The organism is Kitasatospora sp. NPDC097643, from assembly GCF_040302625.1.
Classification (GTDB): Bacteria; Actinomycetota; Actinomycetes; order Streptomycetales; family Streptomycetaceae; genus Kitasatospora.
Map to the genome: position 1 here is coordinate 1 of NZ_JBEOSA010000006.1, position 114,267 is coordinate 114,267.

The 114,267-nt window shown below is 72.9% G+C and carries 97 protein-coding genes, 1 tRNA gene and 3 riboswitches (1 of these 101 only partly in view); of the genes, 39 read left to right on the forward strand and 59 right to left on the reverse strand.

What is annotated here, in order from left to right; all coding sequences use genetic code 11:
* Positions 1–242: 242 nt before the first annotated feature.
* Genes ABTY15_RS06025 through ABTY15_RS06035 form a run of 3 tightly spaced genes read right to left on the reverse strand, consistent with a single transcriptional unit; the run spans position 243 to position 3,471 of the window.
* Positions 243–1,319, reverse strand: coding sequence for a threonine aldolase family protein (locus tag ABTY15_RS06025; RefSeq protein WP_350577187.1), 1,077 nt, complete (start codon positions 1,317–1,319; stop codon positions 243–245).
* Positions 1,316–2,074, reverse strand: coding sequence for an SDR family NAD(P)-dependent oxidoreductase (locus ABTY15_RS06030; RefSeq protein ID WP_350576750.1), 759 nt, complete (start codon positions 2,072–2,074; stop codon positions 1,316–1,318). Before ABTY15_RS06030 ends, ABTY15_RS06025 begins: the two co-directional genes overlap by 4 nt.
* On the reverse strand, positions 2,071–3,471 hold the full coding sequence (locus ABTY15_RS06035) for a DUF6421 family protein (protein ID WP_350576753.1): 1,401 nt from the start codon (positions 3,469–3,471) through the stop codon (positions 2,071–2,073). The genes ABTY15_RS06030 and ABTY15_RS06035 overlap by 4 nt, the downstream gene beginning before the upstream one ends.
* A 461-nt stretch (positions 3,472–3,932) precedes the next feature.
* Here ABTY15_RS06035 and ABTY15_RS06040 point away from each other — a divergent pair, with 461 nt between their 5' ends.
* The 5 genes from ABTY15_RS06040 (at position 3,933) to ABTY15_RS06060 (ending at position 8,500) form a co-directional block, all read left to right on the forward strand.
* Positions 3,933–4,874 carry an ABC transporter substrate-binding protein gene (locus ABTY15_RS06040; RefSeq protein ID WP_350576756.1) on the forward strand — a complete coding sequence of 314 codons (942 nt, stop codon included), beginning with the start codon at positions 3,933–3,935 and terminating at the stop codon, positions 4,872–4,874.
* A 71-nt stretch (positions 4,875–4,945) separates the two neighbouring features.
* A complete protein-coding gene (locus tag ABTY15_RS06045; RefSeq protein WP_350576759.1) occupies positions 4,946–5,845 on the forward strand; it encodes an amino acid ABC transporter permease in 900 nt (299 codons plus the stop codon).
* A gap of 5 nt (positions 5,846–5,850) precedes the next feature.
* Complete coding sequence (locus ABTY15_RS06050) at positions 5,851–6,636, forward strand: amino acid ABC transporter ATP-binding protein (RefSeq protein WP_350577190.1); 786 nt, start codon at positions 5,851–5,853, stop codon at positions 6,634–6,636.
* Positions 6,637–6,784: 148 nt separating this feature from the next.
* Positions 6,785–7,351, forward strand: coding sequence for a DUF5134 domain-containing protein (locus tag ABTY15_RS06055; RefSeq protein ID WP_350576762.1), 567 nt, complete (start codon positions 6,785–6,787; stop codon positions 7,349–7,351).
* 201 nt (positions 7,352–7,552) lie between these two features.
* On the forward strand, positions 7,553–8,500 hold the full coding sequence (locus ABTY15_RS06060) for a M56 family metallopeptidase (RefSeq protein ID WP_350576765.1): 948 nt from the start codon (positions 7,553–7,555) through the stop codon (positions 8,498–8,500).
* A 45-nt stretch (positions 8,501–8,545) separates the two neighbouring features.
* Here the strand turns inward: ABTY15_RS06060 and ABTY15_RS06065 are convergent, their stop codons facing one another.
* Positions 8,546–8,974 carry a MarR family winged helix-turn-helix transcriptional regulator gene (locus ABTY15_RS06065; RefSeq protein ID WP_350576766.1) on the reverse strand — a complete coding sequence of 143 codons (429 nt, stop codon included), beginning with the start codon at positions 8,972–8,974 and terminating at the stop codon, positions 8,546–8,548.
* Between the two features lie 87 nt (positions 8,975–9,061).
* On the opposite strand from ABTY15_RS06065, the gene ABTY15_RS06070 reads away from it, so the two are divergent.
* Together ABTY15_RS06070 and ABTY15_RS06075 are read left to right on the forward strand one after the other, a co-directional pair.
* Positions 9,062–10,576 carry an MFS transporter gene (locus tag ABTY15_RS06070; protein WP_350576769.1) on the forward strand — a complete coding sequence of 505 codons (1,515 nt, stop codon included), beginning with the start codon at positions 9,062–9,064 and terminating at the stop codon, positions 10,574–10,576.
* A 246-nt stretch (positions 10,577–10,822) separates the two neighbouring features.
* A complete protein-coding gene (locus tag ABTY15_RS06075; protein ID WP_350576772.1) occupies positions 10,823–11,428 on the forward strand; it encodes a TetR/AcrR family transcriptional regulator in 606 nt (201 codons plus the stop codon).
* Between the two features lie 98 nt (positions 11,429–11,526).
* Here the strand turns inward: ABTY15_RS06075 and ABTY15_RS06080 are convergent, their stop codons facing one another.
* Positions 11,527–12,393, reverse strand: coding sequence for a Sco1979 family transcriptional regulator (locus ABTY15_RS06080; protein WP_350576775.1), 867 nt, complete (start codon positions 12,391–12,393; stop codon positions 11,527–11,529).
* Positions 12,394–12,810: 417 nt separating this feature from the next.
* Here ABTY15_RS06080 and ABTY15_RS06085 point away from each other — a divergent pair, with 417 nt between their 5' ends.
* A complete protein-coding gene (locus ABTY15_RS06085; protein ID WP_350576778.1) occupies positions 12,811–13,392 on the forward strand; it encodes an ATP-binding protein in 582 nt (193 codons plus the stop codon).
* Positions 13,393–13,597: 205 nt separating this feature from the next.
* On the opposite strand, the gene ABTY15_RS06090 is transcribed toward ABTY15_RS06085, so the two are convergent.
* The gene (locus ABTY15_RS06090; RefSeq protein ID WP_350576781.1) at positions 13,598–13,861 is read right to left on the reverse strand and encodes a DUF397 domain-containing protein; all 264 of its coding nucleotides are present in this window, start codon (positions 13,859–13,861) and stop codon (positions 13,598–13,600) included.
* Positions 13,862–14,420: 559 nt separating this feature from the next.
* Here ABTY15_RS06090 and ABTY15_RS06095 point away from each other — a divergent pair.
* Both ABTY15_RS06095 and ABTY15_RS06100 read left to right on the forward strand, forming a co-directional pair.
* The gene (locus tag ABTY15_RS06095) at positions 14,421–15,404 is read left to right on the forward strand and encodes a sirohydrochlorin chelatase family protein (RefSeq protein WP_350576783.1); all 984 of its coding nucleotides are present in this window, start codon (positions 14,421–14,423) and stop codon (positions 15,402–15,404) included.
* A 433-nt stretch (positions 15,405–15,837) separates the two neighbouring features.
* Positions 15,838–16,000: riboswitch (cyclic di-AMP (ydaO/yuaA leader) on the forward strand.
* A 7-nt stretch (positions 16,001–16,007) separates the two neighbouring features.
* A complete protein-coding gene (locus ABTY15_RS06100; RefSeq protein WP_502893435.1) occupies positions 16,008–17,276 on the forward strand; it encodes a transglycosylase family protein in 1,269 nt (422 codons plus the stop codon).
* A 218-nt stretch (positions 17,277–17,494) separates the two neighbouring features.
* On the opposite strand, the gene ABTY15_RS06105 is transcribed toward ABTY15_RS06100, so the two are convergent.
* The 7 genes from ABTY15_RS06105 to ABTY15_RS06135 all read right to left on the reverse strand — a co-directional run bounded on the left by ABTY15_RS06105 (position 17,495) and on the right by ABTY15_RS06135 (position 28,446).
* Positions 17,495–18,514, reverse strand: coding sequence for a LacI family DNA-binding transcriptional regulator (locus tag ABTY15_RS06105; protein WP_350576789.1), 1,020 nt, complete (start codon positions 18,512–18,514; stop codon positions 17,495–17,497).
* A 25-nt stretch (positions 18,515–18,539) separates the two neighbouring features.
* Positions 18,540–20,258 carry a glycoside hydrolase family 13 protein gene (locus tag ABTY15_RS06110; RefSeq protein ID WP_350576794.1) on the reverse strand — a complete coding sequence of 573 codons (1,719 nt, stop codon included), beginning with the start codon at positions 20,256–20,258 and terminating at the stop codon, positions 18,540–18,542.
* Positions 20,259–20,296: 38 nt separating this feature from the next.
* Positions 20,297–21,205, reverse strand: coding sequence for a sugar ABC transporter permease (locus ABTY15_RS06115; RefSeq protein WP_350576796.1), 909 nt, complete (start codon positions 21,203–21,205; stop codon positions 20,297–20,299).
* 59 nt (positions 21,206–21,264) lie between these two features.
* On the reverse strand, positions 21,265–22,266 hold the full coding sequence (locus tag ABTY15_RS06120; protein WP_350576799.1) for a carbohydrate ABC transporter permease: 1,002 nt from the start codon (positions 22,264–22,266) through the stop codon (positions 21,265–21,267).
* A 127-nt stretch (positions 22,267–22,393) separates the two neighbouring features.
* Positions 22,394–23,671, reverse strand: a complete 1,278-nt coding sequence (locus tag ABTY15_RS06125) for an extracellular solute-binding protein (RefSeq protein WP_350576801.1) — start codon at positions 23,669–23,671, stop codon at positions 22,394–22,396.
* Between the two features lie 394 nt (positions 23,672–24,065).
* Positions 24,066–25,130 (reverse strand): aldose epimerase family protein, encoded by a 1,065-nt coding sequence (locus tag ABTY15_RS06130; RefSeq protein ID WP_350576804.1) that lies wholly within the window; start codon positions 25,128–25,130, stop codon positions 24,066–24,068.
* A 304-nt stretch (positions 25,131–25,434) separates the two neighbouring features.
* Entirely contained in the window at positions 25,435–28,446 is a 3,012-nt protein-coding gene (locus tag ABTY15_RS06135) for an ATP-binding protein (protein WP_350576807.1), read from the reverse strand.
* Between the two features lie 342 nt (positions 28,447–28,788).
* Between ABTY15_RS06135 and ABTY15_RS06140 the strand changes: the two genes are divergently transcribed.
* The 3 genes from ABTY15_RS06140 to ABTY15_RS06150 all read left to right on the forward strand — a co-directional run bounded on the left by ABTY15_RS06140 (position 28,789) and on the right by ABTY15_RS06150 (position 32,133).
* Positions 28,789–29,736: a terpene synthase family protein gene (locus tag ABTY15_RS06140; protein WP_350576810.1), complete on the forward strand. Its 948-nt coding sequence runs from the start codon at positions 28,789–28,791 to the stop codon at positions 29,734–29,736.
* A gap of 267 nt (positions 29,737–30,003) precedes the next feature.
* The gene (gene exaC / locus ABTY15_RS06145) at positions 30,004–31,527 is read left to right on the forward strand and encodes an acetaldehyde dehydrogenase ExaC (RefSeq protein WP_350576813.1); all 1,524 of its coding nucleotides are present in this window, start codon (positions 30,004–30,006) and stop codon (positions 31,525–31,527) included.
* 282 nt (positions 31,528–31,809) lie between these two features.
* Positions 31,810–32,133 (forward strand): nuclear transport factor 2-like protein, encoded by a 324-nt coding sequence (locus ABTY15_RS06150; RefSeq protein ID WP_350576819.1) that lies wholly within the window; start codon positions 31,810–31,812, stop codon positions 32,131–32,133.
* Between the two features lie 16 nt (positions 32,134–32,149).
* Here ABTY15_RS06150 and ABTY15_RS06155 read toward each other — a convergent pair whose 3' ends face one another.
* Entirely contained in the window at positions 32,150–33,373 is a 1,224-nt protein-coding gene (locus tag ABTY15_RS06155; RefSeq protein ID WP_350577192.1) for a serine hydrolase domain-containing protein, read from the reverse strand.
* A gap of 109 nt (positions 33,374–33,482) precedes the next feature.
* On the opposite strand from ABTY15_RS06155, the gene ABTY15_RS06160 reads away from it, so the two are divergent.
* The 3 genes from ABTY15_RS06160 (at position 33,483) to ABTY15_RS06170 (ending at position 36,812) form a co-directional block, all read left to right on the forward strand.
* Entirely contained in the window at positions 33,483–33,992 is a 510-nt protein-coding gene (locus ABTY15_RS06160; RefSeq protein ID WP_350576822.1) for an NUDIX hydrolase, read from the forward strand.
* Positions 33,993–34,025: 33 nt separating this feature from the next.
* Positions 34,026–34,865: a TetR/AcrR family transcriptional regulator gene (locus ABTY15_RS06165; RefSeq protein ID WP_502893428.1), complete on the forward strand. Its 840-nt coding sequence runs from the start codon at positions 34,026–34,028 to the stop codon at positions 34,863–34,865.
* Positions 34,866–34,994: 129 nt separating this feature from the next.
* The gene (locus ABTY15_RS06170; RefSeq protein ID WP_350576825.1) at positions 34,995–36,812 is read left to right on the forward strand and encodes a hypothetical protein; all 1,818 of its coding nucleotides are present in this window, start codon (positions 34,995–34,997) and stop codon (positions 36,810–36,812) included.
* Between the two features lie 135 nt (positions 36,813–36,947).
* Here ABTY15_RS06170 and ABTY15_RS06175 read toward each other — a convergent pair whose 3' ends face one another.
* Positions 36,948–37,970: a TetR/AcrR family transcriptional regulator C-terminal domain-containing protein gene (locus ABTY15_RS06175; RefSeq protein WP_350576828.1), complete on the reverse strand. Its 1,023-nt coding sequence runs from the start codon at positions 37,968–37,970 to the stop codon at positions 36,948–36,950.
* A 295-nt stretch (positions 37,971–38,265) separates the two neighbouring features.
* Between ABTY15_RS06175 and ABTY15_RS06180 the strand changes: the two genes are divergently transcribed.
* Complete coding sequence (locus ABTY15_RS06180; RefSeq protein WP_350576831.1) at positions 38,266–40,533, forward strand: glycosyl hydrolase family 18 protein; 2,268 nt, start codon at positions 38,266–38,268, stop codon at positions 40,531–40,533.
* Between the two features lie 24 nt (positions 40,534–40,557).
* Here ABTY15_RS06180 and ABTY15_RS06185 read toward each other — a convergent pair whose 3' ends face one another.
* The 11 genes from ABTY15_RS06185 to ABTY15_RS06235 all read right to left on the reverse strand — a co-directional run bounded on the left by ABTY15_RS06185 (position 40,558) and on the right by ABTY15_RS06235 (position 51,464).
* Positions 40,558–41,268, reverse strand: coding sequence for a spermidine synthase family protein (locus tag ABTY15_RS06185; RefSeq protein ID WP_350576834.1), 711 nt, complete (start codon positions 41,266–41,268; stop codon positions 40,558–40,560).
* Positions 41,269–41,359: 91 nt separating this feature from the next.
* Positions 41,360–42,451, reverse strand: a complete 1,092-nt coding sequence (locus ABTY15_RS06190) for a YeiH family protein (protein WP_350577197.1) — start codon at positions 42,449–42,451, stop codon at positions 41,360–41,362.
* Positions 42,452–42,464: 13 nt separating this feature from the next.
* Complete coding sequence (locus ABTY15_RS06195; RefSeq protein WP_350576836.1) at positions 42,465–43,046, reverse strand: cysteine dioxygenase family protein; 582 nt, start codon at positions 43,044–43,046, stop codon at positions 42,465–42,467.
* Between the two features lie 100 nt (positions 43,047–43,146).
* A complete protein-coding gene (locus ABTY15_RS06200) occupies positions 43,147–44,061 on the reverse strand; it encodes a LysR family transcriptional regulator (protein WP_350576839.1) in 915 nt (304 codons plus the stop codon).
* Positions 44,062–44,181: 120 nt separating this feature from the next.
* Positions 44,182–45,051, reverse strand: a complete 870-nt coding sequence (locus tag ABTY15_RS06205) for an amino acid ABC transporter permease (protein WP_350576842.1) — start codon at positions 45,049–45,051, stop codon at positions 44,182–44,184.
* Positions 45,048–45,692, reverse strand: coding sequence for an amino acid ABC transporter permease (locus ABTY15_RS06210; protein WP_350576845.1), 645 nt, complete (start codon positions 45,690–45,692; stop codon positions 45,048–45,050). The genes ABTY15_RS06205 and ABTY15_RS06210 overlap by 4 nt, the downstream gene beginning before the upstream one ends.
* A 13-nt stretch (positions 45,693–45,705) precedes the next feature.
* Positions 45,706–46,602 (reverse strand): glutamate ABC transporter substrate-binding protein, encoded by an 897-nt coding sequence (locus tag ABTY15_RS06215; RefSeq protein WP_350576848.1) that lies wholly within the window; start codon positions 46,600–46,602, stop codon positions 45,706–45,708.
* Between the two features lie 61 nt (positions 46,603–46,663).
* Positions 46,664–47,392 carry an amino acid ABC transporter ATP-binding protein gene (locus ABTY15_RS06220; RefSeq protein WP_350577205.1) on the reverse strand — a complete coding sequence of 243 codons (729 nt, stop codon included), beginning with the start codon at positions 47,390–47,392 and terminating at the stop codon, positions 46,664–46,666.
* Positions 47,393–47,439: 47 nt separating this feature from the next.
* A complete protein-coding gene (locus ABTY15_RS06225; RefSeq protein ID WP_350576851.1) occupies positions 47,440–47,685 on the reverse strand; it encodes a lipopolysaccharide assembly protein LapA domain-containing protein in 246 nt (81 codons plus the stop codon).
* Positions 47,686–47,797: 112 nt separating this feature from the next.
* Positions 47,798–49,570, reverse strand: a complete 1,773-nt coding sequence (locus ABTY15_RS06230; RefSeq protein WP_350576854.1) for an ABC transporter ATP-binding protein — start codon at positions 49,568–49,570, stop codon at positions 47,798–47,800.
* A 43-nt stretch (positions 49,571–49,613) separates the two neighbouring features.
* Entirely contained in the window at positions 49,614–51,464 is a 1,851-nt protein-coding gene (locus tag ABTY15_RS06235; RefSeq protein ID WP_350576857.1) for an ABC transporter transmembrane domain-containing protein, read from the reverse strand.
* Between the two features lie 398 nt (positions 51,465–51,862).
* Between ABTY15_RS06235 and ABTY15_RS06240 the strand changes: the two genes are divergently transcribed.
* Positions 51,863–52,726, forward strand: coding sequence for an aldo/keto reductase (locus tag ABTY15_RS06240; protein WP_350576860.1), 864 nt, complete (start codon positions 51,863–51,865; stop codon positions 52,724–52,726).
* 161 nt (positions 52,727–52,887) lie between these two features.
* Here the strand turns inward: ABTY15_RS06240 and ABTY15_RS06245 are convergent, their stop codons facing one another.
* Positions 52,888–53,754, reverse strand: coding sequence for a MarR family winged helix-turn-helix transcriptional regulator (locus ABTY15_RS06245; protein WP_350576863.1), 867 nt, complete (start codon positions 53,752–53,754; stop codon positions 52,888–52,890).
* A gap of 406 nt (positions 53,755–54,160) precedes the next feature.
* Between ABTY15_RS06245 and fabG the strand changes: the two genes are divergently transcribed.
* Positions 54,161–54,928: a 3-oxoacyl-ACP reductase FabG gene (gene fabG, locus ABTY15_RS06250; protein WP_350576865.1), complete on the forward strand. Its 768-nt coding sequence runs from the start codon at positions 54,161–54,163 to the stop codon at positions 54,926–54,928.
* 231 nt (positions 54,929–55,159) lie between these two features.
* On the forward strand, positions 55,160–55,930 hold the full coding sequence (locus ABTY15_RS06255) for a phosphatase PAP2 family protein (RefSeq protein ID WP_350576874.1): 771 nt from the start codon (positions 55,160–55,162) through the stop codon (positions 55,928–55,930).
* Between the two features lie 36 nt (positions 55,931–55,966).
* Here ABTY15_RS06255 and ABTY15_RS06260 read toward each other — a convergent pair whose 3' ends face one another.
* Entirely contained in the window at positions 55,967–56,170 is a 204-nt protein-coding gene (locus ABTY15_RS06260) for an I78 family peptidase inhibitor (RefSeq protein ID WP_350576880.1), read from the reverse strand.
* Positions 56,171–56,246: 76 nt separating this feature from the next.
* On the opposite strand from ABTY15_RS06260, the gene ABTY15_RS06265 reads away from it, so the two are divergent.
* On the forward strand, positions 56,247–56,519 hold the full coding sequence (locus tag ABTY15_RS06265) for a DUF6343 family protein (protein WP_350576883.1): 273 nt from the start codon (positions 56,247–56,249) through the stop codon (positions 56,517–56,519).
* A gap of 91 nt (positions 56,520–56,610) precedes the next feature.
* Here the strand turns inward: ABTY15_RS06265 and ABTY15_RS06270 are convergent, their stop codons facing one another.
* The 15 genes from ABTY15_RS06270 to ABTY15_RS06340 all read right to left on the reverse strand — a co-directional run bounded on the left by ABTY15_RS06270 (position 56,611) and on the right by ABTY15_RS06340 (position 74,233).
* Positions 56,611–58,011, reverse strand: coding sequence for an aspartate aminotransferase family protein (locus ABTY15_RS06270; protein ID WP_350576885.1), 1,401 nt, complete (start codon positions 58,009–58,011; stop codon positions 56,611–56,613).
* On the reverse strand, positions 58,001–59,911 hold the full coding sequence (gene dxs, locus ABTY15_RS06275; RefSeq protein ID WP_350576888.1) for a 1-deoxy-D-xylulose-5-phosphate synthase: 1,911 nt from the start codon (positions 59,909–59,911) through the stop codon (positions 58,001–58,003). Before dxs ends, ABTY15_RS06270 begins: the two co-directional genes overlap by 11 nt.
* A gap of 141 nt (positions 59,912–60,052) precedes the next feature.
* Complete coding sequence (gene hpnH / locus ABTY15_RS06280; RefSeq protein WP_350576890.1) at positions 60,053–61,081, reverse strand: adenosyl-hopene transferase HpnH; 1,029 nt, start codon at positions 61,079–61,081, stop codon at positions 60,053–60,055.
* Between the two features lie 2 nt (positions 61,082–61,083).
* A complete protein-coding gene (locus ABTY15_RS06285; protein WP_350576893.1) occupies positions 61,084–61,764 on the reverse strand; it encodes a phosphorylase family protein in 681 nt (226 codons plus the stop codon).
* A complete protein-coding gene (gene shc, locus ABTY15_RS06290) occupies positions 61,761–63,845 on the reverse strand; it encodes a squalene--hopene cyclase (protein WP_502893429.1) in 2,085 nt (694 codons plus the stop codon). Before shc ends, ABTY15_RS06285 begins: the two co-directional genes overlap by 4 nt.
* Positions 63,846–63,852: 7 nt before the next feature.
* Positions 63,853–64,941, reverse strand: a complete 1,089-nt coding sequence (locus ABTY15_RS06295) for a polyprenyl synthetase family protein (RefSeq protein WP_502893436.1) — start codon at positions 64,939–64,941, stop codon at positions 63,853–63,855.
* A 158-nt stretch (positions 64,942–65,099) separates the two neighbouring features.
* A complete protein-coding gene (gene hpnE, locus ABTY15_RS06300; protein ID WP_350576896.1) occupies positions 65,100–66,533 on the reverse strand; it encodes a hydroxysqualene dehydroxylase HpnE in 1,434 nt (477 codons plus the stop codon).
* Between the two features lie 154 nt (positions 66,534–66,687).
* On the reverse strand, positions 66,688–67,545 hold the full coding sequence (gene hpnD / locus ABTY15_RS06305) for a presqualene diphosphate synthase HpnD (RefSeq protein ID WP_350577211.1): 858 nt from the start codon (positions 67,543–67,545) through the stop codon (positions 66,688–66,690).
* A 41-nt stretch (positions 67,546–67,586) separates the two neighbouring features.
* Positions 67,587–68,567, reverse strand: coding sequence for a squalene synthase HpnC (hpnC, locus tag ABTY15_RS06310; RefSeq protein ID WP_502893430.1), 981 nt, complete (start codon positions 68,565–68,567; stop codon positions 67,587–67,589).
* Positions 68,568–68,819: 252 nt separating this feature from the next.
* On the reverse strand, positions 68,820–69,629 hold the full coding sequence (locus tag ABTY15_RS06315; protein ID WP_350576901.1) for an ABC transporter ATP-binding protein: 810 nt from the start codon (positions 69,627–69,629) through the stop codon (positions 68,820–68,822).
* Positions 69,622–70,563: an ABC transporter permease gene (locus ABTY15_RS06320; RefSeq protein WP_350576904.1), complete on the reverse strand. Its 942-nt coding sequence runs from the start codon at positions 70,561–70,563 to the stop codon at positions 69,622–69,624. The genes ABTY15_RS06315 and ABTY15_RS06320 overlap by 8 nt, the downstream gene beginning before the upstream one ends.
* 140 nt (positions 70,564–70,703) lie before the next feature.
* A complete protein-coding gene (locus ABTY15_RS06325; protein WP_350576906.1) occupies positions 70,704–71,603 on the reverse strand; it encodes a glycosyltransferase family 2 protein in 900 nt (299 codons plus the stop codon).
* On the reverse strand, positions 71,600–72,337 hold the full coding sequence (locus ABTY15_RS06330; protein ID WP_350577214.1) for a CDP-alcohol phosphatidyltransferase family protein: 738 nt from the start codon (positions 72,335–72,337) through the stop codon (positions 71,600–71,602). Before ABTY15_RS06330 ends, ABTY15_RS06325 begins: the two co-directional genes overlap by 4 nt.
* Positions 72,338–72,428: 91 nt before the next feature.
* Positions 72,429–73,490, reverse strand: a complete 1,062-nt coding sequence (locus ABTY15_RS06335) for an iron-containing alcohol dehydrogenase family protein (protein ID WP_350576909.1) — start codon at positions 73,488–73,490, stop codon at positions 72,429–72,431.
* A complete protein-coding gene (locus ABTY15_RS06340) occupies positions 73,478–74,233 on the reverse strand; it encodes a phosphocholine cytidylyltransferase family protein (protein WP_350576912.1) in 756 nt (251 codons plus the stop codon). The genes ABTY15_RS06335 and ABTY15_RS06340 overlap by 13 nt, the downstream gene beginning before the upstream one ends.
* A gap of 498 nt (positions 74,234–74,731) precedes the next feature.
* Between ABTY15_RS06340 and idi the strand changes: the two genes are divergently transcribed.
* The gene (gene idi, locus ABTY15_RS06345; RefSeq protein WP_350576914.1) at positions 74,732–75,382 is read left to right on the forward strand and encodes an isopentenyl-diphosphate Delta-isomerase; all 651 of its coding nucleotides are present in this window, start codon (positions 74,732–74,734) and stop codon (positions 75,380–75,382) included.
* Between the two features lie 7 nt (positions 75,383–75,389).
* On the opposite strand, the gene ABTY15_RS06350 is transcribed toward idi, so the two are convergent.
* Entirely contained in the window at positions 75,390–75,878 is a 489-nt protein-coding gene (locus ABTY15_RS06350) for an ATP-binding protein (protein ID WP_350577216.1), read from the reverse strand.
* Between the two features lie 432 nt (positions 75,879–76,310).
* Between ABTY15_RS06350 and ABTY15_RS06355 the strand changes: the two genes are divergently transcribed.
* Together ABTY15_RS06355 and ABTY15_RS06360 are read left to right on the forward strand one after the other, a co-directional pair.
* Positions 76,311–76,395: transfer RNA gene (locus tag ABTY15_RS06355), tRNA-Leu, on the forward strand.
* 185 nt (positions 76,396–76,580) lie between these two features.
* A complete protein-coding gene (locus ABTY15_RS06360) occupies positions 76,581–78,251 on the forward strand; it encodes an APC family permease (protein WP_350576917.1) in 1,671 nt (556 codons plus the stop codon).
* Positions 78,252–78,374: 123 nt separating this feature from the next.
* Here ABTY15_RS06360 and ABTY15_RS06365 read toward each other — a convergent pair whose 3' ends face one another.
* Complete coding sequence (locus tag ABTY15_RS06365) at positions 78,375–79,376, reverse strand: class I SAM-dependent methyltransferase (protein WP_350576920.1); 1,002 nt, start codon at positions 79,374–79,376, stop codon at positions 78,375–78,377.
* Between the two features lie 312 nt (positions 79,377–79,688).
* Between ABTY15_RS06365 and ABTY15_RS06370 the strand changes: the two genes are divergently transcribed.
* A complete protein-coding gene (locus tag ABTY15_RS06370) occupies positions 79,689–79,829 on the forward strand; it encodes a hypothetical protein (RefSeq protein WP_350576923.1) in 141 nt (46 codons plus the stop codon).
* Positions 79,830–79,941: 112 nt separating this feature from the next.
* The gene (locus ABTY15_RS06375) at positions 79,942–81,369 is read left to right on the forward strand and encodes an aldehyde dehydrogenase family protein (RefSeq protein ID WP_350576925.1); all 1,428 of its coding nucleotides are present in this window, start codon (positions 79,942–79,944) and stop codon (positions 81,367–81,369) included.
* A 114-nt stretch (positions 81,370–81,483) separates the two neighbouring features.
* Here the strand turns inward: ABTY15_RS06375 and ABTY15_RS06380 are convergent, their stop codons facing one another.
* Positions 81,484–82,971, reverse strand: a complete 1,488-nt coding sequence (locus ABTY15_RS06380) for a glycine hydroxymethyltransferase (protein WP_350576928.1) — start codon at positions 82,969–82,971, stop codon at positions 81,484–81,486.
* Between the two features lie 19 nt (positions 82,972–82,990).
* Positions 82,991–83,088: riboswitch (ZMP/ZTP riboswitch) on the reverse strand.
* A gap of 295 nt (positions 83,089–83,383) precedes the next feature.
* Here ABTY15_RS06380 and ABTY15_RS06385 point away from each other — a divergent pair.
* The 3 genes from ABTY15_RS06385 (at position 83,384) to ABTY15_RS06395 (ending at position 85,688) form a co-directional block, all read left to right on the forward strand.
* The gene (locus ABTY15_RS06385) at positions 83,384–84,262 is read left to right on the forward strand and encodes an ABC transporter permease subunit (protein WP_350576931.1); all 879 of its coding nucleotides are present in this window, start codon (positions 83,384–83,386) and stop codon (positions 84,260–84,262) included.
* Between the two features lie 115 nt (positions 84,263–84,377).
* Positions 84,378–84,788 carry a cytidine deaminase family protein gene (locus ABTY15_RS06390; RefSeq protein ID WP_350576933.1) on the forward strand — a complete coding sequence of 137 codons (411 nt, stop codon included), beginning with the start codon at positions 84,378–84,380 and terminating at the stop codon, positions 84,786–84,788.
* Between the two features lie 336 nt (positions 84,789–85,124).
* Positions 85,125–85,688 (forward strand): EF-hand domain-containing protein, encoded by a 564-nt coding sequence (locus ABTY15_RS06395; RefSeq protein ID WP_350576936.1) that lies wholly within the window; start codon positions 85,125–85,127, stop codon positions 85,686–85,688.
* Positions 85,689–85,753: 65 nt separating this feature from the next.
* Here the strand turns inward: ABTY15_RS06395 and ABTY15_RS06400 are convergent, their stop codons facing one another.
* Both ABTY15_RS06400 and ABTY15_RS06405 read right to left on the reverse strand, forming a co-directional pair.
* A complete protein-coding gene (locus tag ABTY15_RS06400) occupies positions 85,754–87,088 on the reverse strand; it encodes an MFS transporter (protein ID WP_350576939.1) in 1,335 nt (444 codons plus the stop codon).
* Between the two features lie 127 nt (positions 87,089–87,215).
* Positions 87,216–87,791, reverse strand: a complete 576-nt coding sequence (locus ABTY15_RS06405) for a TetR/AcrR family transcriptional regulator (protein ID WP_350576941.1) — start codon at positions 87,789–87,791, stop codon at positions 87,216–87,218.
* A 109-nt stretch (positions 87,792–87,900) separates the two neighbouring features.
* On the opposite strand from ABTY15_RS06405, the gene ABTY15_RS06410 reads away from it, so the two are divergent.
* Positions 87,901–88,515 (forward strand): dihydrofolate reductase family protein, encoded by a 615-nt coding sequence (locus ABTY15_RS06410; RefSeq protein WP_350576944.1) that lies wholly within the window; start codon positions 87,901–87,903, stop codon positions 88,513–88,515.
* Here the strand turns inward: ABTY15_RS06410 and ABTY15_RS06415 are convergent.
* Complete coding sequence (locus tag ABTY15_RS06415) at positions 88,505–89,548, reverse strand: EamA family transporter (protein WP_350576947.1); 1,044 nt, start codon at positions 89,546–89,548, stop codon at positions 88,505–88,507. The genes ABTY15_RS06410 and ABTY15_RS06415 overlap by 11 nt on opposite strands.
* Positions 89,549–89,680: 132 nt before the next feature.
* Between ABTY15_RS06415 and ABTY15_RS06420 the strand changes: the two genes are divergently transcribed.
* From ABTY15_RS06420 to ABTY15_RS06435, 4 genes are all read left to right on the forward strand, one after another.
* The gene (locus tag ABTY15_RS06420; protein WP_350576950.1) at positions 89,681–90,100 is read left to right on the forward strand and encodes a gamma-glutamylcyclotransferase family protein; all 420 of its coding nucleotides are present in this window, start codon (positions 89,681–89,683) and stop codon (positions 90,098–90,100) included.
* A gap of 168 nt (positions 90,101–90,268) precedes the next feature.
* The gene (gene cbiE / locus ABTY15_RS06425) at positions 90,269–91,522 is read left to right on the forward strand and encodes a precorrin-6y C5,15-methyltransferase (decarboxylating) subunit CbiE (protein WP_502893431.1); all 1,254 of its coding nucleotides are present in this window, start codon (positions 90,269–90,271) and stop codon (positions 91,520–91,522) included.
* Positions 91,519–92,280, forward strand: coding sequence for a precorrin-4 C(11)-methyltransferase (gene cobM, locus ABTY15_RS06430; protein ID WP_350576954.1), 762 nt, complete (start codon positions 91,519–91,521; stop codon positions 92,278–92,280). The genes cbiE and cobM overlap by 4 nt, the downstream gene beginning before the upstream one ends.
* Entirely contained in the window at positions 92,280–93,056 is a 777-nt protein-coding gene (locus tag ABTY15_RS06435; RefSeq protein WP_350576956.1) for a cobalt-precorrin-6A reductase, read from the forward strand. Before cobM ends, ABTY15_RS06435 begins: the two co-directional genes overlap by 1 nt.
* Positions 93,057–93,115: 59 nt before the next feature.
* Here the strand turns inward: ABTY15_RS06435 and ABTY15_RS06440 are convergent, their stop codons facing one another.
* Together ABTY15_RS06440 and ABTY15_RS06445 are read right to left on the reverse strand one after the other, a co-directional pair.
* Entirely contained in the window at positions 93,116–94,645 is a 1,530-nt protein-coding gene (locus tag ABTY15_RS06440; protein ID WP_350576959.1) for a UDP-N-acetylglucosamine 1-carboxyvinyltransferase, read from the reverse strand.
* A 173-nt stretch (positions 94,646–94,818) separates the two neighbouring features.
* Positions 94,819–95,991 (reverse strand): cobalt-precorrin-5B (C(1))-methyltransferase, encoded by a 1,173-nt coding sequence (locus tag ABTY15_RS06445; RefSeq protein ID WP_350576961.1) that lies wholly within the window; start codon positions 95,989–95,991, stop codon positions 94,819–94,821.
* 328 nt (positions 95,992–96,319) lie between these two features.
* Between ABTY15_RS06445 and ABTY15_RS06450 the strand changes: the two genes are divergently transcribed.
* Positions 96,320–98,068, forward strand: a complete 1,749-nt coding sequence (locus ABTY15_RS06450; RefSeq protein WP_502893432.1) for a TIGR03767 family metallophosphoesterase — start codon at positions 96,320–96,322, stop codon at positions 98,066–98,068.
* Between the two features lie 137 nt (positions 98,069–98,205).
* On the opposite strand, the gene ABTY15_RS06455 is transcribed toward ABTY15_RS06450, so the two are convergent.
* Genes ABTY15_RS06455 through ABTY15_RS06465 form a run of 3 tightly spaced genes read right to left on the reverse strand, consistent with a single transcriptional unit; the run spans position 98,206 to position 101,695 of the window.
* Entirely contained in the window at positions 98,206–99,735 is a 1,530-nt protein-coding gene (locus tag ABTY15_RS06455) for a precorrin-2 C(20)-methyltransferase (RefSeq protein WP_350576973.1), read from the reverse strand.
* Entirely contained in the window at positions 99,732–100,358 is a 627-nt protein-coding gene (locus ABTY15_RS06460; protein ID WP_350576976.1) for a precorrin-8X methylmutase, read from the reverse strand. Before ABTY15_RS06460 ends, ABTY15_RS06455 begins: the two co-directional genes overlap by 4 nt.
* Positions 100,355–101,695, reverse strand: coding sequence for a ferredoxin-like domain-containing protein (locus ABTY15_RS06465; protein ID WP_350576979.1), 1,341 nt, complete (start codon positions 101,693–101,695; stop codon positions 100,355–100,357). The genes ABTY15_RS06460 and ABTY15_RS06465 overlap by 4 nt, the downstream gene beginning before the upstream one ends.
* 212 nt (positions 101,696–101,907) lie before the next feature.
* Positions 101,908–102,008, forward strand: a riboswitch (cobalamin riboswitch).
* 113 nt (positions 102,009–102,121) lie between these two features.
* On the opposite strand from ABTY15_RS06465, the gene cobN reads away from it, so the two are divergent.
* Positions 102,122–105,751 carry a cobaltochelatase subunit CobN gene (gene cobN / locus ABTY15_RS06470; RefSeq protein WP_350576982.1) on the forward strand — a complete coding sequence of 1,210 codons (3,630 nt, stop codon included), beginning with the start codon at positions 102,122–102,124 and terminating at the stop codon, positions 105,749–105,751.
* A gap of 97 nt (positions 105,752–105,848) precedes the next feature.
* Positions 105,849–107,429 (forward strand): apolipoprotein N-acyltransferase, encoded by a 1,581-nt coding sequence (lnt, locus tag ABTY15_RS06475; RefSeq protein WP_350576985.1) that lies wholly within the window; start codon positions 105,849–105,851, stop codon positions 107,427–107,429.
* A 96-nt stretch (positions 107,430–107,525) separates the two neighbouring features.
* Here lnt and ABTY15_RS06480 read toward each other — a convergent pair whose 3' ends face one another.
* Together ABTY15_RS06480 and ABTY15_RS06485 are read right to left on the reverse strand one after the other, a co-directional pair.
* Positions 107,526–108,290 carry a VOC family protein gene (locus tag ABTY15_RS06480; protein ID WP_350576988.1) on the reverse strand — a complete coding sequence of 255 codons (765 nt, stop codon included), beginning with the start codon at positions 108,288–108,290 and terminating at the stop codon, positions 107,526–107,528.
* 110 nt (positions 108,291–108,400) lie between these two features.
* Positions 108,401–109,309, reverse strand: a complete 909-nt coding sequence (locus tag ABTY15_RS06485; RefSeq protein ID WP_350576991.1) for an NADP-dependent oxidoreductase — start codon at positions 109,307–109,309, stop codon at positions 108,401–108,403.
* Positions 109,310–109,590: 281 nt separating this feature from the next.
* Between ABTY15_RS06485 and ABTY15_RS06490 the strand changes: the two genes are divergently transcribed.
* Positions 109,591–110,112 carry a peptidylprolyl isomerase gene (locus ABTY15_RS06490; protein WP_350576994.1) on the forward strand — a complete coding sequence of 174 codons (522 nt, stop codon included), beginning with the start codon at positions 109,591–109,593 and terminating at the stop codon, positions 110,110–110,112.
* Positions 110,113–110,225: 113 nt separating this feature from the next.
* On the opposite strand, the gene ABTY15_RS06495 is transcribed toward ABTY15_RS06490, so the two are convergent.
* Positions 110,226–112,787 carry an FtsX-like permease family protein gene (locus ABTY15_RS06495; protein ID WP_350577218.1) on the reverse strand — a complete coding sequence of 854 codons (2,562 nt, stop codon included), beginning with the start codon at positions 112,785–112,787 and terminating at the stop codon, positions 110,226–110,228.
* Positions 112,784–113,518 carry an ABC transporter ATP-binding protein gene (locus ABTY15_RS06500; RefSeq protein ID WP_350576996.1) on the reverse strand — a complete coding sequence of 245 codons (735 nt, stop codon included), beginning with the start codon at positions 113,516–113,518 and terminating at the stop codon, positions 112,784–112,786. Before ABTY15_RS06500 ends, ABTY15_RS06495 begins: the two co-directional genes overlap by 4 nt.
* An 86-nt stretch (positions 113,519–113,604) precedes the next feature.
* Here ABTY15_RS06500 and ABTY15_RS06505 point away from each other — a divergent pair, with 86 nt between their 5' ends.
* Positions 113,605–114,213 (forward strand): response regulator transcription factor, encoded by a 609-nt coding sequence (locus ABTY15_RS06505; RefSeq protein ID WP_350576998.1) that lies wholly within the window; start codon positions 113,605–113,607, stop codon positions 114,211–114,213.
* Positions 114,214–114,254: 41 nt separating this feature from the next.
* Here the strand turns inward: ABTY15_RS06505 and ABTY15_RS06510 are convergent, their stop codons facing one another.
* Positions 114,255–114,267, reverse strand: partial view of a sensor histidine kinase gene (locus ABTY15_RS06510; RefSeq protein ID WP_350577001.1) — the end only. Its footprint extends 2,195 nt past the window's final position; only the last 13 of its 2,208 coding nucleotides appear in the window; the start codon falls outside the window, past its right edge — the gene reads right to left on this strand; the stop codon is at positions 114,255–114,257.

Sequence of the window (114,267 nt, forward strand, 5' to 3'; positions counted from 1 at the left end):
GGAACGGACACTTCCTTCGGACCGCCTTCCAGCGGGCCCTCCGGGCGCTTCGTTCTTTCGTGTTTCCAGCTTATCAGATGTTTTCCGCTCCGTTTTCCGGAGTTTCATTCATCGGATTTGCTTTCCGTTTCCCGCCACCGCTCTCTCGCGGCGACTCCGGAACTGTACGGGGCCGGGCCCGCCACATGCAAATCGTCCCGCCCTGCTGTCGCAGGACGGGACGATCCGCTGTTCGGGCACCGTCAGGCGCGGCCCATCTCCTCGGCGATGGCCGCCGCGAAGGCGTCGATGTCGGCCTCCGTGGTGTCGAAGGAACACATCCAGCGCACCTCGCCGGTGTGCTCGTTCCAGAAGTAGAAGCGGTAGCGCTTCTGCAGCCGCTCGCTCACCTCGCGCGGGAGGATCGCGAACACCGCGTTGGCCTGGACCGGGCGGACGACCTCGACGCCGTCGATCCCGCGGACCGCGGCCTCCAGCCGGCTGGCCATCGCGTTGGCGTGGCCGGCGTTGCGCAGGTAGAGGTCACCGGAGAGCAGGGCCTCGAACTGCACCGAGAGGAAGCGCATCTTCGAGGCGAGCTGCATCGAGGTCTTGCGCAGGTACTTGATGTTGCGGACCCGCTCGGGGTTGAGCACGACCACGCACTCGCCGAACAGCAGGCCGTTCTTCGTCCCGCCGAAGGACAGCACGTCGACGCCCACGTCCGTGGTGAAGGCGCGCAGCGGCAGGCCGAGCGAGGCGGCGGCGTTGGCCAGCCGGGAGCCGTCGACGTGGACGAGCATGCCGAGCTGGTGGGCGTGCTCGACGATCGCGCGGATCTCGTCGGCGGTGTAGAGGGTGCCGAGCTCGGTGCTCTGGGTGATGGAGACCGCGAGCGGCTGCGCGCGGTGCTCGTCACCGAAGCCCCAGGCCTGCTGGTCGAGGAGCTCGGGGGTGAGCTTGCCGTCCGGGGTGGGGACGGTGAGCAGCTTGATCCCGCCCATCTTCTCCGGGGCGCCGCCCTCGTCCACGTTGATGTGGGCGCTCTCGGCGGCGACCACGGCGCCCCAGCGCGGGAGCAGCGCCTGGAGGGCGACCACGTTGGCACCGGTGCCGTTGAAGACGGGGTAGGCCTCCGCCTTCTCGCCGAAGTGGCGGCGGAAGACGTCCTGAAGGTGGGCCGTGTAGTCGTCCTCGCCGTAGGCGACCTGGTGGCCGTCGTTGGCGAGCGCTATCGCGGCGAGGACCTCGGGGTGCACGCCGGCGTAGTTGTCGCTGGCGAAGCCGCGGACGGCGGGGTCGTGCCGCCGTACCGCGTCCGTACGGGTGGGGTCGGTCATCGGGCTGTCAGCCACAGGTGCTGTCCGTTCAGTTCTGCTGCGGGGCGGTCCCAGAGGCCCGCCAGGTGTCCGGCGAGGTCGGCCGTGTCGGTGAAGCCGGCGAACTTCGCGTCCGGCTTCTCCGCCCGCATCTCGGGGCTGACCAGTGCCTTGATGACCAGGATCGCAGCCGCGGCGGTGGGCTCGCCGTCCGGGGAGGTGGTCTCCTTCCTGAAGGAGTCCGCCATGGCGAGGGTCCACGCCTCGGTGGCGGCCTTGGCGGCCGCGTAGGCGGCGCCGCCCGCGGTGGGCTTGTGGGCGGCCGCGGCGGAGATCATCGCGTAGCGACCGGCGGGGCTGCGCACCAGGGCGGGCTGGAAGGCCAGCGAGGTGTGCTGGAGGGTGCGCACGACGGTGTCGTGCAGGAAGTCCCAGTCGTCGATCCGGGTGTCGAAGAAGGTCTTGCTGCCGCGCCAGCCGCCGACCAGGTGGAACAGGCCGTCGACGTGGCCGTGCTCGGCCTCCAGGTGGTCGGCCCAGTCGTGGACCTCCTGCGGGTCGAGCAGGTCGATGACCTGGCCGCTCACCTTCGCTCCGCGCACGGCGATGCGGGTGGCGTCCAGCGCGGCATCCAGGCGCTGGGCGTCGATGTCGGCGCCGATCACGGTGGCGCCGTCGGCGGTGAGGCGGCGCAGCACGGCCTGGCCGGCCGGGCCACTGGCACCGGCGACCGCGATGACCTTGCCGTCGAGCGGTCCGTTGGGGGCGGTGGTCACGCGGCTACTCCCTTGATGCCGTTACCGGTGATGCCGGTGGTGGAGGCGATGACGCCGCTCAGCTTCTTGCTGAGGGCCTCGTAGAACATGCTCAGCGGGAACTCGTCCGGGAGCACGGCGTCGCACAGGGCCTTGTTGAGGGCCTTGCCGTCGGTGATGTCGAGCGGCAGCGCCTCGGAGCCCTTGGCCCAGGTGGAGGCCGGGTGCGGGGTGAGGTAGCGGGAGACCAGCTCGTAGGCGGCGATCCAGTGGGCCGGCTTCGGGCGGTCGATGCCGTCGCGGTACAGGGTCTCGATCTCGCCGCAGAGCGCGTTGGTGACCTGCTGGGCGCGGTCCCAGTCGATGCTGAGGCGGTTGTCGCGCCAGCGCAGCGCGTCGTGCTTGTGCAGGTAGGCGAAGAGCAGCTGGCCGCCCATGCCGTCGTAGTTGCGCACGCGGTCGCCGCTGACCGGGAAGCGGAACAGGCGGTCGAAGAGGATCGCGTACTGGACGTCGCGGGCGTGCTTGTTGCCCTCGCCCTCCAGCTTCACCGCCTCCTTGAAGGTGGTGAGGTCGCAGCGGAGCTCCTCCAGGCCGTACATCCAGAACGGGCTGCGCTGCTTGATCATGAAGGGGTCGAACGGCAGGTCGCCGTGGCTGTGGGTGCGGTCGTGGACCAGGTCCCACAGGACGAAGGTCTCCTGGGCGCGGTGCTGGTCCTGGAGCAGGCCCTCGGCGTCGGCCGGGATCTCCAGGCCGAGCTGCTGGACGGCGCTGGTGGAGACGGCGCGGAAGCGGGCGGCCTCGCGGTCGCAGAAGATGCCGCCCCAGGTGAAACGTTCCGGCGCCTTGCGCACGGCGACCGTCTCGGGGAAGAGCACGGCGGAGTTGGTGTCGTAGCCGGCCGTGAAGTCGGTGAAGGTGATCGGCACGAACATCGGGTTGTCGAAGCGGGTGCGCTCCAGGTCGGCCAGCCAGTCCGGCCAGACGACCTTCAGCAGGACAGCTTCGAGGTTGCGGTCCGGGTTGCCGTTCTGGGTGTACATCGGGAACACGACCAGGTGCTCCAGACCGTCCTCGCGCTGGTCGGCGGGCTGGAAGGCCAGCAGCGAGTCGAGGAAGTCGGGCTCCCGGTAGCCGGTGTCGGCCCACTTGGCCAGGTCGGCGTCGACGGCGGCCAGGTACGCGGCGTCGTGCGGGAAGAGCGGGGCGAGCTCCTCGACGGCGCTGCGGACGGCGGCGACCAGCGGGTCGACCGCGTGCCGCTGCACGGCGGCCAGGTCGATCGAGCCGTCCTTGGACTGCAGCGGGCGCAGCGTCTCGACGGCCTCCTTCAGGCGCAGCCAGGCCGGGTGGCCGGCGAGGGTCGAGGCGGGAGCTTCGGCCGCCGCAGCGAGCCTTGGCGAAAGATTCTGCATCGTGGACTCACTTCGACAGGAGTTATTTCGACGAGGACACCATAAGTACGAAAGGTTCTCCTGTTCAAGGGGGCCCCGGCCGCCAAAGCTCCCGCAGCGGGGGGTGGCGGCCGGATGTCCGGCATGTGGACGGGTGTCTGGATGTTCTGGACAGGCGCGCCGTCGGGATGCGAACCTCCCGCCATGTTCCCGGCGGTGATCACCGTGGCCGAGTGCCACATCGGCCTGTTCCGGGTGCCCTCTCGTTGTCACGACTGCTGTCGCGCGCCCGGCCTCTGCTGCCGCTGTCGCTGATCCGGCTCCGAGGGCACCGCGGACGCGGGCCCGTACGCCGACCATGCCGTGTGTGTTCCGGCGCCGCCACCGGGGGGAAGTGACCCGCCGAGACACGGCCGGCCCGGCCCCGGCCAGCACCGCCGCCTCCATTGTCCCGCTCGGTCCCCGTTTCCTGGAGTCCCGCCATGACCTCCGCTTCCTCGTCGCCCTTCTCACCCTCCGCGCGTTCCTCTCGCTCCTCGGCGCTGCGGCCCGCCTCCCGGGCGCTCGCCGCGCTGGTGGTCGCCGCCGCCGCGCTGAGCGCGTGCGCGCCGCAGGACGCCAAGTCCGACGGGGCCACCGCCTCGGGGGCCCCGGGCACGGCCGGTGGCGCGGCGGCCTGCGCGCCGGGGGCGCTGGCGACCCGGACGGCCGGAACGCTGACCGTCGGCACCGACAAGCCGGCGTACGACCCCTGGTTCACCGAGGACAAGCCGGAGAACGGCAAGGGCTTCGAGTCGGCCGTGGCCTACGCGGTGGCGGAGAAGCTGGGCTACCCCAAGGAGAAGGTCACCTGGGTCGTCGCGCCGTTCGGCAAGGCCACCGCGCCCGGGGCCAAGGACTTCGACTTCGACATCAACCAGGTCTCGATCAGCGACGAGCGCAAGCAGGCGGTGGACTTCTCCCCCGGCTACTACGACGTGCGGCAGGCCGTCATCGCGCTGAAGAACTCCAAGGCGGCGAACGCCAGGAGCATCGCCGACCTGAAGGGCGCCAAGCTGGGTGCACAGGTCGGCACCACGAGCCTGGACACCATCACCAACACCATCAAGCCGAGCAGCCAGCCGGCCGTGTTCGACTCCAACGACCTCGCGAAGGCGGCGCTCAAGAACGGCCAGGTCGAGGCGCTCGTGGTGGACCTGCCGACCGCGTTCTACATCACCGGGGCCGAGGTGCCGGAGGCCCAGGTGGTGGGCCAGTTCGAGGGCGGCTCGAAGAGCGAGCAGTTCGGCCTGGTGCTGGACAAGGGCTCCCGGCTGACCGGCTGCGTGTCGCAGGCGGTGGACCCGCTGCGCTCCGACGGGACGCTGGCGAAGCTGGAGAAGCAGTGGCTCTCCGACGCCGTCTCGGCGCCGGTGCTGAAGTGAGCGCGGACGGGGTGACCCGGGCTGCGGCGGACGGGGAAGCGGCGGACGGGGGACACCGCGGGAGCGACTCGGTGGACGGCGGCAGTACGGCGCCCGGGCCCGCCGGGTCCGCGCCGGCCGACGACGGCTACCGCCCGTCCGAACGGCGCCTGGCGCACGAGGCGTACCGGCGCGCCCGAGCCCGCCGCTCGGCCCTGATCGCCACCGCCTCGACCCTGGTGACGGTGGTCGCGCTCTACCTCCTCGTCGTCAACTCCCCCGGCTGGGAGGTGACCCGGCGGACCTTCTTCAACGCCGACTACGCCCGCCAGGCCCTGCCCGAGGTGCTGAAGGGGCTGCGGCTCAACCTGGAGCTGATGGCCGGCTGCGGCGCGCTGATCCTGGTGTTCGGCCTGCTGCTGGCGGTGCTGCGGACGCTGCGCGGGCCGGTGTTCCTGCCGGTGCGGCTGCTGGCGACCGCGTACGTGGACTTCTTCCTCGGGCTGCCGCTGATCGTCTGCCTGCTGGTGATGATCACCGGGGTGCCGGCGCTGCGGCTGACCGGGGTGACCACCGATCCGCTGCTGCTCGGCGGCGCGGCGCTGGTGCTGACGTACTCGGCGTACGTGTCGGAGGCGTTCCGCTCCGGCATCGAGTCGGTGCACCCGAGCCAGCGCGCGGCCGCCCGGTCGCTGGGGCTGACCACGGCCCAGACGATGCGGTACGTGGTGCTGCCGCAGGGGGTCCGGCGGGTGCTGCCGCCGCTGCTGAACCTCCTGGTCAGCCTCCAGAAGGACACCGGCCTGGTGTCGATCGGCGGGGCGATCGACGCGGTGTACGCGGCGAAGATCATCGCCTCGCGCTCGTTCAACTTCACGCCGTACCTGGTGGCGGGGCTGGTGTTCATCGTGCTGACCGTCCCGCTCACCCGGTTCGCCGACTGGCTGACCGGGCGGATGAACCGGCGCCAGTTCCAGGGAGGTGTGGTGTGACCGGGGTGACCGACGCGGCGGACGTGACCGGGAAGGCCGGGGCCGACGTGCTCCGGCTGGAGTCGGTGCGCAAGACCTTCGGCGGCCAGGTGGTGCTGCGGGACGTGGACCTCACCGTGCCGGAGCACTCGGTGACGGCGCTGATCGGGGCCTCCGGCTCCGGCAAGTCCACGCTGATGCGGTGCGTCAACCTGCTGGAGCGGATCGACGACGGCGCGGTCTTCCTGGACGGCGAGGAGATCACCGACCCGCGGGTGGACGAGGACGCGGTCCGGCGTCGGATCGGGGTGGTGTTCCAGTCGTACAACCTGTTCCCGCACATGACGGTGCTGGAGAACATCACCCTGGCCCCGCGCCGGGTGCACCGGCGCGGACGGGCCGAGGCGGAGGCGAGGGCGCTGGAGCTGCTCGACCGGCTCGGGCTGGCGGCCAAGGCGAAGGAGTACCCGGACCGGCTCTCCGGCGGGCAGCAGCAGCGCGTCGCCATCGTGCGGGCGCTGGCCACCGGGCCGCGGCTGCTGCTGCTCGACGAGATCACCGCGGCGCTCGACCCGGTGCTCGTCGGGGAGGTGCTGGCGGTGGTGCGGGACCTCAAGGAACAGGGGATGACGATGGTGATCTCCACCCACGAGATGGGGTTCGCGCGCGAGGTCGCCGACCAGGTCTGCTTCCTCGACGGCGGGGTGGTGCTCGAACAGGGGCCGCCGGAGCAGGTCTTCGGGGAGCCGCGGGAGGAGCGGACCCGACGCTTCCTCAACCGGGTGGTCGCCTCGGGGCGGCTGTCGGGCTGAGGCGCCGTCGGACCGTCGGGGCGTGAGCCTGGTGCCCGCACCCCGACGGGCACCACCGTGCGCCCCTGTACGCGCCCTGGCCGGGCGCGGAGGTCAGCCGTGATCGTGGACGGGACGGACGACCGTCGCGGAGCACGGGAGGCCGCCGTTGCACGGACCCACCCTGGTCAGCTGGCTCCTGGCCCTCCTCACCGCCACCGCCGGGGCGCACTGCCTGACCCGGCTGCGCCACTCCCCCTGCGCCACCGGCGGCCCCCAGCCCGGCCCGGCGCACCCGCTGCTCGCCCGCGAGGCGGACGCCGCCGAGGCGCTGATGGGGCTCGGCATGGCGGCGATGGCCGTGTCCGGGGCCGCCGTCCCGGCCGCCGTCTGGGCCTGGGTGTTCGGCCTGCCGGCGGCCGGCTTCCTGCTCGCCGCCGTCGCCGGCCCGGCCCGCCGGGCGCACCGGCTGCACCACGCCGTCGGCGGCCTCGCCATGACGTACACCGCGCTCGCGATGACCGCCTCCCCCGGGCAGCACCACCACGCCGCGGGCGCCGGCACCCCCCTGTTGACGGGCGCGCTGCTGCTCTACTTCGGCGGGTACTCGCTCTGGACCGGCACCCGCCTCCTGCACACCCCCGCCGGGGCGGCGTCGGCGGGCACCGCCGGGTTGCCGAGGGCCTGCCGGCTCACCACGGGCATCGGGATGTTCGCCATGCTGCTGACGATGTGAGACGCGGGAGCGCAGGGGCACGAGGGCACGGGGCCGCACCGGAGGAGGGCCCTGCGGCCCGGGCCCATCGGCCCCAAGGGCCGGACGGGTGCGTGGCATTGGTCACTGGCCGGCCGAAAGCCGTTCCACCGGGCGTCGACAGCGCATAGGTTGGCGGGGAGCGCGTTGTCGCGTTCCGTGCGTACTCGGGGAGCCCATGCGATGACTGCCCTGATCGGCCTGTTGCTGCTCGGACTGCTGCTCTCGACCGTCGCGCCCCGGCTGCTGGCCCGGGCCCGCTGGGTGGAGCGCGAACCGGTGCTGGCGCTGCTGGCGTGGCAGTGCCTCGTGGTGGCCGTGCTGTTGTGCTGCACGCTGGGCCTGCTGCTGGCCGCCTCCGCCGCCCTGCCCGAGCTGCGCGCCCTGGTGTTCACGGGTGCCCCGCACGGCGTGGAGGCCGCGTACGGGTTGCAGGACGCGGAGGGCTGGGGCCGGCTGTGCGCCGCGGTGCTGGCGGCGGGCGGGCTGCGGACGGTGCTGGCGCTCACCCGCGAGGTCCGGTCGGCGAAGGCGGCGCGCGACCGCCGGCACGCCCAACTCGCGAGCCGCGCCCCGGAGTTGCCCGAGGCCATCGCGGCCGCCCGGAGCCGCCGGGAGCGGCTGGTGGTGCTGGAGAACGTCCGCCCCGAGGCCTGGTCGCTGCCCGGCCCGGACTCCCGCCTGGTGGTCACCACGGGCGCCCTCCAGCAGCTGACCGCCCGGGAGTTGGCGGCCGTGCTGAGCCACGAGCGCGGGCACGTCCGGGCCCGGCACCACTGGCTCCAGCAGTGCGCGCAGGCGCTCGCCTCGGGCTTCCCGGGGGTCGGCGTCTTCAGCGCCTTCCGGGCCCAGGTGGAGGAGCTGATCGAACTGGCGGCAGACGACCGGGCCGCACGCCGGCACGGCCGGCACACCACCGCCCTCGCGCTGGCCGAACTCAACCTGGACCGTGGGGTGTTCGGCTCCTGCCCGCCGGGGCTCGCGCAGTCCCCGCGGCGGGTGGACCGGCTGCTCGCGGGCCTTCCGCGGCTGTCCGTGCCGCACCGGCTGCGGCTCACCGCGGCGGCGCTCGCCGCGCCCGCCGCCGCCGTCCTGCTGGCCGCCGCCCCGGGGCTGTCCACCCTGCTCTAGCCGGCCGGCCCCGACAACGTGTCGACCTGACGAACCGTCAGATGCTCAGGCGTCCCGGCAGTCCGGCCCGAGCGGGGCGCCGAGGGTCAGTTCGAGCACCTCCCGGTGCAGCGGCCTGGCCTGCTCGTAGCGGTCCCGGCCCGCCTCGGTCAGGGTGAGCACGATGCCGCGCCGGTCCTGCTCACACATCGCCCGGGTGACCAGACCGGCCTTCTCCAGGCGGGCGATCAGCCGGGACAGCGCGCTCTGGCTCAGGTGGACGGTGTGGGCGAGCTCGCTGACCCGCAGGGCCTGCACCCCGCCGGCCCGGCACCCCTCGACGAGGCGTTCCAGCACCTCGAACTCGCTCATGCCCAGGCCGTACTTCTCGCCCAACTCGCGGTCCAGCATGCAGGACGCGGCGGCATGCCGGGCCAGCAGCTCGCGCCACTGGGTCACCAGACCGGCCTCCGCCGGGGAGTCGAGTTCAGCCACGCCGCCACCCTAGCACATGCGCGGTAAATTATTGTGTTTACATCTTATTCACTTGCATTGAATGCACGCGCATGTACTCTCCTGCTCATGACCACCGCGACCGTCACGTCTCCCGACGCCCCGTCAACCAGCGGGCAGCGCTGGACTCCCCGCCTCTGGGGCACGCTGATCGTGCTCTGCGCCGCCATGTTCCTGGACGCGCTGGACGTCTCCATGGTCGGCGTCGCCCTGCCGTCCATCGGCTCCGAACTGAACCTGTCCACCTCCGCCCTCCAGTGGGTGGTCTCCGGCTACGTCCTCGGCTACGGCGGACTGCTGCTGCTCGGCGGCCGCGCCGCCGACCTGCTCGGCCGCCGCCGGGTGTTCCTGATCGCCCTCACCGCCTTCGCCGGCGCCTCGCTGATCGGCGGCCTGGTCGACGACGGCGGACTGCTGATCGCGGCCCGCTTCCTCAAGGGCGTCAGCGCCGCCTTCACCGCCCCGGCCGGCCTGTCGATCATCACCACCACCTTCGCCGAGGGCCCGGCCCGCAACCGCGCGCTGTCGATCTACACCACCTGCGCCGCCAGCGGCTTCTCCCTCGGCCTGGTGCTCAGCGGCCTGCTCACCGAGGTCGGTTGGCGCTGGACCTTCCTGATGCCCGTCCCGGTCGCCCTGCTCGCCCTGCTCTTCGCGGTCCGACTGCTCCCCCGCCCGGTCGAGGAGCGCAGCAAGGGCGGCTACGACGTGCTCGGCGCGGTCACCGGCACCACGGCCGTGCTGCTGCTGGTGTTCACCGTGACCGAGGCGCAGGGCGCCGGCTGGCTGAGTGCCCGCACCCTCGGCTCGCTGGCCGTGGTCGCCGTGCTGACCGCCGCGTTCCTGGTGATCGAGAGCCGCGCCGCCCACCCGCTGGTCCGGCTCGGCATCTTCCGCAACGGCTCGGTCGCCCGGGCCAACGTGACCGCCTTCGCGATGGCCGGCGCGTACGGCGGCTTCCAGTTCGTCGTCACCCTCTACCTCCAGCACCTGCTCGGCTGGTCGGCGCTGCAGATGGCCCTCGGACTGCTGCCGGCGGGCGCCTTCATCGCGCTGTCGGCGCCGTTCATGGGCCCGATCGTCGACCGCTTCGGCACCGCCCGGCTGCTGCCGATCGGCGTGCTGGCGCTGGTCGTCGGGTTCGCACTGTTCCTGCGCCTGGACGAGCACAGCTCGTACGTGTCACTGGTGCTGCCCTCGATGCTGCTGCTCGGGGTGGGCTTCGCGCTCGCCTTCCCCTCGGTGAACATCGCCGCCACCGACGGCGTCGCCGACGAGGAGCAGGGCCTGGCCTCCGGACTGGTCAACACGGCGATCCAGGTCGGCACCGCCGTCGTCCTCGCCGGGGCGACCGCGCTGATCACCGCCGGGAGTGCGGGCGGCGACGGTCCGCAGGCGCAGCTGGACGGCTACCGGCCGGCGCTCCTGTTCGTCGCGGCGGTCGCCCTGGTCGGCTTCCTGGTCGCCGCGACGGGCACCCTGGCGGACCGGCGGAAGCGGTCAACTCAGGCCATCGTGACGGATTATGATGACTCGTCAGTCGGAACCGCAGCGGTTCGGACCGAGGCCCTGGCCAAGCGCTGACCACCGGCCCGCGCCGACCACGTCGACCCACGCCCGCGACCGACCCCTCGTGCCGGGCAATGGTGCCGGCTCCACCAAACCCCCGTGTTGGTGGAGCCGGCCGTCTTCGTGGCGGCCGCCCGAGTGGTGACCACCGGTGCACGGTTCCACGGTGCGGCTGCCGGCTCGGCCAGTATATTGGCCCGGAGCCAACGAACGTTCGGAGCAGACACGATGGCACCTCGCGGGGATTCGGTCAATGAGGAGATGCGGCAACGCTCCCGCCGCCGCATCATGCGGGCCACCGTCGAGCTGGTTGACCAGCACGGATACGCGGGCACCACGCTGACCGACATCGCCGAACGGGCCGGACTCGCCCGTGGGTTGCTCTCCTACTACTTCGACGGCAAACGACTGCTGATGCAGTCCGCGACCCACCGGATGATGCACCAGGCGCTGTCCACCGCACTCGCCGAACTGGCCCCGGACGCCTCGCCCGAGGCCCGCCTGGCCCGCGCGATAGACGCCGTGCTCGGGCTCGCCCTGGACCACCCCCGGGTGATGCGCTCGCACCTGGCACTGATCCTCGACCCGGACACCGGCGCCTTCGTCCAGGACCCGGAGCAGCGGCAACTCGGCGCGATCCTGCAAGGCCTGCTGCATGACTGGGGGGCGCCGGACCCGGTCGCCGAACACGCGGTGCTGCGCAGCGCGTTGATGGGCGGCTGCATCGGTGTGCTGCTGCCGGGTGCCGAACTCCCGCTGGCACCGATCCGGGCGGACCTGTTCCGCCGCTACGACCTGGCCTGGGAACTGGGCCGCCCGCCGCAGCCGTCGCCGCCGGAACGCGAACGGCCGCCGGCCCGCGACTGACGGCGGGTGGGCGGCGGCGACGCTCTGCGCGGGGAGCGGCTCTGCGGGAAGTGGCTCTGCGGGAAGTGGCTAAGCGGGGAGGCTCAGCGGGGAGCGGCTCAGCGCTCCTTCAGGATCGAGGCGAGCAGGTCTATGGTGCGCTCCGGCGTGAGGCTGTCGACACAGAGCCGCTCCATGACCTGGATGTACGCGTCGACGTCGTCCCGCTTGTCGAGGTACAGCGCGCTGGTGAGCTGCTCCAGGTAGACCACGTCCGCGAGGTCCTGCTCGGGGAAGCGCAGGATCGTGAACGCCCCGGACTCCCCGGCGTGCGCGCCGAACCGGAACGGCATGACCTGGATCACCACGTTGGCCTGCTCGGCGACGTCGATCAGGTACTGCACCTGACCGCGCATCACCTTCGGCCCGCCGACCGGACGCCGCAGCGCGGCCTCGTCGATGACCGCCCACAGGCGCGGGTTGGTGCCCTCGGTCAGCAGCTTCTGGCGGCGCAGGCGGAGGCTGACCCGCCGCTCGACCTCCTCCTCGCTGATGACCGGACGAGACTGGCCGAAAACCGCCCGCGCGTACTCCTCGGACTGCAGCAGTCCGGGGATGAACTGCACCTCGTAGGTGCGGATCAGCTGGGCGGCCTCCTCCAGACCGACGTAGGTCTGGAACCAGCCCGGCAGCACGTCGTTGAAGCTGTGCCACCAGCCGGACTTGTTGGCCTCGCGGACCAGGCCGAGCAGGGCCTCCCGCTCCAGGCCGTCGTCCACTCCGTACAGGCTGAGCAGGTCGGCGACGTCACGCTCCTTGAAGGAGACGCGGCCGAGCTCCATGCGGCTGATCTTGGACTCGGAGGCACGGATCGCGTAGCCCGCGTCCTCGCGGGTGATGCCGCGCGCCTCACGCAGGCGACGCAACTGCGAGCCGAGGAGGATCCGGCGGACCATCGAGCCGCCGCCCGGCTGAACTGTGGTCATGCGGTCGAAACCTCCACCTAGGGCAAACAGCGCACAGTCTGCCATCAGTTGAGCGCTCACGGTGCCGATACTGACGGATGTTCCTATCAGTTCCACACTCCACACACCAGGATGCACGTGCATTCGGCGCTTGCATATGCCAATAGTGCGACTGCACGTGAATCGACTCTTGCATCTGCAGTGAGCGCACACCACCATGGTGCACGTGCACCTGCACATCCCTGGCAATCCCGCGGGCTCCGCGTCGACCCCACGCGCGACTCCGTGCACCGACCCGGCAGCGCCCCCGCGCCACCGGGCGTTCGTGTGCGCGCGCGCCTGGTCGAGGGGGCGGCCGAGCGGCCGAGCGAGTCGGAGGTGACCGGCATGACCCCGGCGGGTCCAGCCGTGTCCGCCCCCTTATGGGAGGAGCTCTTCATGAGCACCGGTACGGCTTTGGCGGTTGACCCCCATGTGGTCACCTGTACGCTCGCTCCCCGCTTCGAAGCTGTCAGAACCGCGCGTGACTTCGCCAGAACCGCCCTGCAACGCTGGGGCCTGATGGAGCTGTTCGACGACGTCGCGCTGGTGGCCTCGGAACTGGTGACCAACGCGCTGCGGCATGCGATCGGCGCACGGCCCGGCCCGTCGGGCGGCGCCCTGGGCGAGTACGACTTTCCCACACAGCCGACCGCGGACGGCCGGCTGCCGATCCGAATAAGCCTGGTGCACCGCTCCCCCCAGGTGGTCTGCGCGGTGAGCGACCCGAGCAGCATCGGGCCGGTCGCCCGGGAGGCGGACTTCGTCGCCGAATCCGGTCGTGGGCTGCACCTGGTGGAGTCGTTCAGCCGTTCCTGGGGCTGGCACCCGCTGGGCGGCGGCAAGGTGGTCTGGGCACTGTTCGAGGCGGAGTCGGAGCACGAACCGGACGACCCCGGGCTCAACATCAACGTCCCGGGCATCAACGTCCCCGCACTCGGCAGTTCCGAACTCGGTGGACGGCACCGGCGTTCGGCCTAGCGCCGGGAGGCGCGCGGCCGGCGCGGGCAGGCCCCGGGAGGACCACACCCCGGGCGCCGCGGCACCACCACTCCCCCGGCAGGGTTCCGCCGCCGGACCTGCCGCAGGACGCCCCACAGGGTCCACCACAGGACCCGGAAAAGACAAAGGCCGTCGTGGTGTCAGCACCCACGACGGCCCCCCGATGGCGAAGCGCGGCGGCCGGTCAGACCGCCAGGTGGTCGAACTCCCCGTCCTTGGCCCCCAGCAGCAGGGCGGCGATCTCGGCGCGGGTGTAGATGAGGGCCGGACCGTCCGGGAAGCGCGAGTTGCGCATCGCCACGTCGCCCCCCGGCAGCGCGGCGAACTCGACGCAGTTCCCCTGGGAGTTGCTGTGCAGGCTCTTCTGCCAGACCACCCCCTTGAGGTCGGCGGCGGCCATCCCGTTGTACGTCTCGTACGAGCCGTGCGTGTCCTGCGAGTCGTGCATAGAAATCTCCCGAAGAGCTCCGGAGTGGTCGTCCAGCGCGGCGCCCCCGGCACCCGCCGAACGAGCGGACCGGCCCCGTACCGGCCCGGCACAACGCCTCACTTGACGCGATGATAGCCGCAGTGCACGTGCATCAGCACGGGACATTGCAGGTGCACAAGCCCTTTCACCGGCGGTCCTGAACTCTTCACGGACCCTTCTCCTGACGGTACGTAAACGGACATAGCCGAGTGAATCGCCGGGCGTCCGATAACCGGCCGTGAGCGGCTGTCCGCTGAATGTTGATCTTCGAACGCCGGGAGTCGACCGTTCGTGACGCTCCGTCAGAGCGATGCGGGGCTGTGAGACATCTCACGCGCCACGGCTGCAACGCGAGGCCCCGCAGATCGCGTCAGTACCCCTACCGGCAGCCGCGCGAGGGGCGAGTCGGATATGTCCGAATCGCAGGCAAATCGCCGGAAAGCGGATGGCCGGCGCACGGCGCGCGCACGGCCAGCACGCGAAACCCGTACGACAGCCGACTGCAGGCCTGACGGGCCGATGTCCTACGATCTCCGGCATGAGCACCGCAGCCATCCCGGGCGCGCCACTGCCCGTCCGCACTCCAGGCTCCCGTGCGCGGGGGCGCCACCGTCGTCCCGAGCGCCCCGAGATCCCCGCCGGCTCCCCGGCCCTGGTGCTCGCCGTGCCCGCGACCGCCGGGCCCGAGTCCCGCCCGGTCGTCGAGGAACTGCTGTCGATCGTCCGCAGCGAGCAGCACGGCGTGCAGACCGCGATCGGCTACCTGCCGGGCGACGCCGCCGAGGGCGAGCAGGGCGAGGACCGCACCGTCGGCGAGCTGCTGGCCATGGCCGCCGAGGCCGGCCTGCCCACCCCGGTCCTGGTACCGCTGGTGCCGGGCCCGCACGGCTTCCTGACCGAACTTCACGCCCTCGCCGCCGAGTACGGCGCCCACGTCACCGACGTGCTGGGCCCGCACCCGCTGCTGGCCGAGGCCGTCCACGTCCGGCTGTCCGAGGCCGGGCTGGCCCGGGCCGACCGGGCCCGGCTGTTCGCCATCGCGACCGCCGCCGACGGCGTGGTGCTGACCACCGTGGGCGGCGAGGACGCCGCCGCGGCGGCCGGCATCACCGGCGTGCTGCTGGCAGCCCGACTGGCCGTCCCGGTCGTCGCCGCCGCGCTGGACGTGCCCGGCTCGGTCGCCGCGGCCGTCAACCACCTCAAGGAGACCGGCTCCCTGCGCCCGGCGCTGGCCCCGCTGGTGATCGGCCCGGAGGCCGACGCCGAGCTGCTCGCCACGGCCGCCGAGGAGACCGGCTGCCCGTCGGCCGCGCCGCTGGGTGCGTACCCGACCGTCGGCCAGCTGATCGCCTCCACCTACCTGGCCGCGCTGCCGGCTCCGGCGCCCGAGGCGGAGGACGACGTCGAGGCCCACGCCGGTGCCCACGGCGCCCACGCCGCCGGCCGCGCCGAGGCGGGCCCGGAGGGCCGGGAGGGGGCCCTGGAGGCCGCTCAGGCCGCCGGGGAGACCGTCGGCGAGTAGCCGGGGCGCAGACGCCCACCAGAGGGCCCGGAACGCTCGCGTTCCGGGCCCTCTCGTCTTGCCCCGTACGGGAGTTAAGCGACCAATGGGCGTGATGTCCGTTCTGTCGCTGTTTGTTCATTCCTGCACGGCGCACTCCCCCGCGGTGAATTCACACCCGCGCCCCCCGTCGGCCGGACACGCCCCTGCGCGACCCGACGCACCGCCACCTCACCCCTGAGGGAACGACAGTTGTGCGTACTCAGATGGTTGTTGCCGAAAAACGGTCATTTCCGATCATGATGGACGGCAGTTCCAGCACTTCCCACTGAGCCGTGACGAGCATCACAGGTGTTTGCAGTTTGAACTTAAGTCTGCTTAACGTGCTCCCCGTTCGTGACCACACGGACCCAGTTCATCCGCAACGCCGAGTCCTGCCGTCGGATGCCCTGGCAGCGCGAAAACGCACCACGGCAGGAGCGGGGGACCCACAGGTAAGTCGCCCCGGACCGATCCCCGGAACGGTCCAGGGCTAGGGGTGAAGCCGCGCCCACAGCGCGGCCGGGCAACTCCAGCCCGAATCCGACAGCTCACCTCGCAGGCGTGGGAGAGGACCGCGTCTTCATGCTGCCCACCAACGGCACCCGCCTGTCCAGCCGCACCCGCCGCGTGATCGCCGCCATCGGCGTCGCGGGCGTCGGCCTCACCATCCCCTGCCTCACCACCGGCACCGCCTCCGCCGCCTCCGTGGCCACCTGGGACAAGGTCGCCCAGTGCGAGAGCAGCGGCAACTGGGCCATCAACACCGGCAACGGCTTCTACGGCGGCCTGCAGTTCACTTCCAGCACCTGGGCCGCCTTCGGCGGCACCGCCTACGCCGCGCGCGCCGACCTGGCCACCAAGGACCAGCAGATCGCCGTCGCCGAGAAGGTCCTCGCCTCCCAGGGCCCGGGCGCCTGGCCCGTCTGCTCCATCCAGGCCGGCCTGACCAAGGGCGGCGCCCCGGCCGTCGTCGACACCACCGCCGGTGCGACCACCGCCAAGCCCGCCGCCCCGGCGGCGAAGCCGGCCGCCCCGGTCGCCCCGGCGCAGACCCCGGCCCCGGCCGCGAAGCCAGCCGCCCCGGCCCAGGACTCGGCCACCTCCGCCGACTCCGCCAAGAGCACCTGGACCCAGCAGCACCAGGGCCAGGACGCCAACGACGACTACACCGTCGTGGCCGGCGACTGGCTGTCCTCGATCGCCGACAAGCACAACGTCCAGGGCGGCTGGGAGCGGCTGTACGAGCTCAACCGCAGCACCCTGACCGAGGGCCCGAACACCATCTACCCGGGCCAGCACCTGCACTTCGGTGACCACGGCCAGGCCTGGGCCGGCCAGTCCGGCACCTCGACCAAGTCCGGCGACTTCAACTGGTTCGACCGCTCGCAGAAGTCCGGCCAGGACAGCAACGGCGGTGCCGTGAACGCCAAGCCGGCCGCGCAGACCCAGGCCGCCAAGCCGGCCGCCCAGGCCCCGGCCCAGGCCGCCACCGGCAGCATGGCCGCCGCGGTGTCCTTCGCCGAGTCGAAGGTCGGCCAGGCCTACGTCTACGGCGGCACCGGCAACGGCGGCTGGGACTGCTCCGGCCTGACCCAGGCCGCGCTGCGCGCCGCGGGCGTCAGCATCCCGCGCGTCGCCGCCGACCAGGCCGCCGCCAGCACCCACGTCTCGCTGGACAAGCTGCAGCCGGGCGACCTCCTGTTCTGGTCCAACAACGGCCAGGACTCGGGCGTCTACCACGTCGCGATCTACGTCGGCGGCGGCAAGTACGTCGAGGCCGCCAACCCCAGCGTCGGCGTCCGCGAGCAGACCATCGCCAACTGGGCGCCGGACTTCGCCGGCCGGGTCTGAGCCCCGCCGACGGGTCTCCGTCACCGGGCGACGGGTGACGAGTAACAGATAACAGACGACAGCGAACAGATAACAGATTTCAACATCTGTTATCTGTTCGCTGTTCGTCGTTCGCTGCTCGTCGTTCGCTGCTCGTCGTGCGCCGCGGCTGAGCGCGCACACGGAACGGGCCCCGGAGAGCAACCGCTCTCCGGGGCCCGTCCCCGTTCTGCCCGTCCTCAGCGCGCGACGGCCCCCGTGGAGCCGCGCATGACCAGCTCCGGCTGGAACATGAACTCCCCGCGCTGGGCGGCGTTCCCGCCGACCTCCTCCAGCAGCGCGTCCACCGCCGCCGTGGCCATCGCCTCGACCGGCTGGCGGATGGTGGTCAACGGCGGCTCGGTGAAGGCGATCAGCGGCGAGTCGTCGAAGCCGACCACCGACACGTCCTGCGGCACCGACAGCCCGCGCTGCCGGACCGCCCGGATCGCCCCGAGCGCCATCAGGTCGCTGCCGCAGACGATCGCCGTGCAGCCCTTGTCCAGCAGCGCACCGGCCGCCGCGTGCCCGCCCTCCACGCTGAACAGCGTGTGGTGGACCAGGTTCCCGGCCTCCTCCGCGCTGTACCCGAGCACCTCGCGCATCGCCGCCGTGAAGCCCTCGATCTTGCGCAGCACCGGGACGTACCGCTTCTGCCCGACGGCCAACCCGATCCGCTCGTGGCCGAGTTCGGCCAGGTGCTGGACGGCCATCCACATCGCGGCCCGGTCGTCCGGCGAGATGAACGGCGCGGCGATCCGCTCGCTGAAGCCGTTGATCAGCACGAACGGCACCCCGCGCCCGGCCAGCCGGGCGTAGCGGTCGTGGTCGGCGGTGGAGTCGGCGTGCAGCCCGGAGACGAAGACGATGCCCGCCACGCCCCGGTCGACCAGCATCTCCACCAGTTCGTCCTCGGTGGAGCCGCCGGGCGTCTGGGTGCACAGCACCGGCGTGTACCCGTGCCGGCTGAGCGCCTGCTCGATGACCTGCGCCAGCGCCGGGAAGATCGGGTTGCTCAACTCCGGCGTGATCAGCCCGATCAGGCCGGCGCTGCGCTGGCGCAGCCGGGTCGGCCGCTCGTATCCGAGCACGTCGAGCGCGGCCAGCACGGTCTGCCGGGTGGCGGCGGAGACGTTCGCCTTGCCGTTGAGTACGCGGGAGACGGTGGCTTCGCTGACCCCCGCCTGCGCCGCGATGTCTGAGAGTCGCGCCGTAGTCACGGTCCCAGAGCCTATTGCAACCACGTCAGACCGCCCACCAGCTGGTGCTGTCCGGTGCGAGCACCGTCTCGTCCCCGTCCACCACGGGTTCCGCCGAGGAGAGCAGCAACCTCCCGGGCGCGGGTATCCGCACCGGCTCGCCGCCCGCGTTGACGGTGCAGACGAAGGCGCCGCGGCGGAACAGCAGGGTGCCCTCCGGGCCGTCCAGCCACTCGACGCCGGTGCCGGCGCCGAGCTCGGGCCGCGCCCGGCGCACGGCCAGCGCGCTGCGGTACAGCTCCAGGGTGGAGTCCGGGTCGCCGGTCTGCGCCTCGACGCTCAGTGCGGCCCACTCGGCCGGCTGCGGCAGCCAGGACGGCCCGCTCGGGACCGGCCCGAAGCCGTACGGGGCCTGGTCGCCCGACCACGGGATCGGCACCCGGCAGCCGTCGCGGTAGCCGTCCTGTCCGGCCTGGCGGAAGAAGGACGGGTCCTGGCGGACCTCGTCCGGCAGGTCGACGACGTCGGGCAGGCCGAGCTCCTCGCCCTGGTAGACGTACGCGGAGCCGGGCAGCGCGAGCATCAGCAGGGTCGCGGCCCGCGCCCGGCGCAGCCCGAGCTCGCGGTCGCCGGCGGTGCGGATCTGGGTGCCCAGGCCCGGCGGGTTGGCGAAGCGGGTGGCGTGCCGGGTGACGTCGTGGTTGGAGAGCACCCAGGTGGTGGGGGCGTCGACCGGCCGCATCGAGTCGAGCGAGACGTCGATGACCTCGCGCAGCGCGGCGGCGTCCCAGTCGGTGCCCAGGTACTGGAAGTTGAAGGCCTGGTGCAGCTCGTCGGGCCGCACGTAGTTGGCGGTGCGCTGGACGGTCGGGGTCCAGGCCTCGGCGACGCCGATCCGCTGGCCCGGGTACTCGTCGAGGATCTTGCGCCAGCTGCGGTAGATCGCGTGCACGCCGTCCTGGTCGAAGAACGGCATGACGTCGTTGCCGAGCAGCTTGAGCTGGTCGGAGCCGCCGATGTCGGGCAGGCCGGGGGCCTTGACCAGGCCGTGGGCGACGTCGATGCGGAAGCCGTCCACGCCCATGTCGAGCCAGAACCGCAGGATCGAGCGGAACTCGTCGGCGACGGCCGGGTTCTCCCAGTTGAAGTCGGGCTGCTCGGGGGCGAACAGGTGCAGGTACCAGTCGCCCGGGGTGCCGTCCGGGTTCTCGGTGCGGGTCCAGGCCGGGCCGCCGAAGATGGACTCCCAGTCGTTGGGCGGCAGTTCGCCGTTCTCGCCCTTGCCGGGCCGGAAGTGGTAGCGGTCGCGCAGCGGGGACGCAGGACCCTCGCGCAGGGCTCGCTGGAACCACTCGTGCTGGTCCGAGGAGTGGTTGGGGACGAGGTCGACGATGATCCGCAGGCCCAGCTCGTGGGCGTCGCGGATGAGGCCGTCGGCGTCCAGCAGGGTGCCGAACATCGGGTCCACGGCGCGGTAGTCGGCGACGTCGTAGCCGGCGTCGGCCTGCGGCGAGGCGTAGAACGGGGAGAGCCAGACGGCGTCCACGCCGAGGTCGCGCAGGTACGGCAGGCGGCTGCGGATGCCGGGCAGGTCGCCCATGCCGTCGCCGTTGGAGTCGGCGAAGCTGCGCGGGTACACCTGGTAGATGACCGCGTCCCGCCACCAGTCTCTGGACGCGCCGCCAGTCGCGGTAGCCGGTACGGCCGCCTCGTGAGCGGTGTCGTCGGCGACGGGCCGGGGGGTGTCGGCCAGGTTCTGGGTCATGGACGGTATCCCTTGGGGACTAGAGGAGCGAGGAGCGGTCAGGACTTCGAGGCGCCGGCGGTCAGGCCGGTGACCAGGTGTCGCTGCACCAGGTAGAAGAAGGCCGCGGACGGGATCGCGATCAGCACCGCGGTGGCCGCCATCAGGTTCCACTGGGCGTCGTGCTCGCTGACGAAGGTCTGCAGGCCGACGGCCAGCGTGTACTTGTCGGAGCTGAGCATGAAGGTGGAGGCGAACGGCACCTCGGCCCAGTAGGTGAGGAAGGAGTAGAACGCGGCGACCGCCAGACCCGGGCGGGCGAGCGGCAGGACGAGCCGCCAGAAGGTGCCGAACGGGGAGAGCCCGTCGACCCGGCCGGCCTCGTCGATCTCCACCGGGATGGTGTCGAAGTAGCCCTTCAGCAGCCAGGCGCAGTACGGCACGGTGGTCGTCGTGTAGACCAGGATCAGGCCGGAGTAGCTGTCCAGCAGGCCGAGTTCGGAGAGCATCGTGTACATCGGCACGATCAGCACCGCGATCGGGAACATCTGGGTGACCAGCAGCGACCACATCAGCGGCCGGTGGCCGGGGAAGCGCATCCGGGAGACGGCGTAGCCGGTGGTGGCGGCGAGCATGACGCCGAACACGGTGGTGATCCCGGAGACCAGGAAGGCGTTGCCGAACCAGGTGCCGAAGTCGGTGTCGTTCAGCACGTGCTGGTAGTTGGACAGCGTGAGCTTGTCGAGGATCCCGCCGGGGTGGAGGTAGTCGGTCTTGTCCGGGCCGAGCGAGATGTACAGGATCCAGGCGACCGGGAACAGCGCGATCAGGCTGGCCAGGATCAGGACGCCGTGCGACAGCGTCTTGGCCAGCGGGCCGCTCTCGCCGCGCGGGCGGACCTTGGCGGGCCGGGCCGGGCGGGCCGCGGCGGCGGCCGCGACGGGGCGTTCGGAGGTGGTGGTGCTCATCGGGGGTACCTGCCTTCGTGGGTCAACTGGGTCCGTGGCCTGAGCCGTTGGCCTACTCGTCAGCCGTTGGCCTGCTCGTTGCGGGCGAGCCAGCGCCGGTAGAAGGCGGTGAAGACGATCAGGATGGACAGCAGGATCACGCCGTACGCGGCGGACTGCGCGTAGTCGCGGGGCTGCTGGCCGAAGCCGAGCTTGTAGGCCCAGGTGACCAGCAGCTGGGCCTCGGGCGCACCGGTGCCGAAGAGCAGGAAGATGACGGCGAACTGGTTGAAGGTCCAGATCACGCCGAGCAGCACCACGGTGGAGGAGACGGTGCGCAGCCCGGGCAGGGTGACGTACCGGAAGCGCTGCCAGGGGGTGGCGCCGTCCATCTCGGCGGCCTCGTACAGCTCGGCCGGGATCGCCTGCAAGCCGCCGAGCAGCGAGATCATCATGAACGGCACGCCGCACCAGGTGTTGACCAGGATCGCGGCGGCCTTCTGCGCCCACGGGTCGGTGAGCCAGCCGGGCTCGGGCAGGTGCAGGAAGGAGAGCATCGAGTTGACGGCACCGCCGGTGCCGAGCATCAGGCGCCAGGAGAAGATGGTGACGAAGGTCGGGACGGCCCAGGGCAGGATGAGCAGCATCCGGTAGAAGGCACGCCCGCGCAGCTTCTTGTTGAGCAGCAGGGCGAGGCCGAGGCCGAGGGTGTAGTGCAGGAAGACGCAGATCGCGGTCCAGGCGATGGTCCAGACGAAGTGCGACCAGAAGCGGTCGTACGAGCCGGGGCCCCACAGGATGTCGGCGTAGTTGTCGAAGCCGACGAACTTGTAGCTGGCCGGGATCTCGTTGACGCCGATGGTGCGGGCGACGTTGAGGCTGTTGGCGTCGGTGAGGGTGAGCCAGACACCCTCGACGAGCGGGTAGAGCACCAGCACGCCGAGGACCAGCACCACCGGGGCGATCATCGCGTAGGCGTACCAGTGCTTGGCGTAGGAGCGCTTGACGCGTTCCAGCAGGCCCGGACGCTGCTCGCGCTCCCGGCTGCCCTTGCCGGTGGCGCCCTGCACGGCGACTGACATCGATTGACACCTTCTCGGGGATTCTCGGGGAGCCCGCCGCCGCCCGTCGGCGACCGCTGGTCCAACTGGTCCGGCCGCCCGGCCCGCCGGGGAGGGGATTCGGCGGGCCGGGCGGCTGACGGGGGGACTACTTGGCGAAGCCCGGCAGGAGCTTGGCGTAGTCGGTACCGACGGTGTTCAGGCCGTCCTGGGTGCCGGCGCCCTGGACGATCTTGCCCAGGTTCTCGCCGAACGAGGCGAACAGCGAGCTGTACTCGGCCAGTTCGGGGCGCGGCTTGGCGCTGCCGAGGACGGCCTGGAAGCCGGCGATGCCCGGGTCGGCCTTGACGTCGGCGGTGAAGGCGTCGGAGCGGGTCGGCAGGGTGGAGTTCTTCTGCGCGATGAACGCCTGGCTCTCGGCCGAGGTCATGAAGGCGGCGAACTTCTCGGCGGCGGCCTTGTGGGCCTTGTCGGAGCCGGCGTAGACCGAGATGTTGTGGCCGCCGGTGGGGGCGCCGGACTTGCCGCTGGAGCCGCCCGGGACGGGGGCGATGCCGAGGTTCTTCTTGTCGGCGAAGGCGGCGCCCTTGTAGATGTTGGTGATCTCCCAGGGGCCCTGGATGATCGCCGCGACCTTGCCGCTGTTGAAGGCGTCCATCATGTGCGCGTAGGCGTCGGTGGTGACGTCGGCCTTGGCGGTGCCGGGCGAGGTGAACATCGTCTTGTAGGTCTCGACGGCCTTGACGGCCTCCGGCGAGGTGATGGTGATCTTCTTGCCGGCGGCGTCGACGGTGTCGGTGCCCTCGCCGAACAGGAACGGCATCGCGTAGTAGCCGTCCGCGGCCTTCAGCCAGAAGCCGTCCACGCCGGCCTTGTCCTTGATGGTGGCGGCGTCGGCCTTCAGCTCGTCCCAGGTCTTGGGGGCGGCGGCGATCCCGGCCTTGGCGAAGAGGTCCTTGTTGTACAGGAAGCCGAGGGTGTCGGTGACCAGCGGGACGCCGTAGAGCTTGCCCTCGTACTTGGCCTGCTGGATCAGGCTGGGCTGGAAGGCGGAGGTGTCGGCGGCGGCCGGGGTGCCGTCCAGCGGCTCCAGGTAGCCGGCCTTGGCGAAGGCGGCGGTCCAGCCGACCTCGGAGCGGAACACGTCCGGAGCGCCCTTGGCCCCCATGGCGGTCTGGAGCTTGTTCTGCGCCTGGTCGAACGGCACGTTGACGAAGTCGACCTTGATGTTCGGGTTGGCAGCCTCGAACTTCTTGGCCAGTTCCTGGTAGTTCGGCGCCTCGTTGGTGGCGTTCGAGGTGTCCCAGTACGTGAGGGTGACCGGCCCGTCGGCCTTGCCGTCCGAGCTGGAGCCGCTGCTACCACAGGCAGCCATCGAGACCGCGAGGGCCACAACGAGGGCAGAGGCCGCGATGCCACGCCGCATGAGAACTCCTTGGGAGGGTGGGGGTGCCCGAGATGTTCGGAGACAGGCGCATAATGGCTGCCTCGTGCCGACCGCACCGTTGCTGCCGTCGGGCTCGGAAGGAAGTTAACAGCGGCGCAATCGCGACGGAAAGTCCTTGCAGCAAGTTTCTGCAAGAAATAGGGATCGTTACGCCCACGTGTCCTGGACGTTGCCGCACGGTAGTGGACAGTGGGGGACAATGTCCGGGTTCGCCCGTTTCGCCCTAGGGTCGGGCCGGTGACGGAACCACCGTGCGTGGCTGCAAGGCGCTTGCAGCGGCCTGCCGCCAGGCCCGCCGAGGGCCGGTTCAGGGCCTGTCGAGGGCTTGTCGAGGGTCGACTGAGGGCCGGCTGGGGCCCGGCCGACCTCCCGGCTAGTTGGTCCCCAGCCGCAGCACGGTGACCGAGCGGAACTCCTCCCCCGGCCGCAGCACGGTGCTCGGGAAGGCCGGGTGGTGCGGGGAGTCCGGGAAGTGCTGGGTCTCCAGCGCGATGCCGGCGAACGGCCCGTACGGCACCCCGGCGGCCCCGGTCACCGCGCCCTGGAACTTGTTCGCCGTGTAGACCTGGATGCCCGGCTCGGTGGTCAGCACCTCCAGGGTGCGGCCGCTCACCGGGTCCTCCAGCAGCGCCGCGCGGGCCGGGCTGCCGTCCGCCGGGCGGGCCCGCAGCACCCAGTTGTGGTCGTAGCCGCCCGGGCCGGTCAGCTGCGGGTGGTCGTCGTGCACCGACTTGCCGATCGGCGTGGCCACGGTGAAGTCGAACGGCGTGCCGGCCACCGGCTCGGTCCGCCCGTACGGGATCTGCCGCTCGTCGGTCGGGGTGTACTCGTCCGCGTCCAGGGTGAGCAGGTGGCCGAGGACGTCACCGCTGCCCTCACCCGCGAGGTTGAGGTACGCGTGGTTGGTCAGGTTGACGACGGTCGGCTTGTTGGTCACCGCGTGGTAGGCGATCACCAGCTCGCCGGAGGCGGCCAGGGTGTAGGAGACGGCCACGTCCAGCGCCCCCGGGAAGCCCTGGTCGCCGTCCGGGCTGTGCAGCCGCAGCCGCACCCCGGCGTCGATCTCCTCGGCCTCCCACATCCGGTGCGCGAAGCCGTCCGGGCCGCCGTGCAGAGTCATGCCGCCGCCGGTCGGGGCCAGCGCGTGCTCCTCGCCGTCGATGGCGATCCGGGAGCCGTCGATCCGGTTGGCGTACCGGCCGACCACCGTGCCGTAGTGCCGGGCCGGGCCGAGGATCTGCGCCAACGCATCGGAGGTGAGCAGCAGTTGGGCGGGGCGGCCGGTCCGGTCCGGCGCGCTCAGGGTGTGCAGGGTGGCGCCGAGGGTGAGCACGCTCGCCTCGTACGGGCCGGCGGAGAGCGTCCAGCGTCCGATCGCGGCACCCGCGCCCGAGGGGTCGAGGGGTTCCTGCCGCACGCTGGTGGCCTCGCTCGCCATGGCCTGCTCCTCACTGCGGTCGCGGCGGGCCGAGCCCGCCCGGTTCCGGGTCCGTCGTGCCGGGTCCGTCGTGCCGGGCCTGTCGCTCCCGGTCCGTCGTGGGGTCGTGGGGCCGGTCGCGGCGCCCCGTGTTCGTCAGCCTAGCGACGGCGGCCGCTCCGGGGGCGCTCCGGCGCCTCCGCGCGCCGCCCGGGTGCCTCCACCCGCCGGGCCCGCCGCCCGGGGCCCGCCGTCCAGGGCCTGACCGGGCGTCAGAACCGAGTCCCGCACCGAGGCCGGCAGCACCGGAGCCCGACCCGGGGGGCTATTCCTCCCCCTCCGCCACCTCGCCGCCCGGCCGGGTCGCCTCGCGCGAGCGCCCCGCCAGGCCGAGCGCCGAGGCCAGACCGTCCGGGCCGCTGCCCGCCTTGCGGTAGACCGCCGCCAGCCGCCGGTTCACCAGGCTGAGGTGCACCCCGAGCTCGTCGGCGATCCGCTGCGGCGGCACGCCCCGCACGGCCAGCTTGGCGACGTCCCACTCGGGCTGGCTGAGCGTCTCCCGGAAGTCCCCCAGCCGGTTCGGCCGCAGACCGTAGTTGGCCAGCTCCCGCCGCGCCTGGTCGACCAGCCCCTCGGCGGAGCAGTGCTGCGCCAGCTCGATGCCCTGGTACAGGTACTCCTGCGCGTCCTCCAGCCGCCCGACCCGGCGCAGCGCGGCGCCCAGGTCGACCAGCGCGACGGCGTGCTCGTACCCGGCCGGGGACTGCCCGAGGTGGGCCACCGACTCCTCCAGCAGCTCGACCGCCTGCTGCCCGTCCTCGATCTGGGCCTGGAGCCGCAGCGCGGTGCCGATCGCCGAGGCGGTGCCGAAGGCGCGCGCGTCGCGGACGGACTTCTGGGCGTACTCGCGGGCCCGCTCGGGCTCGTCCGCGGCGATCGCGATGGCCAGGTGCCCGGCCCAGGGCGCCCAGACGGTGTTGTGCCAGCCGCGGGCCTCCAGCTGGGCGCCGGCCTCGGTGAGCGTGGCGGCCGCCCCGGCGTAGCGCCGCTTCGCGACGAGCAGCTTGCCGTACAGCGAGGGCGCGTCGGGCAGCACCATCGCGGTGTCGTGGTACGGCGGCTGGAAGCCGAAGGTGGTGGCGAGCTCCCAGGCCTCGTCGACCCGGCCGCGGGCGAGCAGGGTGTCCACCAGCACGCCGACGGCGTCCCAGGCGAGCGGGAGCTTGGGGCCGATCCGCTCGGACAGCCGCAGCGCCCGGCGCAGGAAGTCCTCGGCCTCGGCGAGCATGCCGCGGCGGAACCGGGCCAGGCCCATCAGGAAATAGGCGAAGCCCCGGTGGGCGCCGCTCCACCCGGCCACCTCGAACTGGATGATGGCGTCCGCGAACAGCCGTTCGGCCTGGGCGATGCGGTCGTTGTAGGTGTAGGTGAGGCCGAGCATCGAGGGCAGTTCGAAGCCCCAGGTGCTGTCCGTCCAGCCGAGGCCCTTGGGCAGCCGGCCGCCGTCGAGGACGTCGTCGGCGTGGGCCAGGGCCTCGGCGGAGGGGGCGCCGCGCAGGGTGAGGTCCCAGGCGCGCATCGCCAGGACGGCCCGGTCGGCGGCCTCCCGGCCGGTGAGGCCCTGGCAGAGCTCGGCGAGCCGCGCGGAGCGGCCGGGCCCGTCCTCCTCGGCGCGGCGGAACGCGTGCCACATGAACGAGGCGGCCTGCAACCGCATCCGGTCGCCCGGGTCGGCGGTCTGCTCGGCCTCCTCCTGGCAGACCAGCGCGGCCTGGCGCAATTCGCCGCTGTGCGCGAGCACCTCGGAGAGCCGGAAGGTGGCGTCCACCCGCAGGTCCGGGCGCAGCGGCCCCTCCTCCGGGTCGAGGGCGAGCTTGAGCTGGTTGACGGTGGCGAGCGGGTCGGTGAGCAGCGCGGAGCAGCCCAGCTCGTACAGCACCTCGGCGCGGATGTCGTCGGCCGGGGGCTCGTTGAGCGCGCGGTGCAGGCAGCGCTGGGCGGCTTCGGGGGCGCCGATCAGCAGGTGTTCGGCGGCGGCCCGGCGCAGTTTGCGCACCGTCCGGTCGTCGCCCTCGCCGGAGAAGGTCTCGACCAGGTGGCGGGAGGCGGCGAGCAGGCCGAGCCCGGCGTTCTCGATCTCGGCGGCGGCGACGCCGTGCATGCCGGTGCGGGTGGCCTCCGGCATGGTGTTGTAGATCGAGCTGCCGATCAGCGGGTGGACGAACTCCAGGTTGCCGTTGGGGGTTTGGGTGAGGACGCGCTGCTTGCGCAGTTGCTTGATGGACTCGCGGGCGCCCTCGGCGCTCTGGGTGGAGATCCGGGTGGCGAGGTCGATCCGGATGTCGGTGCCGAGCATGGCGCAGGCCCAGGCGAACCGCAGGGTGGCGGCGCCGAGCCGGTCGAGCCAGCCCTTGAGGGTCATTCCGGTGGCGTCGACGGCGAGTTCGCGCAGCTGCTGGGAGTTCTCCTCGACCGGTTCGAGCTCCTGGTCGCGGACCTGGTCGAGCAGGGCGACGGCCTCGAAGGGGTTGCCGTTGACGACGTTCCAGAACTCGTAGCAGAAGGCGTCCTCGGCCTTGTCGCCGAGTTCGGCGCGGATCATGTCGGTGACGGAGGTCAGCGAGAGCCGGTTGAGCTCGTGCTTGCGGGTGGCCAGTGCGAGGACGTGCCCGCGGTGCTGCTGGGTGTCGTTGGGCCAGTCGTGCTCGTCCTCGCGGAACGCGAAGACGAGCAGGACGGGCAGTTCGCGGGAGCGGACGGCGAACTGGGTGAGCCAGGACAGGGATTCGTGGTCGCCCCAGTGCAGGTCGTCGACGATCATCACCAACGGCGCGCGGCGGGGCGCGAGTTGGGTGATGACGTAGTCCAGGCCGTCGCGCACGCCCTGCGGGTCAAGGCGGCGCGCGCCGGCGCGGGGCTGCTTGAGGCCCATGGCCGGTCCGACGACCTCCTCCCAGGTGCCCATGACCTGGCGGAACTCGTCCGGTTCCAGCCGGGTGAGGGCGGGCTGGAGCAGCTGGCGCAGGACGTGGTAGGGCTCCTTGTACTGGCGCTCGCTGCCGCGGGCGAACAGGACGGCGGCACCGTCGCGGAGCCTGGCGATCCGCCGGACCTCGTGCAGCAGGCTGGTCTTGCCGATGCCGGGGCGGCCGGAGAAGGCCAGCAGGCCGCCGATCTCGGTGCCGCCGGCGGCGAACTCGCGACAGAGCTTGTCGACCGCGGCCTCGACGGAGCGCAGCTCGGCCTCGCGGTCACGCAGCCTGACCCGGGGCGATCCCGGGTCACCGCCCTGGCCGGAGCCGGTTCCCGCCCGAAGTTCGTTGTCCTGCTCGGTCACCGTCGCGCCTCCGCCTCGCCGCTCGCGTCTCAGCTCACCCGGCTGCTCGGCCGGCTGCTCACCTGACTGCTCGTGGAGCCGAGGTTAGCGCCGCAGGGGGCGTGCCGTGCGGCATTCGCGCAGGCTGGGGCGGACGACGAGGGTTCAGACGACTTGCCAAGGGCAATTGCCCTATATCCCTAACGTCCGATCATTACATCAGATACCCTACGGCCCGCGAGGCGAAGATGATCTTGCGTCACCACCTTCACCCCTCAGGCCCCGCTGCGTCAACTCCCCCCACATCCAGTGTTCGAACCACGAACCACAAGTGCCCCCACCCTCCGCTGCACCGGGAGTCCGATGTCTGACGACACCTCACTTCAGATCCCGTTCCCGCACCGCCGCAGTCCCTACGGCCGGTACGCCACCGCGCTGCACCGCGACTGGCTGGTCCGCCACCCCCTGCTCCCCGACGCCGACCACCCCGGGTACGCCCACTGGGCGATCGTCGAGCTCGCCGCCCTCGGCTACCCCGACGCCGGACCGGACGAACTCTCCCTGGCCGCCGACCTGATGGGGTTCTACTTCCTCTTCGACGACCAGTTCGACGGCCCGCTCGGCCGCCGCCCCACCGAGGTCGCCCCGATCTGCGAACGGCTGATCGACGTGCTGCACGGCGCCCCGCCCCGCCGACAGTCCCCCGTGGAGAGCGCCTTCGCCGACCTCTGGAACCGCAGCGCCCGCGGCATGTCCGCGCGCTGGCAGGCCCGCGCCGCCTACAACTGGGAGTGGTACCTGGCCAGTCACCCCGCCGAGGCGGCCGGCCGGATCTCCACCCGGCCCCCCGACCGGGCCGGCTACCTGGTGCTCAGACGAGGCACCGCGGCCATGGAGACCGTCTTCGACATGATCGAACGCCTCGGCCAGTTCGAAGTGCCCGCCGCCGTCCTGCACCACCCGGTGCTGCGTCAACTGCGCCAGCTGGCCGCCGACATACCGTCGCTCAGCAACGACGTGCGGTCGTTCCCGCTGGAGGCCACCCGCGGCGACGTCAACAACCTGGTGATGATCGTCCAGCGAGAACGCCGCTGCTCCGCCGAGGAGGCCTGCGCGGTGGTGCTCGACGAGGCCCAGCTGATGGTCGGCCGCTGCGAGGAACTGCACGGCCAGCTGCCGGACGTCTACCAGGAGTTGGGCCTGTCCCGGGTGGAACGCACAATCGCCCAGCGGTACGCGGACGGACTGCTCACCTGGCTCGCCGGCTACCTCAGCTGGGAGTCCAGCACCGGCCGGTACCACGCCGTCTGAGCCCCCCGGCGAGAACGGCCGGCCCCCGCCCGCCCGACCGCCACAACGGCCGGAACGCGCACCCTCCGTACGGGCCGAGCGTACGGACCGTAGCCGCGCCGCGCGTTCCACGGCTATCGTGCTCGACGGCGGGCGCCCCCGGCGGGGCGCCCGGCCCGAATGCGTGTGAGAACCCTCCCGCCGGACCGCCCCGACCGGGCGGTCCGGCGCGCCACCCGGCCCACGCGGTCCGGGCGGCGCCCGACGTCGCGAGGAGACACCCCGAGCATGACGGTCTACCAGCCCCCCGGCGCACCCGGCAGCATCGTCGCCTACCGCCCCCGGTACGAGCACTGGATCGGCGGCGAGTGGACGCCGCCGGTGCGCGGCGAGTACTTCGGCAACCCGACCCCGGTCACCGGCGAGGTGTTCACCGAGGTCCCCCGGGGCACCGCCGAGGACATCGAGGCCGCCCTGGACGCCGCCCACGCCGCCGCCCCCGCCTGGGGCCGCACCCCGGCCGCCGAACGCGCCCAGGTGCTGCTGCGGATCGCCGACCGGATGGAGGCGAACCTGGAGCAGCTCGCCGTCGCGGAGAGCTGGGAGAACGGCAAGCCGGTCCGCGAGACGCTGGCCGCCGACCTCCCGCTCGCCGTCGACCACCTGCGCTACTTCGCCGGCGCGCTGCGCGCCCAGGAGGGCGGCCTCTCCCAGCTGGACGAGGACACCGTCGCGTACCACTTCCACGAACCGCTGGGCGTGGTCGGCCAGATCATCCCGTGGAACTTCCCGATCCTGATGGCGATCTGGAAGCTCGCCCCGGCGCTCGCCGCCGGCAACGCGGTGGTGCTCAAGCCCGCCGAGCAGACCCCCGCCTCGGTGCTGCTGCTGGCCGAACTGACCGCCGACCTGCTGCCGCCCGGCGTGGTCAACATCGTGACCGGCTACGGCGAGGAGGCCGGCGCCCCGCTGGCGTCCAGCCGGCGGATCCGCAAGATCGCCTTCACCGGCGAGACCAGCACCGGCCGGCTGATCTCGCGCTACGCCAGCGACAACCTGATCCCGGTCTCGCTGGAACTCGGCGGCAAGAGCCCCAACCTGTTCTTCGCCGACGTCGCCGACGCCTCGGACGCCTTCTACGACAAGGCCGTCGAGGGCTTCGCGATGTTCGCCCTCAACCAGGGCGAGGTGTGCACCTGCCCCAGCCGGGCCCTGATCCAGTCCTCGGTCTACGAGCGGCTGCTCGCCGACGGCCTGGAGCGGGTGCGCGCGATGCGCCAGGGCAACCCGCTGGACACCGAGACCCAGGTCGGCGCCCAGGCCAGCGCCGAACAGCTGAAGAAGATCCTCTCCTACTTCGAGATCGGCCAGGCCGAGGGCGCCAAGGTGCTGGCCGGCGGCGAGCGGGCGGACCTCGGTGGCGCGCTGGCCGGCGGGTACTACGTGACACCGACGGTGTTCGAGGGCGACAACAGCATGCGGGTCTTCCAGGAGGAGATCTTCGGCCCGGTCGTCTCGGTCACCCGCTTCGCCGACTTCGCCGAGGGCGTCGCCCTCGCCAACGACACCCAGTACGGGCTCGGCGCCGGTGTGTGGACCCGCGACCTCAACACCGCCCACCGGGCCGGGCGCGCCATCCAGGCCGGCCGGGTCTGGACCAACTGCTACCACGCCTACCCGGCCCACGCGGCCTTCGGCGGCTACAAGAACTCCGGCATCGGCCGGGAGAACCACAAGGCGCTGCTGGAGCACTACCAGCAGACCAAGAACCTGCTGGTCAGCTACTCCCCCGACGCGGTCGGCTTCTTCTAGGCCACCTCGCGCGCAGGCCACCTCGCGCGCAGGCCACGCTGCGCGTAGACCACGCTGCGCGCTGTTGCCCAAAGGCGGAGCGGAAGACCGGTCCCGGTCTCCCGCTCCGCCGCCACTCCCCGTGGCCCCTAGGGCGAATGCGGCACAAAGGCGGCCAAATCACCCGTTTCATGATCCAAGCACATGAATGGGTGATTTTCCCGACGCGCCGCCGACATGCCCGGCGACACCCGGCGGACGGCCTAGACAGGAGTCCCGTCCCTCTCCACCCCGGGAGTCCCCGTGACCATCGCCCCCGCCAAGCTCTCCGACCCCACCGTCCGCGCCGTCGTCACCGCGATCAACGCGGGCGACCGCGACGCCTTCCTCGCCCTGCTCACCCCGGGCGCGACGATGTCCGACGACGGCTCCGACCGCGACCTGGAGCAGTGGATCGACCGGGAGATCTTCTCCTCCCACGGCCACATGGAGGTCCAGAGCGAAGCCTCCGGCGGCCGCGCGCTGGTCGCCAACTTCCGCAACGAGACCTGGGGCGAGATGCGCACCGCCTGGCGCTTCACCGTCGACGGCGGGAAGGTCAGCCGCTTCGAGACCGGCCAGGCCTGAGACCGCGCGGCCGGCCCTACCCCGCCAGGCCCAGGCACCCCCGCACCGCGCGGATCAGGTTGCGCGAGCGGACGTCCCCGGTGACCCCCGGCTGCATCCCGTTGGTGACGTAGCCGAAGCCCAGCCCGAGGTCCGGGTCGGCGAAGCCCAGCGAGCCGCCCCGGCCCGGGTGGCCGAAGCTCGCCGGGGAGGCCATCAGCGAGGTCGGGCTGTGCCGGAAGAAGCCCAAGCCGAACGTGGAGTTGATGACCAGCACCCGGTCCGGCCCGCTCACCACCGGCCCGACCGCCCGGCTCAGCACCTGCGGCCCGAGCAGCGGCGGCAGCAGGGCGCCGGAGCCGTCCGAGCGGTCCGCGACGCCGATCAGCGCCGCGTAGAACCGGGCCACCGAACGGGCCGTACCGATCCCGCCCGCGCCCGGGATCTCGGCGGCCTGCACCGCCGGATCGTTCATGTCCACGCCCGGACGCACCGAGGCGAACGCCCGAGCGGTCAGCGAGGTCGGATCCTGGTAGGCGTCCCGGATGGACTGCTTGGGCCGCAGCCGCAGCCCGCTCGGCCCGGTCCGGGCCGCCTCCGGCGCCGGCAGGTCGACCAGCCGGCCGACCCGGGGCGCGGCCCCGGCCGGCAGCCCGATCCACAGGTCCAGCCCGAGCGGCCGGGCGATCTCCTCCGCGAAGTACTGGCCGACGGTCCGCCCGCTCACCCGCCGCACCACTTCGCCGACCAGCCAGCCGAAGGTGTACGGGTGGTAGCCGTGCGCGGTGCCGGGCTCCCAGGCGGGCGCCTGCGCGGCGACGGCGGCGGCCGCGCGCTCCCAGGTCAGCACGTCCTCCAGGCGCAGCGGCACGTCCAGCGCGGGCACCCCGGCCTGGTGCGAGAGCAGCCAGCTCACCGGCACCCCGCCCTTGCCGGCCGCCGCGAACTCGGGCCAGTACGAGGCCACCGGCGCGTCCAGGTCGAGCAGGCCGCGCTCGGCCAGCAGCAGCGCGGTGGTCGCGGTCAGGCCCTTGGTGACCGAGCGCAGCACCTGGACGGTGTCCGCCGTCCAGGGCACCGCCGGCGCGGGCCGGCCGCCGACCTCGGGCCGGGCGTCACCGCCCCACAGGTCCACCACCTTGCGGCCGTGCAGGTACAGCGCGAAGGCCGCGCCCAGTTCGCCGTACTCCCGGAAGTTCCGCGCGAAGGCCTCCCGTACCGGCTCGAAGCCCTCGGCCGTCTCGCCCCAGATCTCCACCACCACGCGCCGCCCTCAGCCTGTCCGGATCCGCTGTCCGGATCCCGTTCGTGATCCGCTGTCTGTTCGCGCCCGCGTTCGAACCGGGCCCGGAAACCCTAACCTGTCCCTCATGACCAACCCCGCTGAAGAGTTGCTGGACGTCGTCGACGAGCACGACCGGGTGATCGGGACCGCGGTGCGCGGGGAGGTGTACCGGCAGGGGCTGACCCACCGGTGCGTCTTCATCCTGGTCCGCGACCCGGAGGGCCGGATCTTCGTCCACCGGCGCACCGACACCAAGCTCTTCGCCCCCGGCGCGTACGACATGTTCGTCGGCGGCGTCGTCGGCTCCGGCGAGACCTACGCCGACGCCGCCGTCCGCGAGGCCGAGGAGGAACTCGGCGTCCACGGCATCGCCCCCCGCCCGCTGTTCAAGTTCCTCTTCCAGCAGGACCACCTCTCCTGGTGGTGCGACCTGTACGAGGCCCGGTGGGACGGCCCGGTCTCCCCGCAGGAGTCCGAGGTCGCCTGGCACGCCTGGCTCACCCCCGCCGAACTCGCCGACCGCCTCACCCGGGAGGACTTCGTCCCCGACGGCCGCGAGGCCTACCGCCGCTACCTGGACTTCCGGGCCGCATAGGCCCCGCCCCGGTCGCCGGATAGGGTGACGCGCATGGCCTCCCGTACGCCGTCGCCGACGGCCGCCCGCGCTGAACGGACCCCGCCACCGGACCGGGCCCCGGCGGGGGAGCGGCCCCGCCGCCGGCTGAGCGTGGACGAGCGGCGCGAGCAGCTGATCGCCGTCGCCCTGGAACTGTTCAGCCGGCGCCCGCCGGAGGAGGTGTCGATCGACGACATCGCCGCCGCCGCGGGCGCCTCCCGGCCGCTGGTGTACCACTACTTCCCCGGCAAGCAGGCACTGTACGAGGAGTCGCTGCGCCGGGCCGGGCAGGAGCTCTCGGCCCGCTTCGAGGAACCCGCCGACGGGCCGCTGTCCGAGCGCCTGTACCGGGTGATGGGCCGCTACCTGGACTTCGTGCAGAGCCACGGGCCGGGCTTCGCGGCGCTGCTGCGGGGCGGCTCGGTCGCGGCCAGCCCGGGCACCTCGGCGGTGATCGACGAGGTGCGGCGCGCCGCCGCCGACCAGATCCTGTCCCACCTGGCGATCCCCGCGCCCAGCCCCGGCCTGCGGCTGACCGTACGGGCCTGGATCGCCAACGCCGAGATCACCTCGCTGGAGTGGCTGGGCGAGCGGTCGGTGCCGCTGGAGGAACTGCAACTGCACCTGGTGCAGGAGTTCGTCGCCGCGCTCACCCTCACCGCGGCCCGGGAGCCCGCGCTGGCCGTCGAACTGGCCGGGTTCTTCGCCGCGGAACGGCCGGACGGGCCGACCGGGCGCCTGGTCCGGGACCTCGCCGGGCTGTTCGCCGTCCCCGGGATCACCGAGGCGGTCACCGCGCTCGCCGTCGGGGCCGACGACGTGGCTGCCCAGGAGCCCGGGTCCGACGGGTGATCCACCGGTTCTGCCCGGACTGCGGGCTCTGATAGGAATGAGCTGGGATCCGACGGCAGGCCGTCCCGGGCACGCCCGGTCCCACTCGAACCAGCGACCGCAGACGCAGCAGAGCGGGGGGCTCAACAGTTGACCCAGGACGTCCAGTTCAGCGCGGAGGCCAACCCCTTCGCAGCTGCCGAGCAGGTCTGCGCGACCCTCGGCACCCTCACCGACGCCCTCTTCGACGAACGGACCTCGCGCCTGCCCGCGGCCTCGCTGACCGCCCTGCGCCCCGCCGAACACCCCGCCGCCGAAGCGCTGTTCGGCCTGCCGCTGGCCCCCAACGGACCGGTGCACGCGGCCGTGGACCGGCTCGGCACCGTACTCACCGCCGGGACGGCCCGCCCCGGCACCGGCACCCCGGTCGCGGACCGGGTGACCGCCGCCCTGCTGCACCGCTACGGCGGCGGCGCGGTGCGCGGCGCGATCGCCGACCGGGGCACCACCTCGGCCGCGCTCTTCCAGCTGCCGGTCACCGGCGAGTTCGCCGACGCCAAGCTGCGCCCGCCGTTCGCCCCCGCCCTGGCCGCGCTGGCGGCCGGTCGGCAGACCCGGCAGCCGGTCGAACTGCCCACCGGGGCGGGCGCCGAGGTCCGGCTGGTCGTCCCGCCCGGGTTCCACCCGCTGACCTCCCCGGGCGGACCGGCCGGGGTCACCGCCCGTACGGTACCCGCGCTCCCCGCCGGGGCACCGGGCGCCGACGCCGCCACCGCGGCGGCCGCCGAGGAGCTGACCCGGCATCTGGCCGAGGTCGCCGAGGAACTGTTCAGCGGCACCGGGGCGGCCCCGCGCCGCGACTTCGCGGTGATCTCCGCCACCCTCGCCGACCTGGTCCACGCCTCCGGCACGGTCTACGCGGGCGTCTGCGCCCTCGACCTGGGCGGCCGGACCTCCAACGCCGCGCTCGTCGTCTCGCTCGCCCGGCACCCGCTGCCGATCACCGAGCTCGCCACCGAGCTCGCCACCGTGCGGCGGCACGCCGAGGTGTGGACCGTCCTGCTGCCGGCCGGACCGGCCGCCGTCCTCGTCGAGGGCCGGACCGCACCGGTGCCCGGGCCGCTGGCCGGCGACGGGCAGCGGCGCTGGGTGGTCACCTCGGCGGTCGAGGCCTTCGTCCCGCTGCCGGACGGCGGCACCGTGCTGTGCGTCCAGCTCTCCACGGCGCAGCCGGAGGACTGGGAGCTGTACACGGAGGTGTTCGCGGAGCTGCTGAGGAGCGTCCAGTTCGGCTGGGACGGCGAGCCGGCCGCACCGGTGGCCGTGGCGGTCCCGGCTCCCGCTCCCGCGCCCGAACTCGTGCCCGTGCCCGTGCCTGCCCAGGAGCTCCCGGAGGAGGTCCCGGTGCACCTGCGCGGTACTCCGGTGAGCGTCCCGCCCGCGGACTTCAACCCGTTCGCGCCGGTCGCCGAGGCGCCCCCGGTCGCTGCCGCCCCGGCCGCGCCGGTGGAGGCCACGCCGGCGGAGCCGGGCAAGCCGAAGGGCACGCCGGTCATGATCCCCCCGCCGGACTTCAACCCCTTCGCCCCGGAGACCCTGCCACCCCTCCCGAACACCCCCCAGCCGGTCCTGGCCCAGGCAGCCCCGGCCGCCCAGGCCACCGACCCGTTCGGCACGGTGACGGCCGAGCAGCCGCCCGACCCGTTCGGCACCCGGCTCGCCACGCAGGGCCCGCCGGTCCCTCCGCCGCCCTCCGCACCGCCGACCGTCCCCGCCCCGGTTGCCCCGGCCGCGCCGGTGGAGGCCACGGCCGCGGAGCCGGGCAAGCCGAAGGGCACGCCGGTCATGATCCCCCCGCCGGACTTCAACCCCTTCGCCCCGGAGACCCTGCCGCCCCTCCCGAACGCCCCCGCGGCGATCGCGGAGCAGGAGACACCCGCGGAGCCGGAGGCCCGCCCGTTCGGCTGAGGCCGGAAGGAGGCGGGGCGGGCCGGGGCGGGGAACAGATGACAACTGACAGCTGACAGATTTCAGCGAACAGATAACAGATTTCAGACTCTGTTATCTGTTCGCTGAAATCTGTTCGCCGTCATCCGTCCGCCGCTACCCGCCCGCTCCCGCCCGCCGTTCCACCAGCGTGCCGATCCCGTCCAGCATCCGCCCCAACCCGAACTCGAAGAGCGCCTCCAGGCTCATGTCGATCTCCGGCCCCCGGCTCAGCGCGTCGAACATCGGGAACAGCTCCGGATCCGCCATCAGCCCGAGGTTCGCCTCGTGCTCCTGGCGGTCCATCCACTCGTCCGCCGACAGGCCACTGTCCTGCTCGTCCTGCGCCTCCCGCTCGAAGTGGACGGCCAGCCCGCAGACGAAGGCCGCGACCGTGACGGACGCCTGGGCCATCTCCTCCGGCCGCAGCCCCAGCCCGGACAGCGCCGACATCGACCGCTCGGTGTGGAGGGCGGCGTCCGGCGCGAGCACCGGCCGGGTGAACGACATCGTGGCCGCGAGCCACGGATGCCGCCGGTAGATCCGCCACTGCAACCGCGCGACCGTCTCCAGGCCCGCCCGCCAGCCGGACGGCATCGGGTCCGGCAGCGGCTGCTCGCGGAAGGCCTCGCCCATCATCAACCGCAACAGCTCGTCCTTGCCCGGCACATGGCGGTAGAGCGACATGGTCGCGGCCCCGAGCTCGGTCGCGACCCGACGCATCGAGAGCGCCGCCAGCCCCTCGGCATCGGCCACCCGCACCGCGGTCGCGACGATCCGTTCGCGGGAGAGGTCCCGCTCCCCGCCGTGCGCCCGACGCCCCCCGACCGCCCCTGCCGCCGGTTCGACCGCCCCCTCGGCCGCCACGATCGGCTCGACCGTCCCCGCCGCGCGCGCCGCCTGCGCCCGCCCCACCGCCGCCCGCTCCGCCACCACCGTGCCGACCCCCGGCACGGCCCGGACCAGCCCCTCCTCCCGCAACCGGGTCAGCACCTTGGTCGCGGTCGCCATCGCCACACCCCACTCCCGAGTGATCCGCCGGGTGGACGGCACCCGCTCCCCCGGCGCCAGCTCCCCCGCCGCGATCCGTCGCCGCAACTCGGCCAGGATCCGCTCCGACGGCGTCCCGCCCTGCTCCATGCCCACTCCTCCACACCGCACTAGTGCACTACCCGCCGCCGAGGCTAGCAGCCGCCCCCCACCGCCCTCGCGAGCCCGCACCCACCGCCGCCCCCTCGCCAACTGGTCCATACCTCTTGCCAGTTGACGACCGGCTCCCTACCCTCGGGAGGCACCGGACCCTCCGCGCACCCCGACGGCCCGAGGCTCCGTTCCGGCCACCCCCACGGCCGGAGCTCCCGCACGCACCTGCCACCTCCCCACAGGTATCGGGGCATCCAGGCACGCCCGGCGGCCCCGGGACAGGAGCCACCTCATGCGCAGACGTCGGATCCGCCTGCCGCTGCTCGCGGCCGCCACCCTGCTCGTCCCGATGCTGGCCGCCGCCCTCCCGGCCGGCGCCGCGAGCGCCGCCGGTTCGGCCACCGCCGCCCTGACCAAGGGCAGCGACTGGGGCACCGGCTACGAGGGTTCGTACACCATCACCAACGGCTCCAGCGCCGCGCTCAACGGCTGGACGCTGGAGTTCGACCTGCCCGCCAACAACACCGTCGCCTCGCTCTGGAACGCGACGTACACCACCGCCGCCTCCCACGTCACGGTGAAGAACCCGAGCTGGGCGAGCGCCATCCAGCCCGGCGGTTCCTACGCCTTCGGCTTCAACATCGCCTACTCGGGTGCCTACCAGCCCCTGCTGAACTGCAAGTTGAACGGGAAGCCGTGCGACGGCGGCGGCAACGACCAGACCCCGCCGAGCGTCCCGGGCGGCCTGCACTCCACCTCCGTCACCCAGACCTCGGTCGGCCTGGCCTGGACGGCGAGCACCGACGACGTCGGCGTCACCGGCTACGACGTCTTCCGGAACGGCACCAAGGTGGCCACCACCGACGGCGCCACCACCGCCGTCACCGTGACCGGCCTGACCGCCGACACCGCCTACCAGTTCACCGTGCAGGCCTTCGACGCCGCCGGGAACCGTTCAGCGGCCGCCGGCCCGGTCAGCGTCACCACCCAGCCGACCACCCCGGACAACCAGCCGCCGACCGCCCCCGGCACCCCCGTCGTCACCGGTTCGGACTCCACCAGCGTCTCGCTGAGTTGGGCCCCGAGCACCGACAACACCGGCGTCGTCGGCTACGACGTCTACAACGGCTCCGCGCCGGCCGTGACGGTCACCGGCACCGCCGCGACGGTCGGCAACCTGGCCCCGGACACCGGGTACACCTTCACTGTGAAGGCCCGCGACGCGGCCGGCAACACCTCCCCCGCCTCCGGCCCGGTCACCGCCCGGACCAAGCCCGGCGGCAGCAGCCAAGGCGCCCTGAGGATCGGCTACTTCACCCAGTGGAGCATCTACGCCCGCGGCTACAGCGTGAAGCAGCTGGACACCTCCGGCTCGGCCGGCCGGCTCACCACGCTCAACTACGCCTTCGCCAACATCCACCCGACCACCAAGCAGTGCTTCATCACCAACAAGGCGGCCGGGAACGACTCCGACCCGAACGCGGGCGACGGCGCCGGTGACGCCTGGGCCGACTTCGGCAAGGGCTGGGACGCGGGCAACTCGGTGGCCGGCACCACCGACACCTGGGACCAGAAGCTGGCGGGCAACTTCAACCAGCTCAAGCAGCTCAAGGCGAAGTACCCCAACCTCAAGATCCAGATCTCGCTGGGCGGTTGGTCCTACAGCAAGTGGTTCTCCGACGCGGCGAGCAGCGACGCCTCCCGCAAGGCGCTGGTCAGCTCCTGCATCGACATGTACCTCAAGGGCAACCTGCCGGTGATCGACGGCCGGGGCGGCCCGGGCAGCGCGGCCGGCATCTTCGACGGCATCGACCTCGACTGGGAGTGGCCGAACTCCGACGGGCACACCGGGAACATCTTCCGCCCCGAGGACAAGGCCAACTACACCTTGCTGGCCCAGGAGTTCCGCCGCCAGCTGGACGCCCTGGGCGCCTCCACCGGCAAGCACTACACGCTGAGCGCCTTCCTGCCCGCCGACCCGGCGAAGATCTCCGCCGGCATCGACATCCCCGGCCTGTTCGGCGCCTTCGACTTCGCCACCATCCAGGGCTACGACTACCACGGGGCCTGGGAGATGACGACCAATCAGCAGTCCGCGCTGAAGCTCGCGGCCGGCGACCCGAGCAAGCCGGACCGCCAGTTCAGCTCCGAGATCGCGATCAACGCCTACCTCAACGGCGGCGCCCCGAAGAGCAAGCTCACCCTGGGCATCCCGTTCTACGGCCGCGGCTGGACGGGCGTGCCGCGCGGCACCACCAACGGCCTCTTCCAGAGCGCGACCGGCCCCGCGCCGGGCAGCTACGAGAACGGCTTCGAGGACTACCACAAGCTCAAGGACCTTGCCACGAGCGGCGGTTACACCCTCTACCGGGATCCGGTGGCCGGCTTCGCCTACCTCTACAACGGCACCGTGTTCTACACCTACGACGACCCGACCGAGATCGCCCGCAAGACCGCCTGGATCAAGTCCCAGGGGCTGGCCGGCGCGATGGTCTGGTCCTTCGACGGTGACACCAGCGGCGGCGAGTTGATGGCCGCCGTGGACAACGGCCTGAAGTAGCGGGCGACTTGGCCGGGCGCGCGGTCAGCCCGCGCGCCGGGCCAGGTGGACCACGTCGGGCACGCCCCGGCCGACCGGGACTTCGTGCGTGACGACGTCCGAGAAGCCCGCCGCGCGCAGCGCCTCCTCGAAGGCCGGGGAGGGCTGCGCGCTCCACACCGCCAGCACCCCGCCGGGCTGCAGCCGGTGCCAGAGCACCGCGAGCCCGTCCGCGCCGTACAGGCCGGCGTTGGAGTCGGTGACGGTCCAGTCCGGGCCGTTGTCGATGTCCAGGCAGAGCGCGTGGTACCGGGCGCCGTCGGCCGCCGCCAGGTACTCCAGCAGGTCGGTGTGGAGCACCTCGACCCGCTCGTCGGCCAGCGCGCCGCCGGAGAAGGCGCCCAGCGGGCCGCTCCGGTGCCAGTCGATGATCGCGGTCTCCCGCTCGACGATCGCGATCCGCCCCCAGCGCGGCTCGGCCACCGCGTACGCCAGCGAGAAGCCGACGCCGAGCCCGCCGATCAGCACCGCCGGCCGCTCCACCGCCGCGCCGGTGCGGTCCAGCTCGTCCAGCGCGGCCTGGATCAGCAGGCGCTCGGAGCGGCCGTCGGCGGTGTCCATCAGGAAGCAGCCGTTGGCGATGATCTCGAAGTGCCGCCCCCGCTGCCGCAGGACCACCTCGCCGTACGGGCCCTCCCGCCGGTCGAGCGTGACGACGGCGTCGTGACCGTCCCGTTCGGGCAGTGCGGTGGGCATGCGTCTTCCTCGGCGAACTCGGGTGCGGGGGGCCGTCCCAACGGACGAGTACGTACCCGCCCGACAATAGCCGAGTCCGCACCCGCACCCGTCACGTCGTGATCAGCACCCCGGCGTACGAAACGCCCGCGACCACGACCCAGGAACCGAGCCCGAGCAGGGCGATCCGCCCGCCGGTACGAATCATGGTCGGCAGGTGCACGGCGCTGCCCAGGCCGAACAACGCCGCTGCCAGCAGCAGCTCCTGGGCGTCCCCGGCCAGGGTGAGCGCCCGCTCCGGCAGCACCCCGGTGGTCCGCAGGACGATCATCGCCAGGAACCCCGCCACGAACAGCGGGACGATCGGCGGCCGCACGTCGGCTTTGACCGAGTTTTTAGAAGAACGTTCGCCAATGTTCGTTTTGTCCCCGACCTCGCCCGAGGCCCGCGCCACCACGCCCCGCCGCACGGCGACCGCCACCCCGGCGACCAACGGCGCCAGCAGCACCACCCGCATCAGCTTGACCAGCACGGCCTCGCGCAGCGCCCCGGCCCCGCCGGTCTGCGCGGTGGCGACCACCTGCCCGACGTCGTGCACGCTCGCGCCGACCCAGCGCCCGAACTCCGCCTCGCCCAGCCCCAGCGGGTGCTGGAGCAGCGGCAGCACGGCGATCGCCAGCGTGCCGCACAGGGTGACCAGCGCGACCGAGGCGGCGACGTCCTCCTCCTCGCTGCCGGCCGCCTGGCTGACCGCGCCGATCGCCGAGGCCCCGCAGATCGAGTACCCGGTGGCGACCAGCAGCGGCTGGTCCCCGGGCAGGCCGAGCCGTCGGCCCAGCCACACCGTGCCGGTGAAGGTGGCGGCGACCACCGCGAGCACCATGGCGACGGTAGCCCAGCCGAGCCCGAGCACGTCGCCCAGGCTGAGCTTGAGCCCGAGCAGGACGATCCCGAGCCGCATCAGCCGCTTCCCGGCCGTGGACAGCCCCGGCCGGGCGACCCCCCGTACGACCGGGCGCAGCCCGGGCAGGTGGGCCACCGCCATGCCGAGCAGGACGGCCGCGGTGAGCTTGGGGATGGCGGGGACGGCCGCGTGGACGCCGATCGCGGCCAGCACCCCGACGGCCGCGAGCAGCAGCCCGGGCGCGTCGCCGCCGAGCGGGGGGAGCAAGCGGGTGCGGGTGGCCCGCGCCCTGAGTGTCAGTGCCACGCCGCCCTCACTGCTGCTGGTCGGCGGGCAGCTGGTAGACCCGCCGGATGCTGGTGCCGAGCCGCGAGACGTTGGCGCCGTACACGTGGATGGAGATGGCGGTGGTGCTACAGGCGTTGCGCACCAGGTGGATGTCACCGGGCGGCGCGAAGGCGGCGACGGTGCCGGCCGGGCCGGTCACCCGCTCGGTCTCGACCAGCCGGGCGGTGCGGCCGTCGGAGATCAGCCGGTAGCGGATTTCGCTCTCCTGGCCCTGGTGGACGCCGGCCACGCACCAGGAGACGTGGTCGTGGATCGGGGTGCGCTGTCCGGGCAGCCAGACGAGGGCCACGACGGAGAAGCCGCCGTCCTCCTCGGCGTGCAGGATGTGCTGGCGGTAGCGCTCGGGGTCGCCCTCGCGCTGGTCGGGGGTGAGCAGCGCATCGGGCCCGTCGGGATCGACCCGCAGATGGGGCGCGAGGCGCTCGCCGACCAGGTACGCGGTGAGTTCCGGGGGCAGCCCGCGGTCCACGACGGCGCGGATCTCACCGATCAGCGCCGTCATCCGCTCGGTGAGGCGGCCGCTGTCGACCGTGCACGAGGAGGTCATGCGAGCAGGTTCGACCCAGTCGATCCATCACGTCCAACGAGGGTTTGTAAGCTCTCCCCCAAACCCCGCTTATAAGTCTCGCGGCGAGGCCGCTGCGGACTCAGCAGCCGACCCGGCTCGCCGCCGCCTGCCGCAGGTGGTCCAGCACCAGCCCGGTGGCCGGTATCCGCCGGTGCTCGCGCAGCACGTACGCGCTCACCTGCCGCCGCAGGTGCGGTTCGACGGCCCGCCCGGTGACCTTGCGGTGGCACATGAAGGAGAGCACCAGCGCGGGCATCAGGGCGATCCCCACCCCGGCCGCGACCAGGCTCTGCACCGCCAGGTTGTCGTCCGTGGAGAACACGATGTCCGGCGCGAAGCCCTCCTCCGCGCAGACGTTCAGCAGGTTGGCCCGGCAGCGCGGACAGCCCGCGATCCAGCGCTCCCCGTCGAGGTCGGAAAGCCGGACGGCGTGCCGGCGGCCGAGCGGGTGCCCGACCGGCAGCAGCACGGTGAGCAGGTCCTCCATCAGCGGGATCTCGTCCAGGCCGTCCGGCACCTCGGTCGTGCCGCCGGGATAGCGGAAGGCCAGCGCGATGTCACACTCCCCGCGAAGCAGCCGCTGGACGGAGTCGGGCGGCTCGGCCTCCAGCAGTTCGACCCGCACGCCCGGGTGCTCGGCGAGCAGCCGGGCCATCGCCTCCGGTATCAGGGTGGCGTTGGCGCTGGGGAAGGCGCAGACCCGGACGCGTCCGGCGCGCAGCCGGGCGAGCGCGGCGAGCTGTTGCTGGGCGGCGGAGAGGCTGCCGAGGATCACCTCGGCGTGCCGGGACAGCGCCTCGCCGGCCTCGGTGAGCCGCAGTCCGCGCCCGGCGCGGGTGAACAGCGGGACGCCGACGGTGCGTTCGAGCGCCTTCATCTGCTGGGTGATGGCGGGCTGGGTGTAGCCCAGTTCGCGGGCGGCGGCCGAGTACGACCCGGCCCGGACCACCTCGTGGAACGTCCTGATGTGCCGCGAGTCGAATACCGGCTCCATGGCCCCTCCACCCGGTCGTCCGCGTCCAGTCCCCCAAATCATAAGGGGAAATTGGAGGTACCGGCCCTACCCCCACCCCCGCCTATGGTTAGTCACCGAACCAATGCCCGGCCCGACCCCTCAGCCCTGCGTCGACGGCGGCAGCCCCAACGCCACCTCGGCCCTGGCCACCGGCGCCCCGCCCCGCATCCGCGGGCTGCGCCGGCTGCGCCGCTCGACCCAGCGCGCCAGCCAGGAGAGCAGCAGGCACATCCCGATGTAGATCGGCGTGATCACGATCACCACCGGGATGAACGGCAGGTCGTAGTCCAGGTTGGTGGCGATCAGCTTGCCCGCGTGCAGGAACTCCTCGTAGGTGATCAGGAAGCCCAGCGAGGTGTCCTTGAGCGCGACCACCAGCTGGCTGATGATCGCGGGCAGCATCGCCCGGTTGGCCTGCGGCACCAGCACGTACGACATCACCTGGGTCTTGCGCATGCCCAGCGCGTACGCCGCCTCCCGCTGCCCCTTCGGCACCGCCAGCACGCCGGCCCGGAACACCTCCGCCAGCACCGAGCCGTTGTACAGCACCAGCCCGGCCACCAGCGCCCACAGCGGCTGCACCTTGAGCGCCACGAACACGAAGAAGATCATCACCAGCACCGGCATGGCCCGGAAGAACTCCACCACCAGCGTGCTGGCCCAGCGCACCACCCGGTGGTCGGAGAGCCGCCCGGCCGCGAACAGCGCACCGAACGGCAGCGCGAACAGCACCGTCCAGCCGAAGGCCTTCAGGGTGTTCCCGAGCCCGCGCAGCAGCAGGTCCTGCACGCCCTCGTACTCGAAGAACATCCACTTCTGCTCGGTGAACTGGTGGGTGTGGAACAGCATGTAGACGATCCAGCCGATCAGCGCCGCGATCAGCACCAGCGCGATCGCGCCGTACAGCCGGTGCCGGGCCAGCGCCCTCGGGCCGGGGACGTCGTACAGCGCCGAGGCTTCAACGGTCATCGCGACACCGCCACTCGTCGTTCCAGCAGGTTGAAGACGGCGCTGATGGCCAGGGTGATGATCAGGTAGCCGACGGCGATCCAGACGAAGGTCCAGACGATGCTGTAGCCCAGCTCGTTGATCGTCCGGTAGGTGCCCAGCAGCTCGGTGACGCTGAACGAGCCGGCGATCGCCGTGTTCTTCGCCAGCGCGATCATCACACTGCCGAGCGGCGCGACCACCGACCGGTACGCCTGCGGCAGCACCACCAGGCCCATCGTCTGCCCGAAGCTCATCCCCAGGCTGCGCGCCGCCTCCCCCTGCCCGGTCGGCACGGTGTTCACCCCCGAACGCATCGCCTCGCAGACGAACGCCGAGGTGTAGCAGCCGAGCGCGAGCACCGCGAAGGTGAAGAACGGCAGCGTGATGTCGAACCGCGGCAGGCCCAGCACCACGATGAAGAACAGCAGGGTCAGCGGCGTGTTGCGCAGCAGCGTCACCCATGCCGTCCCGAACACGCGCAGCGGCCGCACCGGCGAGACCCGGAAGCCCGCGATCAGCACGCCGAGCACCAGCGAGAGCACGGCGCTCACCGCGAACAGCGAGAGCGTGCCGAGGAAGCCTTCCCAGTAGGTCGACCAGTTGTCGGTCAGCGTCTTCACAGCGCGGCCCCTCTCAGTACCGGTCGATCGGCGGCGGGGTCGGCGCGGGCACCCCGGACAGGCCGAGGGTCGCGTCGTAGGCCTTCTTCCAGTCGCCGTTCTCCTCGTGGCGGGCCAGGGCGTCGTCGAGCGCGTACCGCAGCGCGGTGTCGTTCTTCGGGACGCCGATCCCGTACGGCTCCTTGGAGAACAGCGGGCCGACCACCTTGAGCTCGTCCGGCACCTTGGCCGCGTAGCCCATCAGGATGCTGTTGTCCGTGGTCACCGCGTCGACCTGGCCGGTGATCAGGTTGTCCACGCAGGCCGAGTAGGTGTCGTAGGCGATCAGCTTCGCCTGCGGGTACTGCTTCTGGATCCGCTGGTACGGGGTCGAGCCGGCCGCCGAGCAGACCTTCTTCCCGTTCAGGTCCTCCGGGCCGTGGATGCTGGTGTTGTTCTTGCCCACCAGCAGCGACTGCCCGGCCAGGTAGTACGGCCCGGCGAAGCCGACCAGCTTCTTCCGGTTGTCGTTGATGGTGTAGGTGCCGACGTAGTAGTCCACCTGGCCGTTCTGCAGCGCGGTCTCGCGGTTGGCCGAGGCGATGGTCTTGAACTGGATGCGGTCCGGCGCGAAGCCGAGGTCGGCGCCGACCATCTTGGCGATCTCGATGTCGAAGCCGGAGTACTCGCCGGTGGCCGGGTTCTTCTGGCCCAGGTACGGCTGGTCCTCCTTGGCGCCGACCACCAGGTGGCCCCGGGCGCGCGCGGCGTCCAGGGTGGGCGAGCCGGTGATCGCGGCGGCGTCCTGCACCTGGTAGCTCGGCAGCGAGCTGGGCTGCGGCCCCTTGGGCGGCGGTGTGCCGGCCTTGCCGCACCCGGCGGCCAGCAGGGTGAGCAGGACGGCCGCGGCGAACGTGGCCCTCCCCGTCACATGCGCCTCCCCGTCACGCGCGCCTCCTCGTCGCGTGGCCCTCCTCGTCACAGCGGCCGCCTCAGTGCTTCAGGATCTTGGAGAGGAAGTCCCGGGCGCGCTCGCTCGCGGGGGCGCTGAAGAACTCCTCCGGGGCGCGGTCCTCGACGATCCGGCCGTCGGCCATGAACACCACGCGGTTCGCGGAGGCCCGGGCGAAACCCATCTCGTGGGTGACCACGACCATCGTCATGCCCTCGTGCGCGAGCTGGCGCATCACGTCCAGCACCTCGTTGATCATCTCCGGGTCGAGGGCCGAGGTCGGCTCGTCGAAGAGCAGCGCCTTGGGGTCCATCGCCAGCGCCCGGGCGATCGCGACCCGCTGCTGCTGCCCACCGGAGAGCTGGGCCGGGTACTTGTCGGCGTGCGCCACCAGGCCCACCCGCTCCAGCAGTGCGCGGGACTTCGCGTCCGCGTCGGCCCGGGGCCGCCCGCGCACCTTGATCTGCGCCAGCGAGACGTTCTGCAGCACCGTCTTGTGCGCGAACAGGTTGAAGGACTGGAACACCATGCCGACCTCGGCCCGCAGCCGGGCCAGCCCCTTCCCCTCCTCGGGCAGCGGCCGGCCGTCGATCACGATGGTGCCGCCCTCGATCGGCTCCAGCCGGTTGATGGCCCGGCAGAGCGTCGACTTGCCCGAGCCGGACGGCCCGATCACCACCACGACCTCGCCCCGGCCGACCGTCAGCTCGATGTCCTGCAACACGTGCAGGTCGCCGAAGTGCTTGTTGACGCCGCGCAGTTCGATCAGCGGGGCGAAGGCCGACGGACCGGCCGGCGCGGTGGCGGGGTCGGTGGTCACCGGCCGCGCCGCCCCTTCAGCAGCCAGCCCAGCACGCCACCGGCGATCAGGGTGGCCAGCAGCGCGATCCAGAGCGGCGCGGTGACGGTGAAGACCCAGAACTGGATCTGCACCTTGTCGAGGTTGGCGAACAGGAACCACACCGCGAGGACGACGATGACGCCGATCCCGATGTACCGGGTGGGGATCCCGCCGATCCCGCTGCGCTTGGAACCGGACGAACCGTCTGAAATCTTGGTCACCGGAGCAGTCTGCGGGCCGGTGCCGCGTTTTGCCCGGTTACGCGCCCTTGCGGGCCAGGGAGTAACCCGCACGGGGCAATCCGGCCCCGTGCGGGTTTAAAGAAGCCACCCGCTACCCCTCGTCCCGCCAGGAGCGCCAGAGCGCCGCGTACGGGCCGCCGGCCGCGACCAGCTCCGGGTGGCTGCCGTACTCGCTGATCCGCCCGCCCTCGACCACCGCGATCACGTCCGCGTCGTGCGCGGTGTGCAGCCGGTGGGCGATGGCGATCACCGTCCGGCCCTCCAGCACCCGGGACAGCGAGCGCTCCAGGTGCCGGGCGGCCCGCGGGTCCAGCAGCGAGGTGGCCTCGTCCAGCACCAGGGTGTGCGGATCGGCCAGCACCAGCCGGGCCAGCGCCAGTTGCTGCGCCTGCGGCGGGGTCAGCGAGGTGTTGCCGGAGCCGACCTCGGTGTCCAGACCCTCCGGCAGCGCGTCCACCCAGCCGCCGGCGTCCACCGCGTCGAGCGCGGCCCGCAGCTCGGTGTCGTCCGCCCCGGGCGCGGCCAGCCGCAGGTTGTCCCGCAGGGTGCCGACGAAGACGTGGTGCTCCTGGTTGACCAGGGCCACCTCCGCCCGCACCCGCTCGGCCGGCAGCCGGGACAGCGCCGCACCGCCGAGCGTCACGCTGCCCCGGCCGGGCGCGTAGATCCCGGCCAGCAGCCGCCCGAGGGTGGACTTTCCCGCCCCGGACGGCCCGACCAGGGCGACCCGGCTGCCCGGGGCGACGTCCAGGCTGATCCCGTGCAGGACGTCCGCGCCCTCGCGGTACCCGAACCGGACGTCCCGGGCCTCGACCCGGCGGCCGTCCGGCAGGATGGACTCGTCACCCTCGTGGGCGGGCACCTCGCGGACGCCGACCAGCCGGGCCAGCGAGGCCTGACCGATCTGCAGCTCGTCGTACCAGCGCAGGATCAGGTCGACCGGCCCGGTCAGCATCTGCGCGTACAGCACGCCGGCGGTCAACTGGCCCACGGTGATCCAGCCCCGGACGGCGAGCAGCCCGCCGACCACCAGGGTGGCCAGCACCGCCGCGGTGTACACCGCGTCGATGGTCGGGAACCAGACCGAGCGCAGCCACAGGGTGTACCGCTCCCAGGCGATCCACTCGCGCAGCTTGCGGTCGGTCAGCGCGACCCGCCGGTCGCCCAGCCGCAGCGCCTCGACCGTCCGCCCGGCGTCCACCGTCTCGGCCAGCACGGTGTTCACCGCGGCGTACCCGGCCGACTCGTTGCGGTAGGACTGCGGCGCGCGCCGGAAGTACCAGCGGGAGGTGGCCAGCAGCAGCGGCAGCCCGACCAGCGAGGTCAGCGCCAGCAACGGCGAGGTCAGCGCCAGCGCGCCGAGCACCAGCAGCAGGGACACCACCGCGACGGCGAGCTCGGGCACCGCCTCGCGCACCGACTTGTCCAGCCGGTCGATGTCGGTGGTCCCCCGCGAGACCAGGTCCCCGGTGCCGGCCCGTTCCAGCACACCGGTCGGCAGCGCGACCGAGCGGACCAGGAAGTCCTCGCGCAGGTCCGCCAGCACCCGCTCGCCGAGCATGGCGCCGCGCATCCGCGACCACCAGGTGAAGGCGGACTGCACTGCCAGCGCCAGCAGGTACCAGCCGACCGCCACCGCCAGGGTGGCCTCGACGGTGCCGGTGGCCAGCGACTCCACCAGACCGCCGAGCACCCACGGGCCGACCAGCCCGGCCAGGGTGGCCACCGAGTGCAGCGCCACCACCGCCGAGAAGGAGCCCCGGTGGCGCCGCGCCAGCAGCCCCAGGTACGCGCGCACGGCGGCCGGCGAGCCGACCGGCAGCGTGGCCGCCGGTCCCTGCTCCTGTTGATCGGGGGGCTTCATGACCTACTCCTCGGACGTTCGTCGAAACAGTTGGACCGGACGCTCATGCCGACTCCCCCACCGCGACCCGCCCGCTCGCCTCCGGGCGCGCGGATCCGGCGCCGACGCGCTGCGCCCCGGCCGCGCCCTCGGCCGACGGCGGGGCCGGCTCCTCACCACGGGTGACCACCGCCCGGTACCCGGGCTCGGTGCGCATCAGCTCGCGGTGCCGCCCGGCCGCGACGGCACGGCCCTCCCGGACCAGCACCACCCGGTCCGCCCGGTCCAGCAGCAGCGGACTGGTCGCGAACACCACGGTGGTCCGGCCCACCCGGTTGTCGCGCAGCCCGGCGGCGATCCGCGACTCGGTGTGGGCGTCCACCGCACTGGTCGGCTCGTCCAGGACGAGCACCGGCGGGTCGGCCAGCAGCGCGCGGGCGAGGGCCAGCCGCTGGCGCTGGCCGCCGGACAGCGAGCGCCCGCGCTCGGTGATCCGGGCCCGCATGGCGTCCCCCGCGCAGTCCGGCGAGCCGTCCACCAGGGCCTCCAGCACGTCGTCGGACCGGGCCGCGGCCAGCGCCTCGAACACCGTGACCCGCCCCGAGGACGGGATGTCGAACAGCCCGGCCAGGGTGCCGGAGAGCAGCACCGGCTCCTTGTCGTGGACCAGCACCGCCGCCCTGGCCTCGGCCAGCGGCACCGCGTCCAGCTCGGTGCCGCCGAGCCGGACGGAGGGCTGCGGCTGCTCGCCGTCGGCCAGCGGGACGTGCCCGCCCAACCGCTCGGCGAGTGCCCCGGCGAAGTCCGGGTCACCGCAGACCACCGCGGTGAGCTCGCCCGCCCGCGCGGTGAGCCCGCTCGCCGGGTCGTACAGGTCGGCGTGCCCGGGCCGGTTCAGCGCGGCCTCGGCGACGCCGCTGGTCCGGCTCAGCGAGAGCACCCGCACGGCCCGCCCGGCCGAGACCCGGGCGACGCTCCAGGCGTGCGCGGCCTCGCCCAGGATCCGCAGCGGCGCCGCCAGGAAGGCGGTGGCGCCGTAGACCGCGATCAGGGTGCCCACGGCCAGGTCGCCGCCGGCCGCCAGCCGGGCCCCGTACCAGGTGACGCCGACCACGAACAGGCCGGGCAGCAGCACCTGTTGGGCCTGCATCAGGGACCAGAGCCGGGCCGACCGGACGGCCGCCGCGCGGACCTTCTGCGAGGCCTCCCGGTACCGGTCCAGGAACAGCTCCTCACCACCGATGCCGCGCAGCACCCGCAGCCCGGCCACCGTGTCGGCGGCCAGCTCGGTCGCCTTGCCGCCGAGCGCCCGCTGCTCCGCGTACCGCCGCTCGAACGGCCCGATCAGCGGCCAGACCGCGGCCGCCAGCACCGGGACCCCGAGCAGCACGCCGAGCCCGAGCACCGGCTGGACCACCAGCACCACCGCGCTGACCGCCAGCCAGACGATCACCGCGGCCCGGACCCGCGCGACCAGCTCCACGTACCAGCCGATCCGCTCGACGTCCCCGCTGCCGACCGCGACGACCTCGCCGGTGGCGATCCGGCGGGACAGCCCGGCCCCGAGGTGCGAGGCCTGCCGCGCCACCAACTGCCTTACGTGGGTGGCGGCGTGGATCCAGTTCCAGACCGCCTGGCGGTGCAGCAGGACGGTGCCCAGCGAGGTGACCGCGGCCAGCGCCAGCGCGAGGCCGCCGGCCCGCCAGATCCCGGCCGCGTCACCGTCGACGGCGGCCTGCACACCGGCCCCGAGCGGGACCGGCAGGGCGGCCTGGCCGCCCATCTCCAGCAGCGCCCAGCAGGTGGCACGCACCTGCCCGCGCCGCTGGCCGCGCTGGAGCCAGCGCAGGAAGGCCAGGGGTGAGGAGAGATCGGGACTGCCGGGGTCGGCGAGCGGCAGTGGGGTGAGCGGCATGACACTCCGATGCGAACGGAACGGCGGGAGGCCGGAGGCGGAGGGAGGGGCAGCGGGGAGCACGGGAGCGCGGACGACCTCGGGCACGGGCCCGGGCCGTACGGCGACGGGGGCACAGGGCGTATGGCGCGGAACGTGCGCGCGACGCCGACGCGGCCGGGAAGGACACCGGACGGACAAGTGGGGCACGAAGGGCCCGGATCTCAGGAGGTCATGACCGCGAGCCTGCCAACCGGAATGTGATCCGCGCAACAGGTTTTTCGCCGCCCCGCGGGCGCCCGGCCACCGCCCCGGGGGGCGCGCCCCGGGAAGAATCACCCGGACGGCGGGAACAATCCCGCCCGAGCACCAGTTGCCCCACTGGAAACACACGGACGACCAGGAGGGCACCCCTTCCCGTGAGCAACATCCCCAGCGTCACGCTGAACGACGGCGCGAAGATCCCGCAGCTCGGCTTCGGCGTGTGGCAGGTCCCGGACGGCGAGGCCGCCACCGCCGTCCACTCCGCGATCGACGCGGGCTACCGCTCCATCGACACCGCGGCGATCTACGAGAACGAGACGGGCACCGGCAAGGCGATCGCCGAGGCGCTGGCCGGCGGCGTGGCCCGCGAGGACCTCTACGTCACCACCAAGCTGTGGAACTCGGGCACCCGCGACTGGTCCGGCGAGCAGGGCCGCGACGCGGTGCTGCGCGAGTTCGACGAGTCCCTGGCCCGGCTCGGCCTGGACTACATCGACCTCTACCTGATCCACTGGCCGCGCCCGAAGCACGGCAGCTACCTGAACGTCTGGAAGGCGCTGGAGCAGCTGCGCGCCGACGGCCGGGTCAAGTCGATCGGCGTCTCCAACTTCAAGCCCGAGCACCTGACCCGCCTGCTCGACGAGGCCTCGGTCGTCCCGGCGCTGAACCAGGTCGAGCTGCACCCGTACTTCCCGCAGGAGGAGCTGCGCGCCTTCCACGCGGAGCACGGCATCGCCACCGAGGCGTGGAGCCCGCTGGGCCAGGGCAAGGAGCTCCTCGCGGAGCCGGCGCTGGCGCGCATCGCCGAGAAGCACGGCCGCACGGTCGCCCAGGTGGTGCTCCGCTGGCACCTGCAGAGCGGCGTGATCGCGATCCCGAAGTCGGTCACCCCGTCGCGGATCCGGGAGAACCTGGACGTCACCGGCTTCGAGCTGGACGCCGAGGACTTCGCCGCGATCGCCGGCATCGCCACCGGCAAGCGGATCGGCCCCGACCCGTCGGACTTCGACTGGAACTGACCGGCACCGCCGTCCGACTACTCTGACGGCCGGTCATATCGAAGGACCGCCCACCCCGGACAGGGGCGGGCGGCCTTCGTTGTGCCCGATTCACGATGCCGACGGCCCGAGGCCGTCAGTACGTTGGCGAATCGTTTTGGCTGGAGTTCAAAGGGCTTTGCCTACAGCCTGGCCGCCTTGGCGATGAGCGCCAGCGCGGGCGGGTGCTCGTCCACCTCCAGCGGCGCCAGCAGCAGCCGCTGGACCTCGGCCACGCCGGCGGCCGAGCGGTGCAGCAGGTCCTGGCCCGCCGGCGAGAGCGACAGCAGGTTGCGACGACCGTCCGAGGGGTCGCGCCGACGCTGCACCAGGCCGCGCCGCACCAGTCGGCTGACCATTTCGGCCATCGTCGCCTTGTCCAGCGAGGCCAGCTCGCCGACCGTGCGCTGGTCGGCGCCCGGCTCCAGCTCCAGCGCGTCGAGCACCGCGTACTGCGGCGCCGTCAGCTCCGCGCCGACGTGCTCCGACCAGAGCTTGGTGTGCACCTGCTGGCTCACCCTGATCAGGTAGCCGATGGCCCGCTGCGCGTCGAGGATCGGCCGCGCGTCCGAGAACACGGCGACCGCGGCGGGCTCCAGCCTGGCTATCTTGGCCATCACCCGGACGATCTCGACCTGCTCCTCCGCCGTGAGCGGCTCGAACAGGGTCCGCTGGACGCGGACCACACCGCCGGTGGCCTCGCGCACCGCCTGGGCGCCGCTCTGCGAGAGAGCGAGCAGTTTGCGCCGGCCGTCGGCCGGGTCGCGCCTTCGCAGCACCAGGCCGCGGCGGACCAGCCGCGCGACCATCTCCGCCATCGTGGCCTTGTCGAGCGACGCCCGCTCGCCGACGGTCCGCTGGTCGGCGCCCGGCTCCAGGGCCAGGACCAGCAGAACGGCGAACTGCGGAGCCGTGAGGTCGGCTCCGACATGCTCGGACCACAGACGGGTGTGAACCTGCTGTGCAACACGAATCAGGTGACCGGGCGACTGCTGCAGTCGCGCGGACACGCGGGTCGTCGGGATCTCCCCCAGCACCATGTATCCGTCCCGATGTCACACCCGGTGTGTGTGGGACACCCGGGTGGGGCAGTAACGGCGAGTGGGCGTCCAGCTATGAGGGAGGGCGCTCCAGCCGTGCAGCCGGTGGCTGCTGGCGGACACTATACAAACGGCTGGCCCTCGCTGGCAGGCAGGGGCGGATAGTAGACGCAGGTTCGGCAACATTGGCATATTTACGCGCCGCCACGCCCTCTCGGTAACCCGTTCTCAGTAGAAAGCCGACCGGTCGGTCCTTACCGACCGTCACCTGCGGCTCTCCCCACCCTGGCCGCCCTCCCTACTCACCGGTAGGGTGTGGCCACCCTCCCCGGGGACAGTCCCCGCGGGGGAAACCCCGAGAGAGACGAGAGCGAGCATGACCGAGCAGAGCACCGCCACCCGGGTCGCCGTCGTCACCGGCGCCGCCCGCGGCCTGGGCGCCGCCACCGCCGTCCGCCTGGCCGCCGACGGCTACGCGGTCGCGGTCCTCGACCTGGACGAGGCCGCCGGCAAGGACACCGTCGACCGGATCACCGCGGCCGGCGGCCGGGCCCTGACCGTCGGCGCCGACGTCTCGGACGCCGAGCAGGTGCAGGCCGCCGTCGACCGGGTGGTCGCCGAGCTGGGCGCCCCGGTCGTCCTGGTCAACAACGCGGGCGTGCTCCGCGACAACCTGCTCTTCAAGATGTCCGAGTCCGACTGGGACACGGTCATGAACGTTCACCTCCGCGGCGCCTTCCTGATGACCCGCGCCGTGCAGAAGCACATGGTCGACGCCGGATTCGGCCGCATCGTCAACCTGTCCTCCTCCTCCGCCCAGGGCAACCGCGGCCAGGCCAACTACTCGACCGCCAAGGCGGGCCTGCAAGGCTTCACCAAGACTTTGGCCATTGAGCTGGGCAAGTTCGGCATCACCGCCAACGCCGTCGCCCCCGGCTTCATCGCCACCGACATGACCGCGGCCACCGCGGCCCGGGTCGGCATGGACTTCGAGGACTTCAAGCGGGCCGCGGCCTCCCAGATCCCGGTGCAGCGGGTCGGCCTGCCCGAGGACGTCGCCCACACCATCTCGTTCCTGGCCAGCGAGGGTGCCGGGTTCGTCTCCGGCCAGGTGATCTACGTCGCCGGCGGCCCCCTCGACTGAGCACCGGACCTACACAGGGTTACCACGGAGTGGGAAGCCGGCCGAGCCGGCCGCCCACTCCGTTTCCTTTACCGGGGCTTTTGCGGAACCATTCGAAGACCACACTCACTTTCGATCGGAAAGCCGCCGGAATCACTCGCCCGGAAACCCCGCAACCGGCCGATTGTCGATTTCCCGGGAAAATGACAATTCCCTCCGGAATACCGCCGACCGGCTGGGTAGGGTCACCCCGTGCAAGCCCCGAGTACCCCGGCCCCGATCCCGCAGCAGCGGCCGGAGCACCCCGCCACCACCCGCCGCGAGCCCCGCGGCAGCGCCCGACCGCAGCACCCGGGACCACCCGACTGGCCACCGATGAGCCGGCGGCAGGCCGCCCTGCTCGCCGTCACCTGCGGCGGGTACCTGCTGGTCCTGGCCGGTGTCCTGCTCAACACCGCGCTCGTCGACCTCGACTGGTCGGTCCGCCTGCTGCGCCCCTGCGAACGCTGGCCGAGCCTGGAGCCGCTGCTCGACACCTGGGTGGTCGTCGGCCAGCGCGGGCCCTCCGCGATCGCCGCCTTCGCCTGGCTCACCTGGCGGGCCCACCGCCTGGGACGGCTGCGCCCGCTGCTGGTGATGGCCGTCGCCCTGCTCCTGCTCAACGTCACGGTCGGCGCGGTCAAGATCGTCACCGGCCGGCTCGGCCCGCACTACGCCCAGTACGTCGGCTCACCCGAACTCTTCTCCGGCGGCACCATCTTCCCGTCCGGCCACACCGCCAACGCCGTGGTCACCTGGGGCGTCCTCGCCTACCTCGCGGTGCGCTGGCGACGCACCGGCGCGGTGATCGCCGCCGCCACCGCCTGCTCGATCGGCCTGACCACCGTCTATCTGGGGACCCACTGGGTCACCGACGTGCTGGCCGGCTGGGCCGCCGGACTCCTGGTCCTGCTCTCGCTGCCGCTGCTGGAACCGCTGGTCGCCGCCGCCGAGCTGCGCCTCAGCCGCCACCGCCCCCGCTGAACCCGCTGAAACGCCGCACCACGGCGCCCGGCGCGGCTAGCCCTCCCAGCTGCGCTCCACCACCCCGGCCCGCACCGCGAGGTTGAGCCGCCCCTCCCGGTGCTCCATGGTGATCATCGCCCCCGGTTCCAGCACCCGGACCGACGCCCAGCCGTGCCGCCGGGCCAGCTCCTGCGCCCGCTCGATCCGCAGCCCGGCATAGCCCTCGGCGTCCCCCGCCACCGCGTCCGACCCCGTCATCGCCGCTCCCCCGCTCACCCCTCGGACGTACGCTGGAATCGTAGCCCGCACCCGCGCGGTCCGGAGGTGAACGGCCATGCGCACCACCACCCCGCGACGGTGGCGCAGCGGCACCGAGCCGGCCACCGCCCGCAGCGATCTCAAGCTCCGCTACCTGCTGTCGCTCATCTTCACACCGCTGTTCGCGCTCATGACGGTGGGCTTCGCCATCTGGGCGGCCACCGCGCCGGCCTACGGCGCCCCGAGCCGGGGAACCCTCACCGGCTTCGCCGTGGCGTGCGGTCTGCTCACCCTGTTCGCCGTCGTCGATCTCGTCGTGGTCATCCGGCGCCGCCGGACCGAGCTCTGACGCGGTGTCTCCCACGGAGTGGGAAGTCGGCCCGGTCGACCTCCCACTCCCGCACGCCTGGCCGAGCGCCAGCGCGCTCCCGGCCGAGCGCTCAGCGGTTGCCCACCGCCTGCTTCACCAGCGTCCGTCCGAAGTCCCACATCAGGCCGCTCCCCCGGTGCGCGTCGTCCATGATGTCGACGAACGCGTCCATGAACCGGTCCACATCCCGCTCGGTGATGATCAGCGGCGGAATCAGCTTGATCACCTCCAGGTGGTCCCCGGACACCTGGGTGAGGATCCGGTGCCGCTGGAGCAGCGGCACCACGACCATCTGGGCGAACAGCCCCTTGCGGGCCGCCTGGAGCGCCGTCCACCCGGTCCGCAGTTTGAGCGACTTCGGCCGGCCGAACTCGATGCCGATCATCAGCCCCCGACCGCGCACCTCGGCCAGCAGCTCGTACTTGTCGACCAGCGCCGCCAGCCGCTCGCGGAAGAGGTCGCCCACCGAGCGGGCGTTCTCCACCACCTTTTCGTCGCGCATCACCTCCAGGGTCGCCAGCCCCGCCGCCATCGCCTGGGCGTTGGAGCCGAAGCTGGCCGAGTGCACCAGCACCCGGTCCATCGAGGAGTACACCTTCTCGAAGATCCACCCCTTGCCCAGGGTCGCCCCGACCGGCACGTACCCGCCGGACAGGGCCTTGGCCGCGCAGACCAGGTCGGGCAGCACCCCCTCCTCGTGCTGGTAGGCGAAGAACGTGCCGGTGCGGCCGATCCCGGTCTGCACCTCGTCGCAGATCAGCAGCGCCTTGTGCTCGTGCAGCAGTTCCTGCGCGGCGCGCAGCCAGCCGGGCGGCGGCGCCTGGACGCCCTTGCCCTGGATCGGCTCGACGATCAGGGCCGCGACGTCGCCGCGCTTCAACTCCTTGGCCAGCGCGCCGAGATCGCCGAGCGGGATGGCGGTGTCCGGCAGCAGCGGGTCGAAGCCCTTGCGGAAGCCGCTCTCCCCGTTGACCGAGAGCGAGCCGGTGGTCAGCCCGTGGAAGGCGTGGTCGGCGTAGAGGATCCGCTTGCGCCCGGTGGCGTACCGGGCGAACTTGAGCGCGGTCTCCACCGCCTCGGTGCCGCTGTTCCCGAAGAACACCCGGTCCAGCCCCGGCGCGTACGAGAGCAGCCGCTCGGCCAGCAGCCCGGGCAGCGGGGAGCAGTCGAAGCGGACGAGGTCCGGCAGGTCGAGGTCCATCACCTGCTGGATCGCCGAGCGGACCACCGGGTGGTGCCGGCCGAGCGCGAAGATGCCGAAGCCGGCCAGCATGTCGAGGTACTCGTTGCCCTCGGCGTCGTAGAAGTACGGGCCCTCGGCGCGCTCGTAGTACTTGTCGAAGCCGATGGTGTGCAGCATCCGCGGCAGCTGCGGGTTGAGGTAGCGGCCGTGCAGCTCGTACCGCTCGGCGCCGCGTTCGGCGATGAGGGCGGCGAGGTCAAAAGCGGTGCGGTCGGGGTCAGCCGGCATGGCGCTGGTTCGCTCCTCGGGTCGGTAGCAGGTTCTTGGCGAAGACGGCGGTCTGGGCCGCGACCCCGGTGCCGGTCAGGCCGGTCTCCTCGAGGATCTCGCCCCGGGCGGCGTGGCCGAGGAACTGCTGGGGCAGGCCGAGCACCCGTACCGGCACGTCCACGTCGGCGTCGCGCAGCGCCTGGGCGACGGCCGCGCCGACGCCGCCGGTGCGGCCGTTGTCCTCGACGGTGACCACCAGCCGGTGGGCGGCGGCCAGCCCGGGGAGCGCCGGGTCGACGGGTTTGACCCAGCGCGGGTCGACGACGGTCGCGGTGAAGCCCTCGGCCAGCAGCAGCCGGGCGGCGTCCAGGCAGGCGGCGGCCGTGGTGCCGACCGCGACCAGCAGGATCTCCGGCAGCTCCGCGGTGCGCAGCAGGACGTCCACCCCGCCGATCCGTTCGACGGCCGGGACGACGGGCCCGATGCTCGCCTTGGGGAAGCGGACCACGGTCGGGGCGTCGTCCACCGCGACGGCCTCGCGGAGCTGGGCGCGCAGCTGGTCGGCGTCGCGCGGGGCGGCGAGCCGCAGGCCGGGGACGACCTGGAGGATCGACAGGTCCCACATGCCGTTGTGCGAGGCCCCGTCACTGCCGGTGACGCCGGCCCGGTCGAGCACGAAGGTGACGCCCAGCTTGTGCAGGGCGACGTCCATGAGCACCTGGTCGAAGGCGCGGTTGAGGAAGGTCGCGTACACCGCGACGACGGGGTGCAGCCCGCCGGTGGCCAGGCCGGCCGCGCTGGTGACGGCGTGCTGTTCGGCGATGCCGACGTCGAAGGTGCGCTCCGGGTAGGCCTTGGCGAAGTGGGCGAGCCCGACCGGTTGGAGCATGGCGGCGGTGATCGCCACCAGGTCGGGCCGTTCGGCGCCGAGCGCGACCATCTCGTCGCCGAAGACCGAGGTCCAGGAGACGCCGCTGCTGGGTGCGATCGGCAGGCAGGTGTAGGGGTCGATCGGGTTGACGGCGTGGAAGCGGTCGGCCTCGTCCTGCTCGGCCGGCCGGTAGCCGCGGCCCTTGACGGTCAGGCAGTGCACGATGACCGGTCCCCCGAAGTTCCGGGCCTGGCGCAGCGCCTGTTCGACCGCGGCCAGGTCGTGGCCGTCGATCGGGCCGAGGTACTTGAGCCCGAGGTCCTCGAACATGCCCTGGGGTGCGAAGGCGTCCTTGAAGCCCTTCTTGGCGCCGTGCAGCGCGTCGAAAATCGGCTGGCCGACCAGCGGGGTGCGTTGCAGCGCCTCCTTGCCGAGGGCGAGGAAGCGCTCGTAGCCCTGGGTGGTGCGCAGGGTGGCCAGGTGGTTGGCGAGGCCGCCGATGGTCCTGGCGTACGAGCGCTCGTTGTCGTTGACGACGATGACCAGCGGCCGGTCGCGGGCTTCGGCGATGTTGTTGAGCGCCTCCCAGGCCAGGCCGCCGGTGAGCGCGCCGTCGCCGATCACGGCGACGGTGTGCCGGTCGTGCTGGCCGAGCAGTTGGGCGGCCTTGGCGAGGCCGTCGGCGTAGGAGAGGGCGGTGGAGGCGTGCGAGTTCTCCACCAGGTCGTGCTCGGACTCGCCGCGCGAGGGGTAGCCGGAGAGGCCGCCCTTCATCCGCAGCCTGGAGAAGTCCTGGCGGCCGGTGAGCAGTTTGTGGACGTAGCTCTGGTGGCCGGTGTCGAAGACGATCCGGTCGTACGGGGAGTCGAAGACCCGGTGCAGCGCGATGGTCAGCTCCACCACGCCGAGGTTGGGCCCGAGGTGTCCGCCGGTACGGGTGACGGCGTCGATCAGGAACTCGCGGATCTCGTCGGCGAGCAGCGGGAGGTCGGCCGCCGGGAGCTTCCGCAGCTCGGCCGGGGACGTGACGCTGGAGAGCAGTGACATGGGTACACCTCACGACTCGGAGCGGTGCGGTGGTGCCTGGGGCCGCCGTGGGGGGGCGGGGCCGGCCCGGGCTCGGGGCCCGGGCCGGGCGGGTGACCGCCGGAGCGGTCGGACGTGCCGCGGGGAGGACCGGGCGGACGGTCAGTGGCCGCGCCCCGCGTTGACGGTCTCGGTGATGGCCCGCAGCGACTCCTTCAGCGAGCCCATGGTGGCGAGGACGGCGGTCGGCTCGTAGCCGCAGTGGGCCATGCAGTTGGCGCAGCGCGGGTCCTTGCCGCGGCCGTACTTGGTCCAGTCGGTCTTCTCGACGAGCTCGCGGTAGGTGGGCACGTAGCCGTCGGCCATCAGGTAGCAGGGCCGCTGCCAGCCGAACAGCGAGTAGTTGGGGATGCCCCAGGGGGTGCACTCGAAGTCGGCCTTGCCCTCCAGGAAGTCCAGGAAGAGCGGGCTGTGGTTGAGCCGCCAGCGCCGCCGGTTGCCGCCGGCGAAGGCCTTGCGGAAGAGCTCGCGGGTCTGGTCGACGCCGAGGAAGTGCTCCTGGTCGGGGGCCTTCTCGTAGGCGTAGGCCGGGGAGATCATCATCTCGTCGACCTTGAGCTCGTCGTTGAGGTAATCCAGCACCTCGATGACGGTCTGCGGGGTGTCGGTGTTGAAGAAGGTGCTGTTGGTGGTGACCCGGAAGCCGCGCCGCTTGGCCTCCTTGATCGCCGCCACCGCCTCGTCGAAGGTGCCCTCCTTGGCCACCGACTGGTCGTGCCGCTCACGGAGGCCGTCGATGTGCACGGCGAAGGTGAAGTACGGCGAGGGCCGGAACTTGTCGATCTTCTTGCGCAGCAGCAGCGCGTTGGTGCAGAGGAAGACGTACTTGCGGCGCTCGACCAGTTGCCGGACGATCTCGTCGATCTGCGGGTGCATCAGCGGCTCGCCGCCGGCGATCGAGACCATCGGGGCGCCCGACTCCAGGACCGCGCCGACCGCCTGGGCGACCGGCATCCGCTGCTTCAGCACCCCCGCCGGGTGCTGGATCTTGCCGCAGCCCTCGCAGGCGAGGTTGCAGGCGAACAGTGGTTCCAGCTCGACGATCAGCGGGAACTTGTCCCGCCGTTTGAGCAGCTTCTGCTGCATGAGGTAGGTGCCGACCCGCACGGTCTGGCGCAACGGCATGGCCATGGCTAGCTCGCCTCCTGAGGGAGCGTCGAGGATGTGGGGTGGTTCAGGTCTGCGGAGCCGGGCCGCAGCCCCGGCCGGTACCAGTCGACCAGTGCGGGGACCGTCGCCCGCAGGGTCCGCCAGGCACGCACCCCGGCCGGGAGGGTGCCGGGCCGCAGCAGCTCGCGCTCGGGGGTGTCCACCACCACCCGCAGGACGCCGACGGGCAGCGCCGGCCGCACCTCCCGCAGGGCGGCCAGCACGGCGGCGGCCTCCATGTCGACGGCGAGCGCGCCCTGGAGGTGCAGCGCCCGCCGTTCCAGGCCGCGGACCACGTGGTCGGCGGTGTGGTGCACCCCGGTGTGCGTGGTGAGGCCGCGCGCCTTGAGGGCCCGGGCCAGGTCGGCACCGGAGTCGACCGGGTAGAGGTGCCCCTCCGCGTCGCGCACGCCGTCGGCGACGACGACCTCGCCCGGCTGCATGCCCGGGCCGACGGCCGCGCCGAATCCGGCGACCACGACCGCGCCGTAGCCGCCGGGCGCCGAGCCGAGCAGCCGCCGCACGGCGTGTCCGGCCCGGCGGCGGCCGACGCCGGTGCGCACCAGCACCGGCGGACCGCCGACCGCGCCGCGCCAGTCCCCGCCACGCAGGGCCCAGACCTCGGGGCCGAGCGCGCAGAGCACCAGCAGGGGGGCGCTGGTCACCGCGCCGCCCCGATCGCCGGGGTACCGCCCGCCCGGCCCGCCGCCCCCGGGCTGCCGTGCAGGTAGCGGCCGAGCGCGGTGACCGGGAAGACCAGCCGGTACAGGTGGTAGTTGATGGAGAAGTCCCACGGGAAGCCGGTGCCGGTGAACTGCGGCTCGTCCCAGGTGCCCTCGGGCAGCTGGGTGCGCACCAGCCAGTCCACGCCGCGCTCCACCGCCGGGTTGGCCCGGCCGTCCGGGCCCTCGCCGGCCGCGAGCAGCGCCATCAGCGCCCACGCGGTCTGCGAGGCGGTGGAGTCCCCGCGCCCGGCCCAGCGCGCCGGGTCGTCGTAGGAGCGCATGTCCTCGCCCCAGCCGCCGTCGGCGTTCTGCCGGTCCTCCAGCCAGCGGACGGCGCGGCGGATCGCCGGGTGCTCGTCGGGGACGCCGGCCGCGACCAGGGCGGGCAGCACCGAGCCGGTGCCGTAGATGTAGTTGGTGCCCCAGCGGCCGAACCAGGAGCCGTCCGCCTCCTGGTTGCGCAGCAGCCACTCGACGCCGCGCCGGGTGCGCGGGTCGCGCGCCCGGCCGGTCTCGGCGAGCATCTCCACCACGTGCGCGGTGACGTCGGCGGAGGGCGGGTCGACCACCTCGCCGAAGTCGCAGAACGGCAGCTTGTTGGGCAGCGTGCTGGTGTTGTCGACGTCGAAGGCGCCCCAGGCCCCGTTCTTGGACTGCATGCCGAGGTTCCAGCGGACCCCGCGGTCCACCGCGCCGTCGACCTTGTCCGGCCGCGGATGGGCGACCCGGCGCAGCGCCAGCACCACCTCGGCGGTGTCGTCGATGTCGGGGTAGGTGTCGTTCTCGAACTCGAAGGCCCAGCCGCCGGGGGCGAGCGCGGGCCGCTGGACGGACCAGTCGCCGCGCTTGCGGATCTCCTCGCCGAGCATCCAGTCGACGGCGGAGACCAGCGCCGGGTGGTCGGCCGGCAGCCCGGCGTCGACCAGGGCGATGGTGGCCAGGCAGGTGTCCCAGACCGGGGACTGGCAGGCCTCCAGCCAGCGTCGGCCGTCCTCGGTGTGCACGGTGAAGCGGTCGAAGGAGGAGAGCCCGGCCTGCATCACCGGGTGCTCCAGCTCGTAGCCCTCCAGGTGCAGGGCGATCAGCGAGTAGACGGCGGGCGGCTGGATCCCGCCCCAGCAGCCGTCGGCCTCCTGCCGTTCGACGATCCAGCGGCAGGCCTGGGAGATCGCGAGGCGGCGCAGCGGGCGCACGGCGCGGCGGTGGTAGGCGTGCAGGACCTTGTCGAGCCGTTCGAAGAGGCCGTCCCAGCTGGTGGCGGCGGCGAGCGGCCGCGCGGGGTACGGATCGTCCGGGTCGGTGTGCAGCTCGGTGAGCGGGAAGGGCGCCGGGCGGACGGGGCGGTGGGCCGAGACGACGGTCAGCGGGACGATGGTCTGCCGGGCCCAGCAGCCGAAGGCGTAGATGTTCAGCGGCAGCCAGCGGGGCAGGAAGATGATCTCGGGTGGCATCTCGGGCAGTCGGTCCCAGGGCCACCAGCCGAAGAGCGCCAGCCAGATCCGGGTGAACACCCGGGCCGCCGCGATGCCCCCGGCGGAGCGGACGTAGCGGGCGGCGGCCAGCATGTGCGGGGCGTTCGGGTCGTCGCCGGCGAGTTTGAGGGCGACGTACGCCTCGACGGTGGTGGACAGTTCGGGCGGCCCGCCGTGGAAGGTGCCCCAGGTGCCGTCCTCCCGCTGTTGGGAGCGGATCCATTCGGCGGTGGCCTTGGTCTGCTCCTCGGTCCGGATCCCGAGGAACTGCCGGAGCAGTAAGTCCTCGGCGTCCATGGTGACGTTGGTCTCCAGGTCACCCTTCCACCAGCCCTCGGAGCTCTGCAGCGAGAGCAGGTGGGTGGTGGCACGGGCCAGGGCCTCCCGGGCGTCGGCCGGTCCGAGGTCCGCCTCACCGACCGGCCGCAGCCGGTCGGTGTCTTCGGGCTGCCACCGTCCGGCTCCCGGCAGGGCCGGGGGGCGGTCGCCCACCGCGACCGGCTCGGAATCGTACTCAGGGTCGAGCCGGCCGTCCGCGGTTGCTGTCAACGTAACGTCACCTCTCTCGTACCACCACGAATTCGGCGAGTGCGACGAAGTGCTCGCGCACCTCGTCGGACATGGGCACCTCGTCCAGGGCGGCGAGGGCAGTCGTGTGCTGGCGGCGGGCTTCCTCCTGGGTCCAGGCGCGGCCGCCGGCCTCCTCGATCAGCGCGGCCCGGGCGGCGAGCTGGGGCTCGCTCTCCTCGCCGCGGCCCTTCGGGTCGGCCAGCTGTTCGGCGAGCCGGCGGGAGGCCCGGCCGCCCTCGGCGAGCGCGGCGGCGACCGGCAGGGACTTCTTGCGCTGGCGCAGGTCCCCCCAGTGCGGCTTGCCGGTGACCTCGGTGGCGCCCCAGATGCCGAGCAGGTCGTCCACGGCCTGGAAGGCGAGGCCGAGGTGGTGCCCGTAGCGGTGGAGCGCGTCGGAGACCTTGTCGTCGGCCCCGGCCAGCACCGCGCCGATCGCCGAGGCGGCGGCCAGCAGCGCCGCGGTCTTGCCGCCCTCCATCTCCAGGCACTCGGCGACGGTCACACTGTCCCGCTGCTCGAAGGCGACGTCCCGGGCCTGGCCGTCGATCAGTCGACGGGTCGCCGTGGTGAGCAGCCGGACGGCGCGCGCGGCGTCGGCGGGGCTGGTCCCGCCGGGCTCCGCGGCGTCGAGCAGCACCTCCGTGCCGAGCGTCGCCAGGGCGTCGCCGACCAGGATCGCCTGGGCCGGCCCGAAGACCGTCCAGGCGGTGGCCCGGTGCCGCCGGGTCTCGTCACCGTCCATCAGATCATCATGGAGCAGGGAGAAGTTGTGCACCAGTTCAACAGCGACCCCACCGGGCACACCCACCTCGGCCGGGGCGCCGGTCGCCCGGGCGGACAGCAGGGCCAGCGCGGGGCGGACGGCCTTGCCGCCGTCGCCCTTGGCGGGCGTGCCGTCCCGGTCGATCCAGCCGAAGTGGTAGGCGGCGACGGTGTCCATCGGTGCGGCCAGACGGGCGACGGCGGCCCGCAGCGGCGGGGTGCAGAGCGTGCGGCTACGGGCGAGCAGCTCCGGCACGGAGACCGGTTCGGCGTGCGCCGTCTCTGAGACGGCGGTGCCGGTGCGTGACTCCACGTGCGTTCCCTCTCCCTCGTGGTGCCGGACCGCACGGGGCGGCCGGGTGGTGGCGCGGTCGGTGTGGCTGATGGCGGTGGTGCGGCCGCGGTCGGTGCGGCCGTTGAGGCCGACGGTACGCCCGCGGGCTCTGGCGGGCTCTCCGGCGGCATGGCCCGTCACCTGGGCCACCTCCCGTCGCCCCGGTCCACCGGCAGCCGCCCGCCGGCCGCGGCGAGTGCCGCGTCGGCCGCGGCGTGGCCGCTGCGCACGGCCGATTCCATGGTCGCGGGCCAGCCGGTGGCCGTCCACGAACCGGCCAGCAGCAGGCCGGGGACGTTCGTCCCCGCCGACGGGCGCAGCGCGGCGCTGCCGGGCGCCGGGTCGAAGGTGGCGGTGCGCTCGCGGGTGACGAAGAAGTCCAGCACCTCGGCGCCGGCGGCGGCCGGGAGCAGCCGGGCCAGCTCGGGCAGGTAGCGGCGGCGCAGATCGGCGACCGGCAGGTCGATCTCGTCCTGGACGGCGGACTGGGAGAGCGCGAGGTACTGGGCGCCGGGGTGGGCCCGGCCGAGCCCGGTGCCGGCCAGGCCGGAGTGGTCGGTGCGGTCGAAGACCCACTGCACCGGGGAGCCGAGCGCGGCGAAGAAGGGGCGGCGCAGCACCTTGCGGTCGTAGACCACGTGCACGTTGAGGATCGGCGCGGTGCCGAAGTCGGCCAGCCGCTCCTGGCGCTCGATCGCGTTCGGCGGCAGCAGGGCGGCCGCGCTGTCCTGGGCACCGGCCAGCACGACGGTGTCGGCGGTGAGCAGTTCGCCGCTCTCCAGCCGGACGGCGTGCTGGGGCGTGGCGGGCTTGAGCTCCGCGACGCGGGCGCGCAGCAGCACCGTCACGCCGGCGCGTTCCAGCTCGGCGCGCGCCCGGTCGTGGTGGATCGCGCCGAGCGGGACGGCGGCGATGCCGATGTCCGAGGCGCCCGGGTCGGAGAGCAGGCCGGTCTTGAACACCATCGCGGCCAGCGCCGTCGACACCTGGTCGGCCCGGGCGTTCAGGGTCGCCACGCCGACCAGGTCCCAGAGCGCGGCGAGGGTGTCCGCGTTCTGGCCGTGCCGGCGCAGCCACTCGCCGAAGGAGAGCCGGTCCAGCGCCGGGTCGGCGAGGTCCAGCCGCTGGAGGGCGAGCGCGCCGCGGACCACCCGGGCGCGGTCGGCCGGGCCCAGGTGCGGGTAGCGGGCGAGGCTGGCGGCCAGGTGCAGCGGCACGGGCAGGGCGGCCCGGCGCAGCCGGCCGAGGGTGCGCACCGGGGCCGCCGCGGGCCCTGCGACGGAGAGCACCGGGACGTCCAGGCGGTCCTGGAGGTGGACCAGCCGGGTCGCGCCCAGGCGCTCCAGCAGGCCCCGGTAGGCGGTGCAGCAGCGCAGGTAGACGTGCTGGCCGTTGTCCACGGTCAGCTCGCCGCGCTGGAAGGAGAAGGCCAGCCCGCCGAGCCGGGGCCGGGCCTCGGCCAGGGTGACCCGGTGGCCGGCCTCGGCCAGCCGCAGCGCGGCGGTGATCCCGGCCAGGCCGCCGCCGACCACGACGGCGGCCGGGCGCGCGGCATCGGCTCGCCCGGTCATCGGCCCTCCCCCTCGCAGTCGCCGGACCGCCCGGTGGCGGTCGTGGTGGCCGACCCTGCGGCCGGCACGCTCGTGGTCAGCACAGTCGTGGTCAACGCGGCTCTACCCGCCGGTGATTCCCCGCTGACACAGCGTGACAGAACTGGGACGAGAATCAAGAACGCCCCCCGGCGAGCCCGGAAAGCGCCACGTACGCCTTCTCCCAGCCCGGCAACGAGACCCGGCCGCGCAGCACCGACACGGGATCGGCGGCGATCCGGCCGAGCAGCCGGTGGTAGATCCCGGCCATCGCGGCGGTGCAGGCCCGGCTGCGGCGGTCGAGCATCGGCAGCAGCCGCAGGCCCTCCTCGAAGGCCGCCTGGGCGCGGGCCGCCTCGAAAGCCACCAGGCCGGCGAAGTCGGCGCCGGCCGGCGGCTTGGCCAGCGCGAAGCCCTGCTCACAGCCGAACCGGGCCAGGTCCTCGCTCGGCAGGTAGGTGCGGCCGTTCAGCGCGTCCTCGCGCAGGTCGCGCAGGATGTTGGTGAGCTGGAGGGCCAGGCCCAGGGTGTCCGCGTACTGCGCCCCGCGCTCCGGGTCCTCGCAGCCGTACACGCCGAGCGACAGCCGGCCGATCGCCCCGGCCACGCAGCGGCAGTAGACCTTCAGCTCCTCGTAGGTCTGGTACTCGGCGCCCTTGAGGTCCATCTCGACGCCGTCGATCAGCTCGTCGAAGCCGCCGAGCGGGATCGGGAAGCGCCGGGCCGCGTCCGCCAGGGCGACCTTGATCGGGTCGGTGTCGTCCTCGGCGACCACCCCGGCGCGGACCTCGTCCACCAGTTCCCGGGTGCGCAGCAGCGCCTCGGCCTTGCGGTCGGCCGGCAGGTCCCCGTCGCCGATGTCGTCCACCCGGCGGGCCAGGGCGTACAGGGCCGACATGGCCAGCCGCTTGGGTTCGGGCAGCAGCCGGATGCCGTAGCTGAAGTTGCGTGCCTGCAACCCGGTGACTGCCTCGCAGTACCGGTAGGCCGCCATGACCGGGGCCGACGCCAGTGGTGATGCCGCCACTCGGGCGTTCACCTTCCCTTCGCGAAGATGGCCGCCGCCTTCGCTACGAGGCGGCGCTTGTCCGGCTTCGCCTGCCGGGCGAGTACGTCGAACCCGGCGTCCTCGACGGCCGCCAGGGCCGCGTAGCCGCCGGCGGTGAATCCCGCCAGGAGCAGTCGAAGCCTCCCCCGAACCGTACCCACCAATGGCGCGCCGCGGTCGAGCAGGGTGCGGGCCCGCTCCGCCTCGAAGGCGATCAGCTCGCGGACGGCGCCGGAGGCCGTGGGGGCGGCCAGGTCGGTCTCGGACACCCCGAACCGGGCGAGGTCCTCGGCCGGCAGGTAGATCCGGCCGCGGGCGAGGTCCTCGGCGACGTCCTGGAGGTGTTCGACCACCTGGAGGGCGGTGCAGATCGCGTCGGAGAGCTCGATCCGCTCGGGGGTGGAGACGCCCGCGATGGCCAGCACCAGCCGGCCGACCGGGTCGGCGGACAGCGTGCAGTAGCCGACCAGGTCGTCGTAGGTCGGGTAGCGGGCGGTGGTCTGGTCCACCCGGTTGGCCTCGATCAGGCGGCGGAACGGCTCCGGGGTGAGCGCGTGGCGGTCGACCAGCGGGACGAGCCGGCGCATCAGCGGGTGGCGGGGGCGGTCGGCGGTGCCCGGGTGCAGGGCGGTCTCGAAGACCCGGTCGAGGTCCCGCTCCAGCCCGTCGAGCAGTGCCAGGCGGAACACGGTCTCCGCCGGGGTCGGCGGGCCGGACTGGGCCGAAGGAGTGACCGGGGGCCGCTGCCCGACCCCGAGCAGGTCGGCGGTGCCGACCGGGTCGGCCAGGTCGCCGTCGCCGGCGTCGTCGACCAGCCGGGCGAAGCCGTAGACCGCCATCAGGTCGTCGCGCCAGGCGGCGGGCAGGAAGAACGGGGCGACCGGGAAGTTCTCCGCGCTCGCCTTGTCCAAGGTGGCCCCCGCCGCGCGGTCCGCGGGTTCACTGCTGGGCTGGGCCGAAGCCGACACTGCTGTCACTCCCCCGTTCTACACCGCCGGGTACCACCGGTCCGACTCGGACACGCGTCCGAGCGGGGGCGTCACCTCCGGCCCACCACCCCCGCGCCTACAGCCTGACACCACGGGCCGCGCCGGAGAAGGGCGCCCCGCCCCGCGCCCGGGGCGCTCACCCCGCCGGGGGCGGGCCACCCGGGCGAGCGGCCGCGCACAGCACGGGGCCGGCCCCGGGATCCCCCGGGACCGGCCCCTGTCCGCGTGGTGCTACGGGCGCTCGCCGCGCTCGTACCGGCCGACGACCTCCTCGGTCGGGCCGTCCATGACCAGCTCGCCGGCCTCGATCCAGATGGTCCGCTCGCAGACCTCGCGGATCGAGTTGTTGTCGTGGCTGACCAGGAAGACCGTACCGGCGGATCCGCGCAGCTCGTCGATCCGCTTCTTGCTGCGCTGCTGGAACGCCTGGTCGCCGGTGGCCAGCGCCTCGTCGATCAGCAGCACGTCGTGGGTCTTCGCCGCGGCGATCGAGAACCGCAGGCGGGCGCCCATGCCGGAGGAGTAGGTGCGCATCGGCAGGGAGATGAAGTCGCCCTTGTCGTTGATCCCGGAGAAGTCGACGATCTCCTGGTAGCGCGCCTTCACCTGGGCCGGGGTCATCCCCATCGCCAGGCAACCCAGGATGACGTTGCGCTCACCGGTGAGCTCGTTCATCAGCGCCGCGTTGACGCCCAGCAGCGAGGGCTGGCCGTTGGTGTAGATGCCGCCCTTCTCGGTCGGCAGCAGGCCCGCGATGGCGGCCAGCATGGTCGACTTGCCGGAGCCGTTGGAGCCGATCAGGCCGATCGCCTCGCCCTTGTACGCGGTGAAGCTGATGCCCTTCACCGCGTGCACCTCGCGCACGCCCGCGGCGCGCTTGCGGCTGATGATGCGGCTCATCGCGGAGGTGGCGCTGCCCTTGCCGGAGCCGGCGCCGTGCACCCGGTAGACGATGTGCACGTCGTCGACGACGACGGTGGGCTGGCGGGCGACGTCCGCGTCCCGGACGAGGTCGCGCTTGCTCAGGTCGGTGTCAGCCACGGCCGTACTCCTCCTCGGCCTTCCAGAAGAAGACGTATCCGACGACGAACATCCCGACGCCCCAGGCCAGGCCGTACGCCCACTGGTGCGGCGGCAGGGTCTGGTGCGCGGGCAGGTGCTTGTTGTAGATGACGGGCGCGAAGGCGTGCCGCAGCAGGTCCATGTAGACCGAGGCCGGGTTGATGGCCATCAGCGTCTGGATGTACTTGGGCCAGTGCTGGATGTTGTCCTGGATGCTGAACATCACGCCGGACAGGAACATCCAGGCCCGCATCACGAACGGGATCAGCTGCGAGATGTCACTGGTCTTGGAGCCGATCCGGGCCATGACCAGGGAGACACCGGTGTTGAACAGCGTCTGCAGGAACAGCGCCGGGAGGACCAGCAGCCAGGTCCGGCCCGGGGCGATGCCCGCGGCCAGCACGGTGACGACCAGCACCACCATCGAGATCAGCAGCTGCTGGAGCTGGATGACCGTGAAGGCGATCGGCAGGCTGGCGCGCGGGAAGTGCAGCGCGCGGATCAGCCCGAGGTTGTCGGCGATCGCCCGGGTGCCGGACTGCACCGCGTTCTGGGTGAACTGGAAGACGAAGACGCCGATGCACAGCCAGGCGATGTAGGTGCCCTCGGGGAAGTTGTCCTTGCTCTTCAGGATCACGCCGAAGACCAGGTAGAACACACCGCAGTTGAGCAGCGGGGTCACGACCTGCCACAGCTGGCCGAGCTTGGCGTCGGTGTACTGCGCCACCAGGCGGGCGGTGGCGAAGGCCCAGATGAAGTGGCGCCGGGCCCACAGCTGCTTGGTGTAGCTGATCAGGCCGGGCCGTCTGCCGCTGACCGCGAGCCCGTACTTGTCCGCAAGCTGCTTGGGGGTCAGGCCCGCGTCGGCCCCCCTCGGGGCTGAGAGGCTGACGGGTTCACTCACTGTCGACACATTCGTCCTTCACGCGGGATCGGTCGGGGCGGCCGGTCGGCGGGGGTCCGCCGGCCTTGCGCCGATGGGGATCCACTCGGATCACGGGGGGAGGAGTCCGGCTGGTGTGTGGTCACCGGCCGCAGCGATCGATCATTCGATCAGACCACCGGTGGCCGGCCTAGCCTGGTCAGTCGCCACACGGTACGCCATCGCATGGGCCGCCGCGGACCGCAGGGTTCGCGCCAGCCCGCCCGGAACCCGCCCCACCAGGCCTTCAGCGCCTCCGGGGAGGGGCGGCGGGCCAGGGTGAGCAGGAGCCAGGTACCCAGATAGAGAGGCACCAACAGGGCCGGAAGGTTCCGTCTGGCGAGCCAGACCCTGTTCCGGGCCACGTTGTGGAAGTAGCTGGCGTGCCGGGCGGGCGACGTCGCCGGGTGGTGCAGCACCACGTCCGCGCGGTAGTCGATCGCCCAGCCCGCGTCCACCGCCCGCCACGCGAGGTCGGTCTCCTCGTGGGCGTAGAAGAAGTCCGCGGGCAGCTGGCCGGCCTGCTCGAACACCGTGCAGCGCACCGCGCTCGCACCGCCCAGGAAGGTCGTCACCCGGGACGAGCGCAACGGGTCGCTGGCCCGCAGCCGGGGCACGTGCCGGCGCTGGGTGACCCCGGTGTCGGGGTCGGCGATCCGGAAGGAGACGATGCCCAGCTCCGGGTCGGCGCTGAAGGCCTCGCGCAGCAGCCGGGCCGAGTCGGTGCGCGGCAGGTGCCCGTCGTCGTCCAGGAAGAGGACGGCGTCCACGTCCCGGCCGTTGCGGCCGAACAGCTCGATGCCGACGTTGCGCCCGCCCGGGATGCCGAGGTTCTCCGGCAGCTCGACGCTGCGCACGCCCTCCGGCAGCGGCGGCAGCTGGGCGCCCTGGCCGACCACGGCCAGCTCGACCGCCGGACCCTCCTGGGCGCGGACGGACTCGATCAGGGCGTTCAGCTCCGCGGGCCGGTTGCCCATGGTGATGATGACGGCGCCGAGGCGGAAGCTCTCCGCAGTGGTGGTCGTGGTCATCGCAGCCTGCTCGACAGGACGATGCTCAGCAGGTGCAGCACGGTCTGCAGCATGGCGATCGCGGCCAGCACGACCACCGCGAGGCGGGTGAAGAACAGCCCGCCGTGGACGGCGTCCGCGACGCCCGCGGCGAGGATGAACAGCGAGGCCTCGACCGCGCCGACCAGGCGGTGGAACTTCAGCAGGGAGGCCGCCCGGCGGGCCTTGGCCACCGTGGCCGAGCGCGGCACCGAGGCGCTGTCCTCGACCGCCGTCAGGCCGCTGCGGGCCCGGGCCACGTCCACCAGGTCCGTCTCGGACTTGATCAGGATCGCGCCGAGCGCCGCCAGCGTGCCCAGGAACGCCCACTCCCAGTGCGCGCCGGAGCCCTCGCGGTGCAGCAGGTCGGCGCCGCGCAGGCCGAGGCCGGTCAGCAGGGCCGCCTCGGACATGTAGTGGCCGACCCGGTCGAGGTAGACGCCGGTGAGCGAGGTCTGCCGCCGCCAGCGGGCCACCTCGCCGTCCACGCAGTCCAGCAGCAGGTAGACCTGGATCAGCAGGGCGCCCAGGAGCGCGCCGGCCAGGCCCGGCACGACCAGCGCGGCACCGGCCAGGATGCCGGTGACCATCATCAGGTAGGTCAGGCCGTTGGGCGTGATCGCCGTCACGGTGGAGAGCACCCGGGTGATCCGCAGCGAGATGCTCCGCATGTACAGGCGCCCGGCCCAGTGCTCGGCGCTGCGGCGCTGGAGCATGCCCTCCGGGTGGATCACCGCGCGCAGCTCCTCGATCGAGGGCCGGCGGGTCAGGTCGACCGGGGGCCGCTCGGCGCCCGCGGTGGAGGGGTCAGCTGTTGACGGCTTGGACATAGTCGGCGTACGCGTCCCTGATTGCGGAGGGGGAGAGGTCGAGGTGTTCAAGGATGGTGAAGCGCCCCGGGCGGGTGTTCGGAGCGTAGTGCACCGCTTCGGTGAACTCCGCCTCGGTGAAACCGATCTGAGCCGCGGTCACCGGCAGCCCGTGGCTCGCCAGGCGCTCCACGATCAGACCGGTCAGCTCGCGCTCGCCCCGCAGGAAGCTGGCGAACGCCGCGCCGAGGCCGACCTGTTCGCCGTGCTGGGCGGAGCGCTTCGGGTACAGCACGTCCAGGGCATGCGAGATCTCGTGGCAGGCACCGGAGGAGGGCCGGGTGCTGCCCGCGATGTTCATCGCGATGCCGGACAGTACCAGGGCTTCCGCGAGCGCCGTGAGGAGGTCCTGATCCTGAGTGTTTCCTGGGTGGCGCAGCAGGTTCTCGCCGGCCGAGCGGGCCATCGCGACGGCCAGTCCGTCCACCGGTTCGCCGGTGACGGCGTGCGAGAGCTCCCAGTCGGCGCAGGCCGAGATGTTGGAGACGACGTCGCCGATGCCGGCCGCCACGAAGCGCCGCGGGGCCTGCCGGATCACGTCCAGGTCGACGATGATGCCGATCGGGCCGGGCACCCCGTAGGAGCCGCGGCCGGCGTCGTTGTCGAGGGTGGAGACGGGCGAGCAGATGCCGTCGTGGGCCAGGTTGGTGGCGACCGCGACGATGGGCAGGCCGACCCGCGCGGCGGCGTACTTGGCGGCGTCGATGATCTTGCCGCCGCCGAGGCCGACGACCGCGTCGTAGTGCTTGCCGCGCATCTCCTCGGCGAAGCGCACCGCGCTGTCGAGGCTGCCGTCGTCCACGTGGTACCAGTCGGCGCCGGGCAGGGCCGGCTCCAGGCGCTCGCGCATCGCGGCGCCGGAGCCGTTGCTGATCGCCACCGCGATCCGGCCCGAGGCCGACAGCCGCTGGTCCGCGAGGATGCCGCCGAGCGCGTCCAGCGCGCCCGGGCGGATCTCCGCGAACAGCGGCGACGGGACCAGTCGGGTCAGTACTGGCACGCGATCTCCCGCGCCTTCGCCAGGTCGTCGTGGTTGTCGACCTCGACCCAGGACACCTCGCCGATCGGCTGCACGTCGATCCGCAGGCCCCGGTCGACCATCTCCTGGTAGCCGTCCTCGTAGTACAGCTGCGGGTCGCGCTCGTAGGTGGCGCGCAGCGCGTCGGTGAGGTCGGCGGCGGCGGCGGGGTTGATCACGGTGACGCCGATGTACTCGCCGGTCGCCTCGGCCGGGTCCATCAGCTTGGTGATGCGGCGCATGCCGGCGGCCGGGTCGACGACGACCTTCATCTCCTCGTCGGCGAGCTTCTTCACCGTGTCCAGGGCGAGCAGGATGCCGGGCGCACGGCCCTCGGCGGTCAGCCGGGCGTTGCCCTCCAGCATGGTGCGCTGGACCGAGGCCGGGTGCACGGTGTCGCCGTTGGCCAGCAGCAGGCCCTCGGCGAAGAGCTCGCGGGCGCACCAGAGCGAGTAGGCGTTATTCCACTCCTCGGCCTTGTCGTTCTCGACCAGGGTGAGCCGGACGCCGTACTTCGCCTCCAGGGCCGCCTTGCGCTCCTGCACGGCCTCCTTGCGGTAGCCGACGACGATCGCCGCCTCGCGCAGCCCGACCTCGGCGAAGTTGCCGAGGGTGAGGTCCAGCACCGTCCGCTCCCCGTCGACCGGCACCAGCGCCTTGGGCAGGGTGTCGGTGTACGGGCGCAGTCTGCGGCCGGCGCCGGCTGCCAGAACGAGGCCGATCATGCGGGGTCTCCTGATCCGTCGTGCGGCGCGCGGGGGCGCGCGGGAGGTTGTTGCGCGGGGGTGTGCCGCGGCACCGGCACGACTCGGCCGGGCCGGGGGCGGCGCGCCGGTGCCGGCCTGGATCCGGGCACCGTGTCCTAAGTGATGGTAGGCGACCGGGACGACCAGCCCGAACGCGGCCGGGGGGCCGGGAGGTGACGGAGCGGTGGCCGACTGGTGGCACAGTGTCGATCGAGCCAACCTCGAACGCATACCGAACTGTCCTGCTATTCCGATGACCCTTACGAGGCGGTTCGGGCCCTTTCCGTGCCCGGAACCGGCCACCGGACCGTCATGATCCGCCCGGTTGTGCGTGGGACCCGTGCCGACCGCCACCCATACGGCAGACTGGAGCCCGACGCCGGCGCCGGTGCCCACGCTGCGTCCGTTGCTCCCGGTGCACCCGGTGCACCGGACGTACCCGATGCTTCCGTTGCTCCTGCTCCCGAAAGAGGCCCCATGCCCCAGAGTCCGTCGACCGACCCGACGCACTTCGCCGCCGACATCGACACCGGCCTGGACGTGGAGACCGACGTGACGGCCGACCTCCCGGCCACCGCCGCCGGCGCCGGCCCCGAGATCCTGCTGGAACTGGTCGACGACGAGGGCGTCACCATCGGCACCGCCGAGAAGCACTGGGCCCACCAGCAGCCCGGCCGGCTGCACCGGGCGTTCTCGGTCTTCCTCTTCGACCGCCAGGGCCGGCTGCTGCTCCAGCGCCGCGCGCTCGGCAAGTACCACTCCCCCGGCGTCTGGTCGAACACCTGCTGCGGCCACCCGTACCCGGACGAGCCCCCGTTCGTCGCCGCCGCCCGGCGCACCGGCGAGGAGCTGGGCGTCGCCCCGGCGCTGCTCTGCGAGGCGGGGACGGTCCGCTACGACCTGCCGGACGAGGCCTCCGGGCTGATCGAGCGCGAGTGGAACCACCTGTTCGTGGGGCTGGTCACCGCACCGGTGCGGCCCAACCCGGACGAGGTGGACGACGTTGCCTTCGTGACCGCGCAGGAGCTGCGGGAGTTGCAGGCCGAGCGGCCGTTCTCGGTCTGGTTCAACACGGTCTTCGAGGCGGCGCTGCCGGGGATCCGGGAGATCGCCGGGCGGGACTGGTAGGACGCGGTCAGTCGGTGGCGTCCTCCGGGGGGATGGGCAGCGAGGCCCAGATGACCTTGCCGCCCTCCCCCGTCCGCTCCACGTCGCACACGCCGCCGGCCTGCAAGGTCACGCTCTTCACCAGCAGCAGGCCGCGCCCGCCGGTGCGCCCGGTGTCCGTCTCCAGCGCCTTCGGGCGGTACGGGTCGCCGTCCTCGACCGACACCCGCACCCAGCCCCGGCGGACCGCCAGCTCGGTGGTCACCTCCGGGGTCAGCTCGGCCGCGTGCGTCACCGCGTTGCCGACCAGTTCCGAGACGATCAGCAGCAGGTCGTCCACCAGCTCCTGGTAGCGCACCCCGGCCATGCCCTGGGTCAGCAGCCGGTCCCGGACCGCGTGGCGGGTGACCGGCACCGAGGCCTCCGTGGCCGGCACCGGGAAGCGCCAGACCCCCTCGACCGGCCCCCCGCGCCGTCGGTCCCCGCGTCTCGGCTCGGCCTTCGCCGCCCCGCTGATCTGCTCCACGTCCAGCCGCCCTTCGTCCGCGACCCCGGGAATCAGGCGTTCCGCTCATGGCGCCCTCGGTCCCCAGAGGCTAGGAGAGCCGCCGCCGGGTCCGCGGCACCGTCGACAACTTGCCCGTGTCGGATCGCTTCCGATCGGCTCCGATCACGGCGGCCGCTGAAGTCGACCGATTCGTTCGCGCTCCCCATCGCTTCGGTCTGGTTTCGCGCACCTCGGCGACCTGTCCCTGCCACCCCAGCCAGCCCGGGCGTCCCCACCGGGCGGGGTGGGCGGGGTGGGGGGCGGCCCGGGGAGGGCGGCAGGCGGACCGAGTGGAGCGGTGGGTGGGAGCACTGGAGAAACGCAGGTGAGAAGCACTCCAGAACCCTGGTAATGTTCTCTCTGTCGCCGAGGGGGCGAGAAAAACCCCGGAGCACACACCCCGTCCGGGTGGCGGAATGGCAGACGCGCTAGCTTGAGGTGCTAGTGCCCTTTATCGGGCGTGGGGGTTCAAGTCCCCCCTCGGACACAACCGAATTCCCCGTGGGATCCGAAAGGAACCCACGGGGAATTTTTGTTTTCCGGCCCTGGTCCGGTGAGCGGACACGAGATGGCAACGATCGGACACTCTGAGCTTCCTCTGAGGTATTCGCCCGATTTCGCCCCATAGGCTGCTGTGCGTTTGTCCGGATTACCACCGAGAGGACCGATGCGTTGAGTGAGCCCGATTCGTCACCGGCATCCCACCAGAACTACCGCCGCTCGCTCGGCACCATCAGCCTGACCGCCGTCGGGCTGGGGTCGATCATCGGATCCGGGTGGCTCTTCGGCGCCGAGCGGGCCGCCCGGCTGGCCGGCCCCGCCTCGGTCCTGGCCTGGGTGATCGGGGCCGCGGTGGCGCTCACCATCGCGCTCACCTACAGCGAGCTGGGATCGATGTTCCCCAAGGCCGGCGGCATGGTCCGGTACGGCCAGTACTCGCACGGCTCTCTCGCCGGCTACCTCGCCGCCTGGGCGAACTGGATCGCCATCGTCTCGGTCATCCCCGGCGAGGCCACCGCCTCCGTCCAGTACATGAGCTCCTGGCACTTCGGCTGGGCGAAGGGGCTGTACGACGGCAAGGAGCTGACCGTCAGCGGCGTCGCGCTGGCCAGCGTGCTGCTGGTCGGCTACTTCGTCCTCAACTGGTTCGCGATCACGCTCTTCGCCAAGACCAACACCGCGATCACCGTCTTCAAGGTCGTCGTCCCGACGCTGACCGCCGGCGCGCTGCTGTTCGCGCACTTCGACAGCGCGCACTTCACCGACCACGGCGGCTTCGCGCCGAACGGCTGGAGCGCGGTGTTCACGGCCGTCGCCGTCTCCGGCATCGTCTGGGCCTTCAACGGCTTCCAGTCCCCGCTCAACCTGGCCGGCGAGGCCCGCGACCCCGGCAAGTCGCTGCCGAAGGCCGTCATCGGCTCGATCCTGATCGCCCTGGTGATCTACGTCGCGCTCCAGGTCGCCTTCCTCGGCGCCGTCCCGACCGCCGACCTGTCGAACGGCTGGAGCGGCCTCGGCTACACCTCGCCGCTGGCCGACCTGTCCATCGCCTGGGGCCTCAACTGGCTCGCCCTGCTGCTGTACGCGGACGCCTTCGTCTCCCCCAGCGGCACCGGCATGATCTACGCCGCCACCACCTCGCGCATGATCCACGGCGTGCAGGAGAACGGCCACCTGCCGAAGCTCTTCGGCAAGGTCGACGCCCGGACCGGCATCCCCCGCCCGGCCCTGCTGCTCAACCTGGTGGTTGCCTTCCTCTTCCTCGCGGTCTTCCGCGGCTGGGGCTCGCTCGCCGAGATCGTCTCGGTGGCCACGGTCATCTCCTACATCACCGGCCCGGTCGCCGTGATGGCGCTGCGCCGCCTCGCCCCGGACCTGCCCCGGCCGGTCCGACTGCGGTCGATGCCGGTCATCGCGCCCGTCGCGATGGTGTTCGGCTCGCTCGTCCTGTACTGGGCCCGCTGGCCGCTCACCGGCAAGGTCATCCTGCTGATGGCCGCCGGCCTGCCGATCTGGGCCTTCTACGAGCTGCGCAAGCCGTGGGCCGAGCTGCGGCCGCACCTGGTGGCCGGCGCCTGGATGGTGGCGTACCTGTTCGTGATGGCCGGCGTCTCGTGGGCCGGCAGCACCGACTTCGGCGGGCGGGGCTACCTGCCGGAGGGCTGGGACCTGCTGGTCGTCGCGGCCCTCGCGCTCGCCTTCTACTACTGGGGCGTCGCGAGCGCCTGGGCCAACCCCTCGCTGGCGACCGTGCGGCGCGAGCTGGCGGCGGAGGCTGCGGCTGCGTCCGGGGCGGAGGCCGGCTCGGAGGCCGTCGGGGCGGCGGAGGCCGCGCGCGCCTGAGCGGACGGTGACGGGTAACAAGTAACAGATAACAGATGACAACTAACAGATTTCAGATTCTGTTAGTTGTCATCTGTCATTTGTCGGCGGTCCGCTCGCGCCCCGCGGCCACCGCCAGGCGGTTCAGCGCTGGCGGGCGCGGCGGATCGCGGAGGTGACGAGCGGGGGCAGCAGGTCGCGGGCCGCGCGCTTGGCCACGTTGACCGGGCGGCGCAGCTCGGCGGCGCGGGCGCGGCGGGCGGCGAGGTCGCGGGCCGCCTCCTCCTGGGCCTCCTGCATCGCCCGGTGGGACTCCTCCGCCGTGTGTGCGGCCTCGCGGCGGGCAGCCTCGGCGGACAGCCGGCGGTGGTGGCGGGACGGGCGGAACGGTTCGATGCCGTCCGAGGAGCCGGTCATCCGCAGCACCTGCTGCCCGTTCAGGGTCTCGGTGCTGAGGAAGCAGCCGGCCGCGAGGTCCACCCGGTCGAGCAGTTCCTTCTGGAACGGCGCGGGGTCGCCCCAGGTGCCGTAGAACTTGCACTCGGTGAGCATGATCGGCTTGAGCCCGTGGTTGAACACGGCCTCCCAGGTCGCGGCGGCGACGCCGGGGGTGTGCTGGGAGCGGTAGTCGTCCAGCACGACGACGCCCTGGTCCTGCAACGCGACGCGGGCCACCTGGAGGTCGCCGACGACGTGCTCGTACAGGTGCGAGGCGTCGATGTGGATGAACCGGAACGCGCCCGCCGGGATCCGGCCGCCCGCCAGGATCGAGGTCGGGGCCTGGATGATCTCCGGCAGCTTTTCGTGGAAGGCCAGGTAGTTGACCTCGAACGCCGAACGGGTGAGCGTCTTCCGGTAGGACATGTCCATCTCGGCGGCGTTCTCGTCGTCCGGCGCGTCCGAGTCGAAGAGGTCACAGACGGTGAACGTCTCGCCGGGTTGCAGGTGCTCCCCGATCACGATGGCGCTGCGCCCCAGGTAGGCGCCCATCTCCAGCAGGTCGCCGGTGATGCCCAGCGCCTCCTGCCGCCCCATGAACCAGTCGAACGAGTGTCGGTCGTGATCCCAGAACCACCCCGGGACATCGTCCAGCACGGAGGGCTCGACGGGCCGCTGCGACTCGTCCCTCAACGCGGCATCGGTCACGGGGGTTGCTCCTAACTGCGGTACGGACGACCTGCGGATTTGAGCCAGACCTCAGCACGGCGGCGGCACCCGACCAGCCCCGGACAGCACCGGACAGACCGGTCCCAGGTGGCAGACACCACTACGAACCACTGGCAACAGTAGTGCCCCACCGCCGAGTTCGCTGCAATCTACAGCGGCGGCCGGGCCCTTGAGGAGCTCTTTGCCCGAGGATTTTCGCGAACGGTCGTTTCGGGGGCGGAAGGTGAGCATGGCAGCGTCAAGACGGCGTCCCGATGTGACCGCAGTGCCGCCGGCCGATCACCGTCCGTGGTGACGAACGCCGCCGCGCACCCGCTGCCGGCCGGGCGCCGGCTGCGGCTACCGGTCCGTCAACTCCACTACCGGCACTGGACGGTGGCGGCGACGACCGAGCCGTTCGCCGAGCACACCGCGCGGTTCGCACCGAGGTAACCGGCCGGTCCGCCGGGCCCGCTTGACTCTTGCGCGCGGCCGCCCCGGCCGCCTTGACTGGCCTCCGACTAGCACGGGCGGTCGATCGGCCGAACGGATGAAGGGACACTCGGTGCAGCAGTACGCGGAGTACGGCGACCAGTACATCGACGGCGCCTGGCGGCCCTCCGGGGACACCGGGTCGATCGCCGTGCTCAACCCGGCGACCGAGCAGGTGCTGGCCACCGTGCCGGCCGGCGGCGCGGCCGACGTCGACGCCGCGGTGTCGGCGGCCCGCCGGGCGGCCCGGGGCTGGGCCGCGACCACCCGCGAGGAGCGGCTCGCCCTGCTGACCCGGCTGCGGGACGGCATCGCCGCCGCCCAGGAGGAGATCACCGCGACGGTCGTCGCCGAGCTGGGCGCCCCGGTGGGCTTCGCCGCCGCCGTCCACGCCGGGCTGCCGCTGACCGTCGCCACCTCCTACCTGACGCTGCTCGCCGAGCACCCCTTCGAGGAGCGGATCGGCAACTCGGTGGTGTTCGCCGAGCCCGCCGGGGTGGTCGCGGCGATCACGCCGTGGAACTACCCGCTGCACCAGGTCGTCGCCAAGGTCGTACCGGCCCTGGCCGCCGGCTGCCCGGTCGTCCTCAAGCCCGCCGAGGACACCCCGCTGGTGGCCCGGCTGTTCGCCCGGCTGGTGCACGAGGCGGGCTTCCCGGCGGGCGCGTTCAACCTGGTGACCGGCACCGGCGCGGTCGCGGGCGCGGCCCTCACCGCCCACCCCGGGGTGGACGTGGTCTCCTTCACCGGCTCCACCGCCGTCGGCCGCCAGGTCGCCGAGACCGCCGGGCGCGGCCTGAAGCGGGTCGCCCTGGAGCTCGGCGGCAAGTCCGCCAACGTGGTGCTGCCGGGTGCCGACCTGACCCGGGCGGTCAACGTCAACGTCGCCAACGTGTTCGCCAACTCCGGTCAGACGTGCAGCGCGTGGACCCGGCTACTGGTGCACCGGGACCAGTACGAGGAGGCGGTCGCGACGGCCGCGAAGGCCGCCGCCAAGTACGTCCCGGGCGATCCGACCGATCCGCAGACCCGGATCGGTCCGCTGGTCAACGCCCGGCAGCTGGAGCGGGTGCGCGGCTACGTCGCCGGCGCGCTCGCCGCGGGCGCCCGGCTGGTGGCCGGCGGGGCGGAGCCCGTCACCGAACCGGCCACCGGCTACTACGTCCAGCCGACCGTTCTCGCCGACGTCGCACCGGACATGACGATCGCTCAGGAGGAGGTCTTCGGGCCGGTCCTGGTGATCCTCCCCTACCGGGACGAGGACCACGCCGTCGAACTCGCCAACGGCACCGCGTACGGGCTGGCCGGGGGCGTCTGGGCCGCCGACACCGACACCGCCGCCGCCTTCGCCCGCCGCCTCGACACCGGCCAGGTCGACCTCAACGGCGGCCGGTTCAACCCGCTCGCCCCGTTCGGCGGGTACAAGAGCTCCGGCCTCGGCCGCGAACTGGGGCGGCACGGTCTGGAGGAGTTCCTGCAGTACAAGTCGTTGCAGTACTGAGCCGGTTGGCGCCCCGGAACCGCCCTGAGCCGCCCGCCCCGGGCCCGCCGTAGGAGATGGCGGCGGGCCCGAGGCGGGCAGGTGGGTCAGGCGCTTGGACCCGGGTCAGGCGGGTCAGGCGAGGTCGACGCCCGGGTAGAGCGGGAACGGGGCGAGCAGGTCGGCGGCGCGCTTGGCGACGCCCTCGCGGACGGTGTCGTCGAGGACGTAGGAGGCCTTGGAGGGGCCGCCGTTGGCGCCGGTGGCGGGGGTGGTGGCGCGCAGCACGGTGTCGATCAGGGCGGCGATCTCGTCCATCTCGGCGGCGCCGAGGCCGCGGGTGGTCAGCGCCGGGGTGCCGATGCGCACGCCGGAGGTGTACCAAGCGCCGTTCGGATCCTGCGGGACGGAGTTGCGGTTGGTGACGATGCCCGAGTCCAGCAGCGCCGCCTCGGCCTGACGGCCAGTCAGACCGTAGCCGGAGACGTCGGCGAGGACGAGGTGGTTGTCGGTGCCGCCGGTGACCAGCGTGCCGCCGCGGCGCAGCAGACCCTCGGCGAGCGCCCGGGCGTTGTCGACGACCGCGCGGGCGTAGGTCCGGAACTCGGGGCGGCGGGCCTCCGCGAAGGCGACCGCCTTGGCCGCCATGACGTGCGAGAGCGGGCCGCCGAGCACCAACGGGCAGCCCCGGTCGACGTGTTCGGCCAGTTCGGCGGTGCTGAGCACCATGCCGCCGCGCGGGCCGCGCAGCGACTTGTGGGTGGTCGTGGTGACGATGTGGGCGTGCGCGACCGGGTCGTGGTCGCCGGTCAGCACCTTGCCCGCGACCAGGCCGGCGAAGTGCGCCATGTCGACCATCAGGGTCGCGCCGACCTCGTCCGCGATCTCGCGCATCCTGCGGAAGTCGACCAGGCGCGGGTAGGCCGAGTAGCCGGCCACCAGGATCAGCGGGCGGAACTCCCGGGCGGTCTCGCGCAGCGCGTCGTAGTCGATCAGGCCGGTCGCCGGGTCGGTGCCGTAGCTGCGCTGGTCGAACATCTTGCCGGAGATGTTGGGGCGGAAGCCGTGGGTGAGGTGGCCGCCGGTGTCCAGGGACATGCCGAGCATCCGCTGGTTGCCGAGTTCCTGGCGCAGCTGCGCCCAGTCCTGCTCGGTGAGGTCGTTGACGTTGCGGACCTTGGCGCGCTCCAGCGCCGGGCTCTCGACCCGGTGGGAGAGGACGGCCCAGAAGGCGGTGAGGTTGGCGTCGATGCCGGAGTGCGGCTGGACGTAGGCGTGGTCGGCGCCGAAGAGGGCCCGGGCGTGCTCGGCGGCGATGGACTCGACGGTGTCCACGTTGCGGCAGCCGGCGTAGAAGCGGCGGCCGGCGGTGCCCTCGGCGTACTTGTCGCTGAGCCAGTTGCCCATGGCGAGCAGGACGGCCGGGGAGGCGTAGTTCTCACTGGCGATCAGCTTGAGCGAGGCGCGCTGGTCCTCGATCTCCTGGCCGATGGCGGCGGCGATCCGCGGTTCCACCTCGGCGACGACGTCCAGGGCGGTGCGGAAGGCGGTGTTGGCGGCCGCGGAGGCGGCGGTGTGGGGGTGGTCCTGCGCGTGGTCCTGGGTGTGCGGGTGCGGTGCCAAGGCGGTCTCCTCGTCGGATTCGGACGGCCCAGGCGCTCGGCAACTTCGACGTGAGGTGTCACGGGGCCGCTTCCCGATGGTTGATTCCATCCCTACGCGCCAGTCGCGGCCCAGCGGGATCGTACCAACACCGGGCGCGCTGTGGCGGAGATCTCAGAATGCGGAACGGGCGGGCCCCTTTGTAGGGTTATGTCCGTTCTTTTGCAACGCGGGTGTTGCAGCGCAATAAAGCCGCCACAGGCGCCGAAACAATTCCGTCGAATTCCCCGCCGGATGATTTGCGGAATGCTCGTCGTATCCGATCTGATGACGCCGGGAACGCCGCCGGGAAACCCCCGGATGCCGCCCTGGAAATGCACACCTGCGCACCCTCACCCATGGGGCGGCGAAGAATTCGGGGAGTACGCCTCGCATGGCAGCGGTCGATACGGTCAGCACAGGCAATACGGTCAGCGCCGACAGGGCGCCGGGTGGCCTGGCCCGGCGGATCCTGCGCGACCGGGTCGGCGCCGCCGCCCTCGCCGTCGTCCTGCTGTTCCTGCTGCTCGCCCTCGCCGCCCCGCTGATCGCCGCCCTGTACGGGAAGAACCCGGTCGAGCACTACGGTCAGAACACGTCGGGCCTGCTCAGCGACGGCGGCCTGCCGGTGCTGCCGAACGGCGGCATCTCCGGCGAGTTCTGGTTCGGCCTGGAGCCGGGCCTCGGCCGGGACGTGCTGACCCAACTGCTGTACGGCATCCGCACCTCGCTGCTGATCGCCTTCGCCTCCGCCGCCGCGACCACCGCACTCGGGGTCCTCGCCGGGGTCGCGCTCGGCTACCTCGGCGGAATCGCCGACCGACTGTTCGGTTTCCTCGCGAATGTGCTGCTGACCTTTCCCACGCTGCTGCTGTTGCTCGCGCTCAGCCCGGTGATCCAGTCCCGGCTCGTCGATCCGGGCGCCGCGGAACCGGAGTGGATGCAGTTCCTGGTGCTGATCCTGGTGTTCTCCGCGTTCGGCTGGATTCCCCTCGCGCTTTCCCTCCGGGCCACCGTGCGGTCGCTGCGGGAAAGGGATTTCGTGCAGTCTGCCCGGGCCCAGGGCGCGAGCCGGTTCCACGTCGTCGTCCACGAACTGCTGCTCGGCGTCGCCTTCCTGTTCGTCTCGCACGACCTCGCCGTGGTCCGGCACTTCTGCGACCGGGTGGCGGTGATGCACCGGGGCCGACTGGTCGAATCCACCGACCGGGACCAGCTGTTCGCCGCACCGCACACCGCGTACACCCGGGAGCTGCTGGCGGCCGCCCGGTGAGCGGGGCCGGGTGGTACGGCCCGGCGTCCGGGGTTGGCACGGTGGGGGTTGGCACGGTGAGTGGAGGTCGGTCCATGATCGAAGCCCGAAACGTCCGACGAGGGAGTCCACGGACATGTCCGTCATCGAACCCGCACCGGTCGACCACGAGCTCGTCGAGGCCGCCGAGGTGGTCGTCCGCCGCTACGCCCGGGGCGACCACCACACGGTCGCCGCGGCGGGCCGCAGCGCCGACGGGCGGATCGTCACCGCGCTCAACGCCTACCACTTCACCGGCGGGCCCTGCGCCGAGTTGGTCCTGATCGGCGCGGCTGCCGGGCAGGGGGCGTACGAGCTCACCACGGTGGTCGCGGTCGCCGACCAGGGGCGGGGGGTCATCCCGCCCTGCGGTCGCTGCCGTCAGGTGCTCCTCGACTACTTCCCCGGGATCAGGGTCATCCTCGGGCGGGCCGCCGAGCTGCGTACGGTCCCGGTGCGTGACCTGCTCCCGGAGGCGTACGTCTGGGCCGACCACCAGGAGGACTAGCCCGCCCTCCTTTACCAGAACCAGCTCCGGTCGGCCGGGTGATCGGCCGCGGTTCACCCCTCCGGACCCATCCGGGCCGGGACCCTCGGACCGGCGTTCGATCGGTCGATAGCGTGCCGCACAGGGGCGGTTTCGTGCCGGGCGGTGGCGTGCCGGGTGGTGGCGTTCCGGGAGCTGGGCGCCGCGCGACCGGGGATCGTCACCCCTGGATCGTCCGCACAGCCGTCCGCACAGCCGTCCGACCGTCGTTCGGCTGCGCGGACGCGGCCCGAGGGGCTAGCGTGCTGGCGTCGTGTCGTCGTAGAGGTCCTAGAGATCGCCAACCGAGGGGGCACATTGTCGGACGACCTGCTCATCGCGAAGATCAACCATGGTTTCGACCACCTCGACGCCGACGGCGACGGGCTCCTCACCGAGCGGGACCACGTCCTGATGGGGCACTCGGTGGCCCGTTCACTCGGCCACCGGGAGGGCTCCGAGGCGGAGGCGGTCATCGTCCGCGCCTACCTGACGATCTGGCACGACCTGCACCTGGCCCACCTGCCGACCGGGACCGAGTCCATCACCCGTGAGCAGTTCGTCCGGTCGACCGGCTCGCTCGCCGACGACCCGGAGGCCGCGCGGGCCAGCCTGGGGGCGCTCGCCGAGGCGTTCCTCGCCGTCGCCGACGCCGACCGCAGCGGCACGGTGGACGCCGGCGAGTTCTTCGTCTTCCAGCGCGGACACTTCGCCGGCCTCTCCCGCGACGACGCCGACGAGGCGTTCCGCCACCTCGACCGGGACGGCGACGGCGCCCTGTCCGCCGAGGAGTTCGTCAGCGCGATCATCGAGTACTGGACCAGCCGCGACCCCGAGGCGCCCGGCAACTGGTGGACGGGCAAGGCGCCGTCCGAACTCTGAGGCTCAGCTGTGGAGTTCTGGTCACGCCCCACCGCGCCGGCGGGCGCGCCGCCCGAGCCAGCTGCTCAGCCGGTCGGTCCCGCCGGGATCGACCGCAGCGCCCGGACGTCCCGGGCCAGCAGCAGCGGCAGGCAGGAGAGCAGGCCCGTCCCGGCGACCACCCAGAGCGCGGGGCGCAGCCCGATCCACGTGCCGAGCAGGCCGCCGACCAGGGCACCGAGCGGCAGCGTGCCCCAGATGACGAACCTGATCGACGCGTTCACCCGGGCCAGCAGCCCGGTCGGGGTGACGGCCTGCCGCAGGCTCACCTGACCGATGTTGTAGACGGTGACGCCGCAGGCCATGACCCCGGTCGCCGCCGCCACCCCGACCATCGCCCAACCGGACGTCGCGGTCGCCAGGAGGAGCACGGCGAGGCCGGACATCGACTTGGCGACGATCAGCACCCGCCCGAGGCCGAACCGCCGGATCAGCCGACCGGTCAGCACCGCGCCGAGCAGCGCACCGGCGTTGCCGAGGGTCAGCGCCAGGCCGAGCCCGCCGGGCGTCAGCCGCAGCTCGCGCACTGCGTAGGCGGTCAGCAGCGCGCCGAGCGCCCCGCCGAGGCCCGCCAGGTTGCTGATCGCGGTGGCGAGGGCGAGCGGGCGCAGCGTCCGGTGGGTCAGGACGAACCGCAGACCCTCGGCGATCCGGGTGCGCATCCGGGGCAGGGGCGCTGCGGCTTCCCCGGGCCGGCCGGGTAGCTCGGGGCGCTCGGAGCGCTCCGGGCGCTCGGGCCGTACTGGACGGGCCGAGCGGAGCAGCCCTGCCGAGAGGAGGTAGCTGACCGCGTCGACGAGCAGGATCAGTGGGGCGGTGAGCCCCTGGAGCAGCAAGGCGCCGAGGCTCGGTCCGGCGAGCTCGGCGGCCGATCGGGAGAACTCCAACCGGCTGTTGCCGTCGGCCGTTTGGGCGCGCGTGACCACGCTCGGCAGGAAGGCCTGGTCAGCGATGTCGAAGAAGACGGTGAACACTCCGGTGACGAACGCCGTCGCGCACAGCAGTGGCACACTCAGTACACCGGCGGCGTACCCGAGCGGCAGGGCGCAGACCGCCGCCGCCCGGCCGAGGTCCGCGACGGTCATCACCCGGCGGCGGTCCCAGCGGTCGAGCAGGGCTCCGGCGGGCAGGCCGAGCAGCAGGAACGGCAGGGTCTCGGCGGCCGAGACCAGGCCGAGTTGGCCGGGCGTCGCGGACAGTGCGGTCAGCGCGAGGAGGGGGATCACGAAGAAGCTGATCTGCGTGCCGAACTGGCTGACGGTGTGCGCCGACCACAGGGCCACGAAGGCGCGTTGACGCCGCACTGCGACCGGCCCGACCTCGGCGGATCCGGCCCGCTCCCGCTTCTCGACCTCCAACACGGTGTGCTGCTCCCCCGGTTCACCACGGATCCTTCGTGGACGATGCCACGGGTGATGGTAACCCCTGGACACGGCAAGGGGGTTGGCCGCACCCTTGCCGTCGCCGCCGGGTGGCGTCGGACAGGATCTAGGCAGCCGGGACGGTCCGCTCGACGATGGTGTCGATCAGCGCGGCGAGGCCGTCCGGCCCCAACACCTCGGGCAGGGTGAGGTGTTCGAGGATCAGGCCGGTCATGGCGAGGTAGAGGACGACGACCGTCTCCCGGTCGCCGGGGAGGCCCTCGCCGAGGTGGTAGGCGATGTTCGCCTCCAGCTCCTCGCGGATGGTGCCGGTGAGCTGGGCCCGCAGGCCCGGTCGGCGCGTGGCCTCCAGGCGCAGTTCGAGCATCGCGAGGTAGCCGGCCCGGTCCGCGGAGATGCGGCGGAACAGGTCGTGCATCAGCGCCGTGACCAGCGCGCGGTCGCGCGGGGCGCGCAGCAGCTCGCCGATGATCACCGGATCCGGGGTGAGCCGCTGGTGGATGTGCCGCGCGGTCTGGTGGAGCAGGTGGTCGCGGTTGGCGAAGTAGTTGGACGCCGTGCCGTTCGGGACGCCGGCCTGGACGTCGACCGCACGGAAGGTGAGGCCGCGGGCGCCCTCACGGGCGAGGACCTCGATGGCGGCGTCGGCGAGGGCGGTGCGGCGAGCGGGATTCTGAGCCATGGAACGATTCTCTCCTCTTGCAACCACTACGGCCGGAGTACTATAACTGGAGTGGTTGATCCGCGACGGGCCGGACCGGTCCGCGCCCGCCCCTACCCCAAGGACCTGGATGCGCAAGCTCAGCTACTTCGTCGGCACCAGCATCGACGGCTTCATCGCCTCCCCGGACGGCGACTTCGACTTCCTCATGCCGTTCGTCACCGAGGACTACGCGCCGGTGTTCTTCCCGGAGTACCCGGAGACCCTCCCCACCCCCGGCCGCGCGGCGTTCGGCCTCGCGGACGCGCCCAACAAGCGCTTCGACACCGTCCTCATGGGCCGCGGCACCTACGATCCGGGGCTGGCCATCGGGCTCACCAGCCCGTATGCCCACCTGCGGCAGATCGTGCTCTCCCGCACGCTCGGAAGCAGCCCCGACCCGGCCGTGGAGGTCACCGCGGAGGACCCGCTGGCGCTGGTGCGCCGGCTCAAGCAGGAGGACGGCCTCGGCATCTGGCTCTGCGGCGGCGCCGACCTGGCCGGTCAACTGCTGCCCGAGATCGACGAGTTGATCATCAAGCAGTACCCCGTGGTGGCCGGCTCGGGCATTCCGCTGTTCCGCGCGGACTTCCAGCCGCGCGCCTTCACGCTCACCGACAGCCGGATCTTCGAGCGCGGCAACGTCGTCCTCACATACGCGCGGACCTCGCCGACGCCGCCAGCGACCCCGCAGGCTACGTCGTAGTGCTGGTGGCGGGGGCGGTGGGTGCCGTGGGCGCTTCGGGCTTCGCGGGCTTCCGACTGGCGCTCACCACCAGGCAGACGCCCGCCACCACGATCGCCCCGCCCGCCAGGGTCGGACCGGTCAGTGGTTCGGCGAGGATCAGCCAGCCCAGCAGCACCGCCACCACCGGGTTCACGTACGCGTACGTGGCGACCAGGGGCAGCGGCGCGGACCGCAGCAGCCACGCGTACGCGGTGAAGGCGAGCAGCGAGCCGAACAGCACCAGGTAGGCGAGGGCCAGCCAGGAGCGGGTCGAGACGTCCCCGAGGTCCAGCCCGCGCTGCTCACCGCGCGCCAGTCCGATCAGCAGATCGCAGAACCCGCCCACGAGCATCTGGTACGCGCTCGCGGCGAGCACGTTGCCCGGCATCGGCAGCCGCTTGCTCGTGAACGAACCGACCGCCCAGGTCACCGTCGCGCAGATCAGCAGGATCACGCCGACCGGGGCGACCTCCCCGCCGATCGCGGGCGCCGACAGCACCGCCAGCCCGGCCAGGCCGAGCAGCACCCCGGCGAGCTCGCCGCGCTTCGGGCGCTCGCCGACCGCCGCCGACAGCAGGACCATCCACAGCGGCATCGCGGCCACCAGCAGCGCCGTCAGGCCGGACGGGACCGAGGTCTCGCCCAGCACCACCAGCCCGTTGCCGCCGGTCAGCAGCAGCACGCCGACCAGCGCGGCGGAGCCGAACGGGCGCAGGCCCACCCGAAGGCCCGCCGGCCCCTGACGGACCAGCAGGTAGCCGGCCAGCAGCAGACCGGCGGTGAGGAAGCGCGCGGCGGCGGAGAGGAAGGAGGGCATCGTCTCCACCGCGATCCGGATCGCCAGGTAGGTCGAGCCCCACACGACGTACACCACGCCGAGCGCCAGCCAGACCCCGCCACCGAGCCGGGCGGACGGACGGGCGTCCGCGGCGGATGCGACGGATACGGCGGTGTCCGCGGTGGCGGAGGAGGTCGCAGGTCTGCTGGACCGGGGCGAGACGGGCGCTGTCATGGGTGTCCCCCTTGGACGGTACTGGCCGAACATCCGACATGACAGCGCATCGGCAGCCCACCGCGCCACCGGGTATCACGGATCGGGCAGCAGGCCGTACCGTGGGCCCTCCCCAGCCAGGAGGTCGAAACCGTGTCCGAGGAGGCCCTGCCGTTCTTCGTCTACGGCACCCTGCGCAGCGGCGGCCACAACCACGCCTCCCACCTCACCGGGCGCTGCGCGGCGATCCAACCCGCCGTCCTGGAGGGCGCCGCGCTGCACGACGGCCCCGGATTCCCGTACGCGGTGCCCGATGCGACGCCCGGGCGCCGGATCGTGGGTGAGCTGATCACCGTACGCCCCGGAGCGTACGCCGGCGCGCTCGTCTCACTGGACCGGCTGGAGGGCTGCCGGGCGGACGGCACGGGCGAGTACGTGCGGCGGCGGCTGGCGGTGCGGACGGACGAGGGTGAGATCCGCGAGGCGTGGGTGTACCTCGCCGGCCCGGCCGCGGCGGAGCGGCTACGGGCACGGCCGGCGCTCATCGCCTCGGGGGACTGGGCGGACAGGTGACGCCGAACAGGTAACGGGGAACAGGGAACGGCGAACAGATGACAGACTATGAAATCTGTTATCTGTCTGCTGTTATCTGTTCGCTGTCATCTGTTACCTGTCACCCGTCCCCGGCCCGCCCCCGTACTCCCAGGTAGGCTGCCCCGGCCACCACCACGCCGTCCACCTGTGAGGAGCCACCCGGTGCCCGAGCTGCCACCCCCGATCACCGTCGTCGGGATCGGGGCCGACGGCTGGCCCGGCCTCGCCGCCACCTCCCGGGCCGTGCTGCGGACGGCCGAGGTGGTCGTCGGCGGACCTCGGCAGCTGGACCTCCTCCCCCGGGACGAGGTCACCGCCGAACGCATCCCGTGGCCGTCCCCGCTGCGCCCGGCCGTGCCCGGCCTGTTCGCCGCCCACGCCGGGCACCGGGTGGCCGTCCTGGCCAGCGGCGACCCCCTGTTCTACGGCATCGGCCGCACCCTCGCCGAGACCCTCGGCCCCGACCGACTGCGCGTCCTGCCGCACCCGTCCTCCGTCTCCTACGCCTGCGCCCGGCTCGGCTGGCCGCTGGAGGCCACCGAGGTGGTCAGCCTGGTCGGCCGTCCGCTGGCCACCCTGGGCCTCGCCCTGCACCCCGGCCGCCGCCTGCTGGTGCTCAGCGCCGACGCCGCCACGCCGACCGCCGTCGCCGCGCTGCTCACCGAGCGCGGGTACGGCACCGCCCGCCTGCGGGTCCTCGAACAGCTCGGCGGCCCGGCCGAACGGCGCCTCGACGGCCCCGCCGACGGCTGGCCGCACCCGCCCGGCGACCCGCTGAACGTCATCGCGGTCGAGCTCGGCGACGGCCCGCGCAGCTCCCTCGTCCCCGGCCTGCCCGACGCCGCGTACGAGAGCGACGGCCAGCTCACCAAGCGGCACGTACGCGCCGCCACCCTCGCCACGCTCGCGCCCTCCCCCGGCGAACTCCTCTGGGACGTCGGCGGCGGCTCCGGCTCGATCGCCATCGAGTGGCTGCGCGCGCACCGCGACTGCCAGGCCGTCAGCATCGAACGCGACCCGGTCCGGGCCGAGCGGATCAGCCGCAACGCGGCCGCGCTCGGCGTGCCCCGGCTGCGCGTGGTGACCGGCCCGGCCCCGGCGGCGCTCACCGAACTCCCCACCCCCGACGCGGTGTTCATCGGCGGCGGCCTCACCGCCCGCGGCCTGCTGGACAGTTGCTGGGACGCCCTGCGGCCGGGCGGGCGGCTGGTCGCCAACACCGTGACCCTGGAATCCGAGGCGCTGCTCACCGAGTGGTACCGGCGCCACGGCGGCGAGTTGCTGCGGCTCGCCGTGTCCCACGCCATCCCGGTGGGCGGCTTCACCGGGTGGCGCCAGGCCATGCCGGTCACCCAGTGGTCCGCCGTCAAGCCCAACACCCCCCAGGAGGACGCCTCGTGACCGTCTACTTCATCGGAGCCGGCCCGGGCGCCGCCGACCTGATCACCCTGCGCGGACAGCGCATCCTGGCCCGCGCCGAGGTCTGCCTCTACGCCGGCAGCCTGGTCCCGCGCGAACTGCTCGACGAGTGCCCGGCCGACGCCCGCCTGATCGACACCGCGCAGCTCAACCTGGACCAGATCACCGCCGAGCTGGTCCGCGCCCACGAGGCGGGCCAGGACGTCGCCCGCCTGCACTCCGGCGACCCGTCGGTGTTCTCCGCCGTCGCCGAGCAGATGCGCCGCCTGGACGCGGCCGGCGTGCCCTACGAGGTCGTGCCCGGCGTCCCCGCCTTCGCCGCCGCCGCGGCCGCCCTGAAGCGGGAACTGACCGTGCCGACCGTCGGCCAGACCGTCATCCTCACCCGGATCGCCAAGCGCGCCACCCCGATGCCCGAGGGCGAGGACCTGGCCACCCTGGGCCGCAGCGGCGCCCTGCTGGTGCTGCACCTGGCCGCCGGGTACGTGGACGACGTCGTCGAGCAGCTGCTCCCGCACTACGGCGCCGACTGCCCGGCCGCCGTCGTCGCGATGGCCAGCCGCCCCGACGAGCTGGTGCTCCGCGGCACGCTCGCGGACATCGCCGGGCAGGTCAAGGAGGCCGGGGTGGTCCGCACCGCGGTGATCATCGTCGGACGGACGCTGGCCGCCGAGCAGTTCCGCGACAGCCACCTCTACTCGGCGGACCGCGAGCGCCCGCACGAGCCCTGCGGGGCGTGATGCGCCACCTGCTCATCCTCGGCGGGACGACGGAGGGCCGCACGCTGGCCGCCGCGCTGGACGGCCGTCCGTCCCTGCGCGTCACCAGCTCGCTGGCCGGGCGGGTCGCCCAACCCCGGCTGCCCGCCGGGGAGGTGAGGATCGGCGGCTTCGGCGGACCGGAGGGTCTCGCCGCCTGGCTGCGCACCGAACGGGTGGACGCCGTCGTGGACGCCACCCACCCGTTCGCGGCCGGCATCTCGCAGAACGCCGCCCTCGCGGCCGCCGCCACCGGCGTGCCGCTGCTGGTGCTGCGCCGCCCGGGATTCACGCCGGCCCCCGGGGACCGCTGGCACCCCGTCCCCTCGCTCGCCGCGGCGGCCGAACTGCTGCCGCGGCTCGGGGAGCGGGTCTTCCTCAGCATCGGACGGCAGGGCATCGCCGCCTTCGCCCACCTCGACGGGCCCCACTTCCTCGCCCGCTCGGTGGATCCGCCCGAACCGCCGGTGCCGCCCCGGTTCGAAGTCCTGCTGGACCGCGGCCCGTTCACACTCGACGGCGAACGGGCCCTGCTGCGCGAGCACCGGATCGACGTCCTGGTCACCAAGGACAGCGGTGGCGCCGCGACCGCGCCCAAGCTCACCGCCGCCCGCGAACTCGGGCTGCCGGTGGTCATCGTGGAGCGCCCGCCGGTGCCGGAGGGCGCCCCGGTCGCCCCGGACGTGCCGGGCGCGCTGCGGTGGCTGGAGCAGGTGGAACAGCTGGAAGAGCCGGAAGAGCCGGAGCAACTGCCGTAGGACGCCGACCGGCCCCGACGGATGAGGTCGGGGCCGGCGAGCGGAGAATTGACGATCCGTCAGATGTCGCGGAAGGTCTCGATCTGGGCGCCGATGGAGTTCAGGCGCTCGGCGAGGTCCTCGTAACCGCGGTTGATCACGTAGACGTTGCGCAGGACGGAGGTGCCCTGGGCGGCGAGCATGGCGAGGAGGATGACCACGGCCGGGCGCAGGGCCGGCGGGCACATCATCTCGGCGGCACGCCAGCGGGTGGGGCCCTGGACCAGGACCCGGTGCGGGTCGAGGAGCTTGACGTCCGCGCCGAGCCGGGTCAGCTCGGTGAGGTAGATCGCGCGGTTGTCGTAGACCCAGTCGTGGATCATCGTGGTGCCGTGGGCGGCCGCGGCGATGGCGGCGAAGAACGGCACGTTGTCGATGTTGATGCCGGGGAACGGCATCGGGTGGATGGTGTCGATCGGCGCGGTCAGCTTGGACGGGCGCACGGTGAGATCGACCAGGCGGGTGTGGCCGTTGTGGGCCCGGTACTCGGGGGTGCGGTCGTAGTCGAGGCCCATGCCCTCCAGCACCGCGAGTTCGATCTCCAGGAACTCGATCGGCACCCGGCGGATCGTCAGCTCGGAGGAGGTGACGACGGCGGCGGCGAGCAGGCTCATCGCCTCGACCGGGTCCTCGGCCGGGGTGTAGTCGACGTCGCAGGTGATCTCGGGGACGCCGTGCACGGTGAGGGTGGTGGTCCCGATGCCCTCGATCCGCACGCCCAGCTTCTCCAGGAAGAAGCAGAGGTCCTGGACCATGTAGTTGGGCGAGGCGTTGCGGATGACGCTGACGCCGTCGTGCCGGGCGGCGGCGAGCAGAGCGTTCTCGGTGACGGTGTCCCCGCGCTCGGTCAGCACGATCGGGCGGTCCAGCGGGACGCCCGGCTCGACCGAGGCGTGGTAGGCGCCGCCGGTGGTGGCGACCTCCAGGCCGAAGCGGCGCAGCGCGGTCAGGTGCGGCTGGACGGTGCGGGTGCCGAGGTCGCAGCCGCCCGCGTACGGGATGGCGAAGCGGTCGGCGCGGTGCATCAGCGGGCCGAGGAACATCAGCACGCTGCGGGTGCGGCGGGCGGCCTCGACGTCCATCGCCGCGAGGTCGAGCTCGGCGGGCGGGGTGAGTTCGAGGTCGCGGCCCTCGTTGATCCAGCGGCTCTTGACGCCGATGCTGGTGAGCACCTCGAGGATGCGGTAGACCTCCTCGATCCGGGCGACGCTGCGGATCGTGGTGCGGCCGGTGGTCAGCAGCGAGGCGCAGAGGATCGCGACGCAGGCGTTCTTGCTGCTGCGCACGTCGATGGCGCCGGAGAGGCGGGTGCCGCCGGCGACCCGCAGGTGCATCGGGCCGGAGTAGCCGAGGGAGACGATCTCGCTGTCGAGGGCCTCGCCGATGCGGGCGATCATCTCAAGGCTGACGTTCTGCTTGCCCTGTTCGATGCGGTTGACCGCGCTCTGGCTGGTGCCGAGGGCCTCGCCGAGCTGCGCCTGGGACCAGCCGCGGTGCTGGCGCGCGGTACGGATGAGGGTGCCGATACGGGTGAGGTAGTCGCCTGTCACCCGCCAGACCATATCTCACGGTTGAGATGGCAACAGAATCAAGGTCTGCCGAGTTGCTCCTTTTGTCCGTTTCTCGACCCGTATGGACGTCAGATCTTCACATCACCACGCGATAGCGCACAGCCCCGAGCTTGGGGTTCGGGGTCCGGGGTCCGGAGCTCGCAGTGCAAACGTCACGGCCCGAGCGGCTCCGCCCGGCCGACGATGGTGCCCGCGCGGTCGATGCAGATGACGTCCACCGCCACCGGCGAGCCCACCAGCACACCGAGCGCCGTCGCCCGGGCCGCCTCCGCGACCAGGTCACCGAGCGGCACCCCCGCCGCCCGGCACAACTGCACCGCTTCCAGGCCGGTGTTGGCCGCCGCGACCGCCGCCACCAGCGCCTCGTCCGCCCCGCCGCGCCGGGCCAGCTCGGCGAGGTACCCCTTGTCCACCTGGGAACGCGCCGAGTGCAGGTCGAGGTGGCCGGCGGCCAGCTTGGACAGCTTGGCGAAGCCGCCTGCGATGGTCAGCCGGGGCACCGGGTGGCGCTTGAGGTACTTCAGGACGGCCCCGGCGAAGTCGCCCATGTCCAGCAGCGCGTCCTCCGGCAGCCCGTGCACGGCGACGGCGACCTTCTCCGAGGTCGAGCCGGTGCAGCCGGCCACATGGGTCCGCCCGGCGGCGCGGGCCACGTCCACACCCCGGCGGATCGAGTCGATCCAGGCCGAGCAGGAGTAGGGGACGACGATGCCGGTCGTGCCGAGGATGGACAGCCCGCCGAGGATGCCCAGCCTCGGGTTCCAGGTGGAGCGGGCGATCTCCGCCCCGTGGTCGACGGAGATCTCCACGACCACGTCCCCGGTGCCCCCGTGCTCGGCCGCCACCTCGGCGACGGCGTCGCGGATCATCTGCCGGGGCACCGGGTTGATCGCGGGCTCGCCGACGGGCAGCGGCAGGCCCGCCTTGGTGACCGTCCCCACCCCGGGACCGGCCCGGAAGACCACCCCGGCACCGGGCACACCGGCCCGGACGGTGGAGCGGATCAGCGCGCCGTGGGTGACGTCGGGGTCGTCGCCGGCGTCCTTGACCACACCGGCCATGGCGCTCCGGACGGCGACTGCGGCGGGCTCGTCCGCGCCCGACTTCTCCGGGGCCGGTTCCGTCGCGACCAGCTCCTCCGCGGCCAGGGCGAAGGCGGGCCGCTGGCCCTTGGGGAGGGTGATGGTCACCGGGTCCGGGAACTCGCCGGTGAGCAGCGCCGTGTACGCGGCCTTGGTGGCGGCGGTGGCGCAGGCGCCCGTCGTCCAACCGTGCCGCAGTCCGCTGCTCTTCAGCTGGCCGGCACGGCCTCCCGCTTCGGCCACGTGCTCCTCGCCTCCGCTTCCGCTTCCGTTTCGATCCCGTGCTCCGCGCGGCCGGACCGGCCGCCGGTGCCGATTTTCCCCCATTCGCCGGACCGTGCCCGACCGGGGGTGCCCGGCGGACCGCGCGACGGGGGCAGCCGGGCACCCTCCCGGGGACCCGCACGGGGGCCCGAGGGTCATCGCACCGCGTTCCCGAAGTGTTCGCCGCACGGGCCTCGCACCACGCGCCTACCAGTGAGTAATCTGGCGGTCCGCCAGGAGCGGGTTCATGACACGGGGTCCGATGGCTGGTTCGCCCGGCCGGGCCATCTGAAATGTGGGGGTATTTGTGGCAGGGATAAGTCGGCGTACGTTCGTGACCGGCACGTCGGTGGCCGCCGCCTGGGCGGCCTTGTCGCTGGGCGGCGCGCAGTACGCCTCGGCGGCGACGCGGGAGCGCGCGCTGGCCGCGACCGCCGCGCGGGCCGTCAGCGTCACCGGCACCACGCTGGACCAGGTCGCCACGCCGGTCGGCACCGGCACGTACAAGCGGCTGACGGCCGGACCGGGCTGGCCGCTGGTGGTCCGCGGCGACCTGGCGGCGGCGGGCACCGGGCGGGACGACCGCCGTACCGGGCTGGCCAGCTTCGTCCAGTTCAGCGACCTGCACCTGGTGGACACCGAGTCCCCGGTGCGGTTCGAGTACCTGGCCAAGTGGAACGGCAGCGCCTACCGGCCGCAGGAGGCGCTGAACGCGCGCGGCGTCTCTTCCCTCGTCGAGCGGGTCAACTCGCTCAACGGCGGCCCGTACACCGGACTGCCGTTCAGCATGGTGATGGCCACCGGCGACAACACCGACAACCACGAGCACGCCGAACTCGACTGGTACCTCACCGTCATGGGCGGTGGGCGGATGGCCCAGAACACCGGCGACCCGAACCGCTACGAGGGCGTGCAGAACTCCGGCAACTCGGCGTTCTGGAACCCCGAACTGTCGTTCGTCGACGGCTACAAGGAGCAGGGCTTCCCGCAGGTCCCCGGCTTCCTCTCCGCCGCCGGCCGGCCGTTCGACGCGCCGGGCCTGCGCACGCCCTGGTACACGACGGTCGGCAACCACGACGACAGCATCGAGGGCACGCTGCCGGACTTCGGGCTGCTGAACGACCTCTACACCGGCGAGTACAAGCTGGAGGGCTGCGACGACGCCACCGCGGCCCAGCTGATGGACTCGCTGCGCCGCGACCCGGCGGGCGCCGTCCTGCTGCTCGGCAAGCTGCTCGTGGACGGCGAGGCGGTGCGCCGGATCACCCCGGACGAGCGCCGACAGCCGTTCACGCTCAAGGAGTTCGCGCAGGCCCACCTCAACCCGGCGCACACCGGCGCCGGCCCGTACGGGCACGGCTTCACCTCGGACATGGTGAGCAGCGGCAAGCTCTACTACACCTTCCGCATCTCGGAGAAGGTGGTCGGCATCAGCCTGGACACCACCAACCAGGCCGGGTTCGCCGACGGTTCGCTGGGCACCGCGCAACTGCGCTGGCTGGAGCAGCAGTTGAAGGCGCACAGCGGGCACTGGTACGACACCGACGGGCGCCGGGTGACGGGCGGCGGCAGCGACGACCTGATCATGGTCTTCAGCCACCACACCAGCACCAGCATGGGCAACCTGCTGCCCGACCCGCGCAACATCTTCGAGCGGCGGCACGACGGCAACGAGCTGGTGGCGCTGCTCCAGCGCTACCCGAACGTGGTCGCCTGGGTGAACGGCCACACCCACATGAACAAGATCACGCCGCACGGCCACACGGTGCCGGAGCGGGCGTTCTGGGAGATCAACACCGCCTCGCACATCGACTACCCGCAGCACGGCCGCATCATCGAGATCGCGGACAACGGGGACGGCACGCTCTCCCTGTTCACCACGCTGATCGAGTCCGGCGCCCCGTACGACACGGACTTCGGCAGCACGACGGACGCCAACCTCGCCGCGCTCTACCGCGAGCTGTCGTACAACGACCCGCACGGGCGGGTCACGGCACTACTGGGCACGGGCGAGGACCACAACACCGAGCTGCTGATCGCCAAGCCGACGAAGTGACGGCCGGACAGCTGACCGCCGACAGCTGACGGCCGACGGCTGACGGCTGACAGGTAACGGAAAACAGATGACAGCTGACAGATGATGAAATCTGTCAGCTGTCATCTGTTACCTGTTCACCGCTCCCCCGCCGGCCCTCACGCCTCCGGGTAGCGCCGCGGGGTCCAGACGACCTCCACGCCGCCGCCCCGCTCGACCGCCTCGGTCTGCGAGGATCCGATCAGCAGGATCGTCCGCATGTCGACCAGCGCCGGGTCGAGCTCGCCCAGCCGGACGATGCGCACGCGCTCGGTCGGCCCGCCGACGTCGCGGGCCATCACCACCGGCGTCCCGGGCGCCCGGTACTCCAGCAGCAGGTCCCGGGCGAGGCCGACCTGCGTGGTGCGCGACTTCGAGCCCGGGTTGTAGAGCGCCAGCACCAGGTCCGCCTCGGCGGCGGCCCGCAGCCGCTTCGCCACCACGTCCCACGGCTTGAGCCGGTCCGACAGCGACACCACCGCGTAGTCGTGTCCGAGCGGGGCGCCGGCCCGGGACGCGGCCGCGTGGGCGGCGGTCATGCCCGGGACGATCCGCACCGGGACGTCCCGGTAGGCCTCTTCGCAGGCAACCTCCAGGACGGCGGTGGCCATCGCGAAGACGCCCGGGTCACCGGAGGACACCACCACGACCCGGTGCCCGCGCCGGGCCAGGTCGAGGGCGTACTCGGCGCGCTCCGACTCCACCTTGTTGTCCGAGCCGTGCCGCCGCTGCCCGGGCCGCTCCGGCACCCGGTCCAGGTAGGTGGTGTAGCCGACCAGGTCGGTGGCCTCGGCCAGCGCGCCGCGCGCCTCGGGGGTGAGCCAGAGCGGCCCGGCCGGCCCGGTGCCGACGACGGTCACGCTGCCCGGGCCGTCCGCGGGCCGGACCACCGGCTCCAGCGGCGCGACCTTGCTCGGCAGCACCGCGACCGAGAAGTACGGGACGGTCTCGCCCTCGACCTCGGCGAGCGGCGCGATCCGCTCCCCGTCCATGAACGCGCGCTCGACGTACTGGGCGTCCGCCAGCCGTCCGGCCCGCTCCAAGGCCCGCCGGACGGTCGGGAAGGTGCGCCCCAGCTTCATGATCACCGCGGAGTCGGCGGAGGCGATCCGCGCCGTCAGCTCCTCCTCGGGCAGCGTGCCCGGGATGACGGTGAGCGTCTCCTCGGCCTCGGTCAGCGGCTGCCCGAGCCGGGCCGCCGCGGCGCTGACCGAGGTCACGCCCGGCACCACCTCGGTCGGGTAGCGGTGCGCGAGCCGCTTGTGCATGTGCTGGTAGGAGCCGTAGAAGAGCGGGTCCCCCTCGGCGAGGACGACGACGTCGCGCCCGGCGTCCAGGTGGGCGGCCAGCCGGGCGGCGGCCTCCTCGTAGAAGTCGTCCAGCGCGCCCCGGTAGCCGCCCGGGTGGTCGGTGGTCTCGACCGTGATCGGGTAGACCAGCTTCTCCTCGATCTGACCACCCGTCAGATACCGCTCGGCGATGGAGCGGGCGATGGACCGGCCGTGGCGGGCGCTGTGGTAGGCCACCACGTCGGCCTTGCCGATGAGTTCGGCCGCCCGGACGGTCACCAGGGAGGGGTCACCAGGGCCGAGCCCGACTCCGTAGAGCCGCCCCGTACCCGAGGTGCCGGAAGTCTGAGTGTCCGTCACTCTTCCTCGCTCGCAATCGCGTTGACGGCGGCGGCGGCGATCGCACTGCCGCCGCGTCGGCCGCGGACCACCAGGTGCTCCAGGCCGGACGGGTGCTCGGCCAGCGCCTGCTTGGACTCGGCGGCGCCGATGAAGCCGACCGGGACGCCGATCACCGCGGCCGGACGCGGCGCGCCCGCCTCGATCATCTCCAGCAGCCGGAACAGCGAGGTCGGCGCGTTGCCGACGGCGACCACCGCACCCTCCAGCCGGGGCAGCCACAGCTCCATGGCCGCGGCGCTGCGGGTGTTGCCCATCTTCCGGGCGAGCTCCGGCACCGCCGGGTCGGTGAGGGTGCAGATCACCTCGTTGTCGGCGGGCAGCCGCTTGCGGGTCACCCCGCTCGCGACCATGTTGACGTCGCAGAGGATCGGCGCCCCGGCGTGCAGCGCCGCGCGCGCGGAGGCCACCACGCCGGGCGAGTACACCAGGTCCTCGACCAGGTCGACCATGCCGCAGGCGTGGATCATCCGCACCGCGACCTGGGAGACGTCCGCCGGAAGGGCGGCCAGGTCGGCCTCCGCGCGGATGGTGGCAAAGGACTGGCGGTAGATGGACGCGCCGTCCTTCTCGTACTCGATCACTTCGTGGTCCTCCTGGCCTCGGCGACCGCCTCGGCCATCTCCTCGTTCGTCACATCCACCGGCTCACCGGACACCGGCGGCAGGTTCCCCGGCCCACCGGACACCGGCGGCACGTTCCCCGGCCCACCGGCGGTCGCCGGAGCGTTCCTCGTCACCCGGTAACCCTGCCCGGTGGCGAGCACGTCCACCCACGGCCCGGCCGGGTGGCCGCAGCGCCGGGCACAGCCCGACCAGTGCACGGGCAGTCCGCCGACGGCGGCCGCGTCCAACGCCCGCGCCGCGTCGGCCCGGACGTCCGCCAGCGACCTGGCGCACCCGGGCAGTCCGGTGCAGGCGCTGGCCCGCTCCCAGGCCGAACCGGGCTCGGTACGGAACCCGGCCCCGGCCAGCGCCGCCAGCCGGTCGGCGGGCGCGCCCGGCAGGACGGCGCCGCGCCAGGGCGTCAGGCGCAGTTCGCCGGCCGAGGCGGCCACCAGGGCCCGCCACTGCGCGGCGCTCGCCCGCCCGAAGCGCATGCCGACCGAGAGCCCGCCGGGCAGCACGCCCACGGCGGGCGCGCTCCCCGCGAAGCCGGGCAGCGGCACCGAACCGGCGGGCAGGAGGTCCGGGACCTCCCGCAGGTGCCAGGCCCGGCGCCCGCTCGCCCGCAGTGCCGCCAGGAAGGACCGGGCCGCGTCCAGCACGGCGGTCACCTCCTGCCCGGCGGGCACCGGGTGCGCGTACGGGGACCGCCCGAGGCGCAGCAAGTGCGTGCCGCCCGGCCCGGTCGTCGAAACGGCGCCCGAACCCGAGTCCGAAGCTGCGTCCGGCCCGGTCGTCGAGCCTGCGATCAATGTCACATCGGCGTCCAGCGCGGCGACGTCGCCCCGTCCGTCGTCCAGCGCGAACAGGAACTTGCCGGAGAGCCCGGCCGCCCAGTCGCTCGCGCACAGCCGCTCGTCCAGCTCCCGCACCCAGGCGTGCACCTCGGCCCGGCCGGAGTCGTCGAGACCCGCGAGCGGGGAGGCGACGATGTTGCGCACCCGCTCGTGGGTGTCCGAGGGCAGCAGGCCCACCGCGCGCAGCCGGTCGGCGAGTTCCGCGCCGCAGTGCGAAGCCAGGCCCCGGAGTTGAACGTTGCCGCGCGAGGTGGTCTCCAACTCGCCGTCACCGAGCGCCTCGGCGGCCTCCGCCAGGGCCAGCGCCTGACGATCCGTCAGCAGACCGCCGGGCAGCCGGACCCGGGCCAGGGCGCCGTCGTCGGCGGTGTGCAGACGAAGCGCCCCTGGACAGGCGTCCGCGCGCTCCCGGTCGGACGGCGCGGCGCCCGGCGCGGTGGCGTCGGGTGTCGGTGGCATGGCGGCGAGCATACAGATGATCCGATCTGTTGCCTCCGTCCGTTGCATCACACCCTCACCGCAGCTGGGGCACGCCGTCCGTCGCGCACCCCGACGGAGCTCCAGTGCACCCCCGGCCGCCGTGGGACCGCTCTCCCCCAGGTCAGCCACACCCCGTACGATGCTCGCGGACGGTCCCCGCGGACCGTCCACACGCCAGCGACGGCGCAGGGGAGGAAACCGGTGCAAGCCCGGTGCGGTCCCGCCACTGTGACCGCGGTTCACCGGGTGTCCGTTCATCGGCCCACCGGGGAGTCGCGGGAGCCAGGAACTCCTGCCGTCCTCCACCGGCCCGGGGCGCGGACCCCGAGGAAGGCTTGAAGCCATGCGCCGCCGCATGCCCGCACTCGCGGTCCTGTCCACCGACAAGGCCGGGAGGGCCTTCGCATGATCCTGCTGCTGTCGACGTCCGACACCGACCTGCTCAGCGCCCGTGCCGCCGAGGGCCCGGTCCGCTACCGGCTCGGCAACCCGGCCCGGCTCACCGCCGAGGACCTGCCCGCACTCGTCGAGGGCACCGACCTCGTCGTGGTCCGCCTGCTCGGCGGCCGCCGCGCCTGGCAGGAGGGCCTGGACGCCCTGCTGGCCGGCCCCCGCCCGGTCGTCGTGCTGACCGGTGAGCAGGCCCCCGACGCCCAGCTGATGGAGCTGTCCACCGTCCCGGCCGGCATCGCCGCCGAGGCGCACGCCTACCTCGCCCACGGCGGGGCCGCCAACCTGGCCGAGCTCGGCGCCTTCCTCTCCGACACCGTGCTGCTGACCGGCCACGGCTTCGCGCCGCCCGCCTCCGCCCCGGCCTGGGGCCCGCTGGAGCGCACCGCGCGGACGACCGACGGCCCCACCGTCGCCGTGCTCTACTACCGCGCCCATCACATGAGCGGCAACACCGCCTTCGTCGAGACGCTCTGCCGGGCGATCGAGGACCAGGGCGCGCAGGCCAGGGCGTACTACTGCGCCTCGCTGCGCGGCGCCGAGCCCGAGCTGCTGGCCGCGCTCGGCGAGGCCGACGCGATCGTCACCACCGTGCTAGCCGCCGGCGGCACCCGACCGGCCGACGCCCAGGCCGGCGGCGACGAGGAGGCCTGGGACGCGGGCGCGCTCGCCGCGCTCGACCGGCCGATCCTCCAGGCGCTCTGCCTCACCTGGTCGCGCGCCCAGTGGGAGGCCAGCGACGACGGCCTCTCCCCGCTGGACACCGCCACCCAGATCGCCGTGCCGGAGTTCGACGGCCGGCTGATCAGCGTCCCGTTCTCCTTCAAGGAGCTGGACGAGGACGGCCTCACCGTCTACGCCGCCGACCCGGAGCGCGCCGCCCGGGTCGCCGGCACCGCCGTCCGGCACGCCCGGCTGCGGCACGTCCCGGCCGCCGAGCGCCGCCTCGCCCTGGTGCTGTCCGCCTACCCGACCAAGCACGCCCGGGTCGGCAACGCCGTCGGCCTGGACACCCCGGCCAGCGCCGTGCGCCTGCTGCACCGGCTGCGCGCGGAGGGCATGGACCTCGGCGACGACCTGCCCGGCCTCGACGCGACCACCGACGAGGACGGCCACGAGGGCGACGCCCTCATCCACGCCCTGATCGCCGCCGGCGGCTACGACCAGGACTGGCTCACCGAGGACCAGCTGGCCCGCAACCCGGTGCGCATCCCCGCCGCCGACTACCGCCGCTGGTACGCCACCCTCCCCGAGGGGCTGCGCGAGCAGGTCGAGGAGCACTGGGGCCCGGCCCCCGGCGAGCTGTACGTCGACCGCTCGCAGAACCCGGACGGCGACATCGTGCTCGCCGCGATCCGCTCGGGGAACCTGCTCGTCCTCATCCAGCCGCCGCGCGGCTTCGGCGAGAACCCGGTCGCCATCTACCACGACCCCGACCTGCCGCCGAGCCACCACTACCTGGCCGCCTACCGGTGGATCGAGGCCGCGCAGGAGGACGGCGGCTTCGGCGCCCACGCCGTCATCCACCTCGGCAAGCACGGCAACCTGGAGTGGCTGCCCGGCAAGACCGCCGCGCTGTCCGCCGAATGCGGGCCGGACGCCGTCCTCGGCGACCTCCCGCTGATCTACCCCTTCCTGGTCAACGACCCGGGCGAGGGCACCCAGGCCAAGCGCCGCGCCCACGCCACCCTGGTCGACCACCTCGTGCCGCCGATGGCCCGCGCCGACTCCTACGGCGACATCGCGCGCCTGGAGCAGCTGCTCGACGAGCACTCCAACATCGCCGCGATGGACCCGGCCAAGCTGCCCGCGATCCGTGCCCAGATCTGGACCCTGATCCAGGCCGCCAAGCTCGACCACGACCTCGGCCTCGACGAGCGCCCCGAGGACGACGGCTTCGACGACTTCCTGCTGCACGTCGACGGCTGGCTGTGCGAGGTCAAGGACGCCCAGATCCGCGACGGCCTGCACGTCCTCGGCCAGGCCCCGTCCGGCACCGACCGGGTCAACATCGTGCTCGCCATCCTGCGCGCCCGGCAGATCTGGGGCGGCGTCAGCGCGCTGCCCGGCCTGCGCGAGGCGCTCGGCCTCGACGAGGCGGCGCTGACCCTCGGCGCCACCGACGCGGCCGAGGCCAGGGCCCGCGCCCTGGTCGAGGCCATGGAGGCGGAGGACTGGGCGGTGGAGGCGGTCGAGAAGGTCACCGCCGAGCTGCCGGAGACCGTCCGGGAGGCCGTCCGCGAGGTACTGACCTTCGCCGCCACCCAGGTGGTGCCGCGGCTGGCCGCCACCACCGACGAACTGGACGCCGTGCTGCACGCGCTCCAGGGCGGCTTCGTCCCGGCCGGGCCCTCCGGCTCGCCGCTGCGCGGCCTGGTCAACGTGCTGCCGACCGGCCGCAACTTCTACTCCGTCGACCCGAAGGCCGTCCCCAGCAAGCTCGCCTGGGAGACCGGCCAGGCCCTCGCCACCTCGCTGATCGAGCGCTACACCGCCGACAACGACGGCGCCTACCCGCCCTCGGTCGGGCTCTCGCTCTGGGGCACCAGCGCGATGCGCACCGCCGGCGACGACATCGCCGAGGCCTTCGCCCTGCTGGGCGTGCGCCCGGTCTGGGACGACGCCTCGCGCCGGGTCACCGGCCTGGAGCCGATCCCGCTGGAGGAGCTGGGCCGCCCGCGCATCGACGTCACGCTGCGCATCTCCGGCTTCTTCCGGGACGCCTTCCCGCACGTGGTCGCCCTGCTGGACGACGCGGTGCGCCTGGCCGCCGCCCAGGAGGAGACCGACGAGCAGAACTACGTCCGGGCCCACGTGCAGGCCGACCTCGCAGTGCACGGCGACGAGCGCAAGGCCACCGTCCGCGTCTTCGGCTCCCGCCCGGGCACGTACGGGGCGGGCCTGCTCCAGCTGATCGACAGCCGGGACTGGCGCACCGACGCCGACCTGGCCGAGGTGTACACGGTCTGGGGCGGCTACGCCTACGGCCGCGGGCTGGACGGGCGGCCGGCCCGCGAGGAGATGGAGACCGCGTACAAGCGGATCACCGTCGCCGCGAAGAACACCGACACTCGCGAGCACGACATCGCCGACTCGGACGACTACTTCCAGTACCACGGCGGCATGGTCGCCACCGTCCGGGCGCTCACCGGCAAGGCCCCGACCGCCTACATCGGCGACTCGACCCGCCCGGAGACCGTCCGCACCCGCACGCTCACCGAGGAGGCCGCCCGCGTCTTCCGGGCCCGCGTGGTCAACCCGCGCTGGATCGAGGCGATGCGCCGGCACGGCTACAAGGGCGCCTTCGAGATGGCCGCGACGGTCGACTACCTGTTCGGCTACGACGCCACGACGGGCGTGGTCGCCGACTGGATGTACGAGAAGCTGACCCAGGAGTACGTGCTGGACCCGGTCAACCGGGAGTTCCTGGCCGGCGCCAACCCGTGGGCGCTGCACGGGATCAGCGAGCGGCTGCTGGAGGCGGCCAGCCGCGGGCTGTGGGAGAAGCCGGACCCGGCGCTGATCGAGCAGTTGCAGGCGGCGTTCCTGGAGACCGAGGGGGACCTGGAGGGCGACGAGGGCTGACGAGGGACGAGTCCCTCCCTGCCACCGGTGTTCCCGGCGTCCATTCGGGTGACGGGAACACTGGTGGCGCCCCTCGTCCGAGCGGACAATACGGGGCATGTCGCGCCGCCTCGGTCCCACCAGCACCGTCCTGAGCACGCCCGCCGTCGACGAACAGGCGGCGCACCCGCCGCGGCGGTACCGCGGGCGGGTGGCGGCCCTGGCCGCCGGGGCCCTGCCGGTGCTCGCCTTCCCCGCGCCCGGGCTCGCCCCGCTGGCCTGGGTCGCGCTCGTCCCCGGGCTGCTGCTGATGCAGCGGGCGCCCGGCGGGCGGGAGGCGGCGGTGCGCGGGTGGTGGTTCGGGGCGGGCTTCATCCTGACCGCGATGTACTGGCTGGTCCCGTCCATCGGGCCGGGACTGCCGGTGCTCGCCGTCCTGTTCGGCGCGATGCAGGGCGGCGTCGGGTACACGGTGCACCGGCTGCTGCACCCGCCGCTGACCGTACGTCGGGCGCTGCTCGCGCTCGCGGTCGTCCCGGCGGTCTGGCTCACCGCCGAGTACGCGCGCTCCTGGCACGCGCTCGGCGGGCCCTGGGCACTGCTCGGCGCCACCCAGTGGCAGCACCCGGCGATCCTCGCGCTCGCCTCGGCCGGCGGGATCTGGCTGGTCAGCGCGGCCGTGGTGGCCGTCAACACCGGGGTGCTGATCGCGCTGACCGCCGCCCAGTGGCGGCCGCGCGCCGTCGCGGCGCTGGCCGCCGCGCTGCTCCTGGCCGCCGGCCCGCTGCTGTTCGCGCTGCGCCAGGCGCCGGTACGGGCCGGGACGGTCACCGTGGCGCTGGTCCAGCCCGGCATCGTCGACGACCCGCAGGCCCGGCTCGACGCGAGCGCCCAGGCCACCGCCGCGCTGGTCGGACGGCCACTCGACCTGATCGTCTGGGGCGAGAGCAGCACCACCGCCGACCTCGACCGCGACCGGGCCACCCTGGACCGGCTGCGCCAACTCGCCGCGGCCACCGGCGCGGAGCTCGTCGCCGGGGAGGACGCGCGCAAGGCCGACGGGCGGATCTCCAAGGACGCGGTGCTGATCTCCCCGACCGGCGTGGTCGACCGCTACCGCAAGATCCGGCTGGTGCCGTTCGGCGAGTACATCCCGCTGCGGCCGGTGCTCGGCTGGATCGCCGGGGTCAGCCGGGCGGCGGGCGAGAACCGGGCGCCCGGCACCGGCTTCCACCCGCTGCCTGCCGTCGACCGGGCGGGCGGGCCGCTGCCGGTCGGCGCGCTGATCTGCTTCGAGTCGGCCTTCCCCGACATGGCCCGCACCGCCGCGCGGGACGGCGCCCGGGTGCTGGTCTACCAGTCCTCGACCTCGACCTTCCAGCGCACCTGGGCGCCCGAGCAGCACGTCTCGCTGGCGGCGATCCGGGCCGCCGAGACCGGCCGGCCGGCCGTCCAGGCCTCGCTGACCGGGGTCTCGGCGGCCTTCGACGCCCAGGGCCGGGAACTCGCCCGGCTCGGCACCGACGGCACCGGCGCGCTGACCGTCCGCCTGCCGCTCACCGAGCCCGGGACGCTGACCTGGTACGACCGGATCGGCGACGTGGTGCCCGCGGCGGCGCTGCTGGTCACGGCGGGCTCGGTGGTGGCGGTGTGGCGCGGACGGGTCTCCGCCCGTCCTTCCGCGGGCCGCCGGGCCTGACCCGGCCCGCCAGCCGGTGGTGCCGACCCTCGGGACAGCCCTCGGTGGCGGCCCTCGGGTCAGCCCTCGGGTCAGCCCTCGGTGGCGGCCCTCGGGTCAGCCCTCGGTGGCGGCCTTGTAGACGCCGAACGCGGCGCCCTGGGGGTCGCGCAGCACCGCGATGCGCGGGCCGTCCGGCACATCGGTGGCCGCCAGCAGCACCTCGGCGCCCAGCCCGGTGGCCCGGGCCACCGTGCCGTCCACGTCGGCCACCGAGAAGTACGGCAGCCAGTGCGGCGGCACCTGCGGCGGGAAGCGGTCGTCCATCACCAGCATCCCGCCGAAGTCGGCGCCGTCCAGGCCCCACTGGGTGTACTGCTCGGACGGGCTGACGGACCAGCCGAAGACCGCCGGGTAGAAGGCCGTCGCCCCGGCCGCGTCCCGGGTCAGCAGCTCCACCCAGCCGAGCGAGCCCGGCTCGTTGAGCACGCCGACGCCCTGGAACGCGCGGGCCTGCCAGAGCGAGAAGGCCGCCCCGGACGGGTCCGCGGCCACCGCGAACCGGCCGAGGTCGAACACCTCGGTGGGCTCCATCAGGATGGTGCCGCCCGCGTCCTTGACCGCGGCCAGGGTGGCGTCCGTGTCGGCGACCGCGAAGGACACCGTCCACGCCGTCGGCTGCTGCGGGGTGAACAGCGGGGTGAGGCCGGCGACCGGGGCGTCGCCCAGGACCATCTGGGTGTAGCCGCCCGCCTCGGGGCGCGGGTCGGTCTCCGCACGCCAGGCGAACAGCTCGCCGTAGAAGGCCTTGGCGGCGGCGGGGTCGGAAGTGCCCAGTTCGACCCAGCACGGGCCGCCGGTGGTCACGGTGTTCTGCTTCATGGTTGCTCTCGGATCTCTCTCGCGCTCTCACTGTCGGGAGCCGCCCGCACCGTCACTTGACTCGCAGCCGACCCTCAGGTGATCGGATGGTCCGTCAAGTCTCAGTTCTTTCAAGCGACTTCGAGGACCATCTTGCCCTGTGCGTGGCCCGACTCGACGCGCGCCAGCGCCTCGGCGGCGTGATCCAGCCGATAGCGGCCGGTGATGTTCGGGTCCAACTCACCGGCCGCGACCAGGGCCGCCAGTGCGGCCAGGGTCTCGGAGGTGGTCGAACGGGTCACGAACCGTCCGCCGAGCTCGGCGGCGGTGACCGGGTCGACCGTACTGACCAGATTCGTACGGTCGGTGAGGGTGCCGGCGACGGCCCGCAGGGCGTCCCCGCCGATCAGGTCGAGGATGCCGTCGACGCCGTCGGGGGCCGCCGCGGCGACCCGCTCGGCCACACCGTCGCCGTACCGGACCTGCACCGCGCCCAGGGCCTCCACGTGCGCCTTGTTGGCGTCGCTCGCGGTGCCGAGCACGTTCAGGCCGCGGCTGCGGGCGATCTGGGCGGCCGCGGTGCCGACGCCGCCGGCGATGCCGAGGATCAGCAGGGTCCGCCCGGCGCCGAGGCCGAGGTCCCGGACGGCGTCGTCGGCGGTGGCGACCGAGACGGCGAGGACGGCGGCCTGCTCGAACCCGACGCCCGCCGGCTTGACGGCGCTCAAGTCGGCGCGCAGCAGCGTCTGTTCGGCGAAGGCGCCGGCGGCCGCGATGCCGAACACCTCGTCGCCGGGCGTGAAGGCGCTCACCCCCGGGCCGACCTGCTGCACCACCCCGGAGGCCTCCTGCCCCATGACGGCGGGGAGTTGACGCTCCCGGCCGAGCAGCCCGCGGCGGATCTTCCAGTCCACCGGGTTCACCCCGGCCGCGTAGACGGTGATCGCCAGCTGCCCCGGGCCGGCTTCGAGCACCGGCCGGTCGAGGAACTCCTGAGTCTCCGGCCCGCCGTAGTCGACGAACCCGAACGCCTTCACCATCGGTGATCCCACTCCTCGGACGGCGGCCCACAGCCCTCCCGGGGCCTGCGGCCTGCGATCCCCCGCCCCAGCATGCGGGGCCCGCCGGGCGGGGGGCGGCCGGTGCTGGGCCGAACGAGGGGGCGAACAAGTAACAACGAACAGATGACAGCGGACAGATTTTGAAATCTGTTATCTGTTGTCTGTTCGCTGTTCGCTGCTCGCTGTCATCCGTCCGCCGCCGCCGGAGGTGGCAGAGTGGCAGCGGACCGATACCGATCATCGAACCGAGGGAGTTCTCCATGGCCAAGGGCCTGTTCGCGATCCTGCACACCACGCGGGGGCCGATCCGGCTGGAGCTGTTCCAGTTCCAGGCGCCGAAGACCGTACGGAACTTCGTCGAACTCGCCGAGGGCGCCCGCGAGTACACCGACCCTCGGACCGGGGAGCCCGGCAGTGGCCCGTACTACGACGGCACGCTGTTCCACCGGGTGATCGCCGGGTTCATGATCCAGGGCGGCGACCCGACCGGCACCGGGACCGGCGGCCCGGGGTACACCTTCGCGGACGAGTTCCACCCCGAGCTGTTCTTCACCAAGCCCTACCTGCTCGCCATGGCCAACGCCGGCCCGGGCACCAACGGTTCGCAGTTCTTCATCACCGTCGGCACGCCGGCCCACCTGAACCGCAAGCACACCATCTTCGGCCAGGTCGCGGACGCCGCGTCCAAGGCCGTGGTCGACGCCATCGCCACTGCCCCGACCGACGGCGAACGCCCGACCGAGGACGTCGTGATCACCAAGGTGGAGATCGAGCGCACCTGACGGAACAGGGCCCATCCCCGGCGCGGCGGCAAGCCGTACCGGGGACGGGCCGGCCGCGCCGGGCTCAGGGCCGGGACACAAGGCCGGGCACAGGCCCGGGCGCAGGGCCGGGGTCAGGCGGAACGCTCGCGGTTGCGCAGCGCCGCGCGCGCCGGGAGGCAGGTGCCGACGGCCGCGAGCACCGCGCCGCCCGCGAGGACGAGGCCGAGCTGCGTGCCGGGCATCGCGATCCCCGCGGTCCCCCGGGTGATGCCCTCGGCGTAGGTGGTGAGCACGGCGAACGCGATCCCGAGACCGAGCACCGCCGCGATCGCGACGGAGGTCGCGGTCTCCCATCCGAGCATCCGCCGGACCTGGCGGCGGGTGGCACCGGTCAGCCGCAGCGCGGCGAACTCGTGCCGGCGGTCGGTGATGCTCATCGCCAGGGTGTTCAGGACGGCGATCGCGACGAAGGCGATGATCAGGCCGAGCGTGAGGTAGCCGATCTGCGCGCTCGTCCGGTTGTCCGTGGCCTGCGCGGCGGCGCGGTCCAGCACGCCGAGGCCGGGCTCGGTCCGCAGGGCCGCGGCCAGAACCTGCCGGGTGACACCGTCGCCCCGGACCAGCAGTTCGTCGTCCAGCGGGACGTCCACGTGGGCGGCGACCAGGCCGTGCGCCAGGGTGAGGTCGCCGAAGCCCAGGCCCCGCCCGTACACGGCGACCACGGTGACCTCGGCCGGGGTGCCGTCGGCGAGGGTGAGGCGGATCCGGTCACCGACCCGGTAGCCCAGCCCCTCGGCGGCCGCCGCCGTACCGTCCGTCAGCTTGCCGAGGTCGCCGGTGGTGACGCCGAGGTCGAGGGTGTCGGCGAGGCGTTCGGGGGTGACGGCCTGCACGCTGCGCTTGGTCAGGCCGTCGCGCACCTGGGTGTGCAGCACCCTGGTCACGGTCCGGACCCCCGGCACGGCCGCCACCGCCGTGGCGGCGTCGGCGGGGACGCGCGGCCCGACGACGAAGTCGGCGACGTTCCCGTGCTCCCGCTGCGTGCCCGCCGCGTGGTCGACGGTGGTCTGGGTGAACAGGATGGTGCAGGCCATCGCGATCAGCAGGGTCAGCGGGGTGACGACCGAGGCGAGCCGGTGCGCGGCGGCGCGCAGGTTCTGGGCGGCGAGGAAGCCGCCGACCCGGGAGGCCCGCAGCGGCAGGCCGAGTACGGCGGCGGCGCCCCGGACGACCGGCGGGCCGAGCAGCGCGAGCGCCGTGCACCACAGCAGGACGGCGTTGAAGCAGACCGGGGTGGACGCCTGGTCGGAGTGCAGCACGGTGAGCACCGCCGTGAGGACGACCGCGCCGACGGCGGCGAGGACACCGAACACGAGCCTGGTCCAGGAGAGTCGCGGCGGCTTGAGCTCCGCCTCGCCGAGGGCCTCCACCGGCCGGATGGCGGTGGCCTGCCGGGCCGAGATCCGGGCCGCGCCCCAACCGGCCAGCAGGGTGGCGAGGGCGGCGGCGAGCGCGGGGAAAGGCGAGAGGACGACGGGCAGGTTCGCCGGGATGACGTGCAGGGCGACGAACCGGTCGTGCAGCAGACCGCCGAGCGGCAGCCCCGCGACGGCGCCGAGGGCGCCCGCGGCCAGGCCCACGGCGAGCGCCTCACCGCCGATCATCTTGCGGACCTGCCGCCCCGTCGCGGCCACCGCCCGCAGCACCGCGATCTCCCGCTGCCGCTGCTGGATCGACAGACCGAACGTGCCGACGACCACCAGCAGGGCGACGATCAGCGAGGTGCCGGCCAGGACGGCGCCCATGCTGACCAGCCGTACCCCGGCGTTGGCGGCGTCGGGGAACTCCGCCGGTCCGCGGTCGTCGCCGGTGCGCACGACGGCGGCCGGTCCGGCCGGTCCGGCCTGGGCGCTCGGGCCGGCCGAAGTCCCTGTGCCCGAGGGGGTGGTGGCAGCCGAGGTGGTAGCCGCCTGGGTGTTGCCGGCCGGGGTGGTGGCGATCAGCGCCCGGATGTCGGCGGCGGCCGAGGGCGCGGCCGGGAACACGCCGATCGCGCTGACCATCCCGTCGTGGCCGGCCAGCTGCCGCGCCCGCTCGGCGGCGAAGTAGACCCCGGTCTGGGCGGCGAAGCCCTGGGCGGTGACACCGACGACGCGCAGGTTCAGCGTGCCGGAGGCGGTGCGGGCCGGCACGGTGGAGCCGACCGACAGTCGGGTGCGGGCGGCGGTGGCCGCGTCCAGGACGACCTCGTCGGCGGCCGAGGGCGCGCGCCCCGAGGCAAGGGTCAGGCCGGCCAGCGGCGCGGACTCCCAGCCGTGGCCCCACGAGCCGCTGGTGGGCCCGCCGGGCAGCAGCACCGGGAACGTCACCTCGGTGGCGACCGACCGCACCGAGGGCAGGGCCTTGATGCGCTCGGCGAGGGCGGCGGACACCCAGGCGTGGTCGGCGATCGGCTTGGCCTTCTCCTTGACCTTCCCCTTGCCCTTGTCCTCGACGCGGTGGACGTTCTGGTCGCCGGTGAGCACGATCGGCGCCGCCGCGTACCGTTCCGGCCGGACGGTGCTGGTGAGGCCGGTGACCAGGAGCGTCCCGCAGCCGCAGACCAGGGCGGCGGCGCAGAACAGGGCGACGAAGGCGCCGGCGAATCCGGCCTTGCGGTGCCGCAGGGTGGCGAGGGCGAAGCCGAGCATCATCGGTTCCACGCTCCCAGGCGGATCATGCGGTCGGCGACCTTGGCGGCGGTCGGTGCGGACATGGTGTCGGCGACCCGGCCGTCGGACAGGAACAGGACCTCGTCGGCGTAGGAGGCGGCGACCGGGTCGTGGGTGACCATGACGATGGTCTGGCCGAGCTCGTCGACGGTCTGCCGCAACAGGGTCAGCACCTCGCGGGCGGTCATGGTGTCCAGCGCGCCCGTGGGCTCGTCGGCGAAGACCACCTCCGGGTCCGAGATCAGGGCCCGCGCGACGGCGACGCGCTGCTGCTGCCCGCCGGAGAGCTGGCCCGGCCGGTGCCCGGTGCGCTCCTGAAGGCCCACCCGCCGGACGAGTTCGGCCAGCCGCCCGGCGTCGGCGCGCCGACCCGCCAGCCGCAGCGGCAGGGTGACGTTCTGTTCGACGGTGAGTGACGGGACGAGGTTGAAGGCCTGGAAGACGAACCCGGCACGCTCGCGGCGCAGTTCGGTCAGCTTCGTCTCGCTGAGCCGCGACAGGTCGGTGTCCCCCAGCCGGACCGTCCCGGAGGAGGGTCGGTCCAGGCCGGCCGCGCAGTGCAGGAACGTGCTCTTGCCGGAGCCGGACGGCCCCATCACGGCGGTGAAGCCGCCCTTGGGCAGTCCGACCGTCACCTCGCACAGCGCGGCGACCGCGCCCCTGCCCTTGCCGTAGACCTTGCTCACGGCTTCCAACCTGATCGCTTCGCTCATGGACTCCACCCTGCCGACCTGCGGATCTCCCGGACAGGGACGCGATCACGCGGCACCCGTGACATCGTCACGGGTAGGGTCGTCGCATGATCAGACTGCTGTTGGCAGAGGACCAACACGTGGTACGCAGCGCGCTGGTGGCACTCCTCGAGCTGGAGCCGGACCTGGAGGTCGTCGCGGAGGCCGGCACCGCCGACGACGTGGTGCCGCGCGCCATGGTCTTCACCCCCGACGTGGCGGTGCTCGACATCGAGATGCCCGGGCGGACGGACGGCTTGCAGGCGGCCGCGGCGCTGAAGGAGAAGGTGCCGAGCTGCCGGACGTTGATGCTCACCTCGCTCAGCCGGCCCGGGCTGCTGCGCCGAGCCCTGGACGCGAAGGTCGACGGCTTCCTGCTGAAGACCGTACCGCCGCAGGAGTTGGTGGCGGCGATCCGGGAGGTGGCCCGCGGCGGGCGGGTGCTGGACCCCGGACTCGCCGTCACCGCCTGGGACTTGGCGGACAATCCGCTGACTCCGCGCGAGAACGACGTGCTGCGGGTACTGGCCGAGGGCGCCGAACCTCCGGAGATCGCCACCCGGCTGCACCTGTCGACGGGGACCGTCCGCAACGTGCTCACGGCGGTCGTCGGCAAGCTCAACGCCAGGAACCGGACGGACGCGGTGCGCATCGCGCGTGAGGCGGGCTGGCTGTAGGCCCTCGGCCGGTCTGTCCGTCTGCCGGTCGGGTCCGTCCGTCAGCCGAGCGGC

What these genes read in the sequence shown, in the direction of transcription:
- ABTY15_RS06025 (WP_350577187.1), bottom strand. Translation starts at nt 1,319, where the DNA reads ATGACCGACCCCACCCGTACGGACGCGGTACGGCGGCACGACCCCGCC.
- ABTY15_RS06035 (WP_350576753.1), bottom strand. Translation starts at nt 3,471, where the DNA reads ATGCAGAATCTTTCGCCAAGGCTCGCTGCGGCGGCCGAAGCTCCCGCC.
- ABTY15_RS06040 (WP_350576756.1), top strand. Translation starts at nt 3,933, where the DNA reads ATGACCTCCGCTTCCTCGTCGCCCTTCTCACCCTCCGCGCGTTCCTCT.
- ABTY15_RS06060 (WP_350576765.1), top strand. Translation starts at nt 7,553, where the DNA reads ATGACTGCCCTGATCGGCCTGTTGCTGCTCGGACTGCTGCTCTCGACC.
- ABTY15_RS06070 (WP_350576769.1), top strand. Translation starts at nt 9,062, where the DNA reads ATGACCACCGCGACCGTCACGTCTCCCGACGCCCCGTCAACCAGCGGG.
- ABTY15_RS06075 (WP_350576772.1), top strand. Translation starts at nt 10,823, where the DNA reads ATGCGGCAACGCTCCCGCCGCCGCATCATGCGGGCCACCGTCGAGCTG.
- ABTY15_RS06080 (WP_350576775.1), bottom strand. Translation starts at nt 12,393, where the DNA reads ATGACCACAGTTCAGCCGGGCGGCGGCTCGATGGTCCGCCGGATCCTC.
- ABTY15_RS06085 (WP_350576778.1), top strand. Translation starts at nt 12,811, where the DNA reads ATGAGCACCGGTACGGCTTTGGCGGTTGACCCCCATGTGGTCACCTGT.
- ABTY15_RS06090 (WP_350576781.1), bottom strand. Translation starts at nt 13,861, where the DNA reads ATGCACGACTCGCAGGACACGCACGGCTCGTACGAGACGTACAACGGG.
- ABTY15_RS06095 (WP_350576783.1), top strand. Translation starts at nt 14,421, where the DNA reads ATGAGCACCGCAGCCATCCCGGGCGCGCCACTGCCCGTCCGCACTCCA.
- ABTY15_RS06100 (WP_502893435.1), top strand. Translation starts at nt 16,008, where the DNA reads ATGCTGCCCACCAACGGCACCCGCCTGTCCAGCCGCACCCGCCGCGTG.
- ABTY15_RS06110 (WP_350576794.1), bottom strand. Translation starts at nt 20,258, where the DNA reads ATGACCCAGAACCTGGCCGACACCCCCCGGCCCGTCGCCGACGACACC.
- ABTY15_RS06115 (WP_350576796.1), bottom strand. Translation starts at nt 21,205, where the DNA reads ATGAGCACCACCACCTCCGAACGCCCCGTCGCGGCCGCCGCCGCGGCC.
- ABTY15_RS06120 (WP_350576799.1), bottom strand. Translation starts at nt 22,266, where the DNA reads ATGTCAGTCGCCGTGCAGGGCGCCACCGGCAAGGGCAGCCGGGAGCGC.
- ABTY15_RS06125 (WP_350576801.1), bottom strand. Translation starts at nt 23,671, where the DNA reads ATGCGGCGTGGCATCGCGGCCTCTGCCCTCGTTGTGGCCCTCGCGGTC.
- ABTY15_RS06130 (WP_350576804.1), bottom strand. Translation starts at nt 25,130, where the DNA reads ATGGCGAGCGAGGCCACCAGCGTGCGGCAGGAACCCCTCGACCCCTCG.
- ABTY15_RS06140 (WP_350576810.1), top strand. Translation starts at nt 28,789, where the DNA reads ATGTCTGACGACACCTCACTTCAGATCCCGTTCCCGCACCGCCGCAGT.
- exaC (WP_350576813.1), top strand. Translation starts at nt 30,004, where the DNA reads ATGACGGTCTACCAGCCCCCCGGCGCACCCGGCAGCATCGTCGCCTAC.
- ABTY15_RS06160 (WP_350576822.1), top strand. Translation starts at nt 33,483, where the DNA reads ATGACCAACCCCGCTGAAGAGTTGCTGGACGTCGTCGACGAGCACGAC.
- ABTY15_RS06165 (WP_502893428.1), top strand. Translation starts at nt 34,026, where the DNA reads ATGGCCTCCCGTACGCCGTCGCCGACGGCCGCCCGCGCTGAACGGACC.
- ABTY15_RS06175 (WP_350576828.1), bottom strand. Translation starts at nt 37,970, where the DNA reads ATGGAGCAGGGCGGGACGCCGTCGGAGCGGATCCTGGCCGAGTTGCGG.
- ABTY15_RS06180 (WP_350576831.1), top strand. Translation starts at nt 38,266, where the DNA reads ATGCGCAGACGTCGGATCCGCCTGCCGCTGCTCGCGGCCGCCACCCTG.
- ABTY15_RS06185 (WP_350576834.1), bottom strand. Translation starts at nt 41,268, where the DNA reads ATGCCCACCGCACTGCCCGAACGGGACGGTCACGACGCCGTCGTCACG.
- ABTY15_RS06195 (WP_350576836.1), bottom strand. Translation starts at nt 43,046, where the DNA reads ATGACCTCCTCGTGCACGGTCGACAGCGGCCGCCTCACCGAGCGGATG.
- ABTY15_RS06200 (WP_350576839.1), bottom strand. Translation starts at nt 44,061, where the DNA reads ATGGAGCCGGTATTCGACTCGCGGCACATCAGGACGTTCCACGAGGTG.
- ABTY15_RS06205 (WP_350576842.1), bottom strand. Translation starts at nt 45,051, where the DNA reads ATGACCGTTGAAGCCTCGGCGCTGTACGACGTCCCCGGCCCGAGGGCG.
- ABTY15_RS06230 (WP_350576854.1), bottom strand. Translation starts at nt 49,570, where the DNA reads ATGAAGCCCCCCGATCAACAGGAGCAGGGACCGGCGGCCACGCTGCCG.
- ABTY15_RS06235 (WP_350576857.1), bottom strand. Translation starts at nt 51,464, where the DNA reads ATGCCGCTCACCCCACTGCCGCTCGCCGACCCCGGCAGTCCCGATCTC.
- fabG (WP_350576865.1), top strand. Translation starts at nt 54,161, where the DNA reads ATGACCGAGCAGAGCACCGCCACCCGGGTCGCCGTCGTCACCGGCGCC.
- ABTY15_RS06260 (WP_350576880.1), bottom strand. Translation starts at nt 56,170, where the DNA reads ATGACGGGGTCGGACGCGGTGGCGGGGGACGCCGAGGGCTATGCCGGG.
- ABTY15_RS06265 (WP_350576883.1), top strand. Translation starts at nt 56,247, where the DNA reads ATGCGCACCACCACCCCGCGACGGTGGCGCAGCGGCACCGAGCCGGCC.
- ABTY15_RS06270 (WP_350576885.1), bottom strand. Translation starts at nt 58,011, where the DNA reads ATGCCGGCTGACCCCGACCGCACCGCTTTTGACCTCGCCGCCCTCATC.
- dxs (WP_350576888.1), bottom strand. Translation starts at nt 59,911, where the DNA reads ATGTCACTGCTCTCCAGCGTCACGTCCCCGGCCGAGCTGCGGAAGCTC.
- hpnH (WP_350576890.1), bottom strand. Translation starts at nt 61,081, where the DNA reads ATGGCCATGCCGTTGCGCCAGACCGTGCGGGTCGGCACCTACCTCATG.
- hpnE (WP_350576896.1), bottom strand. Translation starts at nt 66,533, where the DNA reads ATGACCGGGCGAGCCGATGCCGCGCGCCCGGCCGCCGTCGTGGTCGGC.
- hpnD (WP_350577211.1), bottom strand. Translation starts at nt 67,545, where the DNA reads ATGGCGGCCTACCGGTACTGCGAGGCAGTCACCGGGTTGCAGGCACGC.
- ABTY15_RS06325 (WP_350576906.1), bottom strand. Translation starts at nt 71,603, where the DNA reads ATGACCACGACCACCACTGCGGAGAGCTTCCGCCTCGGCGCCGTCATC.
- ABTY15_RS06330 (WP_350577214.1), bottom strand. Translation starts at nt 72,337, where the DNA reads ATGCTCCAGCGCCGCAGCGCCGAGCACTGGGCCGGGCGCCTGTACATG.
- ABTY15_RS06340 (WP_350576912.1), bottom strand. Translation starts at nt 74,233, where the DNA reads ATGATCGGCCTCGTTCTGGCAGCCGGCGCCGGCCGCAGACTGCGCCCG.
- idi (WP_350576914.1), top strand. Translation starts at nt 74,732, where the DNA reads ATGCCCCAGAGTCCGTCGACCGACCCGACGCACTTCGCCGCCGACATC.
- ABTY15_RS06385 (WP_350576931.1), top strand. Translation starts at nt 83,384, where the DNA reads ATGGCAGCGGTCGATACGGTCAGCACAGGCAATACGGTCAGCGCCGAC.
- ABTY15_RS06390 (WP_350576933.1), top strand. Translation starts at nt 84,378, where the DNA reads ATGTCCGTCATCGAACCCGCACCGGTCGACCACGAGCTCGTCGAGGCC.
- ABTY15_RS06405 (WP_350576941.1), bottom strand. Translation starts at nt 87,791, where the DNA reads ATGGCTCAGAATCCCGCTCGCCGCACCGCCCTCGCCGACGCCGCCATC.
- ABTY15_RS06410 (WP_350576944.1), top strand. Translation starts at nt 87,901, where the DNA reads ATGCGCAAGCTCAGCTACTTCGTCGGCACCAGCATCGACGGCTTCATC.
- ABTY15_RS06415 (WP_350576947.1), bottom strand. Translation starts at nt 89,548, where the DNA reads ATGACAGCGCCCGTCTCGCCCCGGTCCAGCAGACCTGCGACCTCCTCC.
- ABTY15_RS06435 (WP_350576956.1), top strand. Translation starts at nt 92,280, where the DNA reads ATGCGCCACCTGCTCATCCTCGGCGGGACGACGGAGGGCCGCACGCTG.
- ABTY15_RS06465 (WP_350576979.1), bottom strand. Translation starts at nt 101,695, where the DNA reads ATGCCACCGACACCCGACGCCACCGCGCCGGGCGCCGCGCCGTCCGAC.
- cobN (WP_350576982.1), top strand. Translation starts at nt 102,122, where the DNA reads ATGATCCTGCTGCTGTCGACGTCCGACACCGACCTGCTCAGCGCCCGT.
- lnt (WP_350576985.1), top strand. Translation starts at nt 105,849, where the DNA reads ATGTCGCGCCGCCTCGGTCCCACCAGCACCGTCCTGAGCACGCCCGCC.
- ABTY15_RS06480 (WP_350576988.1), bottom strand. Translation starts at nt 108,290, where the DNA reads ATGAAGCAGAACACCGTGACCACCGGCGGCCCGTGCTGGGTCGAACTG.
- ABTY15_RS06485 (WP_350576991.1), bottom strand. Translation starts at nt 109,309, where the DNA reads ATGGTGAAGGCGTTCGGGTTCGTCGACTACGGCGGGCCGGAGACTCAG.
- ABTY15_RS06490 (WP_350576994.1), top strand. Translation starts at nt 109,591, where the DNA reads ATGGCCAAGGGCCTGTTCGCGATCCTGCACACCACGCGGGGGCCGATC.
- ABTY15_RS06495 (WP_350577218.1), bottom strand. Translation starts at nt 112,787, where the DNA reads ATGATGCTCGGCTTCGCCCTCGCCACCCTGCGGCACCGCAAGGCCGGA.
- ABTY15_RS06500 (WP_350576996.1), bottom strand. Translation starts at nt 113,518, where the DNA reads ATGAGCGAAGCGATCAGGTTGGAAGCCGTGAGCAAGGTCTACGGCAAG.
- ABTY15_RS06505 (WP_350576998.1), top strand. Translation starts at nt 113,605, where the DNA reads ATGATCAGACTGCTGTTGGCAGAGGACCAACACGTGGTACGCAGCGCG.